The sequence below is a fragment of the Pueribacillus theae genome (genome assembly GCF_003097615.1).
In the GTDB taxonomy this organism is placed as follows: Bacteria; Bacillota; Bacilli; order Bacillales; family UBA6769; genus Pueribacillus; species Pueribacillus theae.
Genome location: NZ_QCZG01000007.1, coordinates 1 through 108,024, shown reverse-complemented (window position 1 = coordinate 108,024; position 108,024 = coordinate 1). Strand labels below are relative to the sequence as shown.

Sequence of the window (108,024 nt, the reverse complement as noted above, 5' to 3'; positions counted from 1 at the left end):
TTTTTGATACATCGCTGAAAGCTTTCCGGAACCATACGCCTAGCGTATGGTTTTCTTTTCACAATCAGAGAGCTATACGAATTCATCGTATAGCTCTTTCTATGTATCTGAACCAACCAAACGAAAATTACCTTCCCTCGAATAAATCCAACACCGCCGCAATAACACGTTCCTGATCTTCGGCAGCCATATTTGATCCGCTCGGAAGGCATATCCCGTTTTTGAATAAGGCATCTGAAACGCTTGTGCTTTCTTCATGTGGATAATAGCCCGCATGCCTATACAATGGCTGCAGGTGCATCGGTTTCCATACAGGGCGCGCTTCAATATTGTGTTCGCTTAACTGTTTAATCAAGTCATCACGGCTAACACCGGCTACAGCGGGATCAATCGTTAAAGCAGTTAACCATCGATTCGACTTTGAGCCTCTGGGTTCCGGCTGGAAGGACACCCCCGGAATATCGCCAAGCGCTTTTGCATACCGATCAAAAATGGCTCTTCGCTTGCGAATGCGTTCATCGAGTACTTCAAGCTGGCCACGGCCGATGCCGGCAACAATATTGCTCATCCGGTAATTGTATCCGACTTCAACGTGTTCATAATGGAGAGCCTGTTCACGCGCTTGCTGTGATAAAAATCGCGCTTTTTCAATGGCTGCTTTGTCATTGGACACAAGCGCACCGCCCCCGGATGTCGTAATGATTTTATTGCCATTAAATGAATAAATGCCAAATTTGCCGAATGTGCCGCTTTTCTTCCCCTGAAACTCGCTTCCAAGCGACTCTGCGGCATCTTCAATTATCGGAACATTATAGTAGCTGCATATTGTGGCCAACTCATCCATTTGGGCACTTTGCCCGTAAAGATTAACGACAATAACCGCTTTAGGCAATTTGCCATGTATAGAAGCATCTTTCAACGCACGGTCCAGTGCGGCCGGTGACATATTCCATGTCTCCAGCTCCGAGTCAATGAATAGAGGCGTCGCTCCCTGGTACATAATCGGATTGGTACTTGCGACGAATGTCAAAGATGAGCAAAAGACCGTATCTCCAGATCCAACATCCAATAATCGTAAAGCCAAATGGATCGCCGCCGTGCCGGAATTCAAAACTGCGGCATCTTTCACATCATTATAATCGGCGAGTTCTTTTTCAAACTCCACAACATTGTTTCCGAGCGGCGCAATCCAGTTCGAAGCAAACGCTTCATCAATATATTTTTGTTCGTTTCCGCTCATATGGGGAGACGAGAGAAATATTCGATCATGATCTTGCTTCATCTAATCCACTCATTTCATTCATTGTTTCATTACGCTTTATCACTTGAGCAGGAACACCGGCGGCAATCACATTACTTTCAACATTTTTAACGACAACCGCCCCTGCTCCGATTGTACTCCAACTGCCGATCCGCATTCCTTGAATCACTGTCGCCCCTGCCCCGACATGAGCCCCTTCCAGGACGGCCACACTCCCCGCCAATGTTGCATTCGGGGAAATGTGGGCGAAATCTCCAACCCTATTATCGTGTTCAACGACAGAGCCTGTATTGATAATACAATGGTTTCCAATCGTGGCATCAGCATTTATAACAACCCCGGCCATCACAACCGTGCCATGCCCAATGCGGGCAGATGGGCTAATGGTGGCATGCGGGTGAATCACGGAAAGATAACGGGTTAAAGGAATATTTAATGTGCCAAATAATTTTTTGCGAACGGAATTACTCCCGATGGCAAGGCAAAATTTATAATCTGACCTATTGATGGTGTTCAGAAAATCCGTCGGCGCATACATGATTCCGTCTTTTTCAATGGTTTGGCGAAAAGCATCATCCAAAATGGCGTATAATTCCAGATCGCGCATTTGATTCAAGCTATCTTGAATGACTTTGCTATGTCCGCCTGCCCCGATTAGAATCACTTTTTCCATTGGTAGCCTCCGATTTCGGCGTTCCGGTAAATCTTTCAACCGTCGCATGGTTTTCTTGATTAATCCCCTCAGACTTAAATACTTTCACAATGGTTAACAGAATAATTTTAAGATCCAGCCAAAATGACTGATGATCAACATACCAGACATCAAGGGCAAATTTTTCTTCCCAGCTAAGGGCATTGCGGCCATTCACTTGAGCCCAGCCCGTTATTCCGGGCTTCACATCATGCCGGCGTGCCTGTTCTTCCGAATACAGCGGCAAGTATTCCATCAAAAGGGGGCGCGGGCCGACCAAGCTAAGATCCCCTTTCAGCACGTTAAATAATTGCGGAAGCTCATCCAGGCTTAATTTGCGAATCATCCGTCCGGCTTTTGTCAGCCGCATGTCATCCGGCAACAGGTTGCCATTTTCATCGCGTTCATCTGTCATCGTTCGAAATTTATATAGCCAAAATGGCCTGCCATGCAGGCCGGGGCGCTTTTGTTTAAAAATAACCGGCGAGCCCAGCTTGGCGCGAACGATGATGGCAGTAAATAACAGGACAATTGAAAAAAGCACAATACAAATAAGTGAAACAATGATATCCACACTTCTTTTTATCATACTCACCTCCGTATTGCACCCTCCATAAAGCATACCTTTTTTATAAATTTTTTCCATTCGTTTTGTGAAGCATCCAGAGTATCATGCATCCGAAATTGAAAAGCTCCCTGCAATTCTCCGGACACCCGCTCTGTTACCTTGTGAGCAGCCCAATTACTAGGCTTCGTTTCCGAGGGCCGCTTTTAACCATTTCTTTCCACGTTGCTTTTCCCGGCTTTAATGGAGTAATGTACGCTGCCCCGTCCTTTAATGCGAGCTTCCCCGGCTTTGCGACGATTAAGTCACCAATCTTGGGCCCATTCACTAACTCAACGAAATCAGCCATCTCAATTCCTGTCTCAACCGGCTGTTTTTTGAGTTTCCCAGCGTTCGTCATTTTCCAAACAGCCCCTTTGTGAATGCTTTCCGTACGAACCGCACGGGCGCCGAGTGATTCTGAAATGGTAATGTCAAGATTGACATGATAGCCGCGAAGCAAATCATCAGGCACCATGCCATCATCAAAGGCGACTTGGAATGGGTAGATGCTTTCCCCATGCAATGTTACTTGCTTCGGATCACTGCTTACCTTATGGATAACGCCGGTCAGCTCCCTTGTGCTTCCATCATCTTGAGCAGCTTCTCCATCTTCCGCAATAGCGGCGTTGCCGCGAGCGCCAGCATCTGCATCATCTGAACCGGGAGGAAGGTGATTCCCCGCTTCAACAGATTCCGCCTCTTCTGAGCTTTCAGCATCTTTCAACTCTCCGTTAGGCCCGGCACTCTCGCCTGTTTGGGCAAGTTCGTTATCCGAGCTTTTCGCATCATTGTTATCGGCGGCGGTCTTACTATCTTCAGCATCTTCCACAAGTGAAATAGAGACTTTCATCCCATCTTCGACCTTCATGCGTTCCTTTTCCGAAAGTTCGCCCGCCACACCCAGTGTAGGCGAAGAAATTGCCATGATCGGATTTGCCAGTGACGCCGAAATCTTTGTCACCTTTCCGGAATAAGGGCTTGGCACTTGAATCTCCCCGCTGCCTGCCGTCATGTCGGCGAGCTGTGATTCCGCACTTTTAAGCTGTGCCTTCACTTGCTCCAATTCGGCTTCCTTATGAATGATAAACTGTTCCTTCATCATCTCCGCGCCAGTTGTGTTTTGTTTTATAGAAACCGCTTCACTGCCGTTAGGATCAATGACACGGGTATCGGACAGTTGTACCTGTTTCCCTTGCATTTTTTTAATCGCTGTTTCAATCGCCTTTATCTCATCATTATACTTGGCAATGTCACGCTCCAACGATGCCTTCATTTCAGCGTAATTTCGAACTTCGTATGTATATAAATGACTGCCAACGCTCACTTCATCCCCTTCAGAGACCAGAAACTCCCCAAACGCCCCGCTGCCTTCATCGAAATAGACGAGCTCTTTCTCAGAATCGATAACGCCTTCTGTCTGAAGGGTCTCGGCCAAATCTCTTTCGGCAACAGGATTCCATTCCTTCACAAAAACCACACGTTCAACTTTCCCATCCTTATCCTTTACAATGAGAAAAATATTCAAGCATATAAGCAGCAAGCCAGCGGCCCAAATCAACCTTTTCGCCTTCAACTAAACCACCTGCCTATCACATACGGGCTTCCAAACACGACAATCGCCGCAAGCACCCACTCCAGAAACCGCAAGAAAATAACCGCTAGCCAAACAGATTTTTCCTTTTCGCCCAGCATCCGGTTTAAAAATTTAATTTGAAACGAAATGATCCACAATTGAAAAATCGAAATCGACCCAAAAAAGTAAATGAGCCAAGGCTTTGACGTCAGATGCGACGCAATCACTCCAAATGAAAACGGCGAAACAAACCAATCAAGGCCAAAAAACACGGCAAGGGGAATCCACGTGAGCCGCTCGATTAACACAATAACGAAAACACCCAGTTGCATGGCCATAAGCTTTTGAAAAGGGACTTCAATGATCAGCCATTTAAAAATCATTGCTGGAATACAGATCATGGCAAGCGCAGACACTGCCCCGGCAAGCGACCGCCCGATGATAAACCAAAGCTTGCTCGACTCATATTCAGCAGGAGTATACGCCGCACCGCCACTCATAATCAATGCCGACCCAATGCCCATATATGCCATAAGCCCATAAGTAACAATACTGGCAAAAACAAGCAAGCCGGTGAGCTTCCATACATTACGAATGCGCTCAGCATGGCTTATTCGATCCAATTGATCGCCAAATGAAACGAATAACTTAAGAACGTTGAGGTAGTACATAATCTGCGACATCCTTTTCACTAGTTAAATAATCATTAAGATTCAATACCAGTAAATTTTATCTTAAAAACAATTAAATTACTAATATTTTTCATTTGCAGCCGCCAAACAAAGAAACGATCACTCGAGATTGAAATCCTTGTCAAAATGGGGCTCTGGCTCTTAATTTTTTGGCGCTTTCCATGTTAAAAAATATATTATCTTGCAAAAAAATTATAGGTAGAGTAGAATTTTGTCATAAATCCCATTTATTTCATCAAATGGAATTGACAAACTTACTTTCTATAATTATACTAAAATTCAAGTGGCTATTATCCTAGTAGTTTCCTTACATATGTTCACGTTTAGTCAGGAAGCAGAGAATTATAACCATAAAGGGAGGAAATTGTTTTATGTCAAAGAAGAGCTCTTACCGTAAATATGCGGTTACAACGATCGCAGCGGCGGCTGCAGTTTCTGCTGTTGCACCTGTTGCATCGGCAGCCGAAACAAAGGATTTTACAGATGTAAAGCCTGACCATGAGCACTACGATGCGATTATGGCAATGGCAGAAAGAGGAATCGTTACAGGACTTAATGATGGAACTGGAAGGTTTAATCCTGAAGGCCCTCTATTCCGTGCGCAAGCAGCAGTCATGTTCGCGCGGGCATTAGAACTTAGAACACCATCTAATGTGAAAGAAGTGCTAAGCGTTTATACAGATGTAAACGAAAACAGCGAATATGCAGATGAGATTGCTGCAGTAACAGCAGCAGGAATCTTTGGCCAGTTCGGTAAAGATAGTAAAGGCAATAAAATTAAAGGGAAGTTCAACCCTTGGAAAAACATTAACCGTGAGCAAATGGCTTCAGTTCTCGTACGAGCATACGACTTAGAAAAGCTAGACACGGACGAAAACGTTAAAATCAATCTTAAAAACGTAAGTCCGACTCACCAAGGAAGCGTTCAGACGCTTGCTAACCTTGGCATTACTGTTGCGACTGATAATTTCAAGCCACTTAACAATGTTACTCGCGGACAGTTTTCATCATTCTTAAAGAGAACAATTGATAAATACGAAGCTCCTTCTGAGGGAGTGGCAATTGAAAGTGTAAAGGCGATTAATGCAAAAACACTGGAAGTAACATTTGATTCAGGTATAGACGCTGATAAAGCTAAGCTTGAAGTAGTTAAATCAACTATTAAGCAAAACATTTCTAAAACAACATGGGCGGAAGACAACAAATCTGTTCGACTTGAACTTACAACAAAGCTAACTAAAGGCGAATATGTCGTTAATGTAACCGGTGTTTCTGAAAAGCCGCTAACTGGTTCGGTTCAGGTGGAAGATGAGAGAGTAGACTCCATTGAGATTTTATCAGATATTGCTGTAGTAAATCGTAACGCTAACCCAACTAGTGCAACTGTAGCTTACCAAGTAAAAAACCAATATGGTGAAGATGTTACAAAAACAACCAACTTAACTACTAACAGTCCTTCGGTAACTCCTAACCCATCAACTGGCGTTGTGACTATTGATTTAGGTGATGACAATAAATACAAGGTTGGAGATAAAGTTCCGATCACACTTGTTCATGCTGATAGCGCCAAGTCGGCTACGAAGACACTTACTTTGTCAGCTGAATCCGCAGTGTCAGAAGTGGGTATCAAAGGGATTTACAATAAAGATGGCAAAAAACTAAATGAAGATACTAAAACTAGTGACGAATTTTATCTCCTGGTTGATGTAAAAGACCAATACGGCAATGCTATAACTGATGCAGAAAAAGCTTCGAAAGGGCTAATAAAATCAGAAACAAATCCAACAGTTATCAAAACAGCTGGCGCAGGAAATGCTGTTGAACTTTCTAGTTTGACAATTGATGGTAAAAAACAACTCGGCTTAAAATTATCAGGTGTACAAAAAGCTGGTGAGAGTAAAGTTACTTTAATCTCAACAACTTCCGGGAAAAATGATTCTTACAATATTGTGGTCGCTGAAACTACGCGTGCGGATGTTGTCAACTTGTCACCCCCAGCAATTGCAGTTGCTAATGAAGATATCTTAGTACCTGTATCTGTTATTGATAAAGAAGGGAAAGTAATCACAGATACAAAAATACTAAACAACCCGGAAAAAGGTGTAAAAGCAACCTTTAATAACGACCCATTGCAATTTGTTGAAGGAGAAGACAGCAATATTTACATTAAAATTCCTTCTAATATCAATACGACTGACGGCACATTCCCGTTAGTAGCCCAATCCTCAACATATAAGGTTGCGACATCTATAATTAGAGTTGATAAAAAAGCAGTGCCTACTACAATTCGCGGTCTGAAAAAGCCTTTAACGCTTAAAGCTCAAAGACCGGCAACTATTAATTACACAGATGTTGTAGTTGAAGATCAATATGGTCGTTCTATGAAGGATGCAGACGTGAAGGCCTATTTGGCAACTGGAAAAGGTATTGTTGTGAAAGCTAATGACTCTGCTTCAAATGTTGTTACTATTCCAGCATCACCAAATAATATAATTACAGATAGTAAAGGTGTAACAGTAACAGCCCTTAATAAGAATGGAAGCCAGACAATACAACTTGTTCTTGCTGAGCTTAAAGCTGATGGTGTCACAGAAATCGCAGCTAGCACAGCAGATGCTCAAGTACGTGTCACTGATGGTACAAACTACGAAGGATACGAAATTGCGCCAATAGGAAAGGTTCAAGCAGCCGATGTGCAAGATGCGCGTAACAAAAAATTCACAGTTAACGGCTTGTTGGACGGCGGAAAAGTTGCTTTAGATGACAATGATTACACTGCAACGATTTCTGGAGGGAGAAAAGCAGACGGAGTCGAGCCACCAAAAGTATCAAATGGTGAAATTACAGTTAATAAAGAAAACTTAAATACTGACAAAGGTGGCAAGCCAATTGATACTGAATTCACTTTAAGAGTAACAATCAATGCAACGGGTAAAGTGCTTGAAGAGAAGTTCATAGTGTCAGCGGATGATAAAAAAGTAGAAGACTTTTTCTTTACTACATCTGAAACTTCTACAGACTCAGACGACTATGATGCTGCTAAAGCAATTACTACTGCAATTGCTGATGGAGGAACATACACAATTGCAACCCCGATTGTTAAAGGGGATGGCCATTCAAACCTAAACTTTGCTACTGTGGATCAATACGGTAATAAAGCTATCCAGGGTGACGTAGCGGAGACTGTAACAATTTCTCCTGAGAAGACCGCTGACGTTTCAATCACTGATAACGGTACAAAAAATGCAAAAGCTGAGCTTAAAGAAGGTGTTGCAGAAACTAAATTAACTGTTAACGTTAAAGTAGGTAATGCAACTAAAGAATTAAAAGTAACATTAACTGCAAAACCTATGCCACCAGTAACTCCTTAACAAAATTAAACGAAACGTTGCTTTATAAGCTAGTAAACTAGTGAAAGAAGCGGAAAGGGCACCTCATGTTCAAACTTCAAGCTTTTTATATGATACGTGGTTTATCATGGGGTGTTATTTTCTAACTGTTATGTTCCAAGTGATGGGGGAATTTCCCATCCTTGCTAAACAGTCTTTATGCAAGAGCCTGATCCTCCTGGGCCCAGTGACGCGCTGATATGCGGAAGGGGCTAAGTCAGGTGAAGTCGTACCCGGTGGACCGGGGCGGGGCTCCTTAAAAGGCAGCTATGGCCAGGCAGACGAATCCATGTAGGCAGGGTGAGGTAGTGAATGTTGTGAATAGCTAGGAGTTCAGCATTCATCCTTGCATCTGAAATAATGCAACGGCGGTCAGCATAATTGACTGTTAAACTGGCCGTTCTCATTCCTGAATAGTGGAGGCCTAAGGCTGTCAAAAAGAGGGATGGACATAACGGAACGTTTGAAGTCTTTTCGGAAGAGGTGGATCAGCACCAATGAATCCGGAAAGATGGCAGCGGGTTCATAGTAGTGTGGATAGCTAGCCGTTTGTACCCGTGTGGTAACATACGAGGAGGATAAAACTAGCAGGAGCGAAGGAACCCAGTCAGTAGCAGATTCTAAAACGACTTATTTCCCCAAAAGTAATGTCGTTATCCTACTAAACAACTAGGGGTTGTCCAGAAAGTCATTAAAAAATGACTTTCTGTGACAGCCTTTCCTCTTTTTGCTAAAAATCTATACAAAAAAATCGCCCTTTCTAGTAGAATGAAGTTACCACACCACACTCAAGAAAGGACGATTTTTTTATGAGCAATCCGAAGATTACTAAAAAAGAGTATAACATACAAACATCGCTTTCTCTAGAGGTAAAAGAAGAAACTCCTATTGCTTCCAAAGAAAAATTCGCTCCCACGTTCAAATCCTATAATAATCATCAAAGTTTCTTTATTTATGATCTTCAAGAACTGATCCCTGAACATCATGTCGCCCGTGTTGTTGATGAAATGGTTGAAGCCATTCCGGATGGGCAGCTATTTGCCCATTATTCAGGTGGCGGACGTCGTCCTTTTCATCCGAAAATGATGCTAAAAGTGATTTTATATGCGTACTCACAAAAAGTATATTTCTTGCCGTGGTATTGAAACGCTTATTCAAGAAAGCATTCCTGCAATGTGGCTGGCGGCGATGCAAAAACCCGATTTTCGTACCATCAACGATTTTCGAGGGAAGCGTATGAAAGCCATGATGGATGAGTTATTTGAAACGATGATCCTCAAATTAATTGAAGACGGGCATATTACAATGGAAAACTACTTCTTGGATGGCACAAAGATTGAAGCCAATGCCAATAAGTATTCTTTCGTATGGAAAAAATCAACGATCCGTTTTGAAGAGAAATTGAAAGAGAAAATCAAGGCAACTCTTGAGCAGATTCATGAGATTACACAGGCTGAAGAAATGGAGCTTGAGGACATACCTGCCCCTTTAGAAAACGCGTCAGTTGAACAATTAGAAGCAGTGGCAAATCAACTCGAGACACAGGTGAACACATTAACAGAAGAAATCGAAGCGGAAAAAGAAGTACCTGTTCGGAAAGAACTCCGTGCACGCCGAAGTGCGCTAAAAAAGCCAATCAAGCTCATCCGTACAGACTTCATCCCCCGAATTCAAAAGTACAAAAAACAGCATGAGACATTCGGTGAACGCAACAGCTTTTCAAAAACAGATCCCGATGCGACATTCATGCGCATGAAAGAAGACCACATGAAAAATGGACAGCTAAAACCAGGATATAATGTACAAGTGGCAACAGAAAACCAGTTTATCCTTTACTATACACTACACCAGCGCCCGACAGACACACGCTGTTTTATCCCCCACTTAGAGAAATTAGCAGCGTCCCGTTTGCCGATGCCTAAAACAGTGATTGCGGATGCAGGGTATGGCAGTGAGGAAAATTATCTGTACGCCCTCGGGGAAGAAAAGGAGCCTCGTTTTGAATGTTTAATCCCCTACGGCACGTATGTAAAAGAAAAAACACGCAAATACAAAAACGACATCAGGAATGTAAAAAACTGGACATACGAGGAAAAAGACGACCTGTTCATTTGCCCAAACGGACGCAAAGTGCCCTTTAAAAAGTACCAAAACAGAAAGAACGCTTCAGGATTTGAGCAAAGCTACAAAATTTATGAATGTGAAGACTGTTCCGATTGCCCGCTGAAAGCACAATGTACAAAGGCAAAAGGCAATCGCCAAGTCCACTTGAATCCGATATTTGAAGAGATGAAAGCAAAGGCGAAAACAGCCCTTGAATGTGAGGAAAAAGCAGAACTCTACGCCATGCGCAAAATTGAGGTAGAGAGTGTTTTTGGCCACATCAAGGGCAATCGGTCGTTCCGCCGATTCTCATTACGTGGCCTCGACAAGGTCCATGTAGAGTTTGGGATTGTGGCAATGACCCACAATCTCCTGAAAGTGGCGGGCATGCGCCTGCTGTTTTCAGAAAAAAGTTATAAAAACACAAAATCAGGTGGAGAAAAACAAATCGTTTCTCTCCACCTGATTTATTTTAGGGACTTTTTAGACAGCCTCTATTTAAAAGTTGGAAATAGGTATATTAGAATAGTATTATTAACCTACTGACGGCACGCCGTATGCGGTGAAAGCCGCCTGTACGGTGTAGGCCCGAACCGAAAGCCACGGAGTTGTGGTATAAGACGGGAATAGCGTGGGAAATGCAAAAGATTTAAAAGAAGCTTTAGAAAATGAATCAATAACGAGAATTGTTCTAACTGATAACATTTCAGTAGATGAACCAATTATACCAGCAGCTGGGGTAACGATTGATGGTAATGGTCATGAGCTTAAATTTAGTAACACTGGCGATGGTGCTAACAGCGCTGAAGGCCTATATATTGCCAACGATGGTGTTATAATCAAAAATTTAACAATTGATGGTGTAAATGTAACTCATGGCGATAACTTAATTGAAATTTACAGCAATGCAACGCTTGAGAATGTAACAGTGAAGAACGGAAAGAAAAACGGTATTTACGTTAACCATAATTCAGCCGGCGATATTACTGTAAACTTTAAAAACATTACAACTGATAAAAACAATTGGGCTGGAATTGGCTTAGTTGCTCAAAAAGCAGGCGCTACACTTACTGCCAATTTCACAGGAACTAACTCCTTTGGCGAAACTGTAGGTGTCTATTCCGAACAAGGAACAGAGGAGGATCCTAGTGCGTATCCCGGGAGTGTAGTAGTGAACGGTTTAAGTGAAAAAGCTCATGACACCAAAACTTACCAAAAAATATATGAATAAATTAATTAATTGAATTTAAGAGAAAACAACCACGCCCCGTTAGTTAGACACAACTAATGGGGTGTGGTGTTTGGAGGGACAAGGGGACAGGTCTTGTCCCTCCCGCAATCTACGTGAGACTGCTTCAAATCTTCTCGCTGTTTAACTTAACCCACCAAATGACAAAGAAATTTTTAAAAATGACATTTACTAAAAGTTCACGTATCGTTCAATCATAAGCAAGCTTAATATTGCTGGTAAAATTATGAAAAAGATATATCAATGTAGATAATCTTCTATTAACGGCCGATCATAATAGTAGAAAAATGCTAGCCAAAGCGTTACAACAGTTTATCTTTTTATTATTTAAAAAAATAGTGACAAATCCGAAAAAAGGAATATAATAAAAAAGGGGAAATAAGAAAAAAAGAACTACTGCTGATGGATCGCCGTGTGCGATAAAAATCGCCTGCATGGTGAAGGCTCGTTATAAAACCGAAAGATAAAAAAGGATAAGACGAGAATAGCGAAACAACACCAATAAAAGATCTTAGAATAGTTTCATATAATAGTACTGATATAGCAATCAACTGTACGAGCCCTATTTCAGCAGATGAGATAAAACTATATCATTCTGTGAGTGGAAAAGATGAGTGGCAACTAACTAACTACACTTCAAGGTTGGACTCTAGTGAATTAACTTTTTTTGTGACAGGTCTGTCCATGGATACCACTTTGTATGATTTTAAAATAATTGTTAAGGGTGGACCTAATGCAGGAGAATCAAATGTTGTCACTCAACGGTTCACGTATCCTTAATTAAAGTTTCTGTAGGAAGCATCATTGACAAACATTGACTCATTAGTTTCTTATGACCTATACTTTTATTACACATTTTGTGCTCCTTTGTAGAAGATTGGGAACAAGTATGGTCTCTTTCTACAATAGGAGCTTTTTTCAATTAAGTAGATAGTAAATAGGGGAAACATAGGGACGGTTCTCGTGTTTCATTTTGTGTACAATCCAAATAAATATTTTGGTAATAAAGAAGGATTCTTTGTTATTTTGTTGAATTATGAGTATATAAGAAAATATCCTCTTTTCCGTTTAACTCCTTTCCTTCCACTTATATTTACGTCCTACAGATACGACTTCCGCAAAAAAACCACCGGCTTTTCGAAAATCGAAAATCCTTTCGTTCTCAATATCAGTTTATTCGATGATGATGTTATTCAGGAAGTGACAGGATTATCAAAAGAGGAACTCAAAAAATTGATGAAAGAGCTGCAATAATTCGGAAGACGATCTTGTGATAAGGTTGTCTTTTTTCTTGATTAATATTTAAATCTTGCAATTATATTGTATTCTTCCGACTTTCCTTTAATCTCATTTTTCCAACTTTGGCCGTTGATTTCGATAAGGATTTGAATATAAAAGGTGATGTGACGAAGTGATTTTTAAAGAATTGCTAAAAAATGTAAAATTTGATGATGTGTGGGAAGTACTTTTTAGAGAATATAACTTTAAGGCAGAGGCTTACGAAGCTTATAAACGAGTAATGGATGAATTACGATCACTTGAAGTTCCCGCTTATCAATCTGAGTTTACCTTGGTAGTAGCGAAAGTTGAAAATAGTTTTGAACCAGGGACTTTTATTTTCGAAGTATTTGGAATGAAAAAAGGTGATGAAAATCGTTATGCACTTGAGATGGAGCCTTGGGAAAATTGGATGAACGTCGATGTTTTAAATAAATCAATTGAATTCTACAGTGCAGCGGGTGTAGTTGCCCACGCTTTATACGAGATGACATTCTTTGGATATTCTGCTGAAGCAGTGGCTAAAAGAGTGGACGAAGAGAAACAAATATTAACTGACGTTGTGAGGAATTAGAAAGTGGGAATACAATTTCAATTGAAGAATTAAAGGCTGATCTAGGGATTATAGATAAACTTACAGCCGAAGAAAAAGAAAAGCAGAAAAGGGAGTATGAAAGAATTTGTGCTGAAAATGAAAAGGTGTATAAGAATTTACTGCTCAGTTGGAAACAATGATCATGTAAATAGATTGTTTTTTTTTCTTTAGTTGGGTATAGAGATATCGATTGAAATTGATAATTGATGCAAATACCCGTATGGCTAGAGAGACCTATTAAAATTAGATAAAAACGATAGCCCTGATAATCGTAAAGTAGGTGTCCGATCAATCAAGGGCTCCCAGATGGAATAGAAAAAATAATTGCTTTACATCTTTTCCCCGTAAAGTACTTCACTAAATACTCCACCCAAAGTTTTTGGCCTTTTTTAATTTTGTAATCCCAATGGATTTTTCCTGCAATAATGGATACTATGCAAATGATACATATCAGTGCGGTAATAATATAATTTTCAATGAATGCCTTCCCCCTGATTAAACAAAAAACGTCAATTTCCTTTATAAATCATAGCTTTTCAAGCAAAAAGACAATCTTTGCAGAGGAATTTGTCTGAAAAAGGCGGCCGCTGCCACTTCATTGTTTTCCGGTAAGAAGATTAGTAAGATAATAGGAGACAGATAAGAAGGGGCGAACGAAATGGCGAATCGTATCAAAGTAATGACGGTTTTCGGAACGAGGCCGGAAGCGATAAAAATGGCACCGCTTGTTTTACAACTTGAAAAAAATAAAAAAATTGAATCAATCGTTGCGGTAACAGCACAGCACAGGGAAATGCTTGATCAAGTGCTGGAGATATTTAGGCTTGAACCTGATTATGATTTGAATGTTATGAAAAAGCGCCAATCGCTAGTTGATATTACGACGAAGGCGTTAGCGGGGCTGCATGATGTGATGGGCGAAGTGAAGCCGGATATTGTACTCGTCCATGGTGATACATCGACAACGTTTGTTGCGAGTTTAGCCGCTTTTTATATGCAGATAAAGGTTGGCCATGTGGAGGCGGGGCTTCGTACATGGAAGAAATACTCGCCTTTTCCAGAGGAGATGAACCGCCAGTTAACAGGTGTGATTGCGGATCTGCATTTTGCGCCAACGAAGCAGGCAAAGGAAAATTTGCTAAATGAAGGGAAAAAGGCAGAAACGATTTTCATTACAGGGAATACGGCGATTGATGCGTTGAAAACAACGGTAAGAGAAGACTATGTACATGAAACGCTTGAAACACTTGGCGATGATCGGCTGATTTTGGTGACGGCACATCGAAGGGAGAATCTCGGCGAACCGATGAAGAATATGTTTCGGGCCATCAAAAAGCTAGTCCAAGAACATGGCGATGTGCAAGTCGTTTACCCTGTTCATATGAACCCGGTTGTAAGGGAACTTGCAAATGAAATTCTTGGCGACGATCCGAGAATTCATTTAATTGAGCCGCTCGGTGTATTTGATTTCCATAATTTTGCCGCGAAAGCACATTTGATTTTAACGGATTCTGGTGGAGTGCAGGAGGAAGCGCCATCATTAGGTGTTCCTGTTCTCGTATTAAGAGACACAACCGAGCGGCCGGAAGGCATTGCTGCTGGTACGTTGAAACTTGCCGGGACGGATGAAGCAATGATTTATAACATGGCGAATGAACTGTTAACTGATGATCAGAAATATAACGAAATGGCAAAAGCTTCGAATCCTTATGGGGACGGATTTGCGTCAAAGCGGATTGTTGAGGCAATTCTTTATTACTTTGGAGAGCGGTGTGAACAGCCGGAAGAATTTGACGCGCAAAATTAAACATTGATCATGAAAATGAGACATTCAAAAAGGTTGTTTGATTTCAAATCGTTGAAAGGCCGAATCGCTCTTGCGCTTCCTAATTTGTAGTCGTTGTTCTTTACAGGAATTTCGGTTTGGTTTTTATTGACAAACCGAAAAAATATTCGTGAAATTTAGGAAAAGAATAGTAAGGAGGAGATTGAATTGGAACAGGTGATGAAGCAAGTGCTGGCTGAACTGGAAATATTCAAGTTAAGGAGAAACAAAACCGATTGAACATTTGCTGGCGGATTAGCTAAAAATAAAAGCAGAACATCTTTTAGTTTCGATGTTCCACTTCTATTCCCGTTTAATAACCGGTTTTGTTGCCGGCTTCGTTGAAGATAATCTTTTTAAAAATGTAACGATTGGTTTTCTCTTTTCGCCTATGAGCCCGATCAGTTCAGCAGTTAGTTGGAGTATCAGCAACAGCAAGCTAATCATCAGCAGGGAACCCCAAAGTGTTGAAGCTGAAAAGACAAGTGCTGAAATTCCAAAGAAAATGCTGACGCCATAAATTATAAAAACAGTCGTTTTGTGGCTAAAGCCCATGTCGATTAACCGGTGGTGAAGATGCCGCCTGTCAGGACTTGAAATTTTTTGTTTGTTTAAAAGCCTGCGGATAATGGCAAAGAATGTATCGAAAATCGGAACAGCCAATATGATCACAGGGATGATTAAGCTAAATAGCGTAACGCTTTTGAAAAGGCCGAGTATGGAAATAATCGAAATGGAATATCCAAGAAATAACGCCCCTGTGTCTCCCATGAATATTTCCGCCGGATGAAAATTGAAAAATAAAAAACCGATGGTTGCCCCGAGAAAAATGATCGATAATCCGAGTGCGACGAATTGGCTGTCAATCACCGCCATAATGGAAAAGAACGTTAATGCAATCGTAGAAACCCCGGCTGAAAGGCCATCCAATCCATCGATTAAATTCATGGCATTTGTAATGCCGACAATCCATAAAATAGTAATGGCATAGCTAAAGACGCCGAATTCGACTTTTCCGTAAAACGGAATTGTAACAAAGTCAACGAGGAGCCCTGAAGAGACGACAATGCAAGCGGCGATAATTTGGCCAAGTAATTTTGCTTTCGGTGACAACGTGAATTTATCATCCAAGATCCCGACGATGGTGATAATGATTGCCCCAATAATAATTTTTGGCATGTAGGGTGAATAGGGTGCCGGTGTCAAATAAAGATAACCTGCTGCAACGCCTATGACAATCGCAAGTCCGCCGAGCCGAGGCTTTGAATTCATATGGATCTTTCGATTTTCTGGTTTATCTACAATATTATATCGAAGTGCAATTTTTTTAACGAAAGGTGTTGCAATAATTGTAACAAGAAGTGAAATGAAAAAAGCGATAAAATAATGGTATGTATCGAGCAATCGATCACCCCTTTTCAAGCAGCATATCACACTTATCATAACAGATTATTTAAAAATGAAAAGAATTATCGAATGTTTCCTATAAAAATTGTCGAATTTTTAACGGCTTCCTCTTAGTTTGCCTTTCGAGTTATAATTTATTTATTTCCTTTTCCAAATACTCGACATCCCCAGAGCCAATTTCTGCTTCTCCATTTGTTAAGTTTGTGATCCATTCAGCAAATGTTTCTTGATTTCCACTTTCCACATAGATGTCCATCTCCACATGTTCGAAATAGCGGATTTCTTTTTTTTCGTATGGTGAGTTGTGCAGTTCATTTTCAATTTTTCCAAGGTACGAGTAGTCAAAAGCCGTATGCATGATTTGCATAAGCACTCTTTTTACGACGCCGACAGTACGAATCACTTCTGAAGCGGCGGATCCGTATGCGCGAATAAGGCCTCCAGTTCCTAGTTTAATTCCACCGAAATAGCGGGTGACGACAACAACGGTATCTTTTAAGCCGCGTTTCTTTAGAACCTCTAATATGGGTATTCCTGCGGTACCGTTCGGTTCCCCGTCATCGTTTGCCTTTTGGATTTCATTGTTTTCACCGATCAGATAAGCGGAACAATTATGTGTTGCGTCATAATGTTTTTTCTTGATGGATTGAATGAAAGCCTGTGCCTCTTCTTCCGATTCGGCTCGGCCAATATATGCAATAAATCTTGACTTTTGTATGTAGATCTCGTGTGTCCCCGGTTGTTTTACGGTATAATAAGAAGATAGCATCAACAATCCCCCAAGCAATCGTTAAAAAATCTACTGCTATTATAACGCGGCAGTGACGAAATTCCTATTCATAGGCAATTTGTAATCGAAAAACAATCGGATTGTAAAGTTAAATAGGAAGGAAGATTCTAGTCCTTTTTGGTCAATATTTGTAAAGTGGGGGTGGAGGAATCGAAATGAATTCAAAAAAAATATCGAGTAAGCTACTTGACCAAATTTTGGATGAAACGATCTACAAAGTTTCAGAAAGCAAAAATGAAGTATTTGAGATCGGAGAACTTTCTCGTAAAGAGTTTGAACGTTTATTAAAAAAACTTGAGAATATCAAGATAGATGTGGCAAAAGTCATTGATGAACGAGATCTGCTTGAAGAAAAAACAAGGCTTGCGAGAAACCGCCTCGCCAAAGTTAGCCATAATTTCAATAAATACACGGAAGAGGATGTTAAGCAAGTCTATGAAACTGCGAATGATTTGCAAATTAAGTTGAACGTTTTAAGGGAAAGAGAGATTCAGCTGCGTGAGAGGCGTGATGAGCTTGAGCGCCGCCTTCTTCAAGTGAAAGAAACCATTTCAAAAGCAGAAAATTTGACAAGGCATATTTCTGTCGTTTTGAACTATTTAAGCGGTGATTTAAAAAGAATGGGCGAACTGATTGAAGATGCCAATCGAAGGCAAACACTCGGGCTGCGAATTATCGAAGCCCAGGAAGAAGAGAGAAGGCGCCTGTCACGAGAAATTCACGACGGCCCTGCGCAGATGCTTGCGAACATGCTGTTACGGTCGGAATTAATTGAAAAAAAGATTCAATATAAAGGAACTGATGCGGCCATTGCCGAATTTAGAGAATTACGCCAGCTTGTACGAAATTCACTTCAAGAAGTTAGAAGAATTATTTACGATCTTCGTCCAATGGCGCTAGACGACTTTGGGCTCATTCCAACGTTAAAAAAATATATAAATACTGTCAGTGAAAATTTCGGAACGGAGGTTACGATCCAAATTATTGGGCAAGAGAAGCGGTTGGCTTCCAATTTGGAAATTGCACTGTTCCGCCTTGCACAAGAAGCGGTACAAAATGCGTGCAAGCATGCGAAAGCGTCACAAATCCAAGTGAAAGTCGAATTTCGGGACGAGCAGCTTACACTATTAGTGAAAGATAATGGCATTGGCTTTGACTACAATGTGAAAAAGGAAAACGCATTTGGGCTTATTGGAATGAATGAACGAGTCGATCTCCTTGAAGGGAAATTCATGTTGGAGTCCACACCTGAAAAAGGCACAACCATTTTAATTCAAATACCGATAAAAAAGCAGGAGGTAAGGGATGAAGTTTACAATTGAACGAACGATTAAAATTATTTTAGTTGATGATCATCCGTTGTTTCGGGAAGGCGTCAAACGAATTTTGGAAATGGAGCCAAATTTTGAAGTCGTAGCGGAAGGCAACGATGGAAAAGAAGTGGTGGAACTCGTTCAACAGTATCTACCTGATGTTGTTCTCCTTGATATTAATATGCCAGAAGTGAACGGAGTTGAGGCAACACGGCAATTGATGCAAAAGGTGCCCGGTACGAAGGTTATCATCTTATCGATCCATGACGATGAAGCTTATGTTACGCACGCGGTAAAAACAGGTGCTGCAGGATATTTGTTAAAGGAAATGGATGCCGATGCGCTGATTGAGGCGGTAAAAGTTGTCGCAGAAGGCGGTGCATACGTCCACCCGAAAGTAACTCACAACTTGGTGAACGAATATCGCCGCTTAGCATCTCAAGGGATGGAAGGATTGGAAATAGGATTTAAAGAAATTGAGTACCGGAAGCCGCTCCACTTATTAACGAGGAGAGAATGCGAAGTGCTGCAGCTTCTTGCTGACGGAAAAAGCAACCGCGGCATAGGAAAAGCGTTATACATAAGCGAAAAAACGGTGAAAAACCACGTGTCGAACATTCTTCAAAAAATGAATGTCAACGATCGGACCCAGGCGGTTGTTGAAGCGATTAAAAAAGGCTGGGTGAAAGTAAGGTAAGCACTTCAATTATTTATTGAATGAGGGATGGACATGGCCAAGACGGCTGTCATAACAGATAGCACATCTTATATTGATCGTTCGAAACGGCAAGAGAATAACATTTTCATGATTCCTCTGAATGTCATATTCGGTTCGGATTCTTATCGTGAAGAGATTGAATTGAAAACAAGTGACTTTTATAACAAAATGCGCAACATTGAAGAGTTGCCGAAGACGTCCCAGCCGGCTGTCGGCGAATTCGTTGAACTGTACGAGCGGCTTGGAAAGGAATATAACGAGATTGTTGTCATTACACTTTCAAGCGGGATTAGCGGTACATACCAGTCAGCCCTTTCTGCAGTTGATCTTGCCGAAAATGTGAAGGTGTACGTGTTTGATTCAGAAATTAGCTGTGCTGCCCAAGGCTTTTACGTTTTGGAAGCTTCCAAAATGGCACAGTCAGGAAAAAGCGGAGAAGAGATCATCAGCCGTTTAAACGACATAAAAAGAAAAGGCATCAAAGCGTATTTTATGGTCGATGATTTAACAAATTTGAAGCTTGGCGGAAGGTTATCCGGGGCACAGGCATTTTTTGGCGGCTTGCTTAAAATTAAACCCGTTTTAGCGTTTGAAGATAAAGTTATTCAACCATTTGAAAAAATCCGTACGCGCAAAAAGGCGATTCGCAGGCTTTTTGAGATTTTTGACAATGACGCAAAAACCGGAGAAACCATCCATGCAGCAGTTATTCATGCCACCTGTCCAGATGATGCGGCTGAAATAAAGGAAGAGCTGGAAACCAAGTATCGGAATGCCACAGTTGAGATGGGCTACTTCGGCCCGGTAATCGGTACTCATTTGGGTGAAGGAGCCATTGGATTAACATGGTACAAACCATAAAATGCTTAAAAAGGGGGGCGTATAGTTGAGATACGCCTCCTATAGTAAAAATCAGCAAGTTCTCATTCATCCGGAAGGCATTCCTTTTGAAGGCGATTCCCTGTCTTCTTTTTCAGCAATTTCACGCCTGGACGATTTTGAACAACCTCCTCTTGATTTTGCATACCCTTTTTCTCCAACACTTCAATATCGACTTCAAGGCAAACTTCTCCTGTTAGATGAACTTCCTTTTTCAATTGACTTTATCCATAGCCATTATTTGCACGGGTATGTTGGCTACAAAAAATCCATAACCAATGAATCAAAGCAATATTGCTGCCATCGTTGCGGAAATACTGTGCAGCGCCTGTTTGCGTCTTTTTCGTGTGCACGTTGTTTGGAAGAATGCACATATTGCCGTAAATGCTTAGTCATGGGACGAGTAAGTGAGTGTACCCCGCTTATCTATTGGTGTGGAAGCAAAACGAAACCGGCTCAAATCGCCGATTCACTGAAATGGAAAGGGGAGCTTTCCGTTCAGCAAACTCGGGCTGCGGATGCTGTGCTTCAAGCGATTGAAAGGCGGCATGAGCTGTTAATATGGGCGGTATGCGGCGCTGGGAAAACAGAAATTTTATTCGAAGGATTGGCGCGTGCTTTTTCATTAGGCTTGAGGGTGTGCATCGCCACACCCCGTGTTGATGTCGTCCTTGAACTTCTTCCTCGCTTAAAGGAAGCATTTCCGAAAGTGATAATTAACGCATTATATGGAGGAAGTGTTGATAAGGAGCAAGATGCACAGCTCATCATCTCTACTACACACCAGTTGCTTCGCTTTCAAGATTGGTTTGATGTGATGATTGTCGATGAAGTGGACGCGTTTCCCTATTCGATGGATCGAATGCTTGAATTTGCCGTCGAACGTTCGAAAAAAGAAGGGGCCCCAACCATCTATTTAACTGCAACACCAAATGAATCTTTTAAAATACGTGCGAAGGAAGGGACACTCCCATCTGTGAAAATTCCAATCCGCTTTCATCGGCATCCTTTGCCGGTACCTTTTTTTCAATGGTGCGGCGATTGGCAAAAAAAATTGTCGAAAGAACAGCTCCCAAAAGTGGTACACGAGTGGTGCAAAGAAAAGCTTCGACAAAAAAAGCAGATCTTTCTGTTCGTTCCGTCTGTCAACATGATGAAGAAAGTGAAGGAGATTCTTGCTTCATCATTTTCTGGCACATTTTCTGGCATTGATGGTGTCCATGCAGAAGATCCAGAACGTAAAGAGAAAATAGAGAAATTCCGAAAAGGTGAGATTCAGCTTCTCGTGACGACAACGATTTTAGAACGCGGTGTAACGGTCCCAAATATTGATGTTGGCATATTGGGCGCTGAAGATCAGATTTTTACAGAAAGTGCGCTCGTTCAAATTGCTGGGCGAGCAGGGAGAAGCGGGAAATATCCAACCGGTGAAGTCCGGTATTTTCACTTTGGGAAAACAGAAGAGATGATGAAAGCTTTGCATCATATTGAAGAAATGAACGAGGAAGCAAAAACATTGTAGAGCAGTGGAGGTGAAAGCATGGATTATTGCTTATGGTGTGATGTGTCTTTTTATCAAGCATTGACATGGAACAGTGTATTTGGGTTAACGGAGCCCGATAAATTGTGCGAAGAATGCCGTCAGTCATTGACGATTATTTCCGGGGAAATATGTCGAGTCTGTGGCCGTATGCTCGAAAAAACACCAAAAGGCTTTGTGGATGGAGATACTTGTCTCGACTGCATCCGCTGGGAAATGATTTGGCCGGACAAAAATTTCAAAAATCGCTCCCTTTACGTATATGACGGCAAAATGAAAGAATGGATGAACCGTTTTAAATTTCGAGGTGATGTTGTGCTATGTGAAACGGTAACGTCAGAATGGAAGAAATTATGGCTGAAAGAATGCCAAAATGAAATCATTGTCCCAATTCCATTAAGCGGCAAACGCCTGTATGAACGCGGCTTCAACCAGTCTCTAGTCCTCGCGCAATTACTAGATGGAGAAATAAAAGATATTCTCACTCGTAAAAATAGTGAAAAGCAAAGTAAAAAGTCACGCAGCGAACGTCTTCAAACGAATGCCGATTTTTTTCAGTTGAAGGAGGGCATTGGCTTATCAGGTGCCAGAATCGTTCTTATCGATGATGTTTACACAACTGGCACGACTGTAAGGAATGCCGCCCAAACACTTTTTGGCTACGGGGCACGTTCCGTTTCATCATTGACGTTGGCAAGAGGTGTTTGAAATTGCAACCAACCTATAAACTTTTTATTGTTTGAACCGATAGATATAATAGACAAAGAGCGAGACTGGGGGGATTGAAAGAAATGGCTGAATTGGCAAATTGTGAGCAATGCGGCAATGTTTTTGTCAGGACGATACGGGATATTTGCGAATCTTGTTACAAAGAAGAAGAAAAGATGTTTGAAAAGGTCTATACTTTTATTCGCAAAAAGCAAAACCGTTCCGCAAGTTTGCATGAAGTCCATGAAGCGACAGGGGTGCCGGAAAAAGTCATTATTCGCTTCATTAAGGAAGGCAGGCTTCGAACAGCCCAATTTCCAAATTTAGTATATTCCTGCCAATCGTGCGGGGCTCCCATCTCGTCTGGAAATTTGTGTAAAAATTGTGTTGAAACGATAAAAAATGATCTGGAGATAGCTGAAAAAGAAGCCGAACGGCAAGAGGTGCGTCAAGCAACGTATTTCAAAAATCAAATGAACGATTATTAAGTGAGGTGGCGTCATGAAAATTAATCCGATTCATTCAATGAAAACAAATCCGTATAAAAAGGCTGCGGAAAACCAGCCGGAAAAACCACAAACACAGCATAAAGATAAGCTTGAAATTTCTGCACAGGCGAAAGAACTGCTAAAAAAATCCGAACTTCAATCTGAACGTGAAAAAAAGGTGAATGAGATTAAAAAACAGTATGACGCAGGAAACTATGAAATCAATTATAAAAAGACAGCCGAAAGGCTGCTCGATTTTTGGAAAAAATAGTCGGTGAGGATGTTTACTAATGACGGCCCAAAACATCATTCAATCATTAGCCATGCTTCTTAAAATACAACAGCAGCTGAACGATCTTACAATAGAAAAAACAGAGTTTCTAAAACAAAACGAAATTAAAAAACTTGAAGAGCTGCTAAAAGCAGAGGAAAAGCAAATAAAATTGTTGGGAAAAGCAGACGAAAATCGCCAAAAAGCTGTCGAGGATTTTTTAAATAGGAAAGGGATAGTGATTGAAGATGTTACCCTTTCATCACTTTATCCTTTTATGGAGGAAAATGACCGTGAAATAATCCGCAAGCTGCATGCGAAGCTTTCGGAAGAAATCATTAAAATGAAAGAACAAAATGAATTGAATCAACAGTTAACGAAACAGTCACTCCAGTTTGTCAACGCTTCACTTGAAATGTTGTCGCCGGAACCAGAGGAAGTGACTTACAAACATCCGGAGAATAAAAAAACGGATGGCAGCCATCGTTCGTTTTTTGATTCTAAGGCATAGAGACTTATGAGGGGGATCACAACAAATGCGTTCAACTTTTATGGGACTTGAAACAGCGAGACGTGGCATGACGGTACAACAATATGCATTAGAGACGACTGGCAATAATATTGCCAACGCCAATACCCCAGGCTATTCGAGGCAGAGGGTGAATTTTGAAGCGGCTGAACCGTATCCGCCGCTTGGAATAAATCGCCCGCAAGTTCCCGGACAGATGGGAACGGGTGTGAAAGCGGGATCCGTTGAGCGTGTGCGGGAATCGTTTCTTGATGTCCAGTTTCGTAGTGAAAATAACAAATCAGGCTACTGGAGTTCAAGGGCGGAAGCATTAAGCAGACTCGAAGATATAATGAATGAGCCTTCTGACGCTGGACTTGCCAAAACACTTGATCGATTTTGGCAGTCGCTCGAAGATCTCGCTGCTTCGCCGAATGATCCTGGCGCTCGTTCTGTTGTTAGGGAGCGAGGCATCGCAGTCGCCGATACATTTAACTATTTAAGCAACTCGATAACAGCACTTCAAAAAAATACTGTACAAGAAATTGATGTTACGATTAAAGAAATTAATTCGATTGCCACCCAGCTGAACAATTTAAATCAACAAATTCGGGGAATTGAACCTCACGGTTATTTGCCGAATGATTTATATGATGAACGTGACCGTCTTCTAGACAGGTTGTCAGAATTGGTCGATATCGAGGTGACCTATGAACCTAACCGTGGAAATGCACTTCCCACCGCGGAAGGCAACGTAACGGTTTCGATTGTGGATAGTGAAGGTAACTCTCATACACTTGTCGATGGAAAAGACATGACCACCAGCAGTCTTACAGTCGATAATGATAATAAAGTCAAAATCGGTGCTGATGATTTGCCACTTAATTATGAAAAAGGGAAATTAAGTGCCCTTTTAAAAGCGCACGATGACTATGGTAAGATGATCGACAATCTTGATGAAATGGCTCATGCTTTCGTTACAGAATTTAATGAAATACATAAAAAAGGCTGGAGCCTTTCAGATATTAAAGCAGGCTCACACACTGAAAGAAACTTTTTTGAAGAACTTAAAGATGTCTCAGGTGCTGCGAAAAATATAAAAGTAGATCAAGCGATTATCGATTCACGGGATAACATCGCTGCTGCAACTGACCCAAATTCAGGTGAAGAAGGCAATGGGGAAAATGCGTTGCTGCTTGCCGAAGTGAAAAATAAAGTACTGGATAAGATCGGTTCTGAAGAAAAGACAACGTTACAAGGATTCTATCAAGGGGTTATCGGTGAGATGGCGGTTAAAGCCCAAGAAGCAAATCGTATGAAGAGCAATACCGAAACGTTAAAGATATCAGCTGATCAACGCCGCCAGTCAATCAGTGGTATTTTGCTTGATGAAGAAATCATTAATCTTATTCGCTTCCAACAAGCATACAACGCATCAGCCCGTATGGTTACGGTTGTTGACCAATTGCTTGAGAAAATTATTAACGGCATGGGCGTTGTTGGAAGATAAAGGGGACTTACAAAGAATTAGCGTCCGCAATCCTCCGCTTAACTTCTAGGATTTGGAGTTGCGGGATAAAGTAATGGAAGGGTAGATGAAGAAGATGCGTGTCACACAAAGTATGTTAACAGCAAATATGCTTCGAAATTTAAGCAACAGTTACTCTCAGCTTGGCAAGCTGCAAGAGCAATTGTATACACAACGTAAAATTAGCCGTCCGTCTGATGATCCGGTCGTCGCGATTAAAGGGATGGCGTATCGAACGAATTTGACAGAAGTTGAACAATATACGCGAAACTTATCTGAAATGTACAATTGGATAGACAATTCGGAAGCAGGTCTTGAACAAGCGAATGCAATTTTGGGGCGGGTGCGTGAACTTGTTGGCCAAGCGGCGAATGATACGAATGGTTCTGAAGATCGTCTTAAGATCAAAGCCGAAATTTCCCAATTGAAAGAAGCCTATACGGAAGTCGCCAATACGAAAGTTGCGGGGAAATATATTTTTAATGGCACTGATATTTCAAATCCGCCTGTTACGATCAACGAAGATGGGACGATAAGTCCAAAATGGGATGAAAACAATAAACCAGATCCTTTCAAAATCGAAGTATCAAAAGGGTCAACGATTCCAGCAAGCATTGACCCAAATGTCGTGTTTGGGAAAGAGGTTTTTAAGACTTTCGATGATTTGGAACAAGCTCTTAAGGATGAACAGAATATCGACTCTTTCCTTGAGAGATTAGACGGGCATATTAACAACCTCCTTTCAGAACGTGCAGAATTAGGCGCCCGTTATAACCGGGTTGAACTTATTGAGAACCGTTTAGGCGATCAAGAATTAATTGCCAAGAAGATCATTAAAGAGAACGAAGGAGCGGACATGGAGAAGGTTATCACCGATCTGAAAATGCAAGAAACGATTCATCGTGCCGCTCTTGCAGTCGGAACGCGTGTTATTCAGCCAAGCCTGTTGGACTTTCTGCGATAAAGTGACAGCCTGCCATTTTCGGGCTTTTTGAACCAACTTATATGTAAAGGATGCATTCTATGAACATTCCTCAAATTAGAATGGAATCGAAGTTCGCCAGAATAGGTATAGCCCATGAACCTCCAGTCCAGGAAATGGAACAGCCAAAGGCTGAGCTTTCCATTCAGCAGCCCCCAGCTGAATTAACAATTGAACGGATACCCGGAAAGCTTACGATCGATCAGGTACAAGCATGGGAAGAAATGAACTTAAAGTCACCTTTTAGGCTAACGGAAGAATTTGCCCAAACAGGGTATCATGACTGGTTGAATGGCATGGGGCGGATCGCTGAACAAGGGGATGAGTTGATGCGTATCGAAAATGGCGGAAATCCAATCGCGGATCAAGCGAAAGAAAACAGTGAAAACCCACTATATGAATTTAATATCGGTTGGATCCCGTCCCCATTTAGCGTGAAAATTAATTACACACCAGGCAAAATTGAGATTCAATCGAAAGTGAATAAACCGATAATTGAAGCGAATCCAAATAAGCCTGTTCACCGCTACAGACCTGGCAAAGTGAATATTTATGTGGAAAGGCTGAACAGCCTTGCGATTGATTTTGTGAATAGGAAAGTGTAGTTTTTATTTTGGAAGGTGGAAAGTGATGCTAACTATACAGACGAAGTACCAAGGGGAAATTGAAGTCCATCAAGAAGATATTCTCACGTTTGAACAGGGGCTTCCGGGTTTTGTCGATGAAACAAAGTTTGTGATTCTTCCATTTGCAGAGAAGAGTCCTTTTTTTATTTTACAGTCAATCAACACTCATGCCCTTGCTTTTTTAGTAACAGAACCTTTTTCTTTTTTTAAAGACTATAATTTCAAATTGGAAGATGCTGTGCTTCGCCAGCTTAACATTCAGTCGAATCAGGATCTATCTATTTTTGTTATTTTGACGGTGAACGAGCCGTTTTCGGAATCTACCGCCAATCTTCAAGCGCCGATTGTATTAAATGTGAAAGAAAGACGAGGGAAACAAATTATTTTAAATGATCCCCGCTACGAAACGAAACATCGATTACTAAAAGCTGCTCAAAGGGAGGGGTAAATATGCTTGTACTCACAAGGAAATTGAATGAATCCATTAAAATAGGAGACGACATCGAAATTACAATCCTCTCAATTAGCAGCGATCAAATTAAGATAGGCATCCATGCGCCAAAAGACATCGATATTTATCGGAAAGAAATCTATCTTTCGATTCAGGAAGAAAATAAAAAGGCCGCGGATGTTTCTTTGGATTTGATGAAAATATTGAAGGATATGAAGGATGTGTGAGATTGTCGAATTTCGGCGATCGGTTTTTTTGAAAATTCAAGAAGGGATTTGTCACAAAAGGAAGAATTAGGTAAAATGTCCGGGGCGTTTCTGCTTAGTAACTTCTTTCTCTTTTTTTCTCCTATTGTTTTTCCCCCTGTTTTAAATTTCCTCGCAACACTCTTAATCAATCATACAAGATTTATTTTTTAAGGCCAGTTTCAGAAAGAGATTAGAAGTAGGAATGCCTGGAATTCTCTTAAATTGTTATTTTTCTGATCATCGTTGAATGATGGTATGCTGTTAGAAACTTCCTCTTTCTTCCTTTTCCTCCTTTTTTCTCCATTTATCTTACTTTTGCCGAAACAATTCTTTTATAAATTTTAATTAAACGTTTGTTTAACTTTTCTTTTTGTAACGTTTGCAATCAAAGTGAAATAATGATCGCAATAATGCAATCTTTTGTAAGCTTGTTTTCATCTTTGAACCTCCTTTTTTATGATAGGATGCGTATATAGAAAGACCATTACACTACATTTCACACATCAGGAGGTTACATCATTATGAAGAAATTACTTGTGGCAACGTTGATCGGAGCCGGTTTGGTAGGATGGCAAGCGGGTGGGGCAGAAGCTGCATCAACCTGCAATGTACAACAAAAAGCAAATGTAAAATATGAAGTTAAACAAGTCCCGACATATAAATGGGATTACTACTATAATTGGCAGAATCATTACAAAGATTCAAAGAAAGATGTAAATAAAAATAGCAACCAGCAAAAAGCGCCGGAGAAAAACAATGATAACGTCGTTCAAGAAAAGCCAGCCCAACCAGCACCATCTCAGCCGGTCAAAGAACAGCCTAAAAATGAGAACCAACAACAAGCAAACCAAGGTTTAACTGCTGAAGAACAACAAATGTTGAATCTTGTTAATACGGAAAGACAAAAAAATGGCCTGAAGCCATTAAAAGCAAATCTTGAATTGACAAAAGTCGCTCGTGTAAAAGCGAAAGACATGATTGATAAAGGCTACTTTGATCATAACTCTCCAACATACGGATCACCGTTTGACATGATGAAACAGTTTGGTATTTCCTATCGTACGGCAGGCGAGAACTTGGCAGGGAACCAAACGGTTGAAAAAGCACATACATCCCTTATGAACTCTGATGGACACCGTGCCAATATTCTTAACAGCGGCTATACTGAAGTTGGAATTGGAATTGTCGATGGCGGCCAGTACGGCAAAATGTTCGTTCAAATGTTTATTGGATAAAATAGATTAGAAGACTTGTTCTCTTTATTGAGCAGGTCTTTTTTTTGTGTTTGATAGGAAATTAAGTTATTTACTGATGATTGTTAAAAAGTGTAGAAGCAATCCGATAAATAAGGTAGAGAATGAAGAGGGGGAGTGCGGTGTGGATGTAAAAGGAATGTCAAATCCTTCGGTTGCTGCCCATACTGTTCACCGGATAACGGACAGTGGCATAAGACGGCATGAGCAGCCTGGGCAGGAAGAAAAAAATACATTCGATGAGCAACTGATGACGGAACGAGTGAGGGAGAGGGTTGATGCCGTAAATGACTTTTTGCTCCCAATCGACATTTCGGTCAAATTTACGTTTCATGAAGAGCTGCAGGAATATTATGTTGAAGTTGTTGATAAAAATACGCAAGAAGTCATCCGGGAAATCCCTCCGAAAAAATTTTTGGATATGTATGCGGGAATGGCGAAATTTATGGGGCTTTTTGTTGATGAAAAAAGGTAAGAAAGCGGTGATACAATATGCAAGTGAATCGATTTGCTGGCCTTGCAAGCGGAATGGATACAGAATCAATTATTAAAGATCTCATGCGGGCGGAGCGGTATCCGCTTGATCGGCTTGTCCAAAAAAAGCAAGTGCTTGAATGGCAGCGTGACAGCTACCGCGATGTAAATAAATTGCTGACGGCTTTTAGCGATCTTACTTTCGATGGCGTCTTTAGGCAAGCAACTTTCTTGAAAAAAACTGTTTCGAGCAGCAACGATAGTGCTGTTAGCGCAAAAGCGATTAATCCGTCAGGGAATGTGTCAACCCAGATAGAAGTCTCGCAGCTTGCAACTTCAGAAGTATGGGTGTCAGCGGATGACCCACAATTTACTAGTGGGGAGCGGACGCTTACTTTTAACGTAACCAAGCCGGGAGAATCAGAACCAACAGAGGTTAAAATTGAAATTTCGGCAAATGATACCCTTGGAGATGTGATAAAGAGGTTTAATAGTTCGAATTTTGGCGTTACGATTTTTGAAGATCGTGTTGGGGAAAAAAGCCATCTCGTGATGACGATGAATGCCACTGGAGTTGGTGCAAAGATAGAAGTTGTTGCTGACGAGGACGGAAGCAACTCCACAAAAGATTTTATGGAGAAGCTAGGCTTTAAATTCAACAACGGTGTTCTAGAGAATGGCCCAAAAGGCAAAGAAGGCAAAAACGCTAAATTTACGATAAACGGCTATGAAACAGAACGCACCTCAAACGTATTCACAATCAACGGAATCGAATACACGCTAAAGAACACGACAGAGGGTAAGCCTGTCACTATTTCGACAGCAAACGACACCGATTTTATTTTTGACACGGTTGTAAAATTTGTCGACGAATACAATAAATTAATCGCAGATTTGAACGGTCGTCTCCAGGAGAAGGTATACCGTGACTTTAAACCGCTCACGGAAGAACAGCGCGAAGATATGTCTGAAAAGCAAATTGAAATGTGGGAAGAGAAAGCGAAGAGCGGCATGCTGAGAAATGATTCGATTATTTCCGGCGGGCTGAATCAGATGCGCCTTGATTTGTATTCGACGGTTGAACTTGCGGACGGTACGAAGCTTCACCTCGCTGACTTTGGGATCACGTCTTCCAAAGATTACTTGGAGCGGGGGAAACTGGAAGTCAATGAGGATAAGTTGCGTGAAGCCATTGCGAACGATCCGAATAAATTGTACGAACTGTTTAACGGAACACCAGGAACTACGAAAACAAGCTTTGAAAAACAAGGAATTGCAGCCCGGTTAAGAGCGTCAATAAAAAGCGTCACAACGAACATTGAGGCCCGGGCGGGAAACAATTTAAGAACGAATCATCAGTTTACGCTTGGCCGCAATTTAATCGACGTTGATAAACAAATTGATCGCATGCAAGAACGTTTGAAAAGGTTGGAAGAAAGCTATTGGAGACAGTTTACTGCGATGGAAAAAGCGGTACAGCAGGCCAATCAGCAATCCGCGTATCTCATGCAGCAATTCGGAGGCTTTTAGGAAAGAGTGAAGGAGAGGCTTTTTTATGTCAGCAAGAAATCCGTATGCTACATATCAAAATAATGCTGTGAATACTGCGGCGCCAGGTGAGTTGACACTCATGCTTTACAATGGGTGTTTAAAATTTATAAAGCAAGCGAAGAGTGCAATGGAAGAAAAGCAAATCGAAGAAAAAAACACGGCGATCCAAAAAGCGCAAAACATCATTTCAGAACTCATGGTGACATTGAATATGGATATTCCGGTCTCGAATCAGATGATGCAGCTGTATGAGTATATAAACAGAAGGCTCATAGAAGCGAATATTAAAAATGATGCCGCCATTTTAGACGAAGTGGAAGGATTTGTCGTAGAATTCCGTGATACGTGGAAGGAAGCCGTCTTGTTGAACCGTAAACTGCAGCATGATGGAAGAGAACGGGCATAATGACAACTGTGAATGAATTATATTTGGTGACGCAAGAGCTTCATTCAAGCTTGCATGGCGGCATGCCCGATAATGTGGAGGAGAAGGATGAGTACATTTCTTCGGTAGAGAAACTTCTCTCTGTCCGCCAACAATTGATCGATAGGCTTCCCGGCGATTACTCGGCGGAAGAAAAACAAATCGGAAAGCGCATTGTTGCCATTAATTTGGAAATTGATAAGCTGCTTTATGAACAATTCAAGGTGATGAAAAACAATTTCGAAACGTTTAAACGAAAACAGCAACGCAGCAAGCAATATATGAACCCATACAAAAACGCAGCGGCTGACGGGATGTACTTTGATAAAAAAAATTAGCCGTTGTTTGACAATCATTCCCTAAAGAGATTATATTTAAAATGTAAATGTTAACAAAGTGTGAACATTTACAAAAGATTGCACATGAAGGGAATGTGAAAGAAGAATGCAAGGTAAAGTAAAATGGTTTAATGCAGAAAAAGGTTTTGGCTTTATTGAACGTGAAGATGGTGAAGACGTATTTGTTCACTACTCAGCAATTCAATCAGAGGGCTTCAAAACGTTGGATGAAGGCGACTCTGTTGAATTTGAGATCGTTGAAGGCGCACGCGGACCACAAGCCGACAACGTAGTTAAGCTTTAATTCACATTCCCTGGTATTTGTTCAAACTGAACATTTTCTCATAATAAAGGGCTATAAAAGGAATTGAAGCGTACGTATAACCCTCCTGGATTTTTTTCCGGGAGGGTTTGTCTATTTTTCGACAGATTTTTTTTTATGTTTATGCAGGAATATTGTTAGGGAATAGAGAAGTATAGATACATAAATAGGAGAATTCGTCTTCCTGTTTTTTTAGTCGGAATTCAATGTTTCGCACATTGAAAATTATTGCACGGGGAGGAGTCAGCCATGAATTTTACAATTCGCGGTGAGAACATTACAGTGACCGAAGCTTTGAGAGGTTACATCGAGAAGAAAGTGAGTAAGCTCGAACGTTATTTTGATGCTCCTATTCATTCTGAAGTGCATGTGAATTTAAAAGTGTACAATGATCGACATTCCATTGAAATAACAATACCGATGAAAGATTTGCTGCTCAGGGGTGAGGAAAGCAGCCAAGACATGTACGCTGCCATTGATCTCGTTGTCGAGAAGCTAGAGCGGCAAATTCGAAAATATAAAACAAAAATTAATCGAAAATTTCGCCAAGATGGAAGTGTAAAGCAGTTTTTTACAAATGCCGCCGGGATCCAGCAGGAAAAACCGAAAGAGGAGGATACCGATTTTAGCGTGGTTCGTACGAAACGCTTTAATTTAAAGCCGATGGATGTAGATGAAGCGATCTTGCAAATGGATATGCTTGGGCATAACTTCTTCGTATTTTCGGATGCGGAGACGAGCCATACGAATGTCGTTTACCGAAGAAAAGATGGAAAATACGGACTTATTGAGCCGGAATGAAAAAGCGTTCATCATACATGAAGAAAGGCACAGCATCATTCATTTGAAGCTGTGCTTTTTTTCGTACAAAATCATTGGGGCGGGGCTGCTTCATTCGTACTTATTGTATATAAGTGAGGGTCTTGTTAAAATAAAAGAATGAACGGTACTTTACTTTAAAGAATAATTTCGCGCATGTCATATAGAGGAGAGCGTTTACGATGATAGGATTATTAAAAAAGGTATTTCCGACTGCGAATGATCGGCAAATTAGCCGGCTGCAAAAAAAGGTGGAAAAGATTGAAGCCTATGCCCCGCGGATGGAAAATCTCTCAGATGAAGAACTAAGAAATAGGACAGAAGAATATAAATCAAGAGTTGCAAAAGGCGAATCATTGGATGACTTTTTGGAAGAAGCATTTGCTGTTGTGAGGGAAGCTGCAACAAGGGTCCTTGGCATGACGCCATTCCCTGTGCAATTAATGGGCGGGATTGTGCTTCACGAAGGCAATATTGCTGAAATGAAAACGGGTGAAGGGAAAACGCTTGTTGCTACGATGCCTGTTTATTTAAATGCCCTCACAGGAAAAGGCGTTCACGTTGTGACGGTGAACGAATATTTGGCGAGAAGAGACGCCGAACAGATGGGGCAGCTTTATGAATTTCTTGGCCTCACTGTTGGATTGAATGTGAGCGGCCTTGACAGTGAAGCGAAGAAAGAAGCATATCAAGCTGATATTACGTACGGTACGAATAATGAATTTGGTTTTGATTATTTAAGGGATAATATGGTGCTGTATAAAGAAGATATGGTGCAGCGCCCGCTTCATTTTGCCATCATAGACGAGGTGGATTCCATTTTAATTGATGAAGCGAGAACACCGCTCATTATTTCCGGTTCGGCAAACAAATCAACCGATCTCTATATCCGTGCGAACCAATTTGTCAAGATGTTGACGAAAGAGACAGACTACACCCATGATGAGAAAACGAAAAATGTCCAGCTTACAGAGGAAGGAATCAATAAAGCTGAGAAGTTTTTTGGCATTGAAAATTTATATGATATTAAAAATGTGCAATTGAACCACCATATTAATCAGGCGCTTAAGGCGCATGTCGTCATGCTGAAAGATCAGGATTACGTCGTGGAAGATGGCGAAGTTGTTATCGTTGATGCGTTTACCGGGCGTTTGATGAAAGGCCGCCGGTACAGCGACGGGCTTCATCAAGCAATAGAAGCAAAAGAAGGACTGGAAATCCAAAGGGAAAGCATGACGCTCGCAACGATTACGTTCCAGAATTATTTCCGCCGTTACGAAAAACTTGCGGGCATGACGGGAACGGCGAAAACGGAAGAAGAAGAATTCCGCAATATTTATAATATGAACGTGATTGAGATTCCAACAAATAAGCCTATTGTACGTATTGACAACCCCGATCTTATTTACAAATCAATGAAAGGAAAATTTGATGCGGTTGTGCAAGAAATCGTGGAGCGCCATAAAAAAGGACAGCCTGTGCTTGTCGGGACAGTTGCGGTCGAAACGTCAGAACTCATTTCCCAATTGCTTAAAAAGAAAGGGATTCCGCATAACGTATTGAACGCAAAAAATCATGAACGTGAAGCGGAAATTATTGAGCAGGCGGGTAAAAAAGGCGCAGTGACCATCGCAACGAATATGGCGGGACGCGGGACGGATATTAAGATTGATGAAGAAGTAAAAAGTCTTGGCGGGCTGTATATTTTAGGTACGGAAAGACACGAAAGCCGCCGGATTGACAACCAATTGCGCGGCCGTTCAGGAAGGCAGGGCGACCCGGGGGAATCCCGTTTCTATATTTCGCTTGAAGATGAGCTGATGCGGCGTTTTGGCTCGGAAAATTTAATGGGCATGATGGATCGCCTCGGCATGGAGGAAGACCAGCCGATTGAAAGCCGCATGGTCACAAAGACTGTTGAATCTGCACAAAAGCGGGTGGAAGGTAACAACTTTGACGCCCGTAAACAGTTGCTACAATATGATGATGTCATGCGCCAACAGCGTGAAATCATTTATAAGCAGCGTGCCGAGGTGCTTGAATCAGACAATTTGCGTGAAGTCGTTGAGAACATGATGAAATCGGTGATTGAACGTGTTGTCAAGCTTCATACGCCTGAAGAAGAAGTTGAAGAAGATTGGGATTTAGAGAGCATTGCAGACTATATGAATGGAACCTTCTTCAGTGAAGGCATGTTATCGAAAACTGATCTAGTTGGCAAAGATCCAGAAGAGATGATCGAACTTTTGTTTGAAAAAGTAAAAAACAAATATGATGAAAAAGAAAAGCAATTGGAACCTGAACGCATGCGGGAATTCGAAAAGGTCATCGTTCTTCGATCGGTTGACAGCAAATGGATGGATCATATCGATGCCATGGATCAGCTTAGGCAGGGAATCCACTTAAGGGCGTATGGACAAAATGATCCGTTGAGAGAGTATCAATTTGAAGGCTTTGAAATGTTTGAAGAGATGATTGCCGCAATTGAAGAAGATGTTTCGAGATACATTATGAAAGCGGAAATCCAGCAAAATTTGCAGCGTGAAAAAGTTGCGGAAGGCACAGCCGTAAACCCGAAAGAAGAAAGCAAGCCGAAGAAAAAACAGCCCGTTCGAAAAGGAAAAACGGTTGGCAGAAATGATCCGTGCCCATGCGGCAGCGGTAAAAAGTATAAAAATTGCCATGGGAAGTAAAAAAGTCGTGTAAAATCATAACAATATAGGGTGGTCTATCTATGGAATTAGCAGAAATTCGAAACGAATTAACGGAAATTGAGCAGAAATTAAAAGACTTTAGGGGGTCTCTTTGACTTAGAAACAAAGACGAAGAAAATTCAAGCGCTTGAAAAAAAGATGCAAGAGCCGAATTTTTGGGATGATCAAAATGCGGCACAATCCATTATCAATGAATCAAATGGATTGAAGGACATGGTCGAGCAGTTCAATGAACTTCAAGACCAGTACGAGAACCTTGAAGTAACCTATGAGTTAATAAAAGAAGAAGACGATCCTGAGCTTCGCGAGGAACTGGAAAAAGAGCTGAAAAAACTAGTCGATTCATTGAATGAATATGAACTTACTCTTCTTCTTAGTGAATCATACGATAAAAACAATGCGATCTTAGAGCTTCACCCAGGGGCCGGAGGAACGGAATCACAGGACTGGGCATCACTCTTGCTTCGCATGTATACGAGATGGGCGGAGCATAAAGGGTTCAAGGTGGAGACGCTAGACTATCTTCCTGGAGATGAAGCGGGTGTCAAAAGTGTGACATTGTTAATTAAAGGGCATAATGCGTATGGGTACTTGAAAGCGGAAAAAGGTGTCCACCGCCTTGTCCGCATCTCCCCTTTTGATTCGTCTGGAAGACGGCATACATCGTTTGTTTCGTGTGATGTCATGCCGGAATTTAATGACGATATTGAAATCGACATTAAACCTGACGAATTAAAAATTGACACCTACCGTTCAAGCGGTGCAGGCGGCCAGCACGTCAACACGACGGATTCAGCCGTAAGGATTACACATCTTCCGACAAACACAGTCGTCAGTTGCCAATCAGAGCGTTCCCAAATTAAAAATAGGGACAAAGCGATGAAAATGCTGAAATCTAAATTGTATAAGCTCCGGATCGAAGAACAGGAAAAAGAGATGGCGGAAATTCGCGGCGAACAAAAAGAAATCGGCTGGGGAAGCCAAATCCGTTCCTATGTTTTTCATCCTTACAGCATGGTAAAAGACCACCGCACAAATGTAGAGATTGGAAACATCCAAAGTGTAATGGATGGGGATATCGATCCTTTTATCAACGCATATTTACGATCGCAGATCTCGTAATAAGGTAATCCTGTTTTTTGATATGAAAAGCCTGTTCTCTGTATAGCTGGAAATAAACAAGGAAAGACTATTGTTACAACTTTGGTAAATTGTTTTATTTCAGCTTGATAATGGGTATAGAATCCATGAAGTTTTGTTGCCCATTTGCTATAGTAGATATTGGGCAAGGAAGCTAGATCACTTTATGAAAGGAGAAAGGACATTGAAAAAAACATGGATTACACTATTTAGTATGTTAATGCTCGCTGTCGTTTTGGCTGCTTGTGGCGGCGGAGGCGACAACGCAAATGACACCGGAACGAATAATGATAACGGCACACAAACTGAAGACAAAAATAACGATGGCAATGGAGATGTAGGCGGAGATGCAGCAGCCGACTATGATGCAGATGAAGCGTCTGCTACATTCCAACAAAACTGTTCATCCTGCCACGGCGGAAACCTCGAAGGTGCAAGCGGGCCTGCTCTTGATGCAGTAGGATCGAAATATTCAAAAGATGAAATCCTTGATATTATTGAAAACGGAAAAGGCAACGGAATGCCTGCAGGCTTAATCCAAGGAGACGAAGCAGAGAACGTAGCTGCTTGGCTGGCGGATAAAAAGTAAATAAGAAAATGAAAAAACACAGCGCACATCATAGTGCGTTGTGTTTTTTTGTTAGGCTTTGTTAAACAATATTGTTGATAACCCTGCGGGTACGATTTACCTTCCGAGAAGCGGGTTTTCCTGACGGAAAAAAGGTTCTCTTCAGGCAAAATCGTCCCCGCTGAGGTTCATAAATCAACATTGGTTATTAACATAGCCTTTTGTTAAGAATGTGAATTCCTTGAAGACTATCTCATTCTATTATATCAGGACTTAAGGACTAATTTATCGGCTGTAACATCCCAGTAACGTTAAATCTGCCCTTTTTAGAGAGGAATTTACAGATTTAGACAATGCAAAAAAGCAAATTTTGTTACTTTTGTAATGAAAATGTAATGTTAATTTGACTCAAAAAGTCGAATAACGGTGCTATAATGGGTTTGGCTAACCAAAAACGAATATTTTTTGTCAAACATTGCTTGAACGAACTTAAGTAATTCTTGCAATACTAGGATGTGATATTTTTGATCGTGATGAAAGACGTTTGGAAGACATATCCAAACGGCGTGATGGCGATTAACGGCATTGACGTACAAATCCAGAAGGGAGAATTCGTCTTCGTCGTAGGGCCGAGTGGTGCCGGTAAATCAACATTTATAAAAATGATTTACCGTGAAGAGAAACCAACAAAAGGCACGATCATCATTGATGATACGAATTTGGCGGAGTTAAAAGAACGCCATGTTCCATATCTGCGCCGTAAAATTGGAGTTGTCTTTCAAGATTTTAAGTTGCTTCCTAAATTAACCGTCTATGAGAATGTTGCTTTTGCCTTGGAAGTAATAGACGAGAAACAGGAAGACATCAAACGCAAAGTAATGGACGTTCTTGAAATAGTAAAACTAAAAAATAAAGCAAGGGCATTTCCTGACGAATTATCTGGCGGTGAGGAGCAGCGTGTTTCCATTGCACGTTCTATCGTAAATAAACCAAAGGTTGTTGTGGCAGATGAACCGACAGGAAATTTGGACCCCGATACAGCATGGGGAATCGTTGATACATTCAAAGAAATCAACGAGAGAGGCACGACAGTTATCATGGCAACACACAACAAAGACATCGTAGATAAAACAAAAAAACGTGTTATCGCTATCGATGGCGGCCGGATTGTCCGGGACGAGCTGCAGGGAGAATACGGTTATGAAATTTAGGACAATAGGACGGCACGTGCGAGAAGGAGTCAAAAATCTTTTCCGCAACGGATGGATGACCTTTGCGTCGATTAGTGCAGTAACCGTTACTCTTTTGCTGTCAGGAGTATTTCTCATTTTGCTCCTTAACATGAATGCCATCGCTTCACAAGTTGAAGATGATGTGGAAGTAAGGGTCTATATCGACAGGTCGGCGGAAAACGACCAAAAAAATATGTTGAAAGACCAAATCGAATCGCTGCCTGAAGTAGCGGAGGTTACATACATACCGAAAGAACAAGGATTGGAAAATTTAATACAAAGCCTTGGCGATGAAGGCAAGGCCTTTGAATCGCTTAAAGATGAAAACCCATTGCGAGATGTGTTCGCCATTAAAACGAAGGAACCGCAAGACACCATTACCGTTGCCAATCAAGCAGAAGACTTTGATTTTGTCGAAGAAGTGCAATATGGCAAAGGAACTGTGGAACGCTTGTTTAAAATATTGGAAGTTTCGAGAAACATTGGTGTTGTTTTAATTATAGGGCTTTTATTTACAGCTCTTTTCCTAATTGCCAACACGATAAAACTAACGATCATTTCAAGGCGAAAAGAAATCGAAATCATGAAGCTTGTTGGAGCCACGAATGCGTTTATCCGCTGGCCATTTTTTGTGGAAGGTTTGCTTCTTGGCCTGCTAGGTTCGATCATTCCAATTGTGGTCCTTATCTTCGGTTACGATTTTATATATAACGAATTTAACGATAAATTAAAAACATTGTTTATCCACATGCTGCCAGTGCATCCATTTGTTACTCAAGTTTCAGTAATTCTTGCTGTGATCGGTATTTTCATAGGAATCTGGGGAAGTTTAACATCAATCCGAAAGTTTTTGAAAGTTTAATAGAAAGATTGTTATGTAAATTGGGGGAGGAATAGCGTTGAACCGAAAGTTGTTGGGAATGTTTTTGTCTACGAGCCTTGTCGCTTCAAGCGTCATTACGATTCCTGGAATGGCACAAGCAAAATCAATTGATGACATCCGAGCGGAAAAGGCTGCAACCAATGCGGAAAAGCAGAAGAAGCAAAGTGAAATTGAAAAATTAAAAAGTGAACAGCAGGCAGTAAAGAACCAGATTGCCAAAATTGATTCACAAATGGCGAAAACCTCGGATGAAATTGTAGCGAAGCAAGAGGAAATTGCTAAAAAAGAAGAGGAAATTGAGAAGCTAAAAAAAGATATTGAAGAATTGGAGATTCGCATCGCTGAAAGGGACAAGCTATTGAAAGAGCGCGTTGCTTCCATGCAAGTGAATGGAGCTGTCAATTATCTTGACGTATTGCTCGGTTCTCAAAGCTTCGGGGATTTCTTGGATCGTGTGCTTGCTTTAAACATCATTGCCGATCAAGACAGAACGATTATTGAAGAGCAAAAAGCGGATTTGGAAGCACTTGAAAAGAAGAAACAAGAAGTGGAAGAAATCCGGAATAAAATTCAAAATGAGCTTGAAAGCCTTAAAAAATTACGGAACGAATTAAAAGCGCAGCTTGAAGAGAAGGATCGCCTCTCAAATGAGCTGGCATCAGAAGAAGAGGATCTTCATGACGAACTTGGCGAAATTGAACACCAGGCACAAATTTTAGCTGCCGAAGAAGCCGCCTATATCCAGCAGAAAAAGGAGGAAGAAGCGGCGCGTAAACGAGCTGAAGAAGCAGCACGAAAACAAGCGTCAGCAGCTAAACAATCAAATGTTGCTTCTGCAGCATCTTCGCCAAGCAGCGTTAAATCTGGTTCTTCGCCAAGCGGATCTTCTTCAAGCAGTGCGCCGGAAGTGAGCCATTCATCATCAAGCGGATTTATTATGCCGGCGTCAGGCAGATTTACTTCTTCCTTTGGTTCGAGGGTCCATCCGATTTCTGGACGGGTGAAAAACCATAACGGAGTCGACATTGCGAATTCAATCGGAACTCCGATTCGAGCCGCTGCATCCGGTAAAGTCATTTATGCTGGCACGATGAGCGGTTATGGAAATACGGTCATGATTGCCCATACGATAAACGGCAAATCGTATACAACGCTTTACGCACATATGAGCGCGTTCTCGGTAAGAAATGGCCAATCGGTTTCCCAAGGCCAGCAAATCGGAAAAATCGGCAACACGGGTGCATCGACTGGACCGCATCTCCACTTTGAAGTTCATCCGGGCGGCTATAAAAATCCGGTCAATCCAATGCAATTTCTATAAGTTCTTGTTCAAAAAAGAGGACAACGAGAGGCAAGAAGGTCGAGGAAGCGTAGCTCTGAGCACCGCAGCGACGAGCGATACTTCTATGTTCCGCTGCGAGTTGCACCGAGGAAGCATGCTTCGGAGCAATACTTGTAGACGCAGGTGCATAACTCCTTTCACAGGAGCGGAAGAGCAAGCTGACGAAGAGATTCGCAGCCTATCGTTCCCGGATTTTTGAACATCCTTAAAAACAAAACATAATGTAAACAAGCCCTGCATATAGTAGAATAAAAGGGAAGCATCACATCAGATGGTGTGGTGCTTTTTTACGTCAATTGTGAGGTGAAAAGGATGAAATTGAAATGGCAGATCGTTGCTGCTCTCGTCATTTTCTCTCTATTTATCGGAGCAGGGGGAACCTATCTAGGAATGACGCTGCTGGATTCAAATGAAGCTACCGTTGATCAAGGCGCAGCGAAAAACTCAAAAAACCAGGCACTGACATCAAAAGAATTGGACAAGATTAAGAAATCATACGAGTTTATTTCGGGGAACTATGTTGAAAATATCGATAACGAAGAAGTGTTGGAAGGCGCGATTAAAGGGATGATTGGGACGCTTAACGACCCTTATTCCGTTTACATGGACGAGGAAACGGTTCAGCAGTTCACTGAATCGCTCGATTCTTCATTTGAAGGGATTGGAGCGGAAGTTAGCATGCAAGGCGGCAAAGTGACAATCGTTGCCCCTTTTAAGGATTCTCCTGCAGAAAAAGCGGGTCTGAAACCAAACGACAAAATTCTGACAATTGATGGAAAATCGATTGATGGGCTTGATCTCTATGAAGCGGTGCTTAAAATACGGGGGGAGAAAGGAACAACCGTAACGCTCGGCATTCAACGGGCTGGGGTTTCTGAACCACTCGATGTTAAAGTGAAACGTGATGAAATACCGATTGAAACTGTGTATGCCGATCAATTTAATATAAACGGGAAAACCATCGGCTTATTGGAAATTACTTCTTTTTCTGAAGAAACGGCGAAAGATTTTCAAGAAGAATTAAATGCGTTAGAAGAAAAGGGCATTGATGGGCTCGTTATTGACGTACGCGGCAATCCCGGGGGCTATCTGGAGAGTGTCGAACATATTTCAAAAATTCTCCTTCCAGGTAATAAGCCTTATGTTCAAATTGAAGACAGGAACGGGAATAAGCAACGGTTGATTTCGTCTTTAAAAGAGAAAAAGCCGTATCCTATCGTTGGGCTCATTGATGAAGGGAGCGCGTCAGCTTCAGAAATATTGGCAGCCGCTTTAAAAGAAGCAGGCGGTTATAAACTCGTCGGTGTAAACTCATTCGGAAAAGGGACGGTTCAACAGACGGTTGATTTAGGCGATGGAAGCAATTTAAAACTCACCATGTTTAAATGGCTTACGCCCGATGGAAATTGGATCCATGAAAAAGGAATCAAGCCAACGGTTAAGGTGGAGCAGCCGGATTATTTTTATGCGAACCCACTTACTGTTGATAAAGAACCATTGGCATATGACATGAATAATGATCAAGTGAAAAATGCGCAAAAGATGTTAGATGGACTCGGATTTGCACCAGGAAGGACAGACGGTTATTTCAGCGAAGAGACAAAACAGGCTGTCATTGCCTTCCAAAAAAAGAACAAACTTGAAGCAACAGGCAAAATTGATGCTGAAACAGCTACTAAACTCCAAGATAATGTTCTGGCAGAAATTCGTGATCGTTCCAATGATCTTCAGTTGAAAACGGCACTTGAACTTGCTGCAGAATAATGCAGGAGAAGCACAAAAAATGTCGAATAAGTCCGCAAAGAGGTTAAGGCTTCATTTGCGGATTTAACTTTTTTGGAGGAAATTTTTATGGTAGCCGATTTTTTTTATGAATTGCTGAACGGGTTTTTGCGTTTATGGATAAATCCTGTTTTTTATATGGCACTGCTGCTCGCTTTTATGTTAGGGATACAGCGTGTAAAAAAAGAGCGTGCGCTCTTTCACTTTCGTGTGTTTGATAGTTTGACAGATGTGTATAGTACGGTAGTTCCTGGTTTGATCACAGGGATCGTACTGTCCATTTTTTTTCTTGGCGTTGGTTTTATGCTTTCAGCAGGCACAATCGTTTTACTAATGGCGATTACGTTTATTTTAAGTTTGGCATTCCGCCCAAATCTTTTAACACCATCTTTCGTTATCCTGCTGGCTGTTTTCGTTGTTTTCTTTCTTCCGGATTGGGAGACTTCATTTCCAATTGCCAATCAATGGATACAGGATGTCCAAGGAACTTCAATGCCCAACTTGTTTTTGCTGCTCAGTGTACTCATGTTCGCGGAGGCTTTCCTTATTTTGTTTCAAGCAAAGCGGTGGCCGTCTCCGAGGCGAATGAAGAGCAAACGCGGAAGAGTTGTCGGGGGATTTGAGACGAGGCGAATTTGGCTTGTGCCAACATTTTTGCTTGTTCCGGGCTTAGGGATAGAACGCATCGATTGGTGGCCAATCTTTGGATTAGGCGAATCATTTCGTTTCTTGCTCGTTCCTTTTGTAATTGGATTTCGGCATTTCCAAACGTATACATTGCCTAAGCAATCTACCGTTCGTGAAGGGAAACGGTTAACGATTGTTGCCATTGTTGCGCTTGCCGCTTCTGTTTTATCGGTGTTCTATGACTTGCCGTCCGTAGCGATCGTTGGGATTGCCCTGTCGTTTGCAATGCGCATTTTTCTTTTCTACCTTGCGAAAAAAGCAAATCATGACAGGCCTTTCCGGTTTGCCGAACAAAATAACGGCATCATGGTTTTAAGCATTATCCCAAAAACACCCGCTTCTGAGATGAATCTACAAGCAGGTGAAATCATCCGAAAGGTGAATGGCATAAGCATCCGTAGCGCTGCAGAATTTTATCAAGCGCTGCAGCAGTCGAATGCAGCTTTTTGCAAGTTGGAAGTCGTTGATGAGAATGGGGAGGTGCGCTTTGAACAGCGCGCACTCTATCATGATGAGCATCATGAACTTGGATTGATTTTCGTAGATGAATCCAGGGAGTTTAATTAAAACATGTTAGAAATCATAATATATCCACGGTATTTAGGAACAATAAAGATACAACAGGAGATAAAGCGAGGATTATTATGAAAAAGGTTGCGATGTTGTTAGTATGTTTTTTGGTCTTAATTCTGCCATCACAAGTTTTTGCCGTGAGAAACGTACCGATCTTAGTTTATCATTCAATCGACGAGTTTAGTGGCCATGGCTCGAAGGAGTTATACGTAACCCCGGAGAATTTTGAGAAACAAATGAATTATTTGCGTGAGCATGGTTTTACATTATTAACTTTTGAGCAATGGTATGAAATTGATAAAGTAAACAAACCTATTTTCATCACCTTTGACGATGGATACAAAAACAATCTGAATGCATTTGCCATCTTTCAAAAACTAAAAAACGAAAGTTTTAAACCAGCAGGTACCATTTTTGTAATTTCAGACTTCATCGGCCGCTCCAATCGATTATCGAAATCGGATTTAAAAATGCTGGCTAATTCGGGCTTATTCTCAATCCAGTCTCATACGGCCACACATCCTGATTTGACGAAAATCAAAAATTACAAATATGAATTAAAAGAGTCCAGAGATCACATTCAACAAATAACGGAAAAGCCAGTTATTGCCCTTGCGTATCCGTACGGAGACTTCAATGAAAAGGTTATAGAAGAAACGAAAAAATACTATTTGTTTGGATTGACGACAACGCCTGAACTATTTTCCGAAAAGGGCACGAAAGACGAACGCTATCTTTTACCAAGAATTTATATTAAATATTCAACAACTCTTGACGAATTTTCGAAGATCGTTGAAGGAGGTTAACGCGGTTACTTTAAAGGTAATCGCTTTTTCTGTGTTTATTTCTTTTTTCGATTAAAGTTTCATGCCGGGCTATGTTGCCTTATTAGGATACAAATTCCATTCGTTATTGAAATAATTGTTTATGGATTACGTGAGGAGAGGGTTAGCCGGAAATTGATCCCGAATACCAGTTCGTTTTATTTGCTTTGGATCAGTGCTTTCGTGGTATAATTGCCTTACATTAAATGTTTTTGATGGGGGTTTACCGTGAACAATACATTTGAACTTGTATCAAAATACAAACCCGAGGGAGATCAGCCGAAAGCGATTGAAAAGCTTGTCGAAGGGGTCAATCAAGGCAAACGCTATCAAACGCTTCTTGGTGCGACAGGAACGGGCAAGACGTTCACAATGTCAAATGTCATACAAGAAGTGAATAAACCAACTTTAATCATCGCACACAACAAAACGCTTGCGGGCCAGCTGTACAGTGAGTTTAAAGAGTTTTTTCCGAATAATGCGGTTGAATACTTTGTCAGCTATTACGACTACTATCAGCCTGAAGCGTATGTGCCGCAATCGGATACGTATATCGAGAAGGACGCAAGCATCAATGATGAAATTGATAAGCTTCGCCACTCTGCGACAAGTTCACTATTTGAACGAAATGATGTGATTATTGTCGCAAGTGTGTCGTGTATTTACGGTTTAGGTTCACCGGAAGAATACCGAGAGCTCGTTCTTTCGATTCGAACCGGCATGGAAAAGGACCGCAATCAACTTCTACGTGAACTTGTTGACATCCAATATGCCAGAAATGATATAAATTTTACGCGCGGGACGTTTCGAGTTCGTGGCGATATTGTTGAAGTGTTCCCGGCTTCCCGGGATGAGCGCTGCATTCGAATTGAATTTTTCGGCGATGAGATTGATCGAATCACTGAAGTTGATGCACTGACAGGTGAAATTCTTGGCCAGCGTGATCATGTCGCCATCTTTCCGGCATCCCACTTCGTTACCCGTGAAGAAAAAATGAGAATCGCTATTGAACGGATTGAGGCAGAGCTGGAGGAACGCCTTCAAGTGTTGAAGGCGGAGAATAAGCTGCTTGAAGCACAGCGTTTGGAACAGCGGACACGCTACGATATCGAAATGATGAAAGAGATGGGTTTTTGTTCGGGAATTGAAAACTATTCCCGCCATTTGACATTGAGGGAAGCAGGAGCAACACCGTATACGCTTCTCGATTATTTTCCGAAAGATTGGCTTGTTATGATCGATGAGTCCCATGTCACGCTTCCGCAAATACGCGGCATGTATAACGGTGACCAGGCAAGGAAGCAAGTGCTTGTTGATCACGGGTTCAGGTTGCCGTCAGCACTTGATAACAGGCCGCTTCGATTTGAAGAATTTGAAGAAAAGGCGCCACAGTTAATTTTTGTTTCCGCAACGCCTGGGCCATATGAGTTAGAACATACCCCGAAAGTTGTTGAACAAATTATCAGGCCGACGGGCTTATTGGATCCAACCATCGATGTACGCAAAAGTGAAGGACAAATCGATGATTTGCTTCATGAAGTGAATGTACGGGTCAAAAAGAATGAACGCATCCTTGTGACAACATTGACGAAGAAAATGGCAGAAGACTTGACCGATTATTTAACGGAGATGGATATCAAGGTCCGTTATTTGCACTCGGAGATTAAAACGCTTGAACGGATTGAGATTATCCGCGATTTGCGGCTCGGCGTATTTGATGTGCTTGTCGGGATTAATTTGTTACGGGAAGGCCTGGACATTCCTGAAGTGACGCTTGTTGCGATTCTTGATGCGGATAAAGAAGGGTTTCTCCGTTCAGAACAATCGCTTGTACAAACGATTGGGCGGGCGGCTAGGAATGTGAACGGCCATGTCATTATGTATGCTGATAAAATCACAAAGTCAATGAATTACGCGATTTCTGAAACGAAAAGGCGCCGGGAGATTCAAGAAGCGTTTAACAAAAAGCATGGCATTACACCGATGACCATTCAAAAAGAAGTCCGCGATATCATCCGTGCAACCGCGGCTGCGGAAGAATCTGAAACATACAGTGCTTCGAAAGCATTATCGAACATGTCGAAAAAAGAACGTGAGAAAACAATTCAAAACTTAGAAAAGGAAATGAAGCAGGCAGCAAGAGAGCTTAATTTTGAACGAGCCGCAGAATTGCGCGATCTTGTTCTTGAGTTGAAGGCAGAACGTTAATTAAACATGAGAGGTAGTTCAAAAAGTCCGGAGGTTCACAGGATGTGAATTGAGCTCTTTTTGTCCTCCTTTTTGCATAAAAATTTTATTTAAGTTTATGAACATGTTGGAACAGGAAGGATGGAAACGATGGCAGTAGACAAGATTGTCGTAAAAGGTGCCCGCGTCCACAATTTGAAAAATATTGATATCGACATACCGAGAGATAAGCTTATTGTCCTGACAGGTTTATCAGGATCGGGGAAGTCTTCCCTCGCATTTGACACGATTTATGCAGAAGGGCAGAGGCGCTATGTCGAGTCGCTCTCAGCCTATGCGAGGCAATTCCTTGGGCAAATGGATAAGCCTGATGTGGATGCGATTGAAGGGCTGTCTCCCGCGATTTCAATTGACCAAAAGACGACGAGCCGAAACCCGCGATCGACTGTCGGAACAGTGACAGAAATCTACGATTATTTACGGTTGCTGTATGCACGAATCGGCCGGCCAATTTGTCCGAAGCATGGGATTGAAATCAGTTCCCAAACGATTGAACAGATGGTTGATCGGATTATGGAGTATCCGGAGAGAACAAAGATGCAAATCCTCTCACCAATTGTTTCAGGACGGAAAGGCGAGCATGCCAAAATCCTTGAGAATATTAAAAAGCAAGGGTTTGTCCGGCTGCGTGTCGACGGGGAAATGCGTGAAATTACGGACGACATCAACCTTGAAAAAAATAAAAAGCATACGATTGAAGTTGTCATTGATCGAATTATCGTAAAAGATGGCGTTCAGGCAAGGCTGGCCGATTCACTTGAAGTGGCCCTTGGCCTGGCGGATGGCCGCGTGATTGTTGATGTGATCGGTGATGAAGAACTGCTTTTCAGCCAACACCATGCTTGTCCTTATTGCGGCTTCACAATTGGCGAGCTTGAACCGAGACTGTTTAGCTTTAACAGTCCTTTTGGCGCTTGTCCAACTTGTGACGGGTTGGGACTGAAGCTTGAGGTGGATGTTGATCTCGTCATTCCAAACTGGGATCTTTCGTTAAATGAACATGCGATTGCGGCATGGGAGCCGACAAGCTCGCAGTTTTACCCTCAGCTTTTGAAGAGTGTTTGCAACCATTATGGCATTGATATGGATGTGCCGGTGAAAGATCTTCCAGACGAAGCGATGGACAAGGTATTGTATGGAAGCGGTGGAGAGCGCATTTATTTTCGGTATGAAAACGAATTTGGCGTTGTAAGGGAAAACCGCATTCCTTTTGAAGGTGTCATTGGTAATATCGCACGCCGTTTCAAAGAAACAAGCTCTGACTTTGTACGGGATCAAATGGAAGGTTATATGGCGCAAAAGCCATGCCCAACATGTAAAGGCTATCGCCTAAAGAAAGAAGCGCTCGCTGTAAAAATAAACGATCGGCATATCGGTGAAGCCACAAACCTATCAGTCAATGATGCGCTTGATTTCTTTAACCAGCTGGTGCTGACTGAAAAAGAAATCGCAATTGCCCGCCTTATTCTTCGTGAAATTTCCGATCGGCTCGGCTTTTTGAACAATGTTGGCCTTGATTATTTAACATTGAGCCGCTCGGCGGGAACGTTGTCGGGTGGAGAGGCCCAGCGGATTCGGCTTGCCACCCAGGTCGGCTCCCGCTTAATGGGGGTTCTTTACATTTTGGATGAACCGTCCATTGGTTTGCATCAACGCGATAACGACCGGTTGATTGCGACACTTGAAGAAATGCGGAACCTCGGCAATACGCTCATCGTTGTTGAACACGATGAAGACACAATGATGGCCGCTGATTATATTATTGATATCGGTCCCGGTGCGGGAGCGCATGGCGGTGAGGTGATTGCCGCTGGGACGCCTGAAGAGATTATGAATGACGCAAATTCCCTTACAGGCCAATATTTGTCAGGGACTAAATTTATTCCTGTTCCATTGGAGCGGCGCAATGGAACGAAACGGTTCCTTGAAATTGTTGGAGCTGCAGAAAATAATTTAAAGAATGTGAACGTAAAAATTCCACTTGGTGTTTTTACATGTGTGACAGGTGTCTCAGGTTCAGGAAAAAGTACACTTGTCAATGAAATTTTGTATAAAAAACTGGCGCAGCAATTAAATCGGGCAAAAGTGAAGGCAGGGGCGCATAAAGATATAAAAGGCCTGGAAGAGCTTGAGAAAGTGATCGATATCGACCAATCGCCAATCGGAAGGACACCGCGTTCAAACCCAGCGACGTATACAGGGGTTTTTGATGATATTCGCGATGTGTTTGCCCAGACGAATGAAGCGAAAGTAAGAGGCTATAAAAAAGGCCGGTTTAGCTTCAATGTGAAGGGTGGACGCTGTGAAGCGTGCCGCGGAGATGGTATTATTAAAATTGAAATGCATTTTCTTCCGGATGTATATGTCCCATGTGAAGTTTGCCACGGAAAGCGTTACAACCGCGAAACGCTTGAAGTTCTTTACAAGGGGAAGAATATTGCCGATGTGCTTGGTATGACGGTGGAGGAAGCGTTGGAATTCTTCACAAACATCCCTAAAATTAACCGAAAGCTTCAGACGCTTTATGATGTCGGTCTAGGCTACATTACACTTGGACAATCAGCAACCACACTGTCTGGCGGAGAGGCGCAGCGCGTCAAGCTTGCAAGCCAGCTGCACCGCCGGTCAAATGGCAAAACATTATACATTCTAGATGAGCCGACGACAGGGCTTCACGTCGATGATATTTCCCGCTTGCTCAACGTGCTTCAGAGGCTTGTAGAAAACGGGGATACCGTACTCATCATTGAACATAATCTTGACGTCATCAAGACGGCTGATTATTTGATTGATTTGGGGCCTGAAGGGGGAGATAAAGGCGGACAAATTGTAGCGACAGGTACACCGGAGCAAGTTGCAGAAGTTGAGAAGTCGTACACTGGAAAATATCTCAGCCCGATTTTAAAACGTTACAGGAAACGGACAGAAGAAAAACTAAAAATCCATATCTAGATTTTAATAGAAAGGTGTGAACTACATGGGCGATGAACGAAAGATGATATTACAGATGCTCCACGATGGGAAAATTACGGCTGAAGAAGCGGAACGGCTTTTAAAAGTTTTGAACGAGCCGGCTGCTGAACAGAAGGTTGAGGAAAAAAGCAAGCCATCTGAAGCTCCGCCTTCTGAGTTTGTTGATTGGAAGGGATGGGAAAACCGAAAACAGTCGTACAAGCAAGCGTCAGGCGGATTGAAAATTTCCCAGTATATTGAAAGCTTCATCCAAAAGTTAAAAGACGTTGATTTCGATTTTAATTTCGGAACGTATGAAACAGTGAACCATATTTTTCAAGATCACCCAGAAGAAGTGAACAGAATCGAAGTTGACGTTAAAAATGGTTCTGTCGAATTCTCGCCTTGGGACGAAGACTTTGTCCAGGTTGATTGTGAAGTAAAAGTGTACAAAGTGGCAAGCAAAGATGAAGCAAGGGAAAAGTTCATAAGGGAGACCCTTTTTGAAACAGTGAACCATAAACTTCTGTTTGCTTGTGAACCAAGGGACATGAAGGTTACGGCAACAATCTACATTCCTAAAAAAACCTATGAATCGATCGATCTTTCCATATTTAACGGAGATATGAATGGCCAGGTGTTTAAAGCGAAAAATCTTCACGCTAAAACAGTGAACGGAAGCATAACCTTTCAAGGATTGGATGTTGAAAAAGCGGAACTTGAAACTGGAAATGGAACCATATCCGTCGAAGGGAAAGCGGAAGATATTGAGCTTGAAACACTGAATGGGCCGATAAAAGCAGTGGGCGCTTTCCGCGATTTGGATGCCGAAACGTTTTCAGGTTTGATCACGGCTAAACTAAGCGAACCAGGCGTTATTTCGCTTAAATCGACGACGGGCAATGTCCGCGTATCGGTACCGAAACACATGCAAATCAATGGAGAGCTTGTGACAGCATTTGGCAGCCTCAATTGTGAGGTTGGCTCCTTTGAAGTTTTACGGGAGAAGAAAGAAATGGCGCAGCGCCTGTTGAAGTTTGTTTCAAACAAAAGCTCCACTTCCATCCTGACCCTTGAAGCGAATACAAAAACAGGTGCCATTACGGTAACGGAGCAAGAGGGATAAATGCTTCGTAATTGGATCATATCCCTCTTCATTAATAGCGTTGTCCTTATCGTTGTCGCTGGTTATTTTCCAACTATTCATTTGGAGGGAATCGGCGCCGCTATCCTAGCGAGCATGATCCTCTCATTGATGAATATTTTTGTAAAGCCGTTCTTAATCTTATTAACATTGCCTGTCACAGTATTAACGCTTGGGTTGTTTCTTATCGTTATCAATGCGATTACGTTAATGTTCACATCTGCGCTAATGGGCGATTTGTTTGTCATTGAGGGCTTTGGCTCAGCCATCCTTGCGGCCATCGTCATTGCTTTGCTCAATTTGGCCATTCAAAAAATCATTATCGAACCACTGCAGAGAAAATAATCAGCCGCTCATCAAATGTGTATTGGCATATTTGCGGCTTAGATTGTATCTCAGCGGCGTTACTAGGCTCCTTCCATAAGCGGGAGTTAAGTGCCGCCAAGCTTCGAAATAAAGGAGGCTAAGGTTCAGGTGGCGTAAAATCCATCTGAACCAAGCTTTATAGAAACTTGCTCTTTAGATTCTCTCCGGAAATCTTCGGCATCGAACGGAGACTTCAACGCTCTTTTTATAAAGGGCGTTTTTTTCATGTGAAAACCTGCTAAAATAGAAAAAGAGTTGTTTGGGCGTTAGGAGGGTTCAACGTTGGCAAAAGTACGTACAGAAGATTTAATCGAAAGGTTTCAGCTAGAGCTGATCAGCGGGGAGGATGGGCTTCATCGTCCTATCATTACGAGTGATATTTCGCGGCCTGGTATTGAAATCGCAGGCTTCCATATTTATTATCCCGCGGAGCGGCTTCAATTGTTAGGAAGATCGGAGCTTTATTTCTTTGATACGCTTGAAGATCATGTAAAAAGGGAACGCGCACGGAAAATTTGCAATGATGAAACGCCTGGAATTATCATTTCACGCGGTTTAGATGTTCCAAAAGAGCTTATTGATGCGTCTGAAGAAAAAGCAGTCCCAGTCATGCGTTCCCAAATGACAACAACACGTTTAGTCAGTAAATTGACAAACTTTTTGGAAAGTAGGCTTGCCCCTACGACAGCCGTTCATGGTGTCCTTGTCGATATTTATGGGATTGGCGTTTTAATTACTGGAACGAGTGGCGTTGGTAAAAGTGAAACAGCGCTGGAGCTTGTCAAGCGAGGCCATCAGCTTGTCGCCGATGATTCAGTTGAAATTCGCCAAGAACAGGAGAATACCCTTGTAGGAACAGCGCCGGAGCTTATTAAACATTTGCTTGAGATTAGAGGACTCGGTATTATCAATATTATGACATTATTTGGGGCGGGCGCGATTCGAAACCATAAAAAAATCTCCCTTGTCGTCCATCTTGAACTTTGGAATCCGAATAAAACATACGATCGTCTCGGGCTTGATGAAGATCGGATGAAAATTATAGATACGGAATTAACGAAACTGACGATTCCTGTTCGTCCCGGTAGAAACCTGTCCGTTATTGTAGAGGTCGCTGCTATGAATTTTCGCTTGAAGGGAATGGGGATGAACGCGGCGCAGGAATTCTCTGACAGGCTGTCAGATGTCATTGAAGAAGGGGAATTTGAAGAATACTAAGTTTATCCAGAATCGGAGTGAAAAAGATGGAAACCCAAATCGAACCACTTAGCAGGATTGCTATTCAATTAGGCCCGCTAAAAATCTATTGGTATGGCGTTATTATCGCGACAGGTGTCATCCTTGCCCTTTGGCTGGCAGTAAGGGAAACTGAACGGCTCGGTATGCCGAAAGATCTGTTTATTGACTTGCTGATGTGGGCAGTGCCCATTGCCATTATCTCCGCGCGAATTTACTATGTCGCATTTGAATGGAGTTATTATTCCGAGCATCCCGAGAAAATTATTGCCATTTGGGAAGGGGGCATTGCCATCCATGGTGCGCTCATCGGTTCGGTGATCACCGCGATTGTTTTTGCGAAAAAGCGGGGCTTGTCATTTTGGAAGATTGCGGATATTGCCGCACCAAGTATTTTAATTGGGCAGGCGATTGGGCGCTGGGGAAACTTTATGAACCAGGAAGCTCACGGGGGTCCTGTCACACGCGAATTTCTTGAAAATCTTATGCTTCCAGATTTTATTATTAATCAGATGTATATTAAAGGGACGTATTACCACCCGACATTTTTATATGAATCGCTTTGGAATTTCCTTGGTGTCCTTATTTTATTGCTGCTGCGGAGGGCAAATTTGCGGCGCGGGGAATTATTTTTAACGTATATCATTTGGTATTCAATTGGCCGCTTTTTTGTTGAATGGCTCAGGACAGATAGCTTAATGTTGACGGAAACGCTAAGGGCTGCGCAAGTGATGTCAATCGTGCTCATCGTTTTAAGCATCGCACTTATTTTTTACAGGCGATATAAGGGCTATGCCTCAAAACGGTATACGGATTAAAAAACGTTTTTCTTCCCATTTGCGAAGGAGCACGCTATTACACCGAGCTTCAGGGCATGTTAGTAAGATGCAGGTGCCAATGAATATTTAAGCAGCCTCTTTAAAAAGGAAGTGAAATCAATCGGAACATTAAAGCGCGGTTTGAAAACAGGCTTACATACAACGTGGAGCTTAGGGAAAATTATTTTTCCGGTGACGATTGCTGTTTCAATTCTTCACTATACGATTGTCCTTGAGTGGATCATTAAAGCGGTTAAGCCCCTCATGTCACTTTTTGGGTTGCCTGGCGAAGCGGCCATTCCTCTCGTTCTTGGAAACATCTTAAATCTTTATGCGGCAATTGGTGCGATGCTAACGCTGGATTTAACGGTAAAGCAAGTGTTTACTATTGCTTTAATGCTATCTTTTTCACATGCTCTCCTCGTGGAATCAAGCATAGCAGCGAAAGTTGGGGTAAATCTATGGCTTGTTGCCGCCATTCGAATTGTGCTTGCTTCTTTGTTTGGCTGGATCGTGAATTTGGCATGGCAAGGCGGGGCTGAACAGGCTAGTTTTGGCTTCATCCAGCATTCGAGTGAGGAAATAAGCGGATGGTTCCCCATTGTAACGAATGCTGTCCAACAAGCGTCAATTGGGATTTTTCAGCTTGCAATGATTGTTATCCCGCTCATGATAGCCATTCAGTGGCTGAAAGAAATGAAATGGGTCGACAAATTTTCGAATGGGATGTCGCCTTTTACAAGAATGCTTGGTATGAAGAAAAACACATCAACGACACTGGCAGCAGGCATTTTGTTTGGCATTTCTTTTGGAGCGGGGGTTATGCTTCAAGCCGCCAAGGAAGACGGCGTCGCGAAAAAAGATCTGTATTTGGCGTTTATTTTTCTAGTGACTTGCCATGCTGTTGTTGAAGATACGCTTATCTTTTTACCACTTGGCATTCCTGTCTGGCCGTTGTTGCTTATCCGTCTAACCGTTGCGATTATCTTAACAATTGTAACGGCTTCAATCTGGAATCGAATCGAAAAGCCGCAAAGAAAGGAATATGATTATGAAAATAGACACGGTGCTCTTTGATTTAGATGGCACGCTTATTGATACGAATCATTTAATTCTTGAATCGTTCAAACATACGCTTCAACATTTTTTTCCAGATGAATATGAAGACATTGATTTAATGCCTTTCGTCGGTGAGCCGCTTATCGAGAGCTTTAAACGATTTAACTCAAAACGGGCCAAAGAAATGGTTGAAATCTACCGAAAGCATAACTTGGAATATCATGATTTGCTTATTCAAGAATTTGATGGAGTGTTTGAAACCGTACAAGAGCTTGACAGGCTCGGGATAAAGCTTGCGGTCGTTACAAATAAGCTGCGCCCTTCCGCATTAAAAGGGCTTGAACTGACAAAGCTCAACCAGTTTTTCGATGTTGTCATTACCCTTGACGATGTGGCAAGGGCGAAGCCGCATGCCGAACCGTTGGAAAAGGCAATGGCGCTTCTTCAATCTGAACCAGAAACAACGCTGATGGTTGGGGATAGCCAGTTTGATATTGAAGGAGGCAAGCGGGCAGGAACTTATACTGCCGGTGTCGCTTGGTCGCTGAAAGGGAAAGAATTTATTATCGCACAAAAACCAGACTTCATTATTGGCAAAATGCCTGAGCTGCTTGATATTGTTGGTGAAAAGGCAAAATGAGAAGGACAGAGCGCTACCATGTCAATGGAGAAAACTCGCTTTGGCAATTGTATAAAACGGTATCCTTCTGGAAAGTTGCAAAAAATGTAATCATCATCGAACTGTCAAGAATCACACCATTTTTCCGATTGAAAAACTGGCTTTTCAGGACATTTCTTCGTATGGAGATAGGTGAACATACGGCCGTGGCTTACAAAGTTGTCATGGATATTTTGTTTCCTGAACGAATTAAAATCGGCAGCAATACAGTCATTGGCTTTAATTCTACTGTTCTTGCCCACGAGTATTTAATTGATGAATACCGTATCGGAGATGTTATTATCGGAGACGGTGTAATGATTGGGGCAAACAGTACCATTTTGCCCGGGGTTATGATAGGGGATGGAGCCGTCGTTTCAGCGAGTACACTCGTCCACCGCGATGTGCCCGCTGGTGCATTCGTTGGCGGCAATCCCATGCAAATCATCTATACGAAAGAACAAATGGAACAACGGAAAAAAGGACGGTAATATTGAAAAAAGAGTATGGCAGTTCAGTTTTAAAACGTTGCCATGCTCTTTCTATTTTTTTCGCTACTTAAAACCAAATTTGTTCATCTGTTGTACTTGGTGGTCCAATCGTCAACGTTTTTCTTATTGACGTTAGTTCCTTGTCTAATTTCTCAGCATTGATGCCGTAGGCTTGCTCATATACACGAGGCGGTGTCAGCCGCAGCACATCGGATCCTTCGACTGATTCAATTTTTCCATCGTTGAAGAACACGAGAAGATGCGTTTTTTCCGTGACGGGAATGATCCAATGCCACCATCCTTTTGGAATAAAAACCACCTGTCCGGCTTGTACATTACCGCTTATTAATTGGAGTGTAAACGGGTTAAGAATAGAGATGGTAACCTGGCCGGAAATGATGTAATCAAACTCATCTGCATTCGGGTGCCAGTGGGGTTCTCGGATATGGCCTTTCGTAAGAAAGAGGTCTCCAAGTGATAAATCATGCATTAAAGGGATTTGCCTACAGGTCACTTTAAAAAGCAAGCTGTCGTCCCTGCGGACGCTAAGATTTTGCCTAAGATCGAAGAAAAGAATCGGTGAACTGCTAGGCATGATGTTTCCCATCATATTCAACTCTTCCGTTAAATGGGGGTTCTCTGGCCCAATCACGACACGTTCGGTAATTGGCGCAAGCAATTTCGCAAACGCTTTGGCGTCGACTCCGTAAGCTAATTGGAAAACTTCAGGCGGCGTTTTCTTTAATACATCAGGGCCTTCGATTATTTGGCGGTCTGCGTTGCTGAACGTTTGGACAATATGCACTTTATCCGAAATGGCAGAAACCCAGTGCCACCAGTTGATCGGAATGTAAACGACCTGGCCTCTTTTTACATGATAGGATAATAGCCGGTGCCTTAGCGGATCGAGAACAGAAATCATTGCTTCGCCAGCTGCGACGTAATTTAATTCCGCAGCATTTGGATGCCAGTGGGGAGCCTGTATATGCCCTTTTGTGAGAAACAAATCATCCAATCCTATTCGGTTTAGCACAGGTAATTGAGCTGATGTCACTTCGAAAATAACATTCTTGGAATTCTTCTGAAAAAACACAGCGCGGTTCTTTAAGAAGAGATTGGGTGCACCCAATATTTCTTTCCCCTTTTCCTTATTTTACGATTCGGATTATTCATTTGGAATGCTCTACTCCTGTATGCTTAACATTTGAAATTTACATTTCCATTGTATTTATTATGAAGTAAATTTATTACCTATAAGTGTGTGTTCAAAAAGGAGGACAACGAGAGGCAAGAAGATCGAGGAAGCGTAGCTCTGAGCACCGCAGCGACGAGCAATACTTCTATGATCCGCTGCGAGTTGCACCGAGGAAGCATGCTTCGGAGCAATGCTTGTAGACGCAGGTGCATAACTCCTTTCAATTAAGTGAGGAGCGGAAGAGCAAGCTGACGTAGAGATTCGCAGCCTCTATAAGGAAGTTCGACTAAAAAGCATCACGTCCTGTGATAACGTCGAACTGACTTACCTCCTGTAAGCTTCCGGACTTTTTGAACAACCCCTACAAGAAATAAAAACCAACCCCCATAATGAGATAGGCAGCAAGCATGGTAAGGCCTTCAAACCAGTTTGTCTCACCGTCAATCGAAACGGCGATCGTTAAAATAACAGATAACACCATGGCAACAAGCTCCGGCAATGTAAAAATAAGCGGCATTGGCTTAGAGAATAGAAGAGAAATAAGCACGAGAACAGGTGCAACGAACATCGCGACTTGAATGGAAGACCCAATTGCAATTTCAACGGCAACATTCATTTTGTTTTTAAAAGCCATAATGACCGCAGAAGCATGTTCGGCGGCATTTCCAACGATGGCTACAATGATGACGCCGATAAACAGTTCAGTCCATCCAAACGTATGGCCCACCGTTTCAAAAGTAGAAACAAGCCTCTCCGATACATACGCCACAGCTAGTGTCGCAGCAAACAACACAAGGATTGCTTTCAACTTAGACCATTCCGCTTCTTCATCATGCGCCGCTTTGTCTGAACGGTGTTGGTAAACCCCTCGGTGTGTCACAAGTTTAAAGATAAGGGCGGCAATATAAAGAACGATCATAATAATAGCGATCCATATACTTAATGTTAAAGTTTCACGTTCTGAGAGCTGTATCGAGAACACTTCAGGAAAAATAAAAGCAACAACAACAGAAAAAATCAATAGTCCTGAATTGTGCCTCGCATCGTAAACGTTAAATTCTGGGCGTTTAAATCTTATTCCTCCAACGAGAAATGACAAACCAGCGACGAGAAGCAAATTGCCGATGATCGAGCCTGTAAGCGATGCAAGCACAACACCGAGCATTCCGGCCTTTAAAGCAAAAATAGAGATAATAAGTTCAACGGCATTTCCGAATGTGGCGTTCAAAAGCCCGCCAATCCTTGGCCCGGCATGGATAGCAAGACTTTCAGTCGCCCTTCCCATAAAAGCCGAAAGGGCAATAATCGTTACACAGTAAATAATAAACATTAAGATTTGTGACCAATTCAACAAGCTTCCTGCAACTGAGATAGGAACACCGACAAGTACCATTAGAAAAAACAATCGATTCATTATCTATCCTCCGTTATCGAAATCCTCATATAGAGGTTGTTCAAAAAGGCACTGAAAATCCGCGGCGCATCTCTTCGTTACGGTCTAAAAAACCTTACTCATGTACCAAAAAACGTACACTCCGCCGGTTTTTTACCCCGTGCCTCGATCTGCTTGCGTCTGATTCAGCCCCTTTTTGAACACTCACATATAGTTAACAGTACCCGTATTTATGAAAAATAATGTGTTCAAATTCAATTCACACATCGATAAGATAGTTGACTGTTACAGTCGATTTCGATAGACTACAAGTATCATACTTTACTTTGGTAGCATATTAGCGAACTAAAGGATTACGGAGAGTGACCGGCATCATGTCAAAACCACTTGTTTTTGAAAAGCCGCTTGGCATGCATGATACATTGCCAGCATTATATGAAACAAAAAAAAGAATTCGAACAAAAATTGCATCATTCATTCAATCATGGGGATACCAGTTTATCGAAACGCCAACATTGGAATATTACGATACGGTTGGAGCAGCTTCTGCTATGCTTGAAAAGCAATTGTTTAAACTGCTCGATCAAGAAGGAAATCCGCTCGTATTGCGTCCGGATATGACGGCGCCCATTGCAAGGGTAGCGGGCTCAAGTTTAAAAAACGCCGCTTATCCTTTAAGGCTTGCGTATGACAGCCATCTTTTCCAAGCACAGCAGCGTGAAGGGGGAAGACCGGCTGAATATGAACAAATTGGAATTGAACTGATTGGGGACGGCACACGAAGCGCAGATGCTGAAGTGATCGCGCTTATGATTGCGGCTCTTAAAGAAGCCGGACTGGAAAATTTTAAAGTGGCCGTCGGACATGTTGGATTTATGAATAAACTGTTCCTTGATGTTGTGGGTACTCAGGAACGCGCTGAAGCGCTTCGGAAATTTTTAAACGAAAAAAATTACGTCGGATACCGTGAACACGTGAAACAGTTAAAACTGTCATCGATCGATGAACGCCGTCTGTTAGCTCTATTAGGCTTACGCGGGAGAAAGGAGACGGTCGATGAAGCAATGAACGTGATCGACAACTACGAAAGCGAAGCGGCTCTTAAAGAGCTTCAGTCGCTATGGTCCATTCTCGAAGCGTATGATGTTGCTTCTGATGTTACATTGGATTTAACGCTTGTCCGTCATATTAGCTATTACACAGGAATCGTGTTTGAAGCGTACGCAGAAGGGTTAGGCTCACCACTGGCGGGCGGAGGCAGATATGATGAATTGTTAGAAAAATTCAACCGTCCCGCACAGGCCACAGGGTTTGGAATTCGCCTTGATCATTTAATTGAAGCGCTTGACGGGGAAGAAGTTGAAGCGCCGATTTCGTGTTTGATTTTTACGAAAGAACACCAGGCTGAAGCAATTGCGAAAGCAAAAGAAATGCGGGAACGAGGAAAGCGCGTCGTGCTTCAAGACTTGTCAGGTGTAGCGGACATTGATGCATTAACAGCTAGATATGATGATATTAGCTTCTGCATCGGCAAGAAAGGGAAGGAGAACGGATCATGAAAGAACGGTTAACGATCGCGATGCCGAAAGGGCGAATTTTTATTGAAGCCGTTGAACTGCTTAAAAAAGCAGGGTACGATCTTCCGCCGGAATTTGATGAATCGCGAAAACTGATCTTGGATATCGAGCAGGCGGGATTAAGGTTTATCCTTGCAAAACCAGTCGACGTGCCTACCTATGTGGAACACGGCGTGGCAGACGTCGGAATCGCAGGGAAAGATGTTCTGCTTGAAGAAGAGCGGGAAGTATACGAAGTGCTGGATTTAAAAATTAGTGAATGCTATCTGGCTGTCGCAGGCCTTCCTGATGCGAAAAAACGCGGCGTTGCCTCGAAAGTTGCAACAAAATATCCGCATGTTGCTTCAAGCTATTTCAGGGAACAAGGCGAGCAAGTTGAAATTATTAAGCTGAACGGTTCCATTGAGCTTGCACCTCTCATTGGGCTCGCTGATCGCATCGTTGATATTGTTTCAACGGGACGTACATTAAAAGAAAATGGGCTTGTAGAGCTTGAACAGATCGTCCCAATTACTTCAAGATTAATTGTCAATCCCGCAAGCTACCGTTTAAAAGATCAAATGATCGACGAGCTGGTCAACAAATTGTCCGCCGTCATAGAAGGGGGAAAAGGGCAATGAGATTGATTTCTGGGAAAGAAGATTTAAAGAAAATCCGCCGAAGCATCGAACACGGAACAGATGAACAGCGCGAAATTGTCAGGACGATCTTGAAGCAAGTAAGAAAATTTGGCGATCAAGCATTATATGAGCTGACAGAAAAATTCGATCATGTCCTTTTATCAAAGCTGAAGGTAAGTGAAAAAGAAATCGAACAAGCTTATGAGCAGCTTGATCATAAGCTGATCGAAATCATAAAAGAAGCTGCTGAAAACATCCGCTTTTACCATGAACAGCAAAAGCGCCAATCTTGGTTCGTTACGAAAGAAGACGGCACGATTCTTGGCCAAAAAATAACTCCTCTTGACGCGGTTGGTGTGTACGTACCGGGAGGGACGGCAGCATACCCTTCTTCTGTTTTAATGGGTGTCATCCCGGCAAAGGTTGCAGGGGTTGAACGCATCGTATTAACTTCACCTCCACAAGAAGATGGGTCGCTTCCAGCCGGTGTACTTGTCGCCGCGAATGAGAGCGGTGTGAAAGAAATTTACAAAGTCGGCGGAGCCCAAGCCATCGGGGCACTTGCCTATGGAACGGAAACGATTGGCCGCGTCGACAAAATTGTCGGGCCGGGTAATATATTCGTTGCGCTTGCAAAGCGTGAAGTATTTGGGATCGTCGGAATCGATATGCTTGCAGGCCCGAGTGAAATTGTTGTCTTGGCAGATGAATCCGCAAATCCGGCATATATTGCTAGCGATCTTTTGTCACAAGCTGAGCATGATGCACGTTCATCCGCTGTCTTAGTGACAACTTCCAACAAGATCGCAGAAGAGACAATCAAAGAATTGCACAAGCAGCTAGCTTCATTGCCTAGAAAAGAAATCGCCGAAGCTTCAATTCGCGGCTATGGTGCGGCTTATGTTGCGAACGATATGGACGAAGCACTTGATATCGTCAACGAACTTGCTCCGGAACACTTGGAAGTCATGACAGAAGCACCTTTTGAGCTGTTGTCGAAAATCCGCCATGCAGGAGCCATTTTTCTCGGAGAAAACAGTTCAGAGCCTGTCGGAGATTATTTTGCGGGAACGAATCACGTCCTGCCGACAAACGGAACCGCCCGTTTTTCAAACCCGCTCAATGTGGATGATTTTATAAAAAAATCGAGCATCGTTTCCTATAGTAAAAACGCAATGGAAAGCAATGCAAAGAAAATTGCCGCTTTTGCAAGGATGGAAGGGCTAGACGCTCACGCGATTGCAGTTGAAGCAAGACTGGGGGAGAAAAAATGAGCCGTGAAGCACATGTGGAAAGAAGCACGAAAGAGACACAAATTTCATTGACATTACACTTGGATGGCGACGGAAGCGGCCAGTTAAAAACGCCTGTTCCATTTATGACCCATATGCTCGATGCGTTTCGCAAGCATGGAAGATTTGATTTAACCGTTGATGCGAATGGCGATATAGAAATTGACGATCACCATACAACGGAAGATTTGGGCATTTGCCTTGGTAAAGCATTCAACGAGGCACTCGGTGATAAATACGGCATTAAAAGATTCGGAAATGCCTTTGTTCCAATGGATGATGCTCTTGCACAAGTCGTTGTTGATCTGAGCGACAGGCCGCACGTTGAATTTCGCGGCAGCTTCCCGATGCAAAAGGTCGGCACGTTTGATACGGAGCTCGTCCATGAGTTTCTTTGGAAGCTCGCACTTGAAGCACGCATGAATTTGCACGTGATCGTTCATTATGGGACGAACACGCACCATATAATTGAAGCAGTATTTAAAGCGCTCGGTAGGGCACTTGACGAGGCTTCAACAATTGATCCTGGAATAAAGGGCATCCCATCAACAAAAGGGTCGCTCTAAATCAAAGTAACTGAGGTGAAAAGGCTTGGGTTTTACAATTTATCCAGCAATCGATATTCGCGGAGGGAAATGTGTCCGCTTGTTTCAGGGAGATTATAATCAGGAAACGGTTTACGGGGATTCACCGTACGATATGGCGCATCACTTCAAAGAACAAGGAGCGAAATGGATTCACCTCGTTGATCTTGACGGCGCAAAAATGAGAGAAAGAGTAAATCACGAGCATGTTGTCCAAATTGCAAAAGGGCTTGACGCAAAAGTTCAAATTGGCGGCGGCATCCGAACGGAAGAAGATGTAAACTACTATTTGGAAAATGGCGTAGAACGGGTGATTTTAGGAAGCAGTGCGATTCAAAAACCGGACTTTGTAAAAAAAATGCTTAAGGAATATGGCAAGCATATCGCCATTGGCATTGATGCGCGGGACGGTTATGTCGCGGTTGACGGATGGCTTGAAACATCAACAATAAAAGCAACTGACCTTGGAAGGGAATTGGCAGAACACGGGGCTGAAACGTTTATTTTTACCGATATTTCAAAAGACGGTACATTGGAAGGCCCAAACGTTTCAGCAATCGTGTCAATGGCGGAAGCAACGGGGAAACAAGTCATTGCATCAGGCGGCATCAGCGAGCTTAGCGATTTCGATGAATTGCTTGAAGAAAGCAGGAAAGGAATCGAGGGAGCGATTGTCGGGAAAGCTCTTTACACAAAACGATTCACATTAATAGAAGCTCTTAAAAAGGTGGAGATCTAATGGCAGAAAAAAAAATTATCCCTTGTCTTGATATGAAAGATGGCCGTGTCGTAAAAGGTGTCCAATTCGTCAATTTGCGTGATGCGGGAGATCCAGTGGAGCTTGCAGCATTTTATGAAGAACAAGGAGCGGACGAGCTCGTTTTTCTTGATATTGCGGCAACGAACGAAGGCAGGGAAACAATGCTCGATGTTGTCCGCAAGGTAGCTGAGCAAATTACGATTCCGTTTACGGTTGGAGGCGGTATCCGTACCGTTGAACAAATGAAAGCAGTGATTGATGCCGGTGCGGATAAAGTATCAATTGGTACGGCAGCTTATGACAATCCTCATCTTTTTAAAGAAGGCGCCGAAGCTCTTGGCCCAGATCGCATTGTTGCAGCGATCGATGCGAAATTTGTAGACGAAGCCGGCACATGGCGAGTCGTCATTCACGGCGGGAACACTGTAACAGATAAAGACGTCGTTGAATGGGCGAAGGAAGCCGCTGAACTTGGAGCTGGCGAGATTTTGCTTACGAGTATGGATCGGGATGGAGAGAAGAGCGGATACGATCTTGAAATGACGAAAGCGGTCGTTGATGCGGTCGATGTTCCTGTTATTGCATCAGGCGGCGCAGGGACAATTGACGACTTTTACGCTGCGTTCACGAAAGCAAATGCCGCAGGTGCGCTTGCTGCTTCTGTATTTCACTTTAAAGAGACGTCAGTAAAAGAAGTAAAGGCTGAATTAAAGCGGAGAGGGATCGATTTGAAATGATTGACGTACAGTTTAACGATCAAGGCCTCATTCCTGCGATTGTCCAGGATGCTGCCAGCAAAGAAGTGCTTATGCTCGCTTATATGAATAAAGAATCGCTTGAGAAATCGATTGAAACGAAACAAACATGGTTTTATAGCCGTTCAAGGCAAGAATTATGGCATAAAGGCGAAACATCAGGCCATACACAAAATATTGTCGATATCCGGTACGATTGCGATCAAGATACGCTCGTTGTACTCGTTAATCCTAATGGCCCTGCTTGCCATAAAGGAGACTATTCTTGTTTCGGCCATTCCCTTCTTGAGAAAGAAGTGGACGGAAAAGCAGATCGTTTTGGCATTTTTAATGAATTGGAAAAAGTTATCGCAAAAAGGGAAGCAGAAATGCCCGAAGGGGCCTATACGACCTATCTTTTTGAAAAAGGCGTAGATAAAATTTTGAAAAAAGTGGGCGAAGAAGCCTCCGAAGTCATTATCGCAGCAAAAAACCGGGATCCAGATGAACTGAAATGGGAAGTTGCCGATCTTTTCTATCACGTGTTTGTCTTGCTTAGGGAACAGAAACTGCCTCTTGATGATGTCTTGTCCGTTTTGGAAGAGCGACATCGATAAGAAAGTATAAATTTGCTTTTTCATAAATTTAGACCAATCTGGCTTCCGGCCTCCGACCTCTGAACAAGGACGTCAGCGTCTTTGTTCGAAGTTAGAGGGAGGTTGGATTTTAATGAAATTGGCGAACTGCCGATTTACTTATTTTTTTCAAAAATTGGCTTTCCCTATTCCCATTTAGATTTGTTATACTTTATAGGAATCACATTCTTTGTTGTTGGAGGCCTCTTAAGGCATGAATAAAGAGAGAAAAGAGCGCGCCCAAATCATTCCCTTTACTCAAAACGGGGAATACTTTTTTCAGCGCGCATTATCTTATTACCATCAAAATCATTTATTTAAAGCAAAAAAATATTTACTGAGAGCAGTAAAGCTTGATGACAAGGAACCCGTTTATATCGGCCAATTGGCTGCCGTATTGTCCGAGCTTGGCGAATATACGGAATCGAACAAGTGGCTCTACTATTTGCTTAGTGAAGTCGATCCGTCAGCGGCAGAATGCTATTTCTTCTTGGCAAATAACTATGTGCATCTCGGGCTTTTCGAAAAGGCGGAAGATGAAGCGCTCTATTATTTGGAGCTTGAACCGCATGGCGAATTTGCTCAAGATGCTGAGGAATTATTAGCCTTTATTGGTTCAGAAGCCCTTCATGAACTTGGGGAAAATGTCATTATAAGAAAACATTCACAAGCGAAAGAAAAAATGGAAGCAGGCGAATTTCAGCATGCCATTTCCCTTTTTCAGGAAATGATCAATGAACACCCGTCTTTTTGGGCTGCGTATAATAATTTAGCCCTTGCTTATTTTTATTCCGGAAAAAAAGAGAAGGCAGTGTCCACGCTAGAAGAAGTTTTAACGAAAAACCCCGGTAATTTGCACGCGCTCTGCAATTTGGCGTTGTTTTTGTATTTTATCGGCTTTCATAGACAAAGCGAGCAAATCAAACATAAGCTTAAAACGGTCTATCCGATCCACCATGATCAGCGCTACAAACTTGGAAGTACGTTTGCCCTGCTGCGTGAACATGAATATGCTTTTAAATGGCTATCTTCGGTTAGGCAGACAACACTAGTTGAAGAGATCCCTTTTTACCATTGGCTTGCCGTATCGGCCTTTATGACAGGGCGCGAGAAAACAGCGAAAACGTCTTGGGAGCATATTAAAAAAATTGATCCCGAAAGCGAAGTAGCACCGCATTATTTAGCTGAACTGAAGAAAGGCACACTCACTCCGGATGCGGTAGACTACCATTACAGGCTGCCGGAAAAGGACAAAACATATTTCAATTTTTTAACAGAAGGATTAAAAGACAACGAAAAGACTAAGCTTGTCCATTTATATATTTTAAGAAAAAACTTTCACAAGGAAGGTTATGAATCGCTGCAAAGCTTCTGTAAATCAGAGAAAGAACCGCTTTATTTAAAAGAACTTGCAAGTGGCGTGATGCTGAATCAAGTTCCAGGCAAGCCCGTCGTCATAAAACACGAAGGGTTGGAGATGATATATAAAGCGGATACTGAATTGCCGGCAACCATTACAACAGGGCTAAAAGTCATCGCAAAACTTCAAGAATCCCTAAAACCTGGTGAATTGAACGATGTGATCTACAGGTTGTGGGCAAACCTTTTTAAATATGCCTGCCTTCACAATATGCCTTTCGAAAACAGCGATGGCTGGTCAGCGGCGATTGAATACAGTTGGAAAAAACAAAAGGGCAGCAAGGTTGCACAAAAGGAAATTGCTTCGTTTTATAACATTTCAGTTGCGACTGTAAGCAAATATGCAAAAAAAATTAAACATTTCCTCCGCAAACAACAACTGTGAGCAGATTTATGGACGTACCGTTTTTTGTTTTATACGATTAGTTTAAGAATAAAGGGTTCAAAAAGCGGACAAAAAGAGCGGAAAAGCTCGAAAGCTTCAGTTGTCCGGTATGACTGATTCACATCGTGTGAACCTCCGGACTTTTTGAATACTTTGCTAGGAGTGAAAGGTATGAGCGAAGAACAAATATACGACGTAATCATTGCAGGTGCGGGGCCCGCAGGCTTAACTGCGGCTGTATATGCGTCACGGGCTAATTTGTCCACACTTATGATTGAAAGAGGAATACCGGGCGGCCAAATGGCGAATACGGAAGATGTAGAAAACTATCCCGGATTCGAAAGTATATTAGGGCCCGATCTATCGAATAAAATGTTCGAACATGCGAAAAAGTTCGGTGCAGAATATCAATACGGCGATATTAAAGAGATACGCGACGGTGAAGACTATAAAACAGTCATCACTGGAGATAAAGAATATAAGGCTAAAGCGGTTATTGTTTCAACTGGAGCCGAATACAAAAAACTTGGCGTTCCGGGCGAAGAAGAATTGGCAGGCCGTGGCGTATCCTATTGTGCCGTATGCGACGGGGCTTTCTTTAAAGGAAAAGAACTTGTAGTCGTCGGCGGGGGGGACTCAGCCGTTGAAGAAGGTGTGTATTTAACACGTTTTGCTTCAAAGGTAACAATTGTTCACCGGCGCGATAAATTGCGTGCGCAAAAAATTTTGCAGCAACGCGCGTTTGACAATGAAAAAGTGGAATTTATTTGGAATCATACAGTAAAAGAAATTATTGGCAAAGATGGAAAAGTCAGCAGTGTCATGCTCGTTAATACGCAGACAGGGGAAGAACAGGAATTCAAAACAGACGGTGTGTTTGTTTACATCGGAATGCTTCCCCTCAACGATTCTGTGAAGAATCTTGGCATTACAAATGAAGAAGGCTATGTGTTGACGGATGAACAGATGGAAACGAAAGTGCCTGGAATCTTCGCGGCGGGCGACATACGCGAGAAAATGCTTCGCCAAATTGTAACGGCTACAGGGGACGGCAGCATTGCGGCAGAAGCTGCCCAAAAGTATATTGAGGCATTGAAGGGAAAGGCAAGTGTGGAATCAACGTCTTAATTGACAATCAGTCTCCTTCGATTAAAGATAAAAAACCATGGGATAAAAGTCACCATGTCAAAAGATTTAAGCGAGTTATACTCTTTTAACTTTTCTGTAATGTTTATGACATAGTTTATAGCATATTTAAATGATATAATTAAATAGAATAATTGACCCCCTTTAATTTATATAGTTTTTTGGCACGGATGTATATCCGTGTCTTTTCTTTATGATGAATAAAATTATGCATTGTTGAGCAATTTTAGTATAATTTAATAGTAGAATGAATGAGTGTTATTAAAGGGTGTGGATACGTGGAGGAAAAGCAAGATATACACGTTGTCATTATTACAGGAATGAGTGGGGCGGGAAAATCAGTTGCCATGCGCAGCTTTGAAGACATGGGTTATTTTTGTGTCGATAATTTGCCTCCCGCACTTATGATGAAGTTCATTGAACTCGTTGAAGATTCCCGCGGCGAGATGAATAAAATTGCGTTAGTCATGGACTTAAGAGGGCGTGACTTTTTTGATTCGCTCGTTGATGCGATTGTTGAGCTAGGCAAATACAAACGAATTAATCCGCAAATTCTCTTTTTGGAAGCGAATGATACGACACTTGTCCGCCGCTATAAGGAAGCACGGCGCTCACATCCACTTGCCCCAAGCCAAGCCCCGCTTAACGGCATCAAAAAGGAACGCAGCATGCTTGAGGAATTGAAAGGGCATGCAAACCTTATTATAGACACTTCACAATTGAAGCCGCTTGAGCTGCGTGAAAAAATTACAAACTACTTTTTGGAGCAGACTGAACATAATTTTACGCTGAATGTCATGTCATTTGGATTCAAACATGGCATTCCGATCGATGCGGATTTAGTGTTTGATATACGGTTTCTGCCAAACCCGCACTACATAGACACGCTAAGGCCAAAAACTGGTTTAGAAGAAGACGTTTCGTCCTATGTGATGAGATGGCCTGAAACAAAAGAATTTGTCGATAAAATTATTGATTTGCTCGTTTTTCTCTTGCCTCATTACAAGCGAGAAGGAAAAAGCCAGCTTGTCGTCGGCATTGGCTGTACGGGAGGAAAACACCGTTCAGTTGCTCTCGCGGAATACATCGGGAAAGCGTTCGCTAAAGAATATCAAACGCGAATTACCCATCGTGACATAGAGAAAGGAATCGTATAAAAAAAATGAAAAAAGAAGAAAAGCGGAGAGTCGTCGTCTTGGGAGGGGGGACTGGTCTTTCTGTTTTGCTTAGGGGACTGAAACAATCACCGCTTGACATTACAGCAGTTGTGACGGTTGCTGATGATGGCGGAAGCTCCGGCCGGCTGCGTGATGAGCTTGACATTCCTCCTCCGGGAGACGTCAGAAATGTGCTCATCGCGCTTTCAGAAGCAGAACCTTTGCTTGCTGCGCTTATGCAGCACCGGTTTAAAAACGGCAACGGATTATCCGGCCATTCGCTTGGCAATTTAATTATTGCGGCAATGACGGACATTACAGGTGACTTTTTTAAAGCGATCACTGATTTTAGCCGTGTGTTGAATGTAAAAGGGAAAGTGCTTCCCGCAGCTAATCAAAGCATCGTCCTCCATGCAAAAATGACAGATGGAACAATCGTAACCGGGGAATCAAAAATCCCTTTGTCAAAAAAGAAGATCGAGCGTGTCTATTTGACACCTGACAAAATCACCCCCCTAAATGAAACATTGCAAGCCATTGATGAATCAGATCTTATCGTATTGGGGCCAGGCAGCTTGTTTACGAGTATTTTGCCGAATTTGCTTGTTCCAGGTATTGTAGAGGCGATTAAAAAATCAAAAGCAAAAAAGGTCTATATATGCAATGTCATGACACAAGTAGGCGAAACGGATGATTTTAAAGCAAGCGACCATGTACAAGCTTTGATCAACCATGTCGGTACAAAACTCGTTGATACAATCATCGTAAACAATGATAAAATACCAAAAGAGATTCAAGAATTATATGCGCTTGAAGGAGCAAAACCGGTTGAATGTGATGAAGAAAGACTGAAATCTTTCGGTTTTGATATAATAAGTGATAGAATCGCACATTATGAACAGCAATTAATTCGTCACGACACGAAGAAAGTGACCGAAATTTTGCTTTCATTGATCGATTGAGAGGGGGGAACGTTGTGTCATTTGCTTCAGAAACGAAAAAGGAATTGACGCAGCTCGACCCAAAAAATTGCTGTGCACAAGCTGAACTTGCCGCACTTATACGGATGAATGGTTCCCTATCGGTAAGCAATCGCCAGTTTATCCTTGACGTTTCAACAGAAAACGCTGCGATTGCGAGAAGAATCTATACGTTAATTAAAAGTACTTTCGGTTATCACGTGGAGCTGCTTGTTCGGAAAAAAATGCAATTAAAGAAAAATAATGTCTATATCGTAAGAGTGAAACAAAAACCGCGTGAATTGCTCGAAAAGCTGAATATCGTGGGAGATAGTTTCACAATGACAAGGCAAATTAACAAAAGCCTTATTCAAAAGGACTGCTGCAAGCGGGCATATTTACGTGGTGCTTTTCTTGCTGGGGGGTCGGTGAACCATCCTGAAGCGTCATATCATCTTGAGATTGCTTCGATGTATCAGGATCATACGCTCTCCTTATGTGAGTTGATTAATGAATTTCACTTAAATGCAAAAACACTTGAACGGAAAAAAGGCTATATCGTATATTTAAAGGAAGCTGAAAAAATTACAGATTTTCTAAATTTAATCGGCGCCCATCGTGCGTTGCTTTTTTTTGAGGACATACGAATTGTAAAAGATATGCGAAACTCGGTGAACAGGCTCGTAAATTGCGATACAGCAAATTTAAACAAAACGGTCGGAGCAGCCATTCGGCAAGTTGAAAACATTCGTTACATTGAGCAGGAAGTTGGGCTGGATATTTTGCCTGATAAATTGCGGGAAATTGCAGAACTGCGTATGAAACACCAAGATTTGACACTGAAAGAACTCGGAGAAGTCGTCCAGAGTAAAAAGATTAGTAAATCGGGCATCAACCACCGCCTCAGGAAAATTGACGAAATCGCAGACAAAATTCGCAGAGGTGAGAAAATAGATGTCAAGTGAATAGCAAAGAAAGGAATAGACAAGGAGGTTATAGCATGAAGGAAAAAACAGTCATCATCAAACTAAAATCAGGGTTGCAGGCAAGGCCTGCGGCGCTATTCGTACAGGAAGCAAACCGTTTTCACAGTGATATTTTTTTAACAAAGGATGGGAAAAAGGTAAACGCAAAAAGTATTATGGGCATTATGAGTTTAGCGCTTGGAACAGGTACGGAAGTTGTTTTAACAGTGGAAGGAAATGACGAGGAAGAGGCGCTTCATGCGCTGGAAACATTTATAACGAAAGAAACGCTTTAAATCAAACGGCGGCTCTGAATGGAGTTCGCCTTTTTTCTTTATCTTAAGGCTAAAGAAAGAGAAAAATGTACCGATAATAGAAGTGGATGGATCGTAAGGTTCCCTCAAGGAGAGATAATTGCACGTCAGGAGAGTTCATATGGATAAATCGTCTTTCATTGGAATTATTTTAGGTGTTTGCGCAGTTTTTATCGGCATGTATTTAAAAGGAGTAAGCCCAGCAGTTATTTTAAATCCTGCTGCGTTGATCATCATTTTTGTAGGTACAATTGCATCTGTAGCAATTGGCTTTCCGGCAAAAGAATTAAAGCGAATACCAAAGTTGTTTGGGATATTGTTTCGTGAACAGCAAGTCCCGCAAATGAAAGAACTCATTCCGCTTTTTGCAGAATGGGCAAGCCTTGCACGGAAAGAGGGCATTCTTTATTTAGAGGCGCATATTGAGGAAGTTGACGATCAATTTTTGAAAAATGGGATGAAGCTTGTCATTGATGGCCAATCCCCGGAATTTATACGTGATGTGATGAATGAACAGCTCGCTGCGTTGGAAGAAAGGCATGAAGTCGGTGCGCAAATCTTTTCCCAAGCCGGGACATATGCCCCGACACTTGGTGTCTTGGGTGCTGTCATCGGTTTGATTGCGGCACTTGGAAATATTGCAAACTTTGATATTCTCGGAGAAGCAATTGCCGCCGCTTTTGTAGCGACATTGTTAGGAATTTTTTCAGGGTATGTTCTTTGGCACCCCTTTGCCAATAAGTTAAGGCGAAAATCACGGGAAGAGGTTCGTGTACGTGAGATTATGATTGAAGGGATTTTGTCCATTCAAAACGGACAGTCACCGAGGGCGATTCAGGAAAAATTAGCAAGCTATCTTCCGCTGTCAGAAAGTGCAAGCTTGCTTAGAGAAGGGGTAACGAATGGCGAGAAACAGGAAGCGGCATCGTAAAGAATCTGAAGGAATGAATGAGTCGTGGCTACTTCCGTATTCAGATATGCTGACTCTGCTTTTGGCGCTATTTATCGTTTTATTTGCGATGAGCTCGCTCGATGCGATAAAGTTTAGAGATCTTGCACGTTCGCTGAACAGTGTCTTCAGTTCCGGTTCAGGCATTATGGAATTTCCTAGCCCCAATGAGCCGATTGTCGCTTTAAGCGACAATAGGACAACGGAAGACGAGAAGGCAGGACATGATGAACGATCGGAGACGGAATCGGTCGCTGAATTAAAAGATTTAATTGAGCTTCAAACAGAGATTGACGCTTATATCGAAGAAAAGAAGTTAACGAAATCACTGGAGACAAAGCTGTCAGGGGAAGGGCTTAAAATTACAATTTTAGATGACGCCCTGTTTGAATCCGGAAGTGCGGAAGTAAAAGAAGGGGCACACCGACTTGGAGTGGAGATTTCAAACTTCCTTGTATCTGATCCTCCAAGGCATGTGACGATTAGCGGACATACGGATAATGTTCCAATTCATAATGCCCAATATAGTTCAAATTGGCATTTGAGTGTGATGCGCTCCATCAATTTTATGGAAGTATTGCTTGAAAATAAAGGGCTCGATCCTGCCTATTTAAGCGCCAAAGGCTTTGGGGAGTATCAACCCATTGCTTCCAATGACAATCCGAAAGAACGCGCAAAAAACCGCAGGGTTGAAGTGTTGGTTGCGCCAAATTATGAGCTTCACATGGAAGAATAAAAAAACTCGCCGAAATGGCGAGTTTTTCAATTGTCTTGCGATATGCGTTCAACAAAGAATTTTAAACACAGTTGATTTAAGTTTGGCAAGGAAAGATACTTCGAGGTCTTCCGAGCGATTAAGAGTTAAACAATGTTGACCGCTCCAGTTTTCTCTTCGTTTAGATATCCAAACTCAAAAGACTGCTATTAAAACCTTTTGTTCCTTTTATTTAGGTTTTACTTCTTTTGTGTCATACAGCACTTCATCGATTAAGCCGTATTCTTTTGCTTCTTCGGCTGACAAGAACTTGTCGCGGTCTGTATCGCGCTCAATCACTTCAAGCGATTGGCCTGTTCTTTCCGCATAAATTTTATTTAATTTTTCCCGCATTTTAATGATGCGTTTTGCATGGATTTCAATATCGGCTGCCTGGCCTTGTGTTCCGCCGAGAGGCTGGTGAATCATAACTTCACTGTTTGGAAGCGCAAAACGCTTGCCTTTTGCGCCAGCCATTAACAAGAAGGAACCCATGGATGCCGCCATTCCGATGCAAATCGTCGATACATCTGGTTTAATGTGCTGCATCGTGTCGTAAATCGCCATCCCCGCTGTAATGGAACCGCCGGGGCTGTTAATATAAAGAGAAATGTCTTTGTCAGGATCTTCAGCAGCCAAAAAGAGCAATTGGGCAACGATGGAGTTAGAGACATTATCATCAATGGCGCTTCCAAGCATAATAATGCGGTCCTTCAATAGCCGTGAATAGATATCATAGGCACGTTCGCCGCGGCTTGTTTGTTCAATAACTGTAGGTATTAAATTCATTTTGTGTTCCTCCTTCATTTTTTACTAGCATTCTCATAATAATTAAGTATGTATTTTCATCATAACGAAAAGGTCAATATAGGTCAAATAAAAAGTTTCGCTAAAATATGTTTACGCATTCCATCTTTCCCGAAAAAAAGTGTTTTAAACCCAAAAAAAGCAGGTGAAGCGTTCACCTGCTTTTTTAGAGGAATGAATTTGTGTACGCGCTCGGCAGGATTCGAACCCGCGGCAGACGTGGTACCGGAAACCACCGCTCTATCCAACTGAGCTACGAGCGCAAATGCTGCATTCACCATTATACGAAAAAAACAATCTTTTTGCAATGACAATTCTAACCAACTTTGTTTAATCATTCGTCATTATTTTTATTTTCTAATGCACTTTTTAATTCGTCTTCAGATGTTGTTTCTGTTAACTTAACGTTTGACCGATAAGCCGCCCGCAAAATGAGATGGCCTGAGACGGGTGCAGTGATGAAAACAAAAATAATCCCGAGAAGAAGGCGAACACTTATGAGGGATTCATTTAGCCAAAAATAAAGGAATACCCCTGATAGCGTCAGAAGAACGGCTAGCGTTGAGCTTTTTGTTGCAGCGTGAGCTCGGGTATATACGTCAGGGAATCTGATAATACCAACCGCACTTAAAAAACTCATCATACTGCCAACTAAAATGATAAAGGCAGCAACAAATTCATCGATCGCGCTTATATTCAACGATGCTCCCCCTCTCGATAAATTTTGTGAAGGCAATCGTCCCGATCCAAGCCAAGATGCCCAAGATGAGGATGACATCAAGAAAAACTTTCGTTTGAAGCAAGATGGAAAAAACGGCTATCCCCGAAACAAGATTAACTGCTATCATATCCAATCCAACAGCCCGGTCTGGCATAGACGGTCCACGAATAATACGATAAAGCGCGATAGCAATCGATAAGGCAAATAAGGACAATGAAGTCGTCAGCATAATCGTGATCATTAGCGAGTCACCTCCATGATCGCCTTTTCAAATTTTTTTAAGGATCTCACTAGAAAATCTCGCGAGCTTTCTAAATCCATTGCATGAATGTAGAATACATTCCCTTCAGGGGTTACTTCCATAACGACCGATCCTGGTGTCAAGGTTAAGAGCAAGGCAAGTGTTGTCACTTCCCAATCACTTTTCAATTCTGTTTCATATGTGAAAATACCGGGCTTAAGGTTAAGCTTTGGACTTAAAATATGTTTAAGAACGAATACGCTTGATTGAAACAGCTCAGATATAAAAATGGCAATTAGTTTAAAAACCAAAAATAAGCGGCGAAGGTAAAATTGTTGGGGAAAAAATCTACGCATAAAAAATACAATGACAGTGCCGACAAGAAAGCCTACAAAGAAAGTTGAAAAACGAAGCTCATCTTCATCGATTAATAGCATCCAAAGAAATGCGATAAATAAGTTCAGTAAAAATTGGAATGACACGTAATTTTTCACCTCTTCCAGTCTAACGCAAAAAATCCAACATGTTTATTCATTTAATACCGCATCGATATAAAGGTCAGGGTTCATCAAAATGTTTGCCGCATCATGTATATACGGCGAGAGTGCTTCCGCACCAATACCGATTCCGAATGTAGCCGCAGAGAGTATAACACAAGGGATCATCCAGCTTTTTCTTAAAGGCACTTCATCTTCTTTGCTTAGAATCGTTTCACCCCAAAAGCAATTTATAAAGATGCGAAGAAGCGAATAGAGAACAAAAATACTGGATAAGAAAGCAAGGCCAAGCAGAATATACGATCCAGCTTCAACCGCGCCTTGTCCAACTAAAACTTTCCCTATGAAACCACTAAGTGGCGGGATGCCGGTAAGTGACAGAATGACAATGAAAAAAAGCCAACCTAACAACGGATAATTTCGGATGAGGCCGCTCATTCGTTCACTGTCGATCTTGGCAGTGCCTGTAAGAGAAATCATTGTTCCGGCAAGCAAGAACAGCAACGCCTTAACAATCATGTCGTGAATTAAATAATAGATCGCTCCTTCCATAGAAGCCGGCGTTGCTACCGCAAGTCCTACCAGGATAAAGCCAATAGCAATGACGACATTATATGAAACGATGTAGCGGATATCATTATAGGCGATTGCACCTATACTGCCGCCAATGAGCGTCAAGCCGGCCATCATGCCAATCAATGTATGCGTAATTGATGGCTCATGGTAAAAGAGCAGAGTAAAGATCCGGAAGAATGCATAAATACCGACTTTCGTTAAAAGCGCACCAAATAGAGCAGCCACCGCTGTTGGCGGTGCACTATAAGACCCTGGCAGCCAAAAATAAAGCAGCAGTCCGGCTTTCAAACTAAAAACAATTAAAAACAAAATGCTAATTGTGGTCAAAAGAGGGTTTTGTCCCGCTTCAGCAATTCGTTCAGACAAATGAGCTAAATTCAGCGTCCCAACCGCGCCGTATAAATACGCAACGGCAATAAGGAAAAACGAAGAAGATAGTACATTAATCACAACATATTTAATCGATTCCTTTAGTTGGATTTTTGTCCCTCCAAGAGAAATCAAGGCATAAGAAGCTAATAACATCACTTCAAAACAAACGAAAAGGTTGAAAAGATCGCCTGTTAAAAATGAACCGTTGACTCCAGCCAAGAGAAGGTGGACAAATGGATAAAAAAACATTTTTTCATGTGCTTTTCCAATTGAAAAAAAAGCATAAAAAAGACACACCATTGCTACAATGCTTGCCGTCAACACGAGTAAAACGGAGAACGAATCAGCAACAAATAAAATGCCATAAGGCGGCAGCCACCCGCCAAAATCGAGACGCAGGATTCCTTCTCTTTGAATAAGGTTTAAAATGTAGAGACTTATCCCAGCTGTTACGGATACACTTAATAAACTAAGCCATCGTTGTAATCGAAGATATGGCCGGAGGAACATAAGAATAATCCCTGTCAGAATCGGAATGGCCATTGGCAGTATAAGGATATTATTCATCATCTGATCCCCTTAGCACCTCAAGATTGTCCGTTTTTGTTGTCTGGTAAGTGCGGTAAGCGAGAACGAGAATAAACGCTGTTACAGCAAAGCTGATGACGATAGCAGTTAAAATAAGAGCTTGCGGGAGTGCATCAGTATATGTTTCCGTTTTTTCCCCTAAGATCGGGGCGCTTCCAATTTTCAATCCCCCCATTGTCAGCAAAAGCAGGTGAACCGCATGAGAAAGGATCGCTGTTCCCAATATGACTTGAATGATTTTTTTAGACAGAAGTAAATAAACCGCAACCGTTACTAAGACACCGGATAGGATGGTAATTAATGTTTCCATGGATTAATCATCCTCGCTAATACTTAAAATAATCGTTATGACAACACCAACAACCGCAAGAGCAACCCCTGCCTCAAAAAGGAGAACCGTAGACAGCTCTGTTCTTCCAAAGAAGGGGAGGTTTACATAAGCAATTGTCTGGCTTAAAAAGGGCACATTGAAAAGAAAAGAGCCAAGGCCAGTTCCCACGGCCAGCAGGGCTCCGAAAGCCGCAATCAGCTTGAAGTCAACTGGCAAGCCTTTATGGACAGTTTCAATGTCAAAGGCGAGATAAAGGAGCACAAGGGCAGAAGCAAGAACAAGGCCGCCGATGAACCCGCCTCCTGGTTTGTGGTGTCCTGACAGGAATAAATACACTCCCATTGTCAAAATGATGAAAACGACGACCCTTGAAACCGTTTGTAAAATAACATCATTGATCTTCAATATTCTGCCCCTCCTTTTCCCTTTTTAGCTTAATCAAGGTATATACGCTAATTCCGGCAATGACGAGTACAATCACTTCTAACATCGTATCAAACGCCCGGAAGTCGCCTAAAATGGCATTGACAATGTTTTTTCCGCCCGAAAGTTCGTATGCATTTTCAAAGTAATATGAAATGGTGTTAAACAGCTTGTTGCTTTGGACAGAAAGTGCCACGAGGGTGTAAACAACACCGACCAGAACAGCTACAACAGCGTTTGGAATTTTAAATTTCGGATTGGATGGCTCTTTTTTCCATTCCGGCAAATAATAAAAGCAAAGCAGGAACAGAGCGGTAGTGACAGACTCAACAACGAGTTGAGTGAGTGCAAGGTCTGGGGCACGGAATAAAACAAAGAACATAGCGATCGAATATCCTAACACACCATTCAATAAAATCGATGTTAAACGGGATTTTGCAAACGGGATGGCGATGCCGGCAGCCATCATAACAAAAACAAAGATCCGTTCATACACATTGATCGGAGCATTGTCAGATATGTCGAATGAAAATGCGCCAGTTACGAGAAATCCGCCTCCAAATGCCAGCAAAAAGAAAAGAAAAATATAAAGTAAATAGTCTCGAAGGAACCCTGTCATATAGAAATTCGTTATAGAGGAAGATTGTTTTTCAGCCTGCATAAGCATTCCGTTGTATAGAGAGTTGAACGATAGTTTTGCCGGGAATAGCGAATAGATTCCTTTCCAATACCGCAAAAATTTATACAAAAAGGCGCCGGCAGCGATGACTCCAATTGTCATCCATAATTCCGCATTAAAGCCGTGCCAAGCTGTAATTTTTGGGGTAAGCTCCTCTGATTCAGCAAATGTATGGAAAATACTTGCCATGGCTGGCTGAAGCAAATACTCTCCCAACATGTTCGGAAAGAAAAAAATTCCAATGATAAAAACTGCAAGAATTACTGGTGAGAGTAACAAACCAACAGGAGCTTCATGCGCCGGACGTTCAATTTTTTCTAATTGATAAGGCCCAAGGAACGTACGGAAAACGATAATCATACAATACACGAAGGTAAAAACACTCGCGATCCAGGCGATAATCGGAAAGAGTTTTGCCCAAGCCCCAACCGAGAAAATATCGAATTCGCTTGCGTTTAGTACCGCGGTGAAGAACATTTCTTTACTTAGAAAACCGTTGAATGGCGGGAGGCCGGCCATTGAAAAACTACCAATGACGGCAACTGAAAACGTGACTGGCATTAACGCCATCAAACCACCAAGCCTGCGGATGTCCCTTGTACCGAGTTCATGGTCGATGATGCCGACAACCATAAAAAGTGTTCCCTTAAACGTTGCATGGTTAACAAGATGAAAGAGCGCGGCAAACGTCGCTTGCGTATAAATGACTGACTCTGTGCTGTAGCCATAGTGAAGGGCTGCGGACCCAATTCCGAACAAACTCATAATAAGTCCAAGCTGGCTGACGGTTGAAAAGGCAAGGAGGGCTTTAAGATCCGGTTGGCGAATCGCAGTGAAAGAGCCCCAAAATAATGTCATGAGGCCGATGACGCTTACAATCCAAAACCAAGCTTGATCGCTGCCAAATATTGGTGTTAAACGGGCAACTAAGTAGATGCCGGCTTTTACCATTGTGGCCGAATGCAGGTAAGCACTGACGGGTGTCGGTGCTTCCATCGCGTCAGGGAGCCAAATATGGAATGGAAACTGCGCTGATTTTGTGAAGGCGCCAAAAAGCACTAAAATCATTGCCGGTATAAACAGTTGGTGATCCGTATATTGATTTATTGCCGATAGGATTTCTCTTATGCTAAACGTATTTGTCATAACATAAATCATGATGAAGCCGGTAAGCATCGCAACGCCGCCGCTCACCGTAATGAGCAGAGACTTTTGGGCGCCGTATCTTGATCCTTTTCTGTAATACCAAAAAGCAATTAACAGAAAAGAGGAAATGCTTGTTAATTCCCAAAACACATAAAGAACCATCAAATTATCGGAGAGAACAACGCCGAGCATCGCTCCCATGAATAAAAGCAAATAAATATAAAAATGCTGCAAAGATTCACTTGCAGATAAATAGAAGATGGAGTAAAGTATGACCATGCTCCCAATACCTGTAATAAGAAGGCTGAAAATCATACTTAACCCGTCTAAATAGGTCGTAAAGCTGATGCCATATGATGGAATCCATTCAAAGGTGTACAAATAATACTCGCCGCTTGCAACAGAAGGAATATAGCGGGCAAAGATAATAAACAATGTTGCCGAGACGATCAAAACAAACCAACCTATATGTAAGTTTGATTTTTTTTTATTTAAGAGAGGTATAAATAATGCAGCTAAAAAAGGGATAATAATTGCAATATGTAAAATAGACAAAACCAAACCTCCATTAAAGCTTGACGTTACTCATGACTAGCGGGATAATGGAAAATTAAAAGGGAATTTAAGCGGAAATAAGCGGCTGAAATAATTTCCATGTTAAATTATATACTAAAAGCACATTCATTGCATTTTAAGAGACCCCCCTTTTATAAATTATGGTTTAAAGAGGTGAAGATCTCCATGAAAAAAGCAAAGGGCCGTATGGATGAGAGAATTCTCGTTTGTGTGTATTATGGGCCAAATGGTGAGCGATTAATTAAACGCGGTCACAAAATGGCAAGCATGTTGGATTGCCCTTTGTATATTTTAACAGTTGATCCCCTTCCATACGATGAATTTGATGCGGAGAAATCAGGATACATTGAGCGTTGGAAGGAGCTTGCGGAGGAATTGGACGTGGAGGAGTTTATCCTCCGTGATAATGCAAGGCGTCCAACGGCCAAGGTCATTGCAGAAGTTGCCCACCAATATAATATTACACAAATTATTATTGGCCAGACCGCACAAAGCAGATGGGAAGAAATTACAAAAGGTTCCTTTATTAATGTACTCTTGCGGGAAATAACATTTGTTGATATCCATATTGTATCAATCGACCGTAGAATAAAAGGTGAAGATGACGCGTACTTTGAGAAAGGAGTGCGTGGTTATTTAGTTAAGGATGATAAAGGATATCGGCTTTGCTTCACGTATTCAAAAGACGTTCATTATGAAGGGATTTTCTATAAAGAAGTCGGTACGGATTTCAATAACGGGGTTTTTAAGTTCATCAAAAATAACCGATCATGCCAAGTCCATATTACGGAAGATAGAGTAACCAATCCGAAAAAACTTCATCCCTATTTAGCCGAAGAGGAACTAAAAGAGTAAAACTTTTGATAAACAAAAAGAAAAATTCAAAGGCGATGTATCCAGTTCATTGAAGCTGAATGCGTCGCTTTTTCATTACATCGCATAACCAGCTTTTTTAAAAAAGTAAGCGCTTAAAAGAAACATTTATTACGCCAATTCCCTGAAAAGTCTCGTTTACCGAGACTGCGAACGAAGTGAGTTAGCGAGAGTTATACTCTGTGAGTGCTATTAAATTAGTGGGGATGAAGAAAATCCCCACTAACTTAAAGCTTCTCTTTATAGTAGAATAAGAGAAAGGGGGGTTGACGATGGAGTTAGGATTATTTCAAAAACAAACGACAAAATTAATCATGACGACTGAACTTCGTCAAGCAATTGCGATTTTGCAATATTCCGCCGTTGAATTGACAGATTTTTTAAAAGAAGAAGCGCTCGAAAATCCGTTGATTGAGCTAAAAGAAAATAAAAATTGGCAAGAAGACGGATTTCGAAGTACAACATACAGCCGCGAATATTCACCTTCCCAAAGCGATGAGGAACAAGATAGCCCGATCGATTATGTTCATGTGAAAGAGGAGAACATCCAATCCGTTTTATTGGAACAATTAAGAGATTTGTCGTTTCCTGAAAGTGAGCGAAAGATTCTTGCCTTTTTAATAGAAAATATCAATGAAGCTGGCTATTTAGTGATTTCACTTGAGGAAGCGGCTCGTTTTCTTGGAAAAAGCGAAGAGGACGTTTACAAGGCTTTTAAATATTTCCAACTGTTTGAACCAATCGGTATCGGAGCACGTTCGCTCCAGGAATGTCTGCTTTGGCAGCTTGAAGAGTTAGAAGAGCGCTCATTCCTTACCGAAAAAATCGTTGAAAACGATCTTGAGCTGTTAGCTGAAAAGAAATGGAATGACATTGCTGCCAAATATAATGTTTCTTTAAAAGAAGTGCAAGCCTCCGCAGATCTCGTTCTTTCACTCAATCCAAAACCAGGGGCGGCGCTCGGAGAAGGAAAGCCAAGATACTTATTTCCCGACATTACAGTTGAAAAAGTTGAAGGTGAGTATCTCGTTACATTAAATGATTATATGCTTCCAACGATCCATCTTAACCGCCAGTATCAATATATGCTTTCACAAGCAGGGAAAACGGAAGCAGAGCAATACATGAATGAAAAATACAGCAGAGTGATGTGGCTCATCCGAAGCATCGAGCAGCGGAGGATGACATTGCTTCGGCTGTCAGAAGCCATCGTCAAACATCAAAAGGAATTTCTTGAAAAAGGGGTGCTTCACCTGAAGCCGATGACGCTGAAAGAAATTGCCGATGAAATTGATGTCCACGAATCAACGGTAAGCCGTGCGGTGAAACATAAAGTGATCCAAACCCCGAAAGGGATTTATGAATTGAAAGATTTCTTTACATCAAAAGTCGAGTCCGCCGATGGAGAAGGAGCTTCATCCAGAGCCGTAAAGCATGTGATGCAAACGTTAATTGATGGTGAAGATAAATATAAACCACTCTCTGATCAGAAAATTGTTGATTTATTAAAAGGAGAGGGGATTAAAATATCGCGGCGAACCGTTGCCAAATATCGGGAAGAAATGAATATTCCATCTTCATCAAAAAGAAAGCGGTTCCAATAGGGCTTCAACGAGAAAGGAACATGAATAGTGGAAGAAATGCAAGTCTATTTTTATACAAAAGAAAATTGTCCGTTGTGCGACGAAGCGGAACAAATTCTGCGAACATTACAGGACGATTTTTCATATACGATAAACAAAATTGATATTTATACAGATGACAGCTTGCTCGAAACCTACCAAATCCGAATTCCGGTCATCGAAGTATCCGGCCAAGTGATCGCGGAAGGGATTGTGACAGAAACAGAAATAACGGGCGCGCTTCGAAAAATTATCCATGATAAAAATAGGACTGAATAAAAAGAGGAAAATGCCGATTTTTCTCTTTTTTTGTTTCGTTTTTCGTCGAATTTCATAGTTGCGAAATCGAATTTAATAAACGTATAATAAGAAGCAGTGCAACTGGATAGGGGGGTACTTTGTTTTTGAATAAGAAAACACTTCATGATATAGATTGGAAAGGGAAAATCGTTTTTTGTCGGGTGGACTTCAATGTGCCGATGGAAAACGGTGAAGTAGCCGATAATACGAGAATTACAGCCTCATTGCCTACGATTGAATATTTATGCAGCAAGGGAGCGAAAGTTATCCTGGCAAGCCACCTTGGAAGGCCAAAAGGAAAAGTTGTTGAAGAATTGCGGCTTGATCCTGTCGCAAAAAGGGTATCTGAGTTAATCGGAAAAAAGGTGGCAAAGACTGATGCTGTTTATGGAAGCGAAGTAACGGAAGCGATTAAGAAGCTCGCTGAAGGCGACATGTTAATGCTTGAAAACGTCCGCTTTGAGCCAGGGGAAGAAGCGAACGATCCAGCGCTTTCAAAACATTTTGCCGAGATGGCTGATCTCTATGTAAATGATGCGTTCGGTGTTGCCCACCGTGCCCATGCATCAACAGCAGGCGTTGCAGAACGCTTGCCAGCCGTTGCCGGATTTTTAATGGAAAAAGAAATTGAAGCGCTCAGCAAGGCGCTCACGAATCCGGATCGTCCGTTTACTGCCATTATCGGCGGGGCAAAAGTAAAAGACAAAATTAATGTCATCGATCATTTGCTGGATATTGTAGACAATTTAATTATCGGGGGTGGATTAGCCAATACGTTTCTGAAAGCACGCGGGTTGAATATTGGCGATTCACTGTTTGAAGAAGATAAAATTTCGCTCGCGGCCAACTTGCTTGAAAAAGCGGAGAATAAACAAGTGAACTTCTATATGCCTGAAGATGTCATCGTAGCGGATCGTTTTGCAAATGACGCAAATACGAAAGCGGTCTCGATTGATGAAATTCCGGACGGCTGGCAAGCGCTCGATATTGGCCCTAAAACGAGCGCGAAGTACAGAGAAGTTATCCTTCACTCAAAGCTTGCCGTATGGAACGGACCGATGGGTGTTTTTGAAATGGATGCCTTTGCAGAAGGTTCAAAAGCGGTCGCTGAAGCGTTCAAAGATGCAAAAGATACATATACGATTATCGGCGGCGGCGATTCAGCCGCGGCGATTGAAAAGTTCGGTTATACGGACGCTGTCGATCATATTTCAACAGGCGGTGGCGCTTCGCTTGAATTTATGGAAGGAAAGGAACTTCCCGGTGTGAAAGCGCTCGATGATAAATAACAACGGAAAGAGAAATCGGCGAACGTGCCGATTTCATTTCACTTAGAATCAAAAAGAAGGTGAAGAACGTGCGGAAACCAATTATTGCCGGCAACTGGAAAATGTACAAAACCGTTGATGAAGCAAAGCGTTTCGCTGAAGAAGTAAAAGAGCGGATTCCTTCTGCTGAAGCGATTGACTCTGTCATCTGTGTGCCCGCGATTGCATTAGACAGCCTTGTCAAAGAAGCGGCAGGCACCGATTTGAAAATTGGCGCGCAGACAATGCATTGGGAAAAAGAGGGCGCTTATACCGGTGAAATCAGTCCAAGCCAATTGAACGCACTCGGCGTTGAATACGTCATTATCGGGCATTCCGAACGCCGTGCGATGTTTGGGGAAACAGACGAAACCGTAAATAAAAAAGTAAAGGCGGCCATACGCCATAGCCTCCATCCGATTGTTTGTGTCGGAGAGTCTATTGAAGTGAGAAAAGGCGGCCAAACGACAGCCGTTGTGCGCAGTGAAATTGAAAAAGCATTCCATGGTTTAGGTGAAGAGGAAGCGAGCCGTATCGTTGTCGCATATGAGCCGATTTGGGCAATTGGAACAGGCGAGAGCGCCACACCTGAAGACGCGGACAACGTGTGTGAAACGATTCGGAACGTGCTAAGCGAGCTTTATTCAGAAACAACGGCGAACAGCATCCGCATTCAATACGGCGGCAGTGTGAATGAAAAGAATATCGACTCGATCTTGGCCATGCCGCATATTGACGGGGCGCTTGTTGGAGGGGCGAGCCTTGATCCCGAATCATTTTTAAATTTGTTAGGAGCGGTGAAACGTGTCTAAACAACCTGTAGCACTTATTATTCTTGACGGTTTTGCGCTAAGAGACGAGCAACAAGGCAACGCGGTCAAACAGGCGAAAAAGCCAAACTTCGACAAATATTGGAATGAATACCCGCATGCCGCGTTAACCGCTTGCGGCGAAGCGGTCGGGCTTCCCGAAGGGCAAATGGGAAACTCTGAAGTCGGCCATATGAACATCGGTGCCGGACGCATCGTTTATCAAAGCTTGACAAGAATCAATATGGCGATCCGTGATGGGGAGTTTTTTGAAAACCAAGCACTTTTAGGCGCGATGGATCACGTGAAAGCATCTGGGACAAACCTGCACCTTTTTGCCTTGTTATCGGACGGCGGCATCCATAGCCATAATCAGCACATTTACGCTTTGCTTGGCATGGCAGCGAAAAATGGCGTTGAAAATGTTTATGTCCATGCATTTTTAGATGGACGCGACGTTCCCCCTAAATCAGCGTTAGGCTACATCGAAGAACTCGAAAAGAAAATGGCCGAAACCAGTGTTGGCAAGATTGCTACACTGTCGGGACGTTATTATGCGATGGATCGCGATAAAAGATGGGAACGAGTCGAGAAAACGTATCGTGCAATGGTTTACGGTGAGGGGCCTGCCTATACCGATCCCAAACAGGCGGTGGAGCTGTCATATGATGAAGGAATTACTGATGAATTTGTCATCCCTTCCGTCATTACCGATGCAAATGGCAGCCCAACGGCAACGATTAAAGACAATGATGCCATTATTTTTGTAAACTTCAGGCCGGATCGGGCGATTCAGCTTTCACAAGTTTTTACAAACGATGAATTTAACGGATTTAATCTTGGGAAGGGGTTCCCAAGAAACCTCCATTATGTATGTATGACACACTTTAGCGATACAGTAAACGGAGAAGTTGCTTTTCCGCCGATTAGTTTGGACAATACGTTAGGCGAAACGGTTTCCAAGTTAGGATTAACGCAGCTTCGCATTGCGGAAACGGAGAAATACCCGCATGTTACGTTCTTTTTCAGCGGTGGACAAGAAGAGGAATTCCCTGGCGAGGATCGGATTTTGATTGATTCACCGAAAGTGGCAACGTATGATTTGAAGCCTGAAATGAGTGCGTATGAAGTGACCGATGCACTCCTTGCGGAAATCAATGCGGATAAATATGACCTCATTATTTTAAATTTTGCCAATCCGGATATGGTCGGCCATTCAGGAATGCTTAAACCGACAATCCGTGCGGTGGAAGCAGTTGATGAGTGTTTAGGAAAAATTGTGGATCTCATTATTCAAAAGGGCGGCTCCGCGATTATCACGGCTGATCACGGGAATGCAGACGAAGTGGTAACGCTTGAAGGCAAACCAATGACTGCCCACACAACGAATCCTGTGCCTGTTATTGTGACGAAAAAAGGAGTAGAATTAAGGAATGACGGCATCCTTGCTGATCTTTCTCCAACCCTCTTGCACCTTTTGAACAAAGATCAGCCGAAAGAAATGACAGGAAAATCGTTAATAAAATAAGAGATGAACAAGGAGTGTTTCGAATGTCTATCATTGCTGATGTGTACGGCCGCGAAGTACTTGATTCCCGTGGAAACCCGACAGTTGAAGTTGAAGTTGTGCTGGAATCGGGCGCAGTCGGAAGAGCGCTAGTTCCGAGCGGTGCTTCCACAGGTGAATATGAAGCAGTGGAACTTCGCGACGGCGACAAAAATCGTTATTTAGGAAAAGGTGTTTTAAAAGCAGTCGACAATGTAAACAAGCTAATCGCTCCGGCAATCATTGGTTATGATGCATTGGATCAGCTTGGCGTTGATGAAGCGCTGCTCGAACTTGATGGCACAAACAATAAAGAAAAGCTTGGAGCAAATGCGATTTTGGGCGTTTCGATGGCTGTTGCGAGAGCGGCGGCAGATTACCTTGGGCTTCCGCTTTATGTTTATTTGGGCGGCTTTAACGCAAAGCAGCTTCCTGTCCCAATGATGAATATTTTAAATGGCGGCGAGCACGCCGATAATAACGTTGATATTCAAGAATTTATGATTATGCCTGTCGGAGCGGAGACGTTCGCTGAAGCGCTGCGCTGCGGCGTAGAAATTTTCCATTCGCTGAAAGCTGTACTGAAAGGCAAGGGGTACAACACCGCGGTCGGTGATGAAGGCGGTTTTGCGCCGAATTTAGCTTCGAATGAAGAAGCCCTCCAAACGATTATGGATGCCATTGAAAAAGCGGGATACAAGGCAGGAGAAGAAGTAAAGCTTGCGATGGATGTTGCGTCATCGGAAATGTATAAAGACGGAAAATATCATCTTGCCGGCGAAGGTTTAGTGAAAACATCCGATGAAATGATCGATTTCTATGAAGAACTCATTTCAAAATATCCAATCGTATCCATTGAAGACGGACTTGATGAAAATGATTGGGAAGGCTGGAAGAAATTAACTGACCGCCTTGGCGGCAAAGTCCAGCTCGTTGGAGACGACTTGTTCGTTACAAATACAGAAAAGCTGTCTGAAGGCATTGAAAAAGGGATCGGCAACTCCATTTTAATTAAAGTAAACCAAATCGGTACGTTAACAGAAACGTTTGATGCCATTGAAATGGCGAAACGTGCAGGCTATACTGCTGTCATCTCGCATCGTTCAGGTGAAACGGAAGACAGCACGATTGCGGATATTGCAGTTGCGGCAAATGCCGGCCAAATTAAAACAGGTGCACCGTCAAGAACCGACCGGGTCGCAAAATACAACCAATTGCTCAGAATCGAAGATGAGCTTGCATCTGTTGCTCAATATCCAGGAACAAACGCTTTCTATAATTTAAAGTAAGCAAGCCTCTGTACAGAGGCTTCTCTTTTTGATACATTCATTAGTAAGAGTCTCGTATGAATGGGAGGAAATACGATGCATACTGTTGCTTTGGTCTTGCTTGTTATCGTAGCGATTTGCTTAATTGGAGTCATCCTTTTGCAGCAAGGAAGAAGCGCTGGCCTGTCTGGTGCCATTTCCGGCGGAGCGGAACAGCTCTTTGGCAAACAAAAAGCGCGCGGTATTGATGCGCTATTGGTTCGGATTACAGTGGTTCTTTCTGTTTTGTTTTTCCTTTTGGCGATAGCCGTAGCTTATTTAGTGTAAAATGTTATTCAAAAAGTTTCGGGGTTTACATGACAAACCAGTTCAACGTTACTTTTATAGACTTTTGTTTAGCAGCAGGTTTTTCCCTGCTGTTTTTTAATATGAATTTGGGGAAAAGTACGATTAGGAGTATACGAGGAGGAGATCCATATGAGAATTATTCCGCCAAAGCCATTTACATTTGAAGCAGGAGAGCGCGCCGTGCTGCTTTTGCACGGGTTTACCGGAAATACAGCAGACGTCCGGATGCTTGGCCGCTATTTGCAAAAACGGGGGTATACATGCCATGCACCGCTTTATAAAGGGCACGGCGTTCCGCCTGAAGAACTTGTGAAAACAGGGCCTGAAGACTGGTGGCAGGACGTGATGGAAGGCTATCAATTTTTGAAAGATCAGGGGTATGAAGAAATTGCTGTCGGCGGCCTTTCGCTTGGCGGAGTTTTTTCACTGAAATTGGGTTACACTGAAAACGTAAAGGGACTTTTTACAATGTGTTCCCCAACAACATTTAAGAGCGAGGAATTGATGTTTGAAGGGGTTGTCCGCTATGCGAAGGAATATAAAGAGCTTGAAGGAAAACCGAAAGAGCAAGTTGAAGAAGAAATGGAAGCCTTTCGCAAAACGCCAATGGCAACGCTGAAGCAGTTGCAGGAGCTTAATTTGGAAGTAAGGGACGGATTGAAGAAAATTTCTGTTCCGGTTTTTGTTGCCCAAGGACGCCTAGACCAAGTGATTAATACGGAAAGCGCAGATGAAATCTACAACGGTGTCGGCTCTGAAAATAAAACAATCAAATGGTATGAAGAGTCTGGCCATGTCATTACGCTTGGGAAAGAAAAGGAACAGCTTCAAGAGGATGTTTATGCGTTTTTAGAAGGCCTTGATTGGCAAAGCAAGTAGCACTTATGCATCAAATCTTTATTCCGATCGTTTACATAGCTTTAAATTAGTTAAACATAGAAAAAAGGAGGGTGAAAGATTGAATAAAGAGAAAGCTGATCAAATCCTGGCATTTATGCGTGAAGAAGCATACAAGCCGCTTACAGTAGGGGAACTAGAAGAAGCGTTTGGCTTAAGCGATTCAAGTGAATTCAAAGATTTTGTCAAGACACTGAATTACTTAGAAGATAACGGATTGATTGTAAGAACGAGAAGCAATCGCTATGGCGTTCCAGAGCGAATGAACTTACTGAAGGGGAAGGTGCAAGGAAACGCAAAAGGATTTGCCTTCATCATACCAGAAGAAGACGGATTGCCTGATGTGTATGTTACCCAGTCCGATTTAAATGGAGCGATGAATTCAGATACGGTTATCGTTCGCTTGAACCAAAAATCATCCGGAACAAGGCCTGAAGGCGTCGTTATACGCATTGTTGAACGGGGTATTCAAGAGGTTGTCGGTACATACACTGACAGCAAGCATTTCGGTTTCGTTATTGCAGATGACAAACGGATTCCGAATGACATTTTCATACCAAAGGAAGCTTCAAACGGGGCGGTAGATGGCCATAAAGTTGTCGTCAAGCTGACGAAATACCCTGAAGGCAGAATGAGCGCCGAAGGGGAAGTTGTTGACATTCTTGGGCATAAAAATGACCCCGGCATCGACATTCTTTCAATTATTTACAAGTATGGCCTGGCGCGGCAATTTCCTGAAGAAGCCATTGAGCAGGCAAATCGGACACCGGATGAAATTAGTGAAAACGATCTGAAAGGGCGGCGCGATCTGCGATTCGAAACGATCGTGACCATTGACGGTGAAGATGCGAAAGATTTGGATGACGCTGTCCATGTCAAGAAGCTTGACAACGGAAACTATTTGCTCGGTGTCCATATCGCGGACGTCTCTCATTATGTAACAGAAGGATCTCCGATTGATAAAGAAGCTTATGAACGCGGGACGAGTGTCTACCTTGTTGATCGTGTCATCCCGATGATTCCGCACCGGCTGTCAAATGGCATTTGCAGCTTGAATCCACAAGTAGACCGGCTGGCGATTTCATGCGAAATGGAAATTACGCCGGACGGCGCCGTTGTAAAACATGATATTTTTCCAAGTGTCATCAGAACGACAGAGCGGATGACGTATACGAACGTGCGGAAAATCTTGGAAAAAGAAGACGATGCTGTATTGAAAAAGTATGAACCGCTCGTGCCGTTTTTTGAAGAGATGGGAGAACTGGCGGAAATTCTGCGCAACAAACGAATGAAGCGAGGCGCGATTGACTTTGACTTCAATGAAGCAAAAGTTATTGTAGACGAAGACAGCAATCCGGTTGATGTCGTGATCCGTGAGCGCTCCGTTGCCGAACGGCTGATCGAAGAATTTATGCTTGCTGCAAACGAAACGATTGCCGAGCATTTTCATTGGCTGAATATCCCTTTTCTATACAGAATTCATGAAGAACCGAACGAGGAAAAGCTGGCTAAGTTCTTTGAATTCATTACGAACTTCGGCTATGTCGTCAAAGGAAGCGCAAATGACATCCACCCTAGAGCGCTTCAGCAATTGCTTGAAGAGGTGAAGGATGAACCGGAAGAAGCTGTCATTAGTACGGTCATGCTGCGTTCGATGAAGCAGGCGAAATACGATCCGAAGAGCCTTGGGCATTTCGGCCTTTCCACCGATTTTTATACACATTTTACATCGCCAATCCGCCGATATCCTGACTTGGTTGTACATCGCCTTATCCGAACGTACTTATTTGAAAATAAAATGGACGGGAACACACAAGAAAAATGGAATGAAAAGCTGCCGGAAATTGCACGGCATTCTTCCGAGCGCGAACGGCTTGCTGTCGATGCCGAACGCGAAACGGATGATTTGAAAAAAGCGCAGTATATGGAAGACAAAATCGGTCAGGAATTTGACGGGATTATTAGCGGCGTCACGAACTTTGGCATCTTTGTTGAGCTCCCGAATACAATTGAAGGGCTTGTCCACGTTAGTTATTTAACGGACGACTATTACCGCTATGATGAACGCCATTATGCAATGATTGGGGAGCGGACAGGCAACGTTTTTCGTATTGGTGATGAAATTAGTGTTCGAGTCTTAAATGTGAACGTTGAAGAGCATTCCATTGATTTCGAAGTCGTTGGCATGAAAAAAACCCGCAAATCTGCTGCGAAAGATCGGCCGAAAGTTATTCAAGGCGGACAGCGGAGGCCGAAGCCAAAGCCAAAGGGAAAGAAAAAAGAAAAGCCAAACGAAAAGCCTTTTTATCATAACGTCGCAAAAAAGAAAAAGAAGAAAAAACGTTGACGGGAAACCCTCTGTGCCGAAGGGTTTCCCTTGACTATCTTTGACCAATTCGGTATAATATGTAAACAGCGTTGATTGTGGGGAGGCGGAACTTATGACAAAAGGAGAAGGAAATGTCATTGCGCAAAATAAAAAAGCGCGGCACGATTATTTTATCGAAGAAACGTATGAAGCGGGCATTGTGCTTCAAGGTACAGAAATTAAGTCGATTCGCGCAAGGCGGGTGAACTTGAAAGATTCCTTCGCCAAAATTCAAAACGGTGAGATGGTGCTTTTAAATATGCATATCAGCCATTACGAACAAGGCAACCGTTACAACCACGATCCATTAAGAACGCGAAAACTGCTGTTGCACCGCAAAGAAATCGATAAGCTGATTGGCAAAACAAAAGAACAAGGCTACTCGATCATTCCGCTGAAAATTTACATTAAAAACGGTTTTGCAAAAGTGTTGCTCGGTGTTGGTAAGGGTAAGAAAAAATACGACAAGCGTGAAGACCTTAAACAAAAAGCTGCTAAACGCGAAATCGAAAGAGCCTTCAGGGAAAGGCAAAAAATGTAAACAGAAGCATACTTTTCATTTGGAATCAATGGAAAGCCATGTTATAATAAACGTTGCAACTCTAAATGTGGTTTGAGGTTTATATGTTTTTTCTAACATCCAACCTCTAACACTTCATCCATTTTTCATGGATGAAAAATTAGAAGCGAGAAGTTCGAGGAAGCGAAGTTCTGAGGAACGGAGCGTATGTTTGAAGGATACGCGAGTACCGCAAGAACGAAGCTGACGAAGAAATTCGACGCTTATCATTTTTCAGGGGGACGTTTAGGATTCGACAGGGGTAGGTCGAGCTTGTATTGCGAGCCGAGTTGGAGAACTCGTTAATAGCTCCAAAGCCAATAATAACTGGCAAAGAAAACAACAACCTCGCTTTAGCTGCGTAATAGCACTTTAGCGGTTCCTCCCTCCATCGCCCATGTGGTAGGGTAAGGGACTCACTCTTAGTGGGCTACGCCGGAGGCCGCCGTCTGAGGCCAAAGGAAGAGACCAATCAGACTAGCTGCTTGGAAGCCTGTCAGCAGGCTGAATAGCTAGCGAAATACGAATATGCTGACTACGCTCGTAGATATGCAAGTGGCGATGCCCTTGGACGTGGGTTCGATTAGGAAATAGTCGCCTTGTATGGCAACATACAAGTGAAAATCCGGCTTTATCGGTGAAACCTAACCTAAATTTAACAACGTTAAATTTAATACGGCAATACCGAGCGGTATGTGGAGCAATCCAACAGCCGTGTATCGACTTATAGGCTGCCAAATTTGGTAGTACTAGGATGCGAAATTCTGCTTTAGCAAATTTATAGTTCGCATAAGACGCCGGAGGACCTGAAATATTTCAGGTTCAAGATATAGTCAGTGCCATGACGAAAGCATGGAACAGCACGTCCCACCGTCTCCATATGTTTTTGAAACAGGCTAACGATAACGAAATCGTTAGCCTGTTTATATTGTAAAAAACTTGTTTTCGAACGCTTGCTTTTGTTTCAATAAATCAGCAGTGCATTTTCCATTTCTAGGTGTAACGAGATTATAATTTTCAAGAATCCATTTAGCTCGCTTCCTTTTTTGCTTTACTTTAAGAAATGGGAGTATCCCTATTCTTGGGAAGTAGATGATGTCCACAAGATGTACTAAAAGGCGGTTAACTACTCTGGTCAACCGCCTTTGTAAATATTTCTTTCATCATTTTAAATTATATTAAATGACCAAAGTATATGTTCTCTATTTTACTTCAAGGTCTCAACTAGTGCATCTAAACTATCCCAAGTTTGCGTAATGCCTTCCAGCAATCCCATGTCCAAAACAGCTTGAAGAGAATCTGCTGAATCAAATTCAGAACGGCTGACCAATTTAGTTTGACTGCCCAAATCGATGAATTCCATCGTAACCTCTGGAGAAGGCATGGACTCATTGATATTGCCTTCTGCATCCGAAAAATAATCGTTATAAACAATCTTTTCTGGCTCAATAATTTCTTTATAAATGGTTTTATTCCAAGATTCCATTCCATATTCTTCTTGATTCTTATCAACACATTTCATGCAGTAGTGCCATACGCCTCCCGGGCGAAAGTCCATGTTGCAAACAGGTAGTTCCCAACCGTCCGTACTCCACCAGCGCTTTAAGTGCTCTGGTTCTTTAAATAATTGAAATAGTTGATCACGTGGCATATCATAAATACGCTCTAAAACTAGAAATCTTTCATTCTCTAATCTTGAAACCATTTTGTTATTTGGCATGATTTTTCCTCCTCATTTTTCACTCGTCTATTTTTCTTTTGTTTTGCAATTCTTTTACATAATCGTCCAAGCTGTCGAGTCTCCTTTCCATATCCTTTTGAAAGGAAGTCGCCCAATATTCTAATGCCTGAAAAGGCTCAGGTCGCAGCTTGTAAAATCGACGATTAGCTTCTGGCTTCACTTCTACAATTCCATTGTTACTTAGCACCTTTAAATGCTTTGATGCATGCGGCTGGCTCAGTTCCAGCCGATTAGCAATTTCTCCGACGGTTAGAGGCCCATCGCGTAACAGTTCAACGATAGCCATCCGATTTGGTTCAGCTAACGCACCTAGCATTGATACATCCATGCCTAGAATTTTACCTGACATGTTTCTCACCTCATTAAATAAATATCTATTTTTATCATCGCATCCCCTTTCTGATAGCTGACATATTAATGTGACTTGAATATAACCTAATTATAATATAACCTAATTGGAATATACCTGTAAAGTTATATTATAGATTAAAATCATTTTATAAGTAAGAAATTACCAATCTACGGTCAAGCTGATGGAATCTAGTTTCACTTGTCGCCGCAATTCTTCCTCATCTTTCGTTTGTTTTGAGAGATGGGTAAGGCTATCAATATCTTGGATCTGAGAGATAACCAGTGGCTCAAAGAACTTTCAATTATCAATTAGTTCATTATATAATGAGGTGGAAATATGAACGAAGGGATGAACTTTTCTATGTTATGGATTGTTACACAAGATAAACAAAGTTTGATAAATGTAAAAGAAGTTACTGTAAACGGGAAAAAAATAGAAGGTGTTATCGGCAGTGCATCTTTAGATCACTGGGGTAAGATTTTGGGGAAGTACGAATCAAATGAAAGAGCATTAGAAATTCTTAATGAAATATTTACGAAAATTGAAGAAACCAGTGGTATTTCTGTGACATTCACTATGCCTAATGAATGAAAATGTTCAATGAAGATACACTATCTGATTAAAAAAAATTGCTAATAAAAAACTTTAAATCGCATATGATTCATATGATTTAAGAAGATAACGTTCTATAAACTCAGCTAATCCATCATTTTCGTGATGTCCTGTAACAAAATCAGCCGCTGCTTTAACCTTTTCGCTAGCGTTTCCCATGGCTACACCAATGCCGACATGACGAAGCATCTCTATATCATTGGGCCCGTCTCCAATGGCTACAGCTTCATTTGGACTAATTCGAAATTCGGTGAGTAAGCTTTTTATAGCGGACCATTTGGAAATATTCGGAGCAACCATCTCAAACCCGTCATTCCAATCGATGACTTCAGCTTCCTTTTTAAACAAAGCGGATAATACAGAACTTGGTACACCTGTTCGAACACTATATTTAAGAACATCTTGATAATTTGCCTGTCTTAAATCTCCAATATACCGTGGTGGAATTTGCCCAACTTTTGTCCAATAATCGATTTCTTCATTTGTTTCCTTACAATAAAGCCCATTTGCTGTATGGATAATAACATTACATGGACTTTCAGCCGTCAGATGGTGAAATCGTTCTTCGTTCAATCGGACGGTGTTCATTTGCATCACTCTTCCTGTCTCTGCATCGTGAATAGCAGCGCCATTCAAACAGATCATTGGAGTTCGTAATCCAATTTCTTTATGGTAGGGAACGGTTACTTCATAGTGTCGACCAGTGGCTAGAAAAACCTTGACTCCCTGATGAATGAGCCTATAAATGGCTTCCATATTTCGGCGGGAAATGTAGTTTGAAGTTCTTAGTAATGTACAATCCATATCAATAAATATTGCACGCACATTCATTTATACTGCCTCCTCATTCGTTGCTAAACCAATCATATCATCTGAATATTAAAGCTTAGTAAACTCAGTGTATAGATTGAGTAAAGTCTCTTAAAATCTTCATTGATTTCGTAAAACGTTGGCCGACCATTACTGTTATTCAATCAGATAGAATTTTTATAGAAACCTATCCATTTTTATGATTCGAAGTGGATAGGTTTTTTAATATATGAAATTATATATTCAACTCGGCGCTTCCATGCAACCAAGTAGCAGGCTGTATTTTCATGGCTCTTCGGATTTTATGGTGGGATTCTACTTCTTTTCATTATCGAGTCATTCCACAGGGTTTATTTAAAAAACAAGTGTTTAACTTAATATATTATTGATTGCAAAGTTCATTTAAGTGGTGAGTAATAATTTGTTCCGTTTTTTCAATTGTGAATATATCCGGTCTTAATAGAGCATGTATGGATAAACCTTCAATGACTGCCGTAAGCCGTAATTTTTCTATTTCAATATTTATGTCTTTATTTACATAGCCTGCTTTTATTAATATTTCAAGCAGTGCTTCCATTAAAATATATTCTCCTTCAGTTAGTTCATCTTTTTTCGTATTTAAAGCTGCACTTGTAAGTGAGCGAATGGCAAAAACCAGCCATACGCCAGTTTCAGTTTGTTTCTCCCGATCCACAGGAACTAATTCCAACAGCGTTTCCTGTACCGCAATAAGAGGGTTTTTTGACCATGATTTATTCTCCGACCGTTCTTTCCCTCGAGCAAGAAAATATTCCATGATAAATAATAGTAATTCATCTTGGGTTGAGAAATAATGTCTTAATGCTCCGGTAGACATTCCAGCCTCAGACGCAATTCTTCGGATAGATGCTTTTTCAATGCCTTCCGTTTCAATAATTCTCCAAGCTGTTTCAGCGATAATTTTCCTTTTGTGATCATGATCAACAATTTTCGGCATTCAAATCACCTCTTGCTTTTATTTAGCACGCTGTGTTATTATCATTTTATCACAGTGTGCTAAATAAATAAATAAGGGGTGGATGTTTAGGTGCTTGAAATCATTGAATCATTAATTCCCACCAACATAGATTTCACAACAGCACTCCTCATTATTATGCTCTGTGCTTTCATTGATATCTTAAGCCCCGGAGTATTGGCGATCACAGCTTATATCCTACTAATACAAAAAGAAAAATTGAAATCGCGTTTGATTGTGTTTTTATTATCGACACAACTTTGCTATTTTATCATGGGAATCTTGGTTTACCTAGGAGTTGGGCCGATTCTTGGTTTTATAGAAAGTATGGCCAAGAATCAAATTTCAAGTTGGTTTTATACGATATTTGGTGCCGCCCTTGTACTGATTAGCTTTTATAAGCCTAAGAAAGGAATGGAATCACGATTTATGGAATGGTTACCAAATCAAGTATCTTTAAGGGCGATGATGATACTCGGTATCATTGTGTTTACGATCGAGTTTGCTACTGCTTTACCGTATTTTTACTCGATCTTATTAATGGATGGTTTAGCGTTTAATACGGGGTTGTCCATAAGTATTTTACTTGGCTATAACGTAATTATGGTACTTCCTTCAATCTTACTATTGATCATTTATATACTATTTAGAAGTTGGATACAGAACAAGCTTGAAAAACTAAGAAAAAAATTAGTAAAAGCTCCATTGTCTTCTGTATTAGTGGCAGTTGCAGTTGTTGGGGCGGTTTTATTCAATATTGGCATTAGGGGAATTTTATAGTGATTTCAGCAGTTAATTTTTTGAAAGGGGATGTAGTGTTATGAAAGAGATTGCAAGCGGTGTAAGTCTACTTCTATTCATTCAAGGAATTGGGGGCATCATAAACCGATTAACAAATGGAGGACCAAGTTGGTTTCTGGTAAATTACATCGAAGTTTTGCAAGGGTATGAAATTATAGCCAGTATCGTTTTAGTTATATTGGGAGCAATTATTGGTGTAGGTGCTCTCAAAATAAAAGGTAAAGATGACTAACCTATTATCTCTTCAAGACCTCACAGTTATTTAACCACCACAAGAAAATGAAAGCGACATGTTGTTTAAAGTGGAAGCAATCAACCCATCAGAACGTTGTCTTGAATGTGGTTTTGACAAGTTATATAAGCACAGCTCACGAAAGCAATTGATTATGAATTTGCCCATTCGTTTAAAGCGAGTGGGCTGACAATTGAACCGTATTATTAGGCAAGTTGAACGAATAGATAGAGGTTACTCTTTTGAAGCGTTACGAGCCAAAATACTGTTTAATGAGAACCTCCATAAGAAACGCAAGCCAAGATTTAATTCAAGTGTTTTCAGAAAGGCCATATTATTCGACACTTTCCATTGGCATGAAGTAACAGGCCACGTCATAACGGGTAACTGTGGTGTCGATTTTTCCACACTAATTAAGAATTGGAAAAGGGTGACTTGAAAGCCCTTTTCCACCATAAAATCCGAATACCCGTTTTCATTTTTCCTTGTATGCTTTCTGTAACTCCACAAGATCGAGTTTCTTCATTTTAAGAGTTGCCTTATTAACACGCGTAATTTGTTCTGGTGTACTACTCGTCATTATCTCGTCCATTTCTCTCGGCACAATCTGCCAGGATGCTCCATACTTATCTTTCAACCAGCCGCATTGCTCGGCTTCAGGAACCGCAGTCAGCTTATCCCAATAGTCATCAATCTCTTCTTGTGTGTCACAATATACCATAAATGAGATGGCCTCGTTGAAACTGAATGTATGATCTCTCGCGCTGTCCATTGCGGCAAACCACTGATTCTCAAGCATGAAATCAGAAAACATGATCGTTCCTTCTTTGTCAGGTTCCATGCCTTGAGGGTAGCGGGCAATTAGTCCCTGTTTTGAGTTCTTAAATACGGATAAATAAAAATTAATCGCCTCTTCCGCTTTGCCGCATGTATCACCGACAAACATTAGCGAGGGCACAATCGTAGGCCGCTCTTCACCCTCTGGATTGGTAAGGATTAGTTGCCACGACAAACCATACTTATCTTGAATCCAACCATACTTCTCACTAAACGGATACTTATCAAGTGGCATTAACACTGTGCCACCTTCGGACAATTTATTCCAAACCTCATTTATTTTTTCACTCGCGTCTTTTTCTCGCGGTGGGTCAAAATTCACGATAAAAGACACCGACGGATTGAATTTGAAAAAAGGCCCTGCACTGATTGCCATGAACTTCTGTCCCCACAACTCAAAAGAGACTAAATCGGCTTCGCCTGATGGTGTGTCATGGAGTGCTGTTACATTCGTAATTCTTGAGTCCGGGAAAATGGAAGCATAAAACGCTGCTGCTTCATTCGCCTCCTTGTCATACCATAAATGCGGAACGATATTTTGATTTATTCTCGTCATAGTCATTCCTCCTTTTTTGTTTATTTTACCATTTTGATTCCGTTTTGATTTCTTATAAATTGCTAATTGAAGGATTCATCCTTTTTAGTCCAGTAACACAAGCTCTTATTTTCCTTTCTGACCGCTTTTTAAAATTGTTAAATTTGAAATTTTATTGCCAGTGATTGAACATCGGTAATAATATATTCATAAATGATAATTATTTATTGATATTCGATAAATAAGGTGTTAAAATACTGATTATATAAATAAGCGAGGTGTTTTTTATGAAACGAGGATCAACGCTCTTTTTAAAGATAGTCGTTATTCTTATTGGCATTCCCATTCTTGCTTTGTGCATATTTGTGGTGCCTAAAATAGCGAATTATGCAGCTGAATTGTACCCAGAGTTCGCTTATATAAAATATCTCGTTTTAATCGTCATGTATGCAGCGGCGATCCCTTTTTACTTTGCTCTGCATCAGGCTTTAAGACTTTTAAGCTATATTGACAAGAACATCGCTTTCTCGGAATTATCTGTAAGAGCTTTAAAGAATATAAAATACTGTGCAACCACAATCAGTATCGTGTATGTGGCAGGCATGCCACTCTTTTATCTCATGGCGGAGATGGACGATGCTCCAGGTATCATCGTACTTGGATTGATCATTATTTTTGCATCAATGGTGATCGCAGTCTTTGCCGCTGTTCTTCAAAAGCTATTAAAAAATGCCATAGATATAAAATCAGAAAATGATTTAACGATCTGAGGTGCATGGCATGGCGATTATAATCAATATTGACGTGATGTTGGCGAAAAGGAAAATGAGCGTCACAGAACTTTCGGAGAAGGTTGGAATCACAATGGCTAACCTTTCGATACTGAAAAATGGCAAGGCAAAAGCCATTAGGTTCTCAACCTTAGAGGCGATTTGCAAGGCTTTAGAATGTCAGCCCGGAGATATTTTAGAATACAAAGATGATGAAGACACTCAAGAATCAAATTCTTAAAAGAGGGGTTACTCATGAATGTAACGATCCAAAGCAATGCTCAGAAAAAGTCTTTGAAGATAAAAAGCATGAGAGCAATAAAACAACTCGTCCGTTTTGGTTGGGAGCAGGCTCTGTCATGTTTGTTTCCTGTCGTTATTTTTGCTACTTTGGCTTTTACCCAAATCATACCACTCCCGTTCCTGCCACGGTATGATTGGATCCTCATCATCTGCCTTCTGATGCAGTGGTGGATGGTGCGTTCAGGGCTTGAAACACGGGATGAACTAAAGGTGATCACATTGTTCCACCTTATTGGGCTTGCGCTTGAAATTTTCAAGGTGCACATGGGATCTTGGGCTTATCCAGAGGAAGGCTTTGTCAAAATTTTTGGCGTGCCATTGTATAGCGGATTCATGTACGCAAGTGTGGCGAGTTATCTTTGCCAGGCGTGGCGGAGGCTTAAGATTGAACTGGTTAAGTGGCCGCCATTTTGGGTCGTTGTGCCTCTGGCAGCTGCGATTTATTTGAACTTTTTTATTCACCATTATTGGATTGACGTTCGCTGGTGGCTAGCTGCACTTGTCATTATCGTTTTTTGGCAATCGTGGGTTACATACGAGGTTGGTGGAACGCGTTACCGTATGCCGCTCGCACTTTCTTTTGTGCTTATCGGATTTTTTATATGGGTAGCCGAAAATATTGCAACCTTCTTTGGCGCATGGAAATATCCGAACCAAACCGACGCATGGAGTCTCGTTCATTTAGGAAAAGTGAGCTCATGGCTTTTATTGGTGATTGTTAGCTTTCTTATCGTAGCAACGTTAAAGTTGGTTAAGAGAAAAATTCCAATGGGATAGATACTAGTCGATTTTTATAACTTTTAATCGATGATTCTCGTCATAATGAGAATGTGTCTCCAAATCGATGTCTGCTCTTGTAAATTTTAAAATGTTGTGATAATTTTTAAGTGTTGGGATGGCATCCCTAGTGGAGCTCATACCTAAATCCATTTTATTTTCTTTTTGCTTCACCAATATCTATGCTCTGATTCCGAAATGAACAGAGACTAAGGAGGATTCACATGGCAAGAAATATGGACTATCTACATTGGAAGAAACGGAACGCTCAAAGGATTACTATGTTAACGTGTTATGACTATCCCACCGCCGTATTGCAAGACGAAGCAGGATTGGATGTCATTTTTGTCGGAGATTCATTGGGAACAAACGAATTAGGATATGAACGTGAAATTTCTGTCACGCTTGGCGACATAATCCATCACTTGAAAGCAGTTCGACGGGGAGTCAAGGAAGCATATTTACTCGCGGATATGCCGTATAAAACATATGAGAATCCAGAAATGGCATTGGCTACTGCGAAGGAGCTAATTCTTAGCGGAGCAGACGGTGTAAAATTAGAAGGAATACAAGTTGAAATCATATCACATTTATATAAAAATGGCATTGAGGTTTGGGGACACCTTGGTTATAATCCTCAGCTGCATGAAAAGGCGGCTGTACAAGGAAAAACATTTGATTCCGCCAAAATTCTCTTGGAAAGCGCAATCTCTTTACAAGATGCTGGTGCAAGTATGATGGTACTAGAACTTGTACCAGAAGAACTCGGAAAAATGATTACAGAAAAGCTAAGAATCCCCACGATTGGGATTGGCGCAGGAAGATTTACGGATGGACAAGTTCTTATCGTTCAAGATATGTTAGGGGTTAATCCATTTGACCTTCGCCATTCGAAGAGATACTCTGATGTAGGTCAGATAATGCTTAAAGCATTCCAAACGTATGCAAATGAAGTCGAAAATGGTGCGTTTCCACAACGGACGAACGTTCGAAACATGAAAGATGAGGAACGAGAACAATTATTAAGTTGGTACTCATAAACAGAATTAAGCGAGAGTTTGGTTTCAAGTAAACATTAAATATGTAAAATCCATTTTGCTAAGACTTCTTTCAAAATGGATTTTTTATTTGCTATTAAAAGCAAGATTTTTTCTAAATGTGAAATGAAGGTGCGGCGGATATGAAAAAAATTATGGTGATGGGCGTTTCACCTTGTCTATGAAAATCTAAACGAAAAATTGGGGGAAGCTTTAAATATCAAGATGTATCATCTCGATACTTTCTTCTGGAAACCTCGATGGAAGGAAGCGACGATCGACGAATTTCCAGCCGCCCAAAGGAAAATTATTAATGATCATGATCAGTGGATTATTGAAGGCAATTATAGTAATACTTATGAAATCAGGACTGAATATGCGGATACAATTTTTTATTTTAACTGTCGGCGGAAAGACGATGCGAGAGCATTTAAAAGTTATCAATCATCGCGATGCAATTACGTGTGTAGAGGAAAGTGTTCAAAAAAGAGAACCACTAACAGAATGGCAAATAAAAAACATTCACACAATCGTTTAAAAGGAATAGAAGATGATTATGCAGGTAAGTATCGAAACCAACAAGTGTTGATTTTTATTGCCGGAGCAAAGCATTACACCTCCAGCATCTTATTTAATTAAGGAACAAATGGAAAAGTTGATGAAGTGGTAGGATAACGAGGCAAAAAACTTGCATCCAGTGGAGCGAGGAGCGATTTGCATGCTCTATTCGTTGGTATCCATCCATTTATTGATGAGAACGGGCGTACATCCCTTCTTCTTTTTGATTTTGAATTGATGAAAGCGGGTTTTCCTGCAGTTGTTATTAAAGTAGAAAATTGGCTTTTTTAATCTGCTATTACAACTTTATCAGATGGAACATGAACAAGAACAAATGGAGTGGGCGAAAGAATACCTTTCAGATGACTTCGCTACTCAATTTTTTTCCCATCCAAAAGAACAGCGGCGGCAGATGGATGTGGAAATGTTAGACCTGTTAAAACTGTTTAATCAGTCTTTATTCTGAAGTGATAAAATTTGTTGTTTTGAAAGAAATTGCGAAGCCTAGTCCTTTTAGACAGGACGAAATGTTTTTAATGAATGTAAAAAAAGTATTGTTTTTTTAAATGAATTAATATATTCTGAATATACATTTATGAGTGAGCAATCAGTCAGTGATGGCATCTCGGTAAAAACCCGTTCTTGTATCGGTACACTAAATTATTGGAGGGATTAAGATGTTAAACAACAATGTCGTTCTCTGCACTGAAGAAAATGGTATCGCAAGAATTACATTAAACAGACCGGAAGCGCTAAATGCGTTAAACCGAGATGTTCTTGAACAGCTTTCGTCCATCTTGGACAGGATTAAAACTGATTCAAGTGTAAAGGCAGCAATAATTATCGGTGCTGGAGAAAGGGCATTCTCCGCAGGCGCGGACATTCAGTTTCTCAATAAAGCCACTCCGCTAGAAGTACGGGATTTAGCTCAGTTGGCTGTTACGGTTACGAATAAAATCGAATCGTTGGGGAAGGTAGTTGTCGCTGCTATCAATGGCCTCGCACTAGGAGGCGGACTTGAGTTAGCTGAATCCTGTACGCTCCGTATTTGTGTGAATTATGCTAGATTAGGGCATCCTGAAGTCCGTATTGGAGCTGTTGCAGGCTTTGGGGGAACTACGAGATTTCCTAGACTTATAGGCAAGGGGCGTGCTGCAGAACTGTTGCTTACCGGAAACGCTATAGGCGCAGACGAAGCTTATAGAATAGGATTGGTTAATAGGATTGTTGAGCCAGATAAGTTATTATCAGAAGCAGAAACTCTTATCCAAGAAATTCTGTCTCAGGCCCCTATCGCAGTAAAAATGACTTGGGAGGCAATTCATCGGGGGGAGAATCTAACTTTAGAAGAGTCCGCGCTTCTCGGTGCAGATTATTTCGGTTTGGCAGCGTCCACAGAGGACTTCAGAGAAGGGACGAAATCATTTTTAGAAAAGACCCAACCATCATTTAAAGGAAGATGAACAATAAACTATTAAACTTATAATATGAATGGAAGCGGATAGTGAAAGAAAGCTCAGGAGAATACTTTTCAGCGTAGAAAATATATACAGAATAGGGGTCAAAGTATGCACTTTTTCATGAAGGGAGAAAGAACATGTATAAATTAATAAATGACAATCTGTATGAGACGAGAAATAATCTTGTAAACGAGATTAATTTATTAAGCGATGCCCAATTTAATAGTAAGCCTGATATAAATCAGTGGAGTATAGCACAAGTCTGCCACCACTTAGTTTTAGTGGAGGAGGCATCTATAAAGGCGATTGCATGGGGATTAAAAGAGGTTGATGGTACTCAAAAAGAACGTAAAAAAATTCATCTTACATTATTGGATAGAACGAAAAAGATTAAAGCCCCAAAAATCGTTGAACCAGATGTAGAACCATTTGAAGTTCAGCAAATAATCGAGTTGTTAGACGATTCGAGAAAAAAATTGATGACTTTTCTAAGTACGATAGAAGATAAATCCATATTGGCGAAAAAATCAATGAAGCATCCTGCATTAGGTGAATTACCTCTTGATCAATGGATTGAACAGATATATTTGCATGAACAGCGGCACATAGAACAAATAAAAGAGATAAAATTACTTTTAGATGCAAGGCAATGACGTGGCGTATTCCAAAGTTGGTTCAGTAGAAATTTTTTCAATACTCGTCTTCATTGTGTTTTAATTATTCACCAGAAGGTGCTCCACACTTTGGAAATTTTGGATTGCTCAAATCCTATTATACCAAAGGTTGGAGCACTTTTTATTGGGATTTTTAATCATGTCTTTCGAAATTTAGGATTATTATAGAACAAAAATACTACCTTAACTATTTTTGGATTGCAAATTTTGTCATGAAAAAGATAGGAGGTGAAAGTAAATGAATTGTAAGAATTGTGAGGGGAGTTCATTTGTTCAAGCAACGGATTATATTAATCTTCGTCCTTTAGATAAAAAAATAGCTATTGGTTCAGAGAAGGTTTATACCGTTTGTTTGGAGTGCGGGGAAGTGGTTTCGATAAAAATTAAAAATCCTGAAAAATTAAAATAAATTATATAGGTAAAAAAATAACCAGTTCAAGCTGTATGCTCAACTGGTTTTTTATAATTCAATGGATAGCAAATGCGCCTATTGATATCAATGAGAAATTGTGATACATTAGTACAGAAACACAAAAAATAAAAAACACCGCACAAATACCCTATTTTAATTCTATACCAAAATCTTCTTGATGTCAACTCTAATTTTTTTCAAAAAGGGAGTGCTCGATATGAACAATGAACTTCGGCAGGAACAAAAACGTTTGGATAGTGTAATGGATACAATGATGGAGCTAATTGGAAGGCTGGAAAGCGAAACTGGACGGCGCCGAAAAGAAGTGGCTAATATTCGTAAGCACTTTTGGGATGACGTCAAGGTGAACACAGATACTTTTGACGATTATCTTGAGACGATCATTGGCTTGAGGCAACAAGCGCAAGCCTTAAGCGTAACAGAAAGCACCCATAGGCATGCTACCGATCGCTTATCTGTACTGCGGCGTATGTGTAAAGTACCTTATTTTGGCCGGATCAACTTCACTGAAGAAGGAGATTCAACAGCAGAAAGAATTTATATCGGCATGTCGACGCTAATGGATACAAGCGGTGAGAATTTCCTAATCTACGACTGGCGGGCACCAATCTCGAGTGTTTACTATGATTACCCGCCCGGCCCGGCCGAATACACTACGCCTGGAGGGGTGATTCGTGGCAATCTGGAGGAAAAGTGGCAATATATCATTCGCGATGGCGTGATTGAATCGATGTTCGATACTCGTCTCACCATTGGAGATGAGATTTTACAGCAGGCACTGGGCAAAGGTACAGACAAACATATGCACAGCATAGTCGCTACCATTCAACAGGAGCAAAACCGGATCATTCGCCACGATCACGGCAGGCTGCTCATTGTTCAAGGGGCTGCTGGCAGTGGCAAAACATCGGCAGCCTTGCAGCGGATTGCTTACTTGCTCTACAAGTATCGAAATTGGCTTAAAGCCGAACACATCATCTTATTTTCGCCGAATGCATTATTTAACAATTACGTATCCAGAGTATTACCGGAGCTCGGAGAAGAGAATATGCAGCAGGTCACATTTCAAGAATATTTGGATCATCGGTTGAGCAACACTTTTCAAGTTGAAGATCCTTACGAGCAATTAGAATTTATGTTAACTGCAATGGATGATTCTTCATACGAGACGAGAGCTGCGAGTATCCGCTTCAAGGCATCTGCCCGTTTTTTTGAGACAATGAAAACATATAGGCAGTCGCTGGAGTTATCTGGCATGATCTTCAAAGATATTAAGTTTAGAGGAAAACCGATCGTCTCCGCCAAACAAATCTCGGAAAGATTTTATCGCACCGATACCTCGCTACGCTTTCATAACAGACTGGAGAAGTTGACAGAGTGGCTCATCGAGCAAATTGATGAAATCGAAAAACTTGAAATGACAAAACCATGGGTACAGGAAGAAATCGAGTTGCTCAGCAATGAAGAATATCAAAAGGCATTTACCTACTTGCAACAAAAACGCGGCTTTACTGAAGACTCCTTTGACGATTATGAAAGAGAGCGCAAAGTACTTGGGCGTTTGATTGTTCGCAAGAAGCTGAAACCGCTGCGCAAATGGATCGAAACGCTTCGTTTCGTAGACTTTACAGGAATTTACAAGCAGCTTTTCGATGATCCGACGCATATCAACCGCTGGATTGCCGGAGAAGCACCTGAAGAGTGGGGGGCTATTTGCCGGCTGACAATGAAAATGTTGCAAGAAGGAAAACTGTTTTACGAAGATGCGACCCCATTTTTACTTTTAAAAGAACTGATTCAAGGGTTTCAAACAAATTCCTCAATCAAGCATGTACTTGTGGACGAGGCGCAAGACTATTCACCGTTTCAGTTCGAATTTTTGAAACGTTTGTTTCCTTTAGCAAAGATGACAGTATTTGGAGACTTTAACCAGGCGATATTTGCCCATGCGAGTGAAGTCATCGATTTCCATACGCTTTCGGGCTTATACGGACCGGATGAAACTGATGCGATTAACTTAACCCGTAGTTACAGAGCGACAAAGCCAATCGTGGAATTTACCCGCAGAATTGTGCCCGGCGGGGAACGAATCATTGCCTTTGAACGTGACGGAGAAAGACCGTCACTGACAAAATTATCCAATCATGCCGAACTACATCGCTGCATTGCTTCCAAAGTCGTGGATTTGCGGAAACGGCAATATAATACGATCGCGATTATATGCAAATCCGCTGCCGAAAGCATCGGTGCATACGAAGCCTTGAGCCATATTGAAGACATCAAGCTCGTAAAAAGCAGCTCGATTGAATATGAACAAGGCATTGTCGTCATACCGGCGTATTTAGCCAAAGGGATTGAATTCGACGCTGTCATCATTTACGACGCATCTGTGCAAGTATACGGTGATGAGAGCTTGCGCAAGTTGTTTTACACCGCCTGCACAAGGGCTATGCATTACTTGCAGCTATATAGTGTAGGTGAACCAAGTTCTTTTTGTGAGATGTAACCCCGGGGATTAATACACTTTAACCCGAAGAATCAAAGGAGCTCAGCAGTGCGGCTAATGCTTTAATGTCTAAAATCATTCATTAATGATTGTTGGGATTAAATTTTATACTTGAATCTCCAGTAGCGTCACCTTTTATGATGAGCTTATTTACTCAATAAAAGGCAACAAAAAAATAATTTATGCTATTGGAGGCTCGCTACTATGAAAAAAGAAAGTTTGTTAATTAGGGGACTGGCAAGTTTAATGCACCTTTTCTTGTTATTGCTAACTTTTGTTTTACCTATATTCGTATACTTGGTGACAAAGGATAGAAATAAATACTTTGCTGATCATGCAAAAGAAGGGATGAATCTCCATTTTACTTTTTTCCCAGTCTCGGTCTTTCCTTAAAAGATATTAAAAACTTGCTTCAAAAAAGTACCGTTGAAGGTTCGATTATATTGCAAGCTTTAAACTATCAAAAACAGTTGCTTGAAGCAAAAAAACATAAAATTATTAATATATTATCTGATTTAAACCATCTTATTGAAATGATAGAAGGTGAGGAAATCATCAATATCGATATATTTTGTGCTATGCTTCAAAAGTTAATGTTTGAAGAAGATACAGAAAGATGGTTCAAAGAGCATTTTTCTAAAGATATAATCGATGAATTATTTAATATAAATAAATCCGAAGAAATCGATTTAGATAAAAAATGGACGAAAGCTTTATTTGAAATCAAACATTTAACGATTACTGGAGCTATACCATCTTCTAAAGAATCACAAGAAACAATCGAATCACTGTTACTGCTTATGAATGAAACTTTGAAAGGGAATTTGGATCTGGTTGCAGAAAAGCTACCGTCTTCAGAAACATTTTCTTTTCCCAATCCTTTTACGGAAAAGGAGCAGGAATTTTTAAAAGAAGCCATGAAGATTTACCAAAATAATCATTCATCTTGATTGGATTAATATGTGAAGTATTGTAAGAGGTCAGTATTTAATCTTTTGGCCAAAAACAAAAGTAAAGTTACTTATTTATCATATTTAGGCGAGAAGACTCCATCCTCAGCGAAGCAGGGTGGAGATCAATCGCCTTCGGACAAGGGATAGCCCTCAACTATCTCAATTATCTAACTAGTATTTTTCAAATAATCAAGATACTTTCACATGAATGTATGCTATAATAGAAACAAACGTTCCTGTGAAAAGGGATGAGTGTCATGCTAGTTAATAAAGCATATAAATTTCGCATCTATCCGAATAAAGAACAGGAAATTCTGATTGCCAAAACGA

Annotated in this window: 106 protein-coding genes, 1 tRNA gene, 1 other RNA gene and 3 pseudogenes; 88 read left to right on the top strand and 23 right to left on the bottom strand. The window is 41.7% G+C overall.

Annotation, left to right across the window (positions count from 1 at the left end):
• Window positions 1-127: 127 nt before the first annotated feature.
• The 5 genes from DCC39_RS05345 to DCC39_RS05325 form a co-directional block, all read right to left on the bottom strand.
• The gene (locus DCC39_RS05345; protein WP_116553851.1) at window positions 128-1,282 is read right to left on the bottom strand and encodes a DegT/DnrJ/EryC1/StrS family aminotransferase; all 1,155 of its coding nucleotides are present in this window, start codon (window positions 1,280-1,282) and stop codon (window positions 128-130) included.
• A complete protein-coding gene (locus DCC39_RS05340; protein ID WP_116553850.1) occupies window positions 1,266-1,934 on the bottom strand; it encodes an acetyltransferase in 669 nt (222 codons plus the stop codon). Before DCC39_RS05340 ends, DCC39_RS05345 begins: the two co-directional genes overlap by 17 nt.
• A complete protein-coding gene (locus DCC39_RS05335) occupies window positions 1,897-2,541 on the bottom strand; it encodes a sugar transferase (protein ID WP_116553849.1) in 645 nt (214 codons plus the stop codon). Before DCC39_RS05335 ends, DCC39_RS05340 begins: the two co-directional genes overlap by 38 nt.
• Window positions 2,542-2,674: 133 nt before the next feature.
• Window positions 2,675-4,132 carry an efflux RND transporter periplasmic adaptor subunit gene (locus DCC39_RS05330; protein ID WP_116553848.1) on the bottom strand — a complete coding sequence of 486 codons (1,458 nt, stop codon included), beginning with the start codon at window positions 4,130-4,132 and terminating at the stop codon, window positions 2,675-2,677.
• Window positions 4,129-4,803 carry a hypothetical protein gene (locus DCC39_RS05325; protein ID WP_116553847.1) on the bottom strand — a complete coding sequence of 225 codons (675 nt, stop codon included), beginning with the start codon at window positions 4,801-4,803 and terminating at the stop codon, window positions 4,129-4,131. The genes DCC39_RS05330 and DCC39_RS05325 overlap by 4 nt, the downstream gene beginning before the upstream one ends.
• A gap of 392 nt (window positions 4,804-5,195) precedes the next feature.
• On the opposite strand from DCC39_RS05325, the gene DCC39_RS05320 reads away from it, so the two are divergent.
• From DCC39_RS05320 to wecB, 5 genes and pseudogenes are all read left to right on the top strand, one after another.
• Window positions 5,196-8,195, top strand: coding sequence for an S-layer homology domain-containing protein (locus DCC39_RS05320; protein ID WP_116553846.1), 3,000 nt, complete (start codon window positions 5,196-5,198; stop codon window positions 8,193-8,195).
• Between the two features lie 905 nt (window positions 8,196-9,100).
• Window positions 9,101-10,862, top strand: a pseudogene (locus DCC39_RS05315) (IS1182 family transposase).
• 85 nt (window positions 10,863-10,947) lie between these two features.
• Window positions 10,948-11,547: a pectate lyase-like adhesive domain-containing protein gene (locus tag DCC39_RS05310; protein ID WP_116553845.1), complete on the top strand. Its 600-nt coding sequence runs from the start codon at window positions 10,948-10,950 to the stop codon at window positions 11,545-11,547.
• A gap of 1,429 nt (window positions 11,548-12,976) precedes the next feature.
• A complete protein-coding gene (locus DCC39_RS05300; protein WP_116553843.1) occupies window positions 12,977-13,417 on the top strand; it encodes a DUF6557 family protein in 441 nt (146 codons plus the stop codon).
• 679 nt (window positions 13,418-14,096) lie between these two features.
• Entirely contained in the window at window positions 14,097-15,245 is a 1,149-nt protein-coding gene (wecB, locus tag DCC39_RS05295) for a non-hydrolyzing UDP-N-acetylglucosamine 2-epimerase (protein WP_116553842.1), read from the top strand.
• Window positions 15,246-15,566: 321 nt separating this feature from the next.
• Here wecB and DCC39_RS05290 read toward each other — a convergent pair whose 3' ends face one another.
• Window positions 15,567-16,667, bottom strand: coding sequence for a glycosyltransferase family 4 protein (locus tag DCC39_RS05290; protein ID WP_240613542.1), 1,101 nt, complete (start codon window positions 16,665-16,667; stop codon window positions 15,567-15,569).
• 130 nt (window positions 16,668-16,797) lie between these two features.
• Window positions 16,798-17,439: a YigZ family protein gene (locus tag DCC39_RS05285; RefSeq protein ID WP_116553840.1), complete on the bottom strand. Its 642-nt coding sequence runs from the start codon at window positions 17,437-17,439 to the stop codon at window positions 16,798-16,800.
• 176 nt (window positions 17,440-17,615) lie between these two features.
• Here DCC39_RS05285 and DCC39_RS05280 point away from each other — a divergent pair, with 176 nt between their 5' ends.
• From DCC39_RS05280 to DCC39_RS05095, 38 genes are all read left to right on the top strand, one after another.
• Complete coding sequence (locus DCC39_RS05280; protein ID WP_116553839.1) at window positions 17,616-18,782, top strand: sensor histidine kinase; 1,167 nt, start codon at window positions 17,616-17,618, stop codon at window positions 18,780-18,782.
• Window positions 18,766-19,470 (top strand): response regulator, encoded by a 705-nt coding sequence (locus DCC39_RS05275; protein ID WP_116553838.1) that lies wholly within the window; start codon window positions 18,766-18,768, stop codon window positions 19,468-19,470. Before DCC39_RS05280 ends, DCC39_RS05275 begins: the two co-directional genes overlap by 17 nt.
• Window positions 19,471-19,503: 33 nt before the next feature.
• Window positions 19,504-20,352 carry a DegV family protein gene (locus tag DCC39_RS05270; RefSeq protein WP_116553837.1) on the top strand — a complete coding sequence of 283 codons (849 nt, stop codon included), beginning with the start codon at window positions 19,504-19,506 and terminating at the stop codon, window positions 20,350-20,352.
• Between the two features lie 25 nt (window positions 20,353-20,377).
• Window positions 20,378-21,892 (top strand): DEAD/DEAH box helicase, encoded by a 1,515-nt coding sequence (locus DCC39_RS05265; RefSeq protein ID WP_116553836.1) that lies wholly within the window; start codon window positions 20,378-20,380, stop codon window positions 21,890-21,892.
• An 18-nt stretch (window positions 21,893-21,910) separates the two neighbouring features.
• On the top strand, window positions 21,911-22,618 hold the full coding sequence (locus DCC39_RS05260; RefSeq protein WP_116553835.1) for a ComF family protein: 708 nt from the start codon (window positions 21,911-21,913) through the stop codon (window positions 22,616-22,618).
• Between the two features lie 83 nt (window positions 22,619-22,701).
• Entirely contained in the window at window positions 22,702-23,106 is a 405-nt protein-coding gene (locus DCC39_RS05255; RefSeq protein WP_116553834.1) for a TIGR03826 family flagellar region protein, read from the top strand.
• 13 nt (window positions 23,107-23,119) lie between these two features.
• The gene (gene flgM, locus DCC39_RS05250; protein WP_116553833.1) at window positions 23,120-23,377 is read left to right on the top strand and encodes a flagellar biosynthesis anti-sigma factor FlgM; all 258 of its coding nucleotides are present in this window, start codon (window positions 23,120-23,122) and stop codon (window positions 23,375-23,377) included.
• A 19-nt stretch (window positions 23,378-23,396) separates the two neighbouring features.
• Window positions 23,397-23,888, top strand: coding sequence for a flagellar protein FlgN (locus DCC39_RS05245; protein ID WP_116553832.1), 492 nt, complete (start codon window positions 23,397-23,399; stop codon window positions 23,886-23,888).
• 25 nt (window positions 23,889-23,913) lie between these two features.
• Window positions 23,914-25,395: a flagellar hook-associated protein FlgK gene (flgK, locus tag DCC39_RS05240; protein WP_116553831.1), complete on the top strand. Its 1,482-nt coding sequence runs from the start codon at window positions 23,914-23,916 to the stop codon at window positions 25,393-25,395.
• A gap of 94 nt (window positions 25,396-25,489) precedes the next feature.
• Window positions 25,490-26,377: a flagellar hook-associated protein FlgL gene (gene flgL, locus DCC39_RS05235; protein ID WP_116553859.1), complete on the top strand. Its 888-nt coding sequence runs from the start codon at window positions 25,490-25,492 to the stop codon at window positions 26,375-26,377.
• A 59-nt stretch (window positions 26,378-26,436) separates the two neighbouring features.
• Window positions 26,437-27,000: a DUF6470 family protein gene (locus DCC39_RS05230; RefSeq protein ID WP_116553830.1), complete on the top strand. Its 564-nt coding sequence runs from the start codon at window positions 26,437-26,439 to the stop codon at window positions 26,998-27,000.
• 25 nt (window positions 27,001-27,025) lie between these two features.
• Window positions 27,026-27,469, top strand: coding sequence for a flagellar assembly protein FliW (gene fliW / locus DCC39_RS05225; protein WP_116553829.1), 444 nt, complete (start codon window positions 27,026-27,028; stop codon window positions 27,467-27,469).
• 2 nt (window positions 27,470-27,471) lie between these two features.
• Window positions 27,472-27,699, top strand: a complete 228-nt coding sequence (gene csrA, locus DCC39_RS05220; protein ID WP_116553828.1) for a carbon storage regulator CsrA — start codon at window positions 27,472-27,474, stop codon at window positions 27,697-27,699.
• Between the two features lie 542 nt (window positions 27,700-28,241).
• Window positions 28,242-28,955, top strand: a complete 714-nt coding sequence (locus tag DCC39_RS05215) for a CAP domain-containing protein (protein ID WP_116553827.1) — start codon at window positions 28,242-28,244, stop codon at window positions 28,953-28,955.
• 142 nt (window positions 28,956-29,097) lie between these two features.
• A complete protein-coding gene (flaG, locus tag DCC39_RS05210) occupies window positions 29,098-29,448 on the top strand; it encodes a flagellar protein FlaG (RefSeq protein ID WP_240613541.1) in 351 nt (116 codons plus the stop codon).
• A 17-nt stretch (window positions 29,449-29,465) separates the two neighbouring features.
• Window positions 29,466-30,977, top strand: coding sequence for a flagellar hook-associated protein 2 (locus DCC39_RS05205; protein ID WP_116553826.1), 1,512 nt, complete (start codon window positions 29,466-29,468; stop codon window positions 30,975-30,977).
• 25 nt (window positions 30,978-31,002) lie between these two features.
• Window positions 31,003-31,404 (top strand): flagellar export chaperone FliS, encoded by a 402-nt coding sequence (fliS, locus tag DCC39_RS05200; protein ID WP_116553825.1) that lies wholly within the window; start codon window positions 31,003-31,005, stop codon window positions 31,402-31,404.
• A complete protein-coding gene (locus DCC39_RS05195) occupies window positions 31,404-31,760 on the top strand; it encodes a hypothetical protein (protein WP_116553824.1) in 357 nt (118 codons plus the stop codon). The genes fliS and DCC39_RS05195 overlap by 1 nt, the downstream gene beginning before the upstream one ends.
• A gap of 106 nt (window positions 31,761-31,866) precedes the next feature.
• Window positions 31,867-32,064 carry a cold shock domain-containing protein gene (locus DCC39_RS05190; RefSeq protein WP_116553823.1) on the top strand — a complete coding sequence of 66 codons (198 nt, stop codon included), beginning with the start codon at window positions 31,867-31,869 and terminating at the stop codon, window positions 32,062-32,064.
• A gap of 267 nt (window positions 32,065-32,331) precedes the next feature.
• Complete coding sequence (gene hpf / locus DCC39_RS05185; RefSeq protein ID WP_116553822.1) at window positions 32,332-32,883, top strand: ribosome hibernation-promoting factor, HPF/YfiA family; 552 nt, start codon at window positions 32,332-32,334, stop codon at window positions 32,881-32,883.
• 200 nt (window positions 32,884-33,083) lie between these two features.
• Window positions 33,084-35,594 (top strand): preprotein translocase subunit SecA, encoded by a 2,511-nt coding sequence (secA, locus tag DCC39_RS05180; protein WP_116553821.1) that lies wholly within the window; start codon window positions 33,084-33,086, stop codon window positions 35,592-35,594.
• Between the two features lie 41 nt (window positions 35,595-35,635).
• Window positions 35,636-36,737 (top strand): peptide chain release factor 2 gene (prfB, locus tag DCC39_RS05175; RefSeq protein ID WP_116553820.1). Its coding sequence is split into 2 segments (ribosomal slippage): window positions 35,636-35,707 and window positions 35,709-36,737, totalling 1,101 coding nucleotides; the frame shifts between segments, so codons are not numbered across the junction.
• Window positions 36,738-36,939: 202 nt separating this feature from the next.
• A complete protein-coding gene (cccB, locus tag DCC39_RS05170; RefSeq protein WP_240613540.1) occupies window positions 36,940-37,344 on the top strand; it encodes a cytochrome c551 in 405 nt (134 codons plus the stop codon).
• Window positions 37,345-37,847: 503 nt separating this feature from the next.
• Window positions 37,848-38,534, top strand: coding sequence for a cell division ATP-binding protein FtsE (gene ftsE / locus DCC39_RS05165; RefSeq protein ID WP_205948469.1), 687 nt, complete (start codon window positions 37,848-37,850; stop codon window positions 38,532-38,534).
• A complete protein-coding gene (gene ftsX, locus DCC39_RS05160; RefSeq protein ID WP_116553817.1) occupies window positions 38,524-39,417 on the top strand; it encodes a permease-like cell division protein FtsX in 894 nt (297 codons plus the stop codon). The genes ftsE and ftsX overlap by 11 nt, the downstream gene beginning before the upstream one ends.
• A gap of 37 nt (window positions 39,418-39,454) precedes the next feature.
• A complete protein-coding gene (locus tag DCC39_RS05155; RefSeq protein ID WP_116553816.1) occupies window positions 39,455-40,759 on the top strand; it encodes a murein hydrolase activator EnvC family protein in 1,305 nt (434 codons plus the stop codon).
• A 339-nt stretch (window positions 40,760-41,098) separates the two neighbouring features.
• Window positions 41,099-42,544 (top strand): S41 family peptidase, encoded by a 1,446-nt coding sequence (locus DCC39_RS05150; protein ID WP_165820781.1) that lies wholly within the window; start codon window positions 41,099-41,101, stop codon window positions 42,542-42,544.
• An 87-nt stretch (window positions 42,545-42,631) separates the two neighbouring features.
• Window positions 42,632-43,816, top strand: a complete 1,185-nt coding sequence (locus DCC39_RS05145; RefSeq protein ID WP_116553814.1) for a PDZ domain-containing protein — start codon at window positions 42,632-42,634, stop codon at window positions 43,814-43,816.
• Between the two features lie 77 nt (window positions 43,817-43,893).
• Window positions 43,894-44,628: a polysaccharide deacetylase family protein gene (locus DCC39_RS05140; protein WP_116553813.1), complete on the top strand. Its 735-nt coding sequence runs from the start codon at window positions 43,894-43,896 to the stop codon at window positions 44,626-44,628.
• 246 nt (window positions 44,629-44,874) lie between these two features.
• Entirely contained in the window at window positions 44,875-46,854 is a 1,980-nt protein-coding gene (gene uvrB / locus DCC39_RS05135; protein ID WP_116553812.1) for an excinuclease ABC subunit UvrB, read from the top strand.
• 129 nt (window positions 46,855-46,983) lie between these two features.
• Window positions 46,984-49,845: an excinuclease ABC subunit UvrA gene (gene uvrA / locus DCC39_RS05130; protein WP_116553811.1), complete on the top strand. Its 2,862-nt coding sequence runs from the start codon at window positions 46,984-46,986 to the stop codon at window positions 49,843-49,845.
• A gap of 25 nt (window positions 49,846-49,870) precedes the next feature.
• A complete protein-coding gene (locus tag DCC39_RS05125) occupies window positions 49,871-50,971 on the top strand; it encodes a DUF4097 family beta strand repeat-containing protein (RefSeq protein ID WP_116553810.1) in 1,101 nt (366 codons plus the stop codon).
• On the top strand, window positions 50,972-51,334 hold the full coding sequence (locus tag DCC39_RS05120; protein ID WP_116553809.1) for a phage holin family protein: 363 nt from the start codon (window positions 50,972-50,974) through the stop codon (window positions 51,332-51,334).
• Window positions 51,335-51,637: 303 nt separating this feature from the next.
• Window positions 51,638-52,573, top strand: coding sequence for an HPr(Ser) kinase/phosphatase (hprK, locus tag DCC39_RS05115; RefSeq protein ID WP_116553808.1), 936 nt, complete (start codon window positions 51,638-51,640; stop codon window positions 52,571-52,573).
• 26 nt (window positions 52,574-52,599) lie between these two features.
• A complete protein-coding gene (gene lgt / locus DCC39_RS05110) occupies window positions 52,600-53,409 on the top strand; it encodes a prolipoprotein diacylglyceryl transferase (RefSeq protein ID WP_116553807.1) in 810 nt (269 codons plus the stop codon).
• Window positions 53,410-53,529: 120 nt separating this feature from the next.
• Window positions 53,530-54,486: a nucleoside recognition domain-containing protein gene (locus tag DCC39_RS05105; protein WP_116553857.1), complete on the top strand. Its 957-nt coding sequence runs from the start codon at window positions 53,530-53,532 to the stop codon at window positions 54,484-54,486.
• Window positions 54,461-55,108 carry a pyrophosphatase PpaX gene (ppaX, locus tag DCC39_RS05100; protein ID WP_116553806.1) on the top strand — a complete coding sequence of 216 codons (648 nt, stop codon included), beginning with the start codon at window positions 54,461-54,463 and terminating at the stop codon, window positions 55,106-55,108. Before DCC39_RS05105 ends, ppaX begins: the two co-directional genes overlap by 26 nt.
• Window positions 55,105-55,617, top strand: a complete 513-nt coding sequence (locus DCC39_RS05095) for an acyltransferase (protein WP_116553805.1) — start codon at window positions 55,105-55,107, stop codon at window positions 55,615-55,617. Before ppaX ends, DCC39_RS05095 begins: the two co-directional genes overlap by 4 nt.
• Before the next feature lie 67 nt (window positions 55,618-55,684).
• Here the strand turns inward: DCC39_RS05095 and DCC39_RS05090 are convergent, their stop codons facing one another.
• Together DCC39_RS05090 and cax are read right to left on the bottom strand one after the other, a co-directional pair.
• A complete protein-coding gene (locus tag DCC39_RS05090; RefSeq protein ID WP_116553804.1) occupies window positions 55,685-56,746 on the bottom strand; it encodes a cupin domain-containing protein in 1,062 nt (353 codons plus the stop codon).
• A gap of 427 nt (window positions 56,747-57,173) precedes the next feature.
• Window positions 57,174-58,229 (bottom strand): calcium/proton exchanger, encoded by a 1,056-nt coding sequence (gene cax, locus DCC39_RS05085; protein ID WP_116553803.1) that lies wholly within the window; start codon window positions 58,227-58,229, stop codon window positions 57,174-57,176.
• A gap of 350 nt (window positions 58,230-58,579) precedes the next feature.
• On the opposite strand from cax, the gene DCC39_RS05080 reads away from it, so the two are divergent.
• The 15 genes from DCC39_RS05080 (at window position 58,580) to motB (ending at window position 72,437) form a co-directional block, all read left to right on the top strand.
• Window positions 58,580-59,764, top strand: coding sequence for an ATP phosphoribosyltransferase regulatory subunit (locus DCC39_RS05080; protein WP_116553856.1), 1,185 nt, complete (start codon window positions 58,580-58,582; stop codon window positions 59,762-59,764).
• The gene (gene hisG / locus DCC39_RS05075) at window positions 59,761-60,402 is read left to right on the top strand and encodes an ATP phosphoribosyltransferase (RefSeq protein WP_116553802.1); all 642 of its coding nucleotides are present in this window, start codon (window positions 59,761-59,763) and stop codon (window positions 60,400-60,402) included. The genes DCC39_RS05080 and hisG overlap by 4 nt, the downstream gene beginning before the upstream one ends.
• Window positions 60,399-61,676 carry a histidinol dehydrogenase gene (gene hisD, locus DCC39_RS05070; RefSeq protein ID WP_116553801.1) on the top strand — a complete coding sequence of 426 codons (1,278 nt, stop codon included), beginning with the start codon at window positions 60,399-60,401 and terminating at the stop codon, window positions 61,674-61,676. Before hisG ends, hisD begins: the two co-directional genes overlap by 4 nt.
• Entirely contained in the window at window positions 61,673-62,260 is a 588-nt protein-coding gene (gene hisB, locus DCC39_RS05065; RefSeq protein ID WP_116553800.1) for an imidazoleglycerol-phosphate dehydratase HisB, read from the top strand. Before hisD ends, hisB begins: the two co-directional genes overlap by 4 nt.
• Window positions 62,261-62,285: 25 nt before the next feature.
• Complete coding sequence (gene hisA / locus DCC39_RS05060) at window positions 62,286-63,017, top strand: 1-(5-phosphoribosyl)-5-[(5-phosphoribosylamino)methylideneamino]imidazole-4-carboxamide isomerase (RefSeq protein ID WP_116553799.1); 732 nt, start codon at window positions 62,286-62,288, stop codon at window positions 63,015-63,017.
• Window positions 63,017-63,775, top strand: coding sequence for an imidazole glycerol phosphate synthase subunit HisF (gene hisF / locus DCC39_RS05055; RefSeq protein ID WP_116553798.1), 759 nt, complete (start codon window positions 63,017-63,019; stop codon window positions 63,773-63,775). Before hisA ends, hisF begins: the two co-directional genes overlap by 1 nt.
• Entirely contained in the window at window positions 63,772-64,389 is a 618-nt protein-coding gene (gene hisIE, locus DCC39_RS05050; protein WP_116553797.1) for a bifunctional phosphoribosyl-AMP cyclohydrolase/phosphoribosyl-ATP diphosphatase HisIE, read from the top strand. The genes hisF and hisIE overlap by 4 nt, the downstream gene beginning before the upstream one ends.
• A gap of 232 nt (window positions 64,390-64,621) precedes the next feature.
• On the top strand, window positions 64,622-66,211 hold the full coding sequence (locus DCC39_RS05045; RefSeq protein WP_116553796.1) for a tetratricopeptide repeat protein: 1,590 nt from the start codon (window positions 64,622-64,624) through the stop codon (window positions 66,209-66,211).
• A 171-nt stretch (window positions 66,212-66,382) separates the two neighbouring features.
• On the top strand, window positions 66,383-67,339 hold the full coding sequence (gene trxB / locus DCC39_RS05040) for a thioredoxin-disulfide reductase (RefSeq protein ID WP_116553795.1): 957 nt from the start codon (window positions 66,383-66,385) through the stop codon (window positions 67,337-67,339).
• Between the two features lie 296 nt (window positions 67,340-67,635).
• Window positions 67,636-68,514, top strand: a complete 879-nt coding sequence (gene rapZ, locus DCC39_RS05035) for an RNase adapter RapZ (protein WP_276309886.1) — start codon at window positions 67,636-67,638, stop codon at window positions 68,512-68,514.
• 5 nt (window positions 68,515-68,519) lie between these two features.
• Complete coding sequence (locus DCC39_RS05030; RefSeq protein WP_116553793.1) at window positions 68,520-69,476, top strand: gluconeogenesis factor YvcK family protein; 957 nt, start codon at window positions 68,520-68,522, stop codon at window positions 69,474-69,476.
• A gap of 14 nt (window positions 69,477-69,490) precedes the next feature.
• Window positions 69,491-70,438 (top strand): DNA-binding protein WhiA, encoded by a 948-nt coding sequence (whiA, locus tag DCC39_RS05025; protein ID WP_116553792.1) that lies wholly within the window; start codon window positions 69,491-69,493, stop codon window positions 70,436-70,438.
• Between the two features lie 35 nt (window positions 70,439-70,473).
• A complete protein-coding gene (locus DCC39_RS05020; RefSeq protein WP_116553791.1) occupies window positions 70,474-70,734 on the top strand; it encodes an HPr family phosphocarrier protein in 261 nt (86 codons plus the stop codon).
• Between the two features lie 139 nt (window positions 70,735-70,873).
• Window positions 70,874-71,683: a flagellar motor stator protein MotA gene (gene motA, locus DCC39_RS05015; RefSeq protein ID WP_116553790.1), complete on the top strand. Its 810-nt coding sequence runs from the start codon at window positions 70,874-70,876 to the stop codon at window positions 71,681-71,683.
• On the top strand, window positions 71,655-72,437 hold the full coding sequence (gene motB / locus DCC39_RS05010; RefSeq protein WP_116553789.1) for a flagellar motor protein MotB: 783 nt from the start codon (window positions 71,655-71,657) through the stop codon (window positions 72,435-72,437). Before motA ends, motB begins: the two co-directional genes overlap by 29 nt.
• A 207-nt stretch (window positions 72,438-72,644) precedes the next feature.
• On the opposite strand, the gene clpP is transcribed toward motB, so the two are convergent.
• The 9 genes from clpP to DCC39_RS04965 all read right to left on the bottom strand — a co-directional run bounded on the left by clpP (window position 72,645) and on the right by DCC39_RS04965 (window position 79,391).
• Window positions 72,645-73,262 carry an ATP-dependent Clp endopeptidase proteolytic subunit ClpP gene (gene clpP, locus DCC39_RS05005; protein WP_276309885.1) on the bottom strand — a complete coding sequence of 206 codons (618 nt, stop codon included), beginning with the start codon at window positions 73,260-73,262 and terminating at the stop codon, window positions 72,645-72,647.
• Window positions 73,263-73,449: 187 nt separating this feature from the next.
• Window positions 73,450-73,525 (bottom strand) — tRNA-Arg (locus DCC39_RS05000).
• Between the two features lie 71 nt (window positions 73,526-73,596).
• Complete coding sequence (locus DCC39_RS04995; RefSeq protein ID WP_116553787.1) at window positions 73,597-73,962, bottom strand: Na+/H+ antiporter subunit G; 366 nt, start codon at window positions 73,960-73,962, stop codon at window positions 73,597-73,599.
• The gene (locus tag DCC39_RS04990; protein WP_116553786.1) at window positions 73,940-74,224 is read right to left on the bottom strand and encodes a Na(+)/H(+) antiporter subunit F1; all 285 of its coding nucleotides are present in this window, start codon (window positions 74,222-74,224) and stop codon (window positions 73,940-73,942) included. The genes DCC39_RS04995 and DCC39_RS04990 overlap by 23 nt, the downstream gene beginning before the upstream one ends.
• A complete protein-coding gene (locus DCC39_RS04985; protein ID WP_116553785.1) occupies window positions 74,224-74,706 on the bottom strand; it encodes a Na+/H+ antiporter subunit E in 483 nt (160 codons plus the stop codon). The genes DCC39_RS04990 and DCC39_RS04985 overlap by 1 nt, the downstream gene beginning before the upstream one ends.
• Window positions 74,707-74,751: 45 nt before the next feature.
• Window positions 74,752-76,236 carry a Na+/H+ antiporter subunit D gene (locus tag DCC39_RS04980; protein ID WP_116553784.1) on the bottom strand — a complete coding sequence of 495 codons (1,485 nt, stop codon included), beginning with the start codon at window positions 76,234-76,236 and terminating at the stop codon, window positions 74,752-74,754.
• Window positions 76,229-76,567: a Na(+)/H(+) antiporter subunit C gene (locus DCC39_RS04975; protein ID WP_116553783.1), complete on the bottom strand. Its 339-nt coding sequence runs from the start codon at window positions 76,565-76,567 to the stop codon at window positions 76,229-76,231. Before DCC39_RS04975 ends, DCC39_RS04980 begins: the two co-directional genes overlap by 8 nt.
• Window positions 76,568-76,570: 3 nt before the next feature.
• Window positions 76,571-76,993 (bottom strand): Na(+)/H(+) antiporter subunit B, encoded by a 423-nt coding sequence (locus DCC39_RS04970; RefSeq protein ID WP_116553782.1) that lies wholly within the window; start codon window positions 76,991-76,993, stop codon window positions 76,571-76,573.
• Complete coding sequence (locus DCC39_RS04965) at window positions 76,980-79,391, bottom strand: Na+/H+ antiporter subunit A (RefSeq protein ID WP_116553781.1); 2,412 nt, start codon at window positions 79,389-79,391, stop codon at window positions 76,980-76,982. Before DCC39_RS04965 ends, DCC39_RS04970 begins: the two co-directional genes overlap by 14 nt.
• A gap of 186 nt (window positions 79,392-79,577) precedes the next feature.
• Between DCC39_RS04965 and DCC39_RS04960 the strand changes: the two genes are divergently transcribed.
• The 12 genes from DCC39_RS04960 (at window position 79,578) to ssrA (ending at window position 91,895) form a co-directional block, all read left to right on the top strand.
• Entirely contained in the window at window positions 79,578-80,267 is a 690-nt protein-coding gene (locus DCC39_RS04960; protein WP_116553780.1) for a universal stress protein, read from the top strand.
• 290 nt (window positions 80,268-80,557) lie between these two features.
• The gene (rpoN, locus tag DCC39_RS04955) at window positions 80,558-81,889 is read left to right on the top strand and encodes an RNA polymerase factor sigma-54 (RefSeq protein ID WP_116553779.1); all 1,332 of its coding nucleotides are present in this window, start codon (window positions 80,558-80,560) and stop codon (window positions 81,887-81,889) included.
• Window positions 81,890-81,925: 36 nt separating this feature from the next.
• On the top strand, window positions 81,926-82,186 hold the full coding sequence (locus tag DCC39_RS04950) for a glutaredoxin family protein (RefSeq protein WP_116553855.1): 261 nt from the start codon (window positions 81,926-81,928) through the stop codon (window positions 82,184-82,186).
• A 125-nt stretch (window positions 82,187-82,311) separates the two neighbouring features.
• Window positions 82,312-83,496, top strand: a complete 1,185-nt coding sequence (locus DCC39_RS04945) for a phosphoglycerate kinase (RefSeq protein WP_116553854.1) — start codon at window positions 82,312-82,314, stop codon at window positions 83,494-83,496.
• 68 nt (window positions 83,497-83,564) lie between these two features.
• Complete coding sequence (gene tpiA, locus DCC39_RS04940; protein ID WP_116553778.1) at window positions 83,565-84,326, top strand: triose-phosphate isomerase; 762 nt, start codon at window positions 83,565-83,567, stop codon at window positions 84,324-84,326.
• Window positions 84,319-85,851, top strand: a complete 1,533-nt coding sequence (gene gpmI, locus DCC39_RS04935; protein WP_116553777.1) for a 2,3-bisphosphoglycerate-independent phosphoglycerate mutase — start codon at window positions 84,319-84,321, stop codon at window positions 85,849-85,851. Before tpiA ends, gpmI begins: the two co-directional genes overlap by 8 nt.
• A gap of 23 nt (window positions 85,852-85,874) precedes the next feature.
• Complete coding sequence (eno, locus tag DCC39_RS04930) at window positions 85,875-87,158, top strand: phosphopyruvate hydratase (RefSeq protein ID WP_116553776.1); 1,284 nt, start codon at window positions 85,875-85,877, stop codon at window positions 87,156-87,158.
• A 75-nt stretch (window positions 87,159-87,233) separates the two neighbouring features.
• Window positions 87,234-87,464 carry a preprotein translocase subunit SecG gene (gene secG / locus DCC39_RS04925; protein ID WP_116553775.1) on the top strand — a complete coding sequence of 77 codons (231 nt, stop codon included), beginning with the start codon at window positions 87,234-87,236 and terminating at the stop codon, window positions 87,462-87,464.
• Between the two features lie 150 nt (window positions 87,465-87,614).
• Complete coding sequence (locus tag DCC39_RS04920; RefSeq protein WP_116553774.1) at window positions 87,615-88,364, top strand: alpha/beta hydrolase; 750 nt, start codon at window positions 87,615-87,617, stop codon at window positions 88,362-88,364.
• A 115-nt stretch (window positions 88,365-88,479) separates the two neighbouring features.
• Complete coding sequence (gene rnr / locus DCC39_RS04915) at window positions 88,480-90,729, top strand: ribonuclease R (protein ID WP_407071837.1); 2,250 nt, start codon at window positions 88,480-88,482, stop codon at window positions 90,727-90,729.
• A 94-nt stretch (window positions 90,730-90,823) separates the two neighbouring features.
• Window positions 90,824-91,291, top strand: coding sequence for an SsrA-binding protein SmpB (gene smpB / locus DCC39_RS04910; protein WP_116553772.1), 468 nt, complete (start codon window positions 90,824-90,826; stop codon window positions 91,289-91,291).
• 264 nt (window positions 91,292-91,555) lie between these two features.
• Window positions 91,556-91,895: a transfer-messenger RNA gene (gene ssrA / locus DCC39_RS04905) on the top strand.
• Window positions 91,896-92,516: 621 nt separating this feature from the next.
• Here the strand turns inward: ssrA and DCC39_RS04900 are convergent.
• Both DCC39_RS04900 and DCC39_RS04895 read right to left on the bottom strand, forming a co-directional pair.
• The gene (locus tag DCC39_RS04900; RefSeq protein WP_116553771.1) at window positions 92,517-93,029 is read right to left on the bottom strand and encodes an SRPBCC domain-containing protein; all 513 of its coding nucleotides are present in this window, start codon (window positions 93,027-93,029) and stop codon (window positions 92,517-92,519) included.
• 19 nt (window positions 93,030-93,048) lie between these two features.
• A complete protein-coding gene (locus DCC39_RS04895; protein ID WP_116553770.1) occupies window positions 93,049-93,399 on the bottom strand; it encodes an ArsR/SmtB family transcription factor in 351 nt (116 codons plus the stop codon).
• Window positions 93,400-93,738: 339 nt separating this feature from the next.
• Between DCC39_RS04895 and DCC39_RS04890 the strand changes: the two genes are divergently transcribed.
• Window positions 93,739-93,993 (top strand): hypothetical protein, encoded by a 255-nt coding sequence (locus DCC39_RS04890; protein ID WP_338066534.1) that lies wholly within the window; start codon window positions 93,739-93,741, stop codon window positions 93,991-93,993.
• A 54-nt stretch (window positions 93,994-94,047) separates the two neighbouring features.
• Here the strand turns inward: DCC39_RS04890 and DCC39_RS04885 are convergent, their stop codons facing one another.
• Complete coding sequence (locus tag DCC39_RS04885) at window positions 94,048-94,845, bottom strand: HAD family hydrolase (RefSeq protein ID WP_116553769.1); 798 nt, start codon at window positions 94,843-94,845, stop codon at window positions 94,048-94,050.
• 361 nt (window positions 94,846-95,206) lie between these two features.
• Window positions 95,207-95,800, bottom strand: coding sequence for a TetR/AcrR family transcriptional regulator (locus tag DCC39_RS04880; RefSeq protein WP_116553768.1), 594 nt, complete (start codon window positions 95,798-95,800; stop codon window positions 95,207-95,209).
• 90 nt (window positions 95,801-95,890) lie between these two features.
• On the opposite strand from DCC39_RS04880, the gene DCC39_RS04875 reads away from it, so the two are divergent.
• The 4 genes and pseudogenes from DCC39_RS04875 to DCC39_RS19775 all read left to right on the top strand — a co-directional run.
• Window positions 95,891-96,598, top strand: coding sequence for a GAP family protein (locus DCC39_RS04875; protein ID WP_116553767.1), 708 nt, complete (start codon window positions 95,891-95,893; stop codon window positions 96,596-96,598).
• A 40-nt stretch (window positions 96,599-96,638) separates the two neighbouring features.
• Entirely contained in the window at window positions 96,639-96,851 is a 213-nt protein-coding gene (locus tag DCC39_RS04870; protein WP_116553766.1) for a hypothetical protein, read from the top strand.
• Window positions 96,844-97,038 (top strand): annotated as a pseudogene (locus DCC39_RS19940) (ISL3 family transposase); the annotation flags it as partial. The gene DCC39_RS04870 and the pseudogene DCC39_RS19940, both read left to right, overlap by 8 nt.
• 6 nt (window positions 97,039-97,044) lie before the next feature.
• Window positions 97,045-97,289 (top strand): annotated as a pseudogene (locus DCC39_RS19775) (ISL3 family transposase); the annotation flags it as partial.
• Window positions 97,290-97,326: 37 nt separating this feature from the next.
• On the opposite strand, the gene DCC39_RS04860 reads toward DCC39_RS19775, so the two are convergent.
• On the bottom strand, window positions 97,327-98,244 hold the full coding sequence (locus DCC39_RS04860) for a VOC family protein (protein ID WP_116553765.1): 918 nt from the start codon (window positions 98,242-98,244) through the stop codon (window positions 97,327-97,329).
• 266 nt (window positions 98,245-98,510) lie between these two features.
• Between DCC39_RS04860 and DCC39_RS04855 the strand changes: the two genes are divergently transcribed.
• The 13 genes from DCC39_RS04855 to DCC39_RS04805 all read left to right on the top strand — a co-directional run.
• Complete coding sequence (locus DCC39_RS04855; RefSeq protein WP_116553764.1) at window positions 98,511-98,993, top strand: DUF2975 domain-containing protein; 483 nt, start codon at window positions 98,511-98,513, stop codon at window positions 98,991-98,993.
• Between the two features lie 10 nt (window positions 98,994-99,003).
• Window positions 99,004-99,234, top strand: a complete 231-nt coding sequence (locus DCC39_RS04850; RefSeq protein WP_116553763.1) for a helix-turn-helix domain-containing protein — start codon at window positions 99,004-99,006, stop codon at window positions 99,232-99,234.
• 68 nt (window positions 99,235-99,302) lie between these two features.
• Complete coding sequence (locus DCC39_RS04845; protein WP_116553852.1) at window positions 99,303-100,073, top strand: DUF817 domain-containing protein; 771 nt, start codon at window positions 99,303-99,305, stop codon at window positions 100,071-100,073.
• Window positions 100,074-100,297: 224 nt separating this feature from the next.
• Complete coding sequence (gene panB, locus DCC39_RS04840) at window positions 100,298-101,113, top strand: 3-methyl-2-oxobutanoate hydroxymethyltransferase (RefSeq protein WP_116553762.1); 816 nt, start codon at window positions 100,298-100,300, stop codon at window positions 101,111-101,113.
• Between the two features lie 310 nt (window positions 101,114-101,423).
• The gene (locus DCC39_RS19360) at window positions 101,424-101,648 is read left to right on the top strand and encodes a hypothetical protein (protein WP_240613539.1); all 225 of its coding nucleotides are present in this window, start codon (window positions 101,424-101,426) and stop codon (window positions 101,646-101,648) included.
• Window positions 101,649-101,824: 176 nt separating this feature from the next.
• Window positions 101,825-101,959 carry a Fic family protein gene (locus DCC39_RS19770; RefSeq protein WP_407071836.1) on the top strand — a complete coding sequence of 45 codons (135 nt, stop codon included), beginning with the start codon at window positions 101,825-101,827 and terminating at the stop codon, window positions 101,957-101,959.
• A gap of 386 nt (window positions 101,960-102,345) precedes the next feature.
• Window positions 102,346-103,131 carry an enoyl-CoA hydratase-related protein gene (locus DCC39_RS04830; RefSeq protein WP_116553761.1) on the top strand — a complete coding sequence of 262 codons (786 nt, stop codon included), beginning with the start codon at window positions 102,346-102,348 and terminating at the stop codon, window positions 103,129-103,131.
• A 134-nt stretch (window positions 103,132-103,265) separates the two neighbouring features.
• Window positions 103,266-103,781 carry a DinB family protein gene (locus DCC39_RS04825; RefSeq protein WP_116553760.1) on the top strand — a complete coding sequence of 172 codons (516 nt, stop codon included), beginning with the start codon at window positions 103,266-103,268 and terminating at the stop codon, window positions 103,779-103,781.
• 259 nt (window positions 103,782-104,040) lie between these two features.
• On the top strand, window positions 104,041-104,211 hold the full coding sequence (locus DCC39_RS19065) for a hypothetical protein (protein ID WP_165820780.1): 171 nt from the start codon (window positions 104,041-104,043) through the stop codon (window positions 104,209-104,211).
• Window positions 104,212-104,431: 220 nt separating this feature from the next.
• Window positions 104,432-106,741 carry an RNA polymerase recycling motor HelD gene (helD, locus tag DCC39_RS04820; RefSeq protein WP_116553759.1) on the top strand — a complete coding sequence of 770 codons (2,310 nt, stop codon included), beginning with the start codon at window positions 104,432-104,434 and terminating at the stop codon, window positions 106,739-106,741.
• A gap of 204 nt (window positions 106,742-106,945) precedes the next feature.
• A complete protein-coding gene (locus DCC39_RS19765; RefSeq protein ID WP_116553758.1) occupies window positions 106,946-107,134 on the top strand; it encodes a DUF4870 domain-containing protein in 189 nt (62 codons plus the stop codon).
• Between the two features lie 50 nt (window positions 107,135-107,184).
• On the top strand, window positions 107,185-107,691 hold the full coding sequence (locus DCC39_RS04810) for a hypothetical protein (protein WP_205948468.1): 507 nt from the start codon (window positions 107,185-107,187) through the stop codon (window positions 107,689-107,691).
• A 260-nt stretch (window positions 107,692-107,951) separates the two neighbouring features.
• The coding region (locus DCC39_RS04805) for a helix-turn-helix domain-containing protein (protein WP_165205104.1) at window positions 107,952-108,024 on the top strand (73 nt) is incomplete at its 3' end.

Coding starts and splice junctions, on each gene's coding strand:
- DCC39_RS05345 (WP_116553851.1), bottom strand. CDS start 1,282: ATGAAGCAAGATCATGATCGAATATTTCTCTCGTCTCCCCATATGAGC.
- DCC39_RS05340 (WP_116553850.1), bottom strand. CDS start 1,934: ATGGAAAAAGTGATTCTAATCGGGGCAGGCGGACATAGCAAAGTCATT.
- DCC39_RS05335 (WP_116553849.1), bottom strand. CDS start 2,541: ATGATAAAAAGAAGTGTGGATATCATTGTTTCACTTATTTGTATTGTG.
- DCC39_RS05325 (WP_116553847.1), bottom strand. CDS start 4,803: ATGTACTACCTCAACGTTCTTAAGTTATTCGTTTCATTTGGCGATCAA.
- DCC39_RS05320 (WP_116553846.1), top strand. CDS start 5,196: ATGTCAAAGAAGAGCTCTTACCGTAAATATGCGGTTACAACGATCGCA.
- wecB (WP_116553842.1), top strand. CDS start 14,097: ATGGCGAATCGTATCAAAGTAATGACGGTTTTCGGAACGAGGCCGGAA.
- DCC39_RS05285 (WP_116553840.1), bottom strand. CDS start 17,439: ATGCTATCTTCTTATTATACCGTAAAACAACCGGGGACACACGAGATC.
- DCC39_RS05280 (WP_116553839.1), top strand. CDS start 17,616: ATGAATTCAAAAAAAATATCGAGTAAGCTACTTGACCAAATTTTGGAT.
- DCC39_RS05275 (WP_116553838.1), top strand. CDS start 18,766: ATGAAGTTTACAATTGAACGAACGATTAAAATTATTTTAGTTGATGAT.
- DCC39_RS05270 (WP_116553837.1), top strand. CDS start 19,504: ATGGCCAAGACGGCTGTCATAACAGATAGCACATCTTATATTGATCGT.
- DCC39_RS05260 (WP_116553835.1), top strand. CDS start 21,911: ATGGATTATTGCTTATGGTGTGATGTGTCTTTTTATCAAGCATTGACA.
- DCC39_RS05255 (WP_116553834.1), top strand. CDS start 22,702: ATGGCTGAATTGGCAAATTGTGAGCAATGCGGCAATGTTTTTGTCAGG.
- flgM (WP_116553833.1), top strand. CDS start 23,120: ATGAAAATTAATCCGATTCATTCAATGAAAACAAATCCGTATAAAAAG.
- DCC39_RS05245 (WP_116553832.1), top strand. CDS start 23,397: ATGACGGCCCAAAACATCATTCAATCATTAGCCATGCTTCTTAAAATA.
- flgK (WP_116553831.1), top strand. CDS start 23,914: ATGCGTTCAACTTTTATGGGACTTGAAACAGCGAGACGTGGCATGACG.
- flgL (WP_116553859.1), top strand. CDS start 25,490: ATGCGTGTCACACAAAGTATGTTAACAGCAAATATGCTTCGAAATTTA.
- DCC39_RS05230 (WP_116553830.1), top strand. CDS start 26,437: ATGAACATTCCTCAAATTAGAATGGAATCGAAGTTCGCCAGAATAGGT.
- fliW (WP_116553829.1), top strand. CDS start 27,026: ATGCTAACTATACAGACGAAGTACCAAGGGGAAATTGAAGTCCATCAA.
- csrA (WP_116553828.1), top strand. CDS start 27,472: ATGCTTGTACTCACAAGGAAATTGAATGAATCCATTAAAATAGGAGAC.
- DCC39_RS05215 (WP_116553827.1), top strand. CDS start 28,242: ATGAAGAAATTACTTGTGGCAACGTTGATCGGAGCCGGTTTGGTAGGA.
- DCC39_RS05205 (WP_116553826.1), top strand. CDS start 29,466: ATGCAAGTGAATCGATTTGCTGGCCTTGCAAGCGGAATGGATACAGAA.
- fliS (WP_116553825.1), top strand. CDS start 31,003: ATGTCAGCAAGAAATCCGTATGCTACATATCAAAATAATGCTGTGAAT.
- DCC39_RS05195 (WP_116553824.1), top strand. CDS start 31,404: ATGACAACTGTGAATGAATTATATTTGGTGACGCAAGAGCTTCATTCA.
- DCC39_RS05190 (WP_116553823.1), top strand. CDS start 31,867: ATGCAAGGTAAAGTAAAATGGTTTAATGCAGAAAAAGGTTTTGGCTTT.
- hpf (WP_116553822.1), top strand. CDS start 32,332: ATGAATTTTACAATTCGCGGTGAGAACATTACAGTGACCGAAGCTTTG.
- secA (WP_116553821.1), top strand. CDS start 33,084: ATGATAGGATTATTAAAAAAGGTATTTCCGACTGCGAATGATCGGCAA.
- ftsX (WP_116553817.1), top strand. CDS start 38,524: ATGAAATTTAGGACAATAGGACGGCACGTGCGAGAAGGAGTCAAAAAT.
- DCC39_RS05145 (WP_116553814.1), top strand. CDS start 42,632: ATGGTAGCCGATTTTTTTTATGAATTGCTGAACGGGTTTTTGCGTTTA.
- DCC39_RS05140 (WP_116553813.1), top strand. CDS start 43,894: ATGAAAAAGGTTGCGATGTTGTTAGTATGTTTTTTGGTCTTAATTCTG.
- uvrA (WP_116553811.1), top strand. CDS start 46,984: ATGGCAGTAGACAAGATTGTCGTAAAAGGTGCCCGCGTCCACAATTTG.
- DCC39_RS05125 (WP_116553810.1), top strand. CDS start 49,871: ATGGGCGATGAACGAAAGATGATATTACAGATGCTCCACGATGGGAAA.
- DCC39_RS05120 (WP_116553809.1), top strand. CDS start 50,972: ATGCTTCGTAATTGGATCATATCCCTCTTCATTAATAGCGTTGTCCTT.
- lgt (WP_116553807.1), top strand. CDS start 52,600: ATGGAAACCCAAATCGAACCACTTAGCAGGATTGCTATTCAATTAGGC.
- ppaX (WP_116553806.1), top strand. CDS start 54,461: ATGAAAATAGACACGGTGCTCTTTGATTTAGATGGCACGCTTATTGAT.
- DCC39_RS05095 (WP_116553805.1), top strand. CDS start 55,105: ATGAGAAGGACAGAGCGCTACCATGTCAATGGAGAAAACTCGCTTTGG.
- DCC39_RS05080 (WP_116553856.1), top strand. CDS start 58,580: ATGTCAAAACCACTTGTTTTTGAAAAGCCGCTTGGCATGCATGATACA.
- hisG (WP_116553802.1), top strand. CDS start 59,761: ATGAAAGAACGGTTAACGATCGCGATGCCGAAAGGGCGAATTTTTATT.
- hisD (WP_116553801.1), top strand. CDS start 60,399: ATGAGATTGATTTCTGGGAAAGAAGATTTAAAGAAAATCCGCCGAAGC.
- hisB (WP_116553800.1), top strand. CDS start 61,673: ATGAGCCGTGAAGCACATGTGGAAAGAAGCACGAAAGAGACACAAATT.
- hisF (WP_116553798.1), top strand. CDS start 63,017: ATGGCAGAAAAAAAAATTATCCCTTGTCTTGATATGAAAGATGGCCGT.
- hisIE (WP_116553797.1), top strand. CDS start 63,772: ATGATTGACGTACAGTTTAACGATCAAGGCCTCATTCCTGCGATTGTC.
- DCC39_RS05045 (WP_116553796.1), top strand. CDS start 64,622: ATGAATAAAGAGAGAAAAGAGCGCGCCCAAATCATTCCCTTTACTCAA.
- trxB (WP_116553795.1), top strand. CDS start 66,383: ATGAGCGAAGAACAAATATACGACGTAATCATTGCAGGTGCGGGGCCC.
- DCC39_RS05030 (WP_116553793.1), top strand. CDS start 68,520: ATGAAAAAAGAAGAAAAGCGGAGAGTCGTCGTCTTGGGAGGGGGGACT.
- DCC39_RS05020 (WP_116553791.1), top strand. CDS start 70,474: ATGAAGGAAAAAACAGTCATCATCAAACTAAAATCAGGGTTGCAGGCA.
- motA (WP_116553790.1), top strand. CDS start 70,874: ATGGATAAATCGTCTTTCATTGGAATTATTTTAGGTGTTTGCGCAGTT.
- motB (WP_116553789.1), top strand. CDS start 71,655: ATGGCGAGAAACAGGAAGCGGCATCGTAAAGAATCTGAAGGAATGAAT.
- clpP (WP_276309885.1), bottom strand. CDS start 73,262: ATGAAGGAGGAACACAAAATGAATTTAATACCTACAGTTATTGAACAA.
- DCC39_RS04990 (WP_116553786.1), bottom strand. CDS start 74,224: ATGATCACGATTATGCTGACGACTTCATTGTCCTTATTTGCCTTATCG.
- DCC39_RS04980 (WP_116553784.1), bottom strand. CDS start 76,236: ATGAATAATATCCTTATACTGCCAATGGCCATTCCGATTCTGACAGGG.
- DCC39_RS04975 (WP_116553783.1), bottom strand. CDS start 76,567: ATGGAAACATTAATTACCATCCTATCCGGTGTCTTAGTAACGGTTGCG.
- DCC39_RS04960 (WP_116553780.1), top strand. CDS start 79,578: ATGAAAAAAGCAAAGGGCCGTATGGATGAGAGAATTCTCGTTTGTGTG.
- rpoN (WP_116553779.1), top strand. CDS start 80,558: ATGGAGTTAGGATTATTTCAAAAACAAACGACAAAATTAATCATGACG.
- DCC39_RS04950 (WP_116553855.1), top strand. CDS start 81,926: ATGCAAGTCTATTTTTATACAAAAGAAAATTGTCCGTTGTGCGACGAA.
- eno (WP_116553776.1), top strand. CDS start 85,875: ATGTCTATCATTGCTGATGTGTACGGCCGCGAAGTACTTGATTCCCGT.
- secG (WP_116553775.1), top strand. CDS start 87,234: ATGCATACTGTTGCTTTGGTCTTGCTTGTTATCGTAGCGATTTGCTTA.
- DCC39_RS04920 (WP_116553774.1), top strand. CDS start 87,615: ATGAGAATTATTCCGCCAAAGCCATTTACATTTGAAGCAGGAGAGCGC.
- rnr (WP_407071837.1), top strand. CDS start 88,480: ATGCGTGAAGAAGCATACAAGCCGCTTACAGTAGGGGAACTAGAAGAA.
- smpB (WP_116553772.1), top strand. CDS start 90,824: ATGACAAAAGGAGAAGGAAATGTCATTGCGCAAAATAAAAAAGCGCGG.
- DCC39_RS04900 (WP_116553771.1), bottom strand. CDS start 93,029: ATGCCAAATAACAAAATGGTTTCAAGATTAGAGAATGAAAGATTTCTA.
- DCC39_RS04895 (WP_116553770.1), bottom strand. CDS start 93,399: ATGTCAGGTAAAATTCTAGGCATGGATGTATCAATGCTAGGTGCGTTA.
- DCC39_RS04890 (WP_338066534.1), top strand. CDS start 93,739: ATGAACGAAGGGATGAACTTTTCTATGTTATGGATTGTTACACAAGAT.
- DCC39_RS04885 (WP_116553769.1), bottom strand. CDS start 94,845: ATGAATGTGCGTGCAATATTTATTGATATGGATTGTACATTACTAAGA.
- DCC39_RS04880 (WP_116553768.1), bottom strand. CDS start 95,800: ATGCCGAAAATTGTTGATCATGATCACAAAAGGAAAATTATCGCTGAA.
- DCC39_RS04870 (WP_116553766.1), top strand. CDS start 96,639: ATGAAAGAGATTGCAAGCGGTGTAAGTCTACTTCTATTCATTCAAGGA.
- DCC39_RS04860 (WP_116553765.1), bottom strand. CDS start 98,244: ATGACGAGAATAAATCAAAATATCGTTCCGCATTTATGGTATGACAAG.
- DCC39_RS04855 (WP_116553764.1), top strand. CDS start 98,511: ATGAAACGAGGATCAACGCTCTTTTTAAAGATAGTCGTTATTCTTATT.
- DCC39_RS04850 (WP_116553763.1), top strand. CDS start 99,004: ATGGCGATTATAATCAATATTGACGTGATGTTGGCGAAAAGGAAAATG.
- DCC39_RS04845 (WP_116553852.1), top strand. CDS start 99,303: ATGAGAGCAATAAAACAACTCGTCCGTTTTGGTTGGGAGCAGGCTCTG.
- panB (WP_116553762.1), top strand. CDS start 100,298: ATGGCAAGAAATATGGACTATCTACATTGGAAGAAACGGAACGCTCAA.
- DCC39_RS19360 (WP_240613539.1), top strand. CDS start 101,424: ATGATCATGATCAGTGGATTATTGAAGGCAATTATAGTAATACTTATG.
- DCC39_RS04830 (WP_116553761.1), top strand. CDS start 102,346: ATGTTAAACAACAATGTCGTTCTCTGCACTGAAGAAAATGGTATCGCA.
- DCC39_RS04825 (WP_116553760.1), top strand. CDS start 103,266: ATGTATAAATTAATAAATGACAATCTGTATGAGACGAGAAATAATCTT.
- DCC39_RS19065 (WP_165820780.1), top strand. CDS start 104,041: ATGAATTGTAAGAATTGTGAGGGGAGTTCATTTGTTCAAGCAACGGAT.
- helD (WP_116553759.1), top strand. CDS start 104,432: ATGAACAATGAACTTCGGCAGGAACAAAAACGTTTGGATAGTGTAATG.
- DCC39_RS19765 (WP_116553758.1), top strand. CDS start 106,946: ATGAAAAAAGAAAGTTTGTTAATTAGGGGACTGGCAAGTTTAATGCAC.